A 115,343-nucleotide genomic window follows, 5' to 3' on the forward strand; every position below is an offset into this window, starting at 1 on the left:
TGGCACTTTGTCGAGGTGGAACTCGACATTCCCGGCTTCGGGCTCCGCGCTTCCTTTTTCCCGTTTTCCTCAGGCTCGCATGGAGTGCGTCAGCATCCGCAGGGCGTAATCAACCAGCGTTTCCAGATCGGGGCGGTTGGGATCGACGTCGGCTGATTTGCTGCATTGCATGATTACGCCGTGCATCGCGCCGCGCAGAAAGTAGGCTGTCATCAACGGATCTGCGACGCGCTCGCGGCTCAGGGTGCCGTCAGCTACGCCCTTGATTAATGCGTTGACCATCATGCTCATCGCTTCTGCACCGCATTCCTGCAGGGCTTTACTTTGTTCGTCTTCGTCGGCCAAATGCTCGAAGGTGCTGGCCTGCGTGAGTACGTCAAAGTAGTTGGGTTCCTCGACACTGAAGCGGTAGTAGGCGCGGCCAATATTGCCAATCTGCTCGGCGCCCTGGTCGGTTTGCTCTATGGCGGCAGCGAACCGGTCGCGTAGCGTTGTGCCGGCACGCAGCATCAATCCACGCATGATTGCCGTCTTGTCCTTGAAGTACACGTACAACAGGGCACGGCTGAGCTGCGCCGTTCGGGCAATCTCATCCATCGAGCTTTTTTCAAAACCCCTGGCGAAGAATATGTGTTCGGCAGCATCCAGAATGCTGTCGCGGCGGTCCTGCTTTTCTCGCTCTCGGCGCTGGTCGAGACTCATGTTTGTCCATTTCTATTGGTTGGTAAACGATTGTGTGGGTGCGTTGACAATCTGTCAATAAATGACATTATGTTCTTAATGTCCCCGTAGACCCTGGAGCCAACCGTGCCCAACCATTATGAACTACCTCGCCTCCTTTCGCTGGCACTGGCTGGCTTGCTGATGACCACGCTGGCTGGATGCGGCGATGATGGCAATGCCAGCGGGGCTGAAAGTCGTGATCGACCTGTCGTGGTTCGGGCCGCACCGGTGCAGGTGGCAACGGAGGCTGAGCCCTTGCGTTTTGCTGGCGTGGTCCGTGCCAGACAACGGGCCCAGTTGACCTTTCAGGTGGGCGGAGTGTTGCGCAGTCGTTCAGTGGAAATTGGTCAGGCAGTGGAGCAGGGGCAAGTTCTGGCCACGCTTTACAACCCTGAACTGGAACCCGCGCGCAATGCGTCGAGGGCGCGGCTTGCTGAGCTTCGAGCACAGGCCGCCCAGGCTGAGCGCGAGGCGCAGAGAAGTGATCAGCTGTTTGAGCGGGGGGTCATTTCAGCCCAGCAGCGCGAGCAGCAACAGGCACGGCTGGATGCTTTGCAGGCCGGTGTCGCCAGTGCCCGTGCGTCCTTGAGCCAGACCGAACAGCTACAGGGTGAAAGCCAGTTACGGGCCCCCTTTGCTGGTCGCATTGAGGCATTACTGGTCGAGCCGGGTGAGTTCATCGCACCAGGTCAGCCGGTCATGGGGCTTGCCGCATCCAATGGACTGGAAGTGGAAGTACTGATTCCAGGTCATATGCTCGAGGGTCTCGCCGTTGGCCAGCAACTGCCGGTCTGGCAGAGCCTGGCAGATGGGCAGTTGCTGGGGAGGGTTGTCGAGATAGGCCAGGGATCGTCCCAGGGCAGTGCGCTGTATCCGTTGGTTGTTGCGTTGGAGCATCAGGCTGCGCGGACCGGTGATGCGGTTGAGGTGGGTATTGGTATGCCCTCCGATGACTCGCTGAAGATCCCGCTGGCTGCAGTGATGCGTTTGTCCAATGGTGGCAACGATGGTCTGGCCGTGTTTCGGGTGACTGATGGGCGGGTGGAGCGGGTGCCGGTACAAGCGGGGGCCTTGCGTGGCGAGCAGGTAACGCTGGTCGGTGATTCCCTGCAGGCCGGTGACCTGGTGGTATACGCCGGCCTGACCCGTTTGTCCGATGGCGATTCCGTGGAGTTGCTGCCATGAATCCGGCGACGTGGGTGCGTCCCCGGCTGATCGGCCTGGTGGTGGTTATGCTCTGCCTGCTCGGAGTGGCCTCCTATCTGAATATGGCGCGCCAGGAAGATCCTAGTTTCCCCTACCGGGCCGGCCTGATTACGATCATCTATCCGGGGGCCATGGCCGAGGCTATCGAGCGCCTGGTGCTCGAACCCTTGTCCGACGAGCTGACCCAGGTTGACGAAATCGACTACTTCACGGCAACCGCGCGCACCGGCGTGGCACTGGTGAATATCAGTTTTGACGATTCGATCTACGACACTGATGCCGGGTGGGACCGCGTGAGGCAGGCGATCAGCCGTGCCGAGCTGGAGTTTCCCGAGGGTATAGCGCGCGTGGAGCTGGATGATCGACTGATCGACATTCCTGCGGTGGTACTTTCGGTACGCGGCAGTGCGTCGCTGGTCGAATTGACTGAAGTCGCCGAAGGGCTCAAGCGCAACCTGACCGATCTGGAAGGGCTTGCGCGTATAGAGCTCGAGGGGGATGTGGACGAGCAGATCACCATTGCCCTGCGTGACGCGCAAATGGCGCGCCTGGGCATTTCCGCCGGTTATCTTGCGACTATTCTGGCGGAGCGTAATCAGGTTATTCCCGGTGGTTTTGTGGTCGCTGACGGTAAGCGTCTGGGGTTACTGCCCAATAGCGAGTTTGCCAGCATCGATGCGCTGCGGGGCACGCAGATACCTTTGCCCCAAGGCGGCAACGTACCCCTGGAAAATCTGGCAGAGATCTGGCGCGGCCCGGTTGAACCGGCGCAGCCTAAGGCCTGGTTCAATGGCGAGCAAACGGTTCTGGTGAATCTGACCGCGGTGCGTGGCCAGGAAGATGCGATTCGTTTTGGTCAGCGTGTGCGGGAACGTCTGACCCTTTTACGGCCTGATCTGGCGCCGTTTCAGGTAGATGAGATGTTCTTCCAGCCAGATCAGGTTGAAGAGCGCCTGGATGGGCTGGAGCTGAGTTTGTTGGGCAGTGTGCTGATCATCATGCTGGTGGTTTTCATCGGCATGGGTTGGCGGATGGGTCTGCTGGTCGCGACCATGCTGCCGATGGTGGCGCTGATCAGTCTGGGTATATACAACCTGGGCGGAGGCATCCTGCACCAGATTGCCGTTATCGGGATGGTCATTTCCCTGGGGATTCTGATTGATAACGCCATTGTCATGGTGGAGAACATCCAGGATAGATTGAATCGCGGCGAAACCCGCGAGCAGGCGGTTTATGGCGGTATTCGGGAGCTGGCCGGCCCCCTGGGCGCCTCTACCGCGACCACGCTGGCAGCCTTCACTCCCTTGCTGCTGGCCAAGGGCGGAGCGGCAGATTTTACCCGAGGTATTCCGGTGATGATCATGCTTACGCTGTCGGTCAGTTATCTGCTGGCGATTGGTGTTGCGCCGCTGCTAGCGGGTCGTTTTCTGAAACCCGCGCCCAAACATAGCAGCCAATGGATGGCCACACTGAGCCGTGGGCTGGGTCGAGCCAGCACGGGAGCGCCCTGGTGGGTAATAGGGCTGGGTGCACTGACAGTGGTGGGCAGCCTTACGCTGGCACCGATGGTGAAGATGCAGTTCTTTCCCAATGCCGACCGGCCCCTGGTGGTGGTCGAGCTTTACATGCCCGAGGGTACTGACCAGCAGCAGACCGAAGCGGTCAGCGCCACGCTCGAACGCGCCCTGCGCGAACATCAGGATGTGCAGCAGATACACCGTTTTGTCGGCTCGGCTGGACCCAGCTTCTACTACAATCTGCGGCGTTCGCCCCAGGCTTCCAACCGCGCGCGCCTGGTCGTCGACGCAACCAGCCTGGCCGCGACCAGCGCTATTATCCACTGGGTCCGCGACCATGTGGAGCAGCATTACCCGCAGCTGGAAATTGTTGCCAGTACCCTGGGACAGGGTCCACCGCGGGTCGCCCCGGTCGAGATGCGGCTTTATCACCATGACGACGCTGTGCGTATTGCCGCGACCGAACAGATATTCGCAGTCACCCGGTCCATTCCGGGCGCGGTGGACGTGCGCCATGATATCGATCTGGGGGTGCCCGCATTGCGCATCGAGATCAACGACGCCCTGGCCCAGCGTTACGGCCTGAACCGGGCCCGGATTGCCCGCGCGCTGAATACCACCACCCTGGGTCTGACAGTGGAACAATACCGCCAGGAGCGTGATCCTATTGCCCTGGTGCTACGCTCACCCGAGGGCACCGCGCAGACTTTGGAGCGCCTCAAGTCGGTCACCATCTTCAATGATGCGGGTCAGGGAATTCCGCTTACTGCGCTGGCGCGAATCGAGCCGCAATGGCAGCCGGGCGGGGTTTATCAACGCAATGGAGTGCGAGTCCAGACCGTGACGGCTGGGCTGGAGGATGGCTACAGCTTCAGTCAGATCCTTGAGCAATTAAACAGCCAATTGGTGCAGACTCCCTTGCCTGAGGGTGTGCGTATGGAGCTGGGCGGTGACAAGGAAGGCTCTGGTGACGCCAACAACGCGATCTTTACCAGCGCGCCGATTGGCATTTTGCTGCTGCTGTTTTTCCTGTTGCTGCAGTTCAACTCATTCCGTCGTGTGGGCATCATCCTGCTGACGGTGCCCCTGGCCAGTGTGGGTGTATTCCCAGGTCTGGTGCTGTCCGGCACTCCCTTTGGCTTCCAGTCCTTGCTGGGCATTATTGCGCTGGTGGGGATTGTGGTGAACAACGCCATCGTGCTGCTCGATGTGGTTGACCAGCGTCTGGCCGATGGAGCGGATATCGTTGAAGCTGTGGCTGAAGCAGTCGAGCGGCGTACCCGGCCGATTCTGCTGACCACGGCCACGACCATTGCCGGTCTGCTGCCATTGGCTTTCTCGCAGTCAACCCTGTGGCCGCCGATGGCCTGGGCGATCATCTCCGGCCTGCTGGCTTCTACTGTCCTGACATTGCTGGTGGTGCCCGCCGTCTGCAGGCTGACACTCGGCCGGCGCAATGAACCGGCGAAAGCCGCTGTAAGTGCTTGACTCGCCTGACCAAATGTTTACAATGCGCGCCTGCTCAGTCGGACATGGTCCCTGTGCAGATGCGCAGTGGTAGTTCAGTTGGTTAGAATACCGGCCTGTCACGCCGGGGGTCGCGGGTTCGAGTCCCGTCCACTGCGCCATATCCCTCGAGAAGCCCCCGTGCAGAAATGCCGGGGGCTTTTTCGTTTGTGCAGCACATAGGCGTAGACTGGTACAAATCCCTGTATCGGAGCCTATCTGCCTGTGATCGCCTTGCTCGTGCCTGCTATTGCCCTGTTGGGCTGGAGCCTGGTTGTCGATCCTGTCCAGGGCTGGCTGTTTCTGCCACTTTGGGCGGCCATCAGCTGGCTGATTCTGACTGGCAGTCTGGAATCGGCGCGTTTACGCAGACGCGTATGGCTTGATCAATATCTGCTGGCTGATTCGGGCTGGCACCGGTTACTGCGTGGTGGTGTGCTGATGACCGCCTGGCATCTGCTGATTGCCTCCCTGCTGGCGTTGTTCATGCTGGCCAGGCTACTGCATGCCACTGGCTGGTTATGGCTGATTCTGCTGGCGCAGGTGCCGGTGCTCTGGTTTCTGGGTAGCTGGCTGGACCTACGCTTGCGCGCCCATCTCAAGCCGCATGTACGGGCGGCGATCATCCGACGCCTGTCGGTGCCGCTGGCGATGCTGCCGCTGCTGGTTTGCTATCTACTGGTTTCCCTGTATACGTCCCAGCCCGATATGACCGGCATGGGCTGGGGCGCGGCGGTGGGCCTGCATCTGCCAGAGGCGCAGAGCAGCATGGCCTTGCTCGCCGTTTTCGAGCGTGTCTATCTCCTGCTGGACCTGACCCTGCAGTGGGCGCTGCAGAACACCCTGGGCAACATTGATGACAGCGGTCTGCTGGCACTGCTTGCCTGGAGTCTGTTGTTGCTGGGAGGCGCTGCATTCGCCTGGGCCTGGGTGCGCATGCTGGTCGGCGTGAGCGCGCTGGTCTCGCAGTGGAGTAACAGCTGATGAAAATGACTTTCGCGCGCCGGATTCGACTACTGCTGGTGGTGATACTGGCCGTGCTGGTGCTGTTTGTCTCGATGAACGCAGGGTTGCGCCTGCTCACCGAGCGACTGGCCGATAATCGTCTGTTTTCCGTCCTGGTCAACGATCAGCGGCTGCTCCTTGATGGCGCAACGTTGCGCCAGTTCAACACCGATCTGCTACGTCTGACCGAGCAGCAGCGGGACCAGACAGAACAGCAGATGCAGCAGTGGGCTGATCAATGGCTGGACCAGAGCTTTGCTCTGGCCTTGGCTGCATTGCCCGATTATATGGACTGGTATTACTCCATGCCCGGATCCTATGCCCGTCTGTACCACGCTGTGGATGGGGATCTGGATGTTTTCATGCAGCAGCGGATGACTGATTTTCTGATCGAGGATAGTGGTCTGCAGCAGCGCCTGGCGGGTTTTGATACAGCCATGCTGGCGCGTTGGCAGACGCTGGCGGACACTCAGCAACGGGTGGTGCAGAGACAGCTGACCGGTCTGTACGCACATCGTCAGCAAAGCCCTGAAGCCGTCAGTGCAGAGCCAGTCACGACGCTGAATATCGATCAGGCGCTGGGACTGGGATGGTCTGCCAGTGCCGAGGACCTGCAGCGTTGGCAGGCGGGATCGCGCGCGTCGCTGGTTGTGGGAGCCGGCACGCTGGGTTTGCTGTTACGTCGTTCCCTGATGCCCAGATTGATGAGCCTGGGTGCGGTGCAGGGCAGCAGAAGGGCGTTGGCAGGATTCGTTGCACGGTTGGCGCCCAGGCTGGCGATCGCGATCAGTACTGGTGGTACGGCTGCTGCGGTTACAGCACCCAGCGGGCCTGGTGCACTGGTGGCCGGTAGCGTCGCCTTCCTGACTGCCGCAGGAACACTGGTGGTAACCGATTTTACGCTGTTGAAGGCCGAGGAAGCGTTACTGCGCGAGCGCAAGGAAATGGAAATGCGTGGCGAGCTGCTCGCCACCCGCGAAGCCTTGCGTGTTCAGCTGCATCAGCAACTGCAAGGTACCTTCAACCAGGCCCAGGAGGCCTTTCAGCAAAGCCTGACCCAGGTTTACGACCGGCCCGATATGGACAGACGCTTTCATATCCTGGGGCCATAGCGGCTCGGCGACTTCTTTTTGCGGTAATCCTGTGCGTGGACGACAGCTGGTGCAGGTGTTATTTCCTGCGTTACCTGAACTTTTCCCTATTGACTTCATCTGACTGTAACGCAAGGCAATTATGGTCAATTCAGGCCTGAGTTGCCTGGTGTGTAACCGTTGTCAAAAGAGGAATCAACAATGAACGATTATGTAGAAGAATTGATGGAAAAACGTGCCCAGGAATGGGATCAGGAAGCGGACGACGCCGAAGAGATGTAAGTGCTTCGGCTGGCCTTCCCCAGGTCAGCTATCCGGGTGCTCTGCCATCCTTGCACCGGTTACCCCCTTACCGGCAGTATTTTATTTCTCGACCTTCGACCTTCGACCTTCGACCTTCGACCCTCAGCCTTCAACCTTCACCTGACGCTGCTCTCGCCGAAAGTGTCCAGGGGCTTGTGCTGTCCAGCGTTTGAATGCCCTCTGAAAAGCCGCCGGGGATGAGAATCCAAGCAGGAAAGCAATTTCCCCCAGGGCCAGCTCCGTATCGCGCACGTAGGTCAGGGCAAGATCGCGTCTCGTGTCGTCGATGATATCCTGAAAACGCGTTTGTTCCTGTTGCTGCAGCTTGCGCCGCAGGGTCCAGGACGCCATGCCCAGTTCGCGAGCTACTTCGCTGAGCCCCGGCAGTTGACGATGCAACCGGGGAGAGACGATTTCCTCGACCCGTTCACGTAGCCGGCGGTGGCGGCCCAGCTCGTATAACTGTGCGTCACAAAGTGATTGCAGATGGTTGAAGGTGGCTGGCGCAGCCTGGTCCAGGGCCAGTTCCAGACTCGCGGGCTGCCATATCAGTTGATTGTGTTCCTGGCCAAACAGCACCGGGCATTTGAATAGCTGCTCGTAGCATTCGGCGTAGGCGGGTGCGGGAAACTCGATATGCACAGCTTCCAGTCGCGCTGCGCCGCCGGTCAGTTGCTGACCCAGCCGCGCGCGGGACGCCAGGGCGGAGTCGACCACAAACAGATTGAAGGCGTTGTAGGGGCTGATGGAGTAAAAGCGCAGGGCGGGTGCGTCAAAACTGGAGTGGCCTCGATAATTCTGGCTCGAGAGGCGTTCGTAGCGGACCAGAGTAGCAAAGGCCTGCTGCAGGTTCATTGCGCATTGGGCGGTCAACCCGGCCAGGCCCAGGTGGCTGGCCTGGCTGTGCTCACCCATGAGCAACCCGATGTCTGCGCGGCCACTCAGGCCGATGGCGGCATTCCCCAGGCGCATGAAGCGGGCAATACTGATACGTGCCTGGGGCGTCGCGAGCATCTCGCGGGTGATACGAAAGCGCTGCAGAAGGGGCTCGACGTCATGCCCCAGACTGCGTAATGCGGCCCTGAGGCTATAGACGTAGCCAACAGATAGATCCCCAAGCTTCAAGGCCGGCTCCTTTCTGGATAAATAAAGGCTGTGCGGCCCATGCGCAAATGTAATCCAAAGTCATACAAATGTCATTCAGGGTGATTGAGCGCCGCCGCCTCGGGGCCTATTGTCTTTGCACTGATAAAGACCGGGCATGTATCCGGTCGCTTCCTGATGATGATATGACCGGAGCAACACCATGACCGAGCACGCACTCTACCCGCATCTGCTGGCGCCCCTTGATCTGGGATTCACCACTCTGCGTAACCGTACCCTGATGGGTTCGATGCACACGGGCCTGGAGGAAAGACCCCATGGCTTCGAGCGCATGGCAGCCTATTTTGCCGAGCGCGCCCGTGGCGGTGTTGGTTTGATCGTGACCGGCGGTATCGGACCGAACGAGGAGGGCAGTGTTGCCCACGGCGCGGCCAAGATGACCACCCCCGAAGAGGCCGAACACCACAAGGTGGTGACCAAGGCGGTACATGAAGCAGGCGGCAAGATCTGCATGCAGATCCTCCACGCTGGTCGTTATGCCTATAGCCCCAAACAGGTGTCGGCGAGCGCGGTCAAGGCGCCGATCAACCCCTTTACCCCCAAGGAGCTGGACGAGGAGGGTATCGAGAAGCAGATTCAGGATTTTGTCACCTGCTCGCAACTGGCTCAGAGCGCCGGTTATGACGGCGTCGAGATCATGGGTTCGGAGGGGTATTTCATCAACCAGTTCCTGGTCAAACATGTGAACCAGCGCACCGACCGTTGGGGTGGCAGCTACGAGAACCGCATGCGTCTGCCGGTGGAAATCGTGCGTCGGGTCCGCGAAGGCGTCGGCGCCAATTTCATCATCATCTACCGGCTGTCGATGCTGGATCTGATCGAGGGTGGCAGCACCTGGGATGAGGTGGTGATGCTGGCCAAGGCGATCGAGCAGGCTGGTGCAACCATCATCAACACCGGGATTGGTTGGCATGAGGCGCGTATTCCAACCATTGCCACCAAGGTGCCCCGCGCAGCGTTCACCAAGGTGACCGCCAAGCTCAAGGGTGAAGTGAATATCCCCCTGGTCACCACCAACCGGATCAATACCCCGGAGGTGGCAGAGCAGGTACTGGCCGAGGGCGACGCGGATATGGTGTCCATGGCCCGTCCGTTCCTGGCTGATCCGGAGTTCGTCAACAAGGCTGCGGCGGGTCTGGCGGAAGAGATCAACACCTGTATCGGTTGCAACCAGGCCTGCCTGGACCACACCTTTGGCGGCAAACTGACCAGTTGTCTGGTCAATCCGCGCGCCTGTCACGAGACAGAGCTGAATTATCTGCCGGTCACCCAGGTGAAGAAGATTGCCGTAGTCGGCGCCGGCCCTGGCGGGCTGTCGGCCGCCACTGTGGCTGCCCAGCGGGGTCATGAGGTCACACTCTTTGATTCCGGTGATGAAATAGGTGGCCAGTTCAACATTGCCAAGCGGATTCCGGGCAAGGAAGAGTTCTACGAGACGCTGCGCTACTACGATCGCATGATTGCCAAGCACGGCGTGCGCCTGGTGCTGGGTAAGCGGGCCAGCGTCGAGGATCTGGCTGATTTCGACGAGGTGATTCTGGCTACGGGTGTGGTGCCACGGACTCCGGATATTCCCGGGATCGGTCATCCCAAGGTGTTGGGTTATCTGGACACCATCCTGCAGCGTCGCGACGTCGGCAAGCGTGTGGCGGTGATCGGTGCGGGTGGTATCGGCTTTGATGTATCCGAGTTCATTACCCAGCAGGGCGAGAGTGCTGCGCTGGATACCGAGCTGTTCTGGGACGAGTGGGGTATCGATCCGGCTATCGAGGCGCGGGGCGGTATCGCCGGCGTCGAGGCGCATCCGCACCCACCCGCCCGTGAGGTGTTCCTGCTGCAACGCAAGACCAGCAAGGTGGGTGATGGCCTGGGCAAGACTACGGGCTGGATTCACCGCGCGGGTCTCAAGAGTCGTCAGGTGAAGATGCTCAACGCTGTGCAGTATCTGAAGATTGATGACGAGGGGCTGCATGTCAGCATTGCCGAGGGCGAGCCCCAGGTGCTGGCGGTGGATAATATTGTTATCTGTGCAGGTCAGGATCCGCTGCGTGAATTGCAGGCAGGCCTGGAAGCGGCGGGCAAGCCGGTGCACCTGGTGGGTGGCGCAGACGTGGCTGCCGAGCTGGATGCCAAGCGTGCCATTGATCAGGGCTCTCGCCTGGCTGCGGCACTCTGACTATCGCCGGGCGCGGCTCCTGCCGCGCCTCTGGCTGTCGCCTACTGCCAAATTCGTCACAATCCTCGGTTACATTTCCCCTCAAGATCTTCGACCAAGTGCAATCGCCGCAAAAAAAGCGCAAAGTCCTGTTAACCAGGTGAGTTGAAGGGGCGGCACGGGGGTATCCATGAACATTACGCACAAACCATTGCTGACTGAGGCGGTCCTGTTTTTTGCGGAGCGGGGTATTGCCAAGCAGATGCTTTATGCCGAATTCGAGGCCTTGCTTGATGGCATGGTGGCGACCCCGGAATTTGCCGATGAAACTGTCGAGGCCGTTTTTGTTCAGATAAATAACCGTCTGCACGTTCGTGCGGCGGTTTTCTTCACTCTCGATTTCGATCTTGATGGTCATATCAGCCCGCTCTGGAATATGCCACTGCGTGCACTGGCAGAGAAAGCCGGCCGTGGGCCGGACATGGGTGGCGGCCCTATCCGTCTTGCCTGCCTGGGGTTTTGCAGCGACAACAGATTCAAGCCGAATCTGTGGAAGCCTGCACAACGGGAGGGCAAGGCCGATCTGCTGATGATCAAGGAAGCTGTCACGCGCAATACCCTCGGTATTCTGGGCGATGACCGCGAGGCACTGGCGGTTATCCAGACGGAGCATCTGCAGATGGCCGCGGAGGATGCCTGGTACGGTGGCGGGAACGTGGTCAGCCCACAGGCAAGGGTTGGCAGCCAGTTGCCAGAGCAGGATAAAAAGAGCAGCGCGCAAGCTGCGGCTGCCGCCACTGAGCAGCAGGCAGCACACAAGGAACAGATCAGTGATCTGAAGCGCCAGCTTGATGAGCTGCGTCAGCTCCGTGAAGTGGAATTGGCTGCCGAGCGCCAGCGTCACAAGGACCATCTGGCCATCGTTCAGGGTGAACTACACGACATCAAGAACGAACTGGCGTTGCAACAGAAAATCAATATTACCCTCAAGCGTGATCTGTCCAGACTGCAGAATCGCTCGGCGAGCGACGCCGACTGACACCTCTCATTACCACAGCGCATTTGCCAGCACCCTGCTGGCTGCGGATAATCACTGATTGACCGGCTATGGCATAACAGTGAGGTGGTATGGATCAGTTCCGCAACATCGGTTTGATCGGGCGGCTGGGTAGCGGCAGGGTGGTGGACACCCTGAAGCGCCTGAAACGCTTCCTGATCGACAGTGGCCACACGGTTATTCTCGAGGATGCCGTAGCCGATCTGTTGCCGGGGCACCATCTGCAGGTTTGCTCACGAAAGATGATGGGCGAAATTTGCGACCTGGTTATTGTTGTCGGTGGCGACGGCAGCCTGTTGGGCGCGGCGCGCGCACTGTGCCGCTACAACGTGCCGGTGCTGGGCGTAAACCGCGGCGGCCTGGGATTTCTCACCGATATTTCTCCCGACGAGCTGGAAGCGCAGGTCGGTGAAGTGCTGGCTGGCCGCTACATGGTCGAGAGTCGGTTTCTGCTGGATGCCTTCGTGCGCCGCGATGACGAGCAACTGGGCACCAGTGAAGCCCTCAATGACGTGGTTCTGCATCCGGGCAAGTCGGCACGCATGATCGAGTTCGAGCTGTACGTCGATGGCCAGTTCGTTTACAGCCAGAAGTCTGATGGACTGATAGTGGCCACGCCCACCGGCTCCACCGCCTACGCACTGTCAGCGGGTGGCCCGATCATGCATCCCAAACTTGATGCGGTCGTTCTGGTGCCCATGTTCCCCCACACCCTGTCCAGTCGCCCGATAGTTGTTGATGCCGGTAGCGAATTGAAAATTGTCATCTCCAAGCAAAGCGGTATTTACCCGCAGATCAGCTGTGATGGCCAGGTACATATCGCCTGTGCACCGGGGGATTCGATCACCATTCGCAAAAAGCCGCAAAAGCTGCGGTTGATTCATCCCCTGGATCACAATTTTTATGCCATCTGCCGGAGCAAGCTCGGCTGGAGTAGCAGGTTGACTGATCAATGACACATCCGACTGCGCATACTGGCCGCGGATTCGATGTTATTGGCGACATCCACGGCTGCGCGCATACCCTGGAGACGCTGCTGGAGAATATGGGCTATGCCCCGCATCAGGGCGTCTGGCAACATCCGCACCGTCAGGCGCTGTTTCTGGGTGACATCATCGATCGCGGGCCGCGTATCCGTGAGGCGCTGCGCCTGGTGCACGACATGGTCGAGGCCGGTAGCGCCCAGTGCATCATGGGGAATCATGAGATCAATGCGCTGGCCTGGGAGACACCCGCACCTGCGGGCAGCGGCAGGCAGTTCATTCGGGAACATACCGAGCGCAACCGCAGGCAATTGGCGGCAACCCTGGAGCAGATGGCCCCGTGGCCTGATGAATGGGCGTATTACCTGGAGTGGTTCTACCGGTTGCCGTTGTTTCTTGACCTGGGTGAAATCAGGCTGGTGCATGCCTGCTGGGACGAGAGCCTGATCAGACCCTTTGCCGCGCAATACCCTGATGGACGAATCGACCGGGAGTTTCTGGAGTCGGCAGCTGAGCATGGCGGATTCGCTTCCCAGGTGCTCGAGCGGCTGCTGCGCGGTAGTGAGATGCGTCTGCCCCATGGGGGTAAAATGGTCAGCAAGGATGGGCTGGTCAGGCACAGCTTTCGTACCAAGTTCTGGGAAGAGGAGCCGCAGACCTATGGCGATCTGGTATTTCAGCCAGATGCACTACCCGAGGACGTAGCGACCCGGCCGCTGACCGATAGTCAGAAAGCCGAGCTGCTGATCTATGGCAGTGAGCAACCAATTCTCTTTGTGGGACATTACTGGCAGCAGGGCGATCCGCACCCGCTGAGACCCAATCTGGCATGCCTGGACTACAGCGCGGTGAAGTATGGCAAGCTGGTCGCCTATCGCTGGGATGGTGAGCACCGTCTGCAGCGGGACCATTTCGTGTGGGTAGACGTGCCCAGGCTGGCATGACCAGAACCTGGCGGCAGCCGTAAAAATTGAAGAGGTAAATATGTTCCGCGCCCTGCAGTGTCCGTTGGAGGAAGACCTCTCCAGCTTTACCCGTTATTTGCGCAGCCAGGGAGTGGTCCATCGCGTTACCGAGGAGGGCAATCAGCAGGTTGTCTGGACCCGGGACGAAGCCGGTGCACATTTTGCCCGAGAGTGCTATGCCGAAGGCGTTCCGCAGACGCCTGATATCCGACCTGCAGTGCGAAACCGGGGCCCCTCCGGGAGTGCAGGCTGGATGCAAACGGCCAGGGGAATACCTCTGACGCTTGGCGTGCTGCTGGTTACTGGCGTGGTGGCTCTGCTCACCGGCCTGGGCAGCCAGGTTGACGGTGTGGTGATGTTTACCTTTGTGCCACCAGAGAACAGTGAGTATATGGCCAGTCAGATTGACCTGGGCCAATGGTGGCGGCTGATCACGCCGATATTTCTGCATTTTGGCCTGATGCATCTGGCTTTCAATGCGCTCTGGTACTGGGAGCTGGGTCGTCGGATAGAGCTGCGCTCCGGCTCGCTCTGGCTATTGGGGCTGACGTTGCTGTTCGGTCTGGTGTCCAACAGCGTGCAATGGCTGTTCAGCGGGCAGCCGTTCTTTGGCGGGCTGTCTGGTGTGTTATACGGGCTACTGGGTTATTGCTGGATTTACCAGTTAATGGCGCCGAACGTGCATTTTGCGCTGCCCAAGGGTGTGGTGGTGCTGATGCTGGTGTGGTTGGTGCTGTGCCTCTCGGGCCTGGTGACACTGCTTGGTTTTGGTGCCATAGCCAATGCGGCTCACGTGAGTGGTTTGCTGGTTGGCTGTGCTGCAGGCCTGGTTGCAGGCGGGTCCCAGCGGTTCGGTTTGTCGAGATAATTTTCTGGAGAATGAAATGACTACCTTTGTCGAGATGTTGCGCAATATCACCCCCGAGGTATATGCCAGCCTGAAGCAGGCGGTGGAGATCGGCAAATGGCCGGACGGTCGCCGCCTGACCCAGGAGCAGAAAGAGCTCTGCATGCAGGCAATGATTGGCTGGGAGCTGGAAAATCTGCCTGAAGAAGAGCGCACCGGGTTCATGGGTGAGCAGAGCTGTAAATCCGAGAAAAAAACCGTGCCCAATATTTTGTTCTCGACCAAATCGGATACCTTGCATTGATACAGCCAGTCAGCGGTGAGGGCAGCGTCAGCAAGCTGCAGGCAGATCTTGATGTGCCCGTGCGCTACAGCCTGTCGATTGGCGAGCAGCTATTGCCGCTCAATGACTGGTTGGGGAGTACCCTGCGTATAGAGGCACTGGGGACTATCCATTGCAGCCATTGTGGGCGGCGCACCAAAAAAAGCTACAGTCAGGGTTTCTGTTATCCCTGCATGACCAAGCTGGCTCGCTGTGATACCTGCATCATGAGTCCGGAAAAGTGCCACTATGATCAGGGTACTTGCCGCGAGCCGGCCTGGGGCGAGCAATTCTGCATGACCGACCATATTGTCTATCTGGCCAATTCGTCAGGACTGAAGGTGGGTATTACCCGTGCCACCCAGATCCCGACCCGCTGGATTGACCAGGGTGCGAGCCAGGCACTGCCGATTCTGCGCGTGGCTACTCGTCAGCAGTCAGGTCTGGTCGAGGACCTGCTGCGTCAGCAGGTCGCCGACAAGACAAACTGGCGTGCGCTGCTGCGCGGTGAACCGGAGCCGGTTGACATGCAGGCAGCCCGCGAACGAATCATGGAGGGCGCGCAGGAGGGCCTTCTTGCGTTGCAGGCCCGCTTTGGCCTGCAGGCCATCCAGTCCCTTGACGCCGAGGTGGTGAATATTCGCTACCCGGTGCTCGAATACAGCCCGAAACCCCAGTCAGCCAATCTGGACAAGGAGCCGGTGCTCGAGGGCACCTTGCTGGGAATCAAGGGTCAGTATCTGATTCTGGATACCGGCGTAATCAATATTCGTAAATATACGTCCTACACACTGTCTGTCAGTGTGTACTGAGGAGTGCAGCATGCGTACCGAACAGCCCAAGACCATTTATCTCAAGGACTACCAGGCGCCTGAATACTGGATAGACGAAACGCATCTGACGTTCGAGCTGTTCGAGGACCATGCGCTGGTTCACAGCCGCCTGAATATGCGCCGCAATGAACAGGGCGCAGGTCAGTCGCTGCCCCCGCTGGTGCTGGATGGCCAACTGCTGGAGCTGGTCAGCGTGGCGCTGGATGAGCAGCTGTTGCAGGCCGGCGACTACCAGCTGGATGAAGATACCCTGACATTGCAACCCGCGGCGGCGGCGTTTGTGGTGGCCGTTACCACCCGAATCGAGCCCCAGCACAATACCGCGCTGGAAGGGCTTTACCAGTCCGGCAAGATGTTCTGCACCCAGTGCGAGGCCGAGGGCTTTCGCAAGATCACCTATTACCTGGATCGTCCCGATGTGATGAGCCGGTTTACCACCACGGTGATTGCCTCAAGGGATTATCCGATTCTGCTGTCCAACGGTAATCCGGTTGCCAATGGTGAAGAGAAGGGCGGCCGTCACTGGGTGACCTGGGAGGACCCTTTCCCCAAGCCGGCTTACCTGTTTGCCCTGGTGGCGGGCGATCTGTGTCTGATCCAGGACAGCTTCACCACCATGAGTGGTCGCGAGATTGACTTGCGTATCTACGTGGAGCCGGAGAACAGGGAGCAGTGCGGCCACGCGATGGATAGTCTCAAGCGCTCCATGCGCTGGGATGAGGAAGTCTACGGCCGTGAGTACGATCTGGATATCTTCATGATTGTGGCGGTCAACGACTTCAATATGGGTGCAATGGAAAACAAGGGGCTGAACATTTTCAACTCCAGCTGCGTACTGGCGCATCCCGATACGGCAACCGATCTGGCCTTCCAGCGGGTCGAGGCGGTGGTGGCGCACGAGTATTTCCACAATTGGTCGGGCAATCGGGTTACTTGTCGAGACTGGTTCCAACTGTCGCTCAAGGAAGGCTTTACGGTATTCCGTGATTCGCAGTTTTCCGCCGATATGAATTCACCCACTGTCAGCCGTATCGAGCATGTCGGCTTTCTACGCGCCAACCAGTTTGCCGAAGATGCCGGCCCCATGGCTCACCCGGTTCGACCTGATTCGTTCATCGAGATTTCCAACTTCTATACCCTGACAGTGTACGAAAAGGGTGCTGAGGTCGTACGCATGTTGCATACCCTGCTCGGGGAGCAGGGCTTTCGCCAGGGCTCGGATCTGTATTTTGAGCGCCACGATGGTCAGGCCGTGACCTGTGATGACTTCATCAAGGCCATGGAAGACGCCAATGGCGCAGACCTGGGGCAGTTCAAGCGCTGGTACAGCCAGGCCGGGACGCCTCGGCTGGCCGTGGAGAGTCGTTACGACGCGGCTAAAGGTACCTTCAGTCTGTTATTCCGCCAGAGCTGCCCGCCAACGCCGGGGCAAAGCGAGAAACTGCCGCAGGTGATTCCGGTGCGCATGGCTTTACTCGACCGTGAGGGTAAGGAATTGCCCCTGCAGTTTGAGGGGGAGGCTGCGCCCGTGGGCACTGAGCGTGTGCTGGCCGTGGCAGGCGCCGAGCAGGTATTCACCTTCACCGGGTTGACGGAAGAGCCATTGCCATCCCTGCTGCGCGGGTTCTCTGCGCCAGTGAAGATGAGCTATCCCTACAGCCGTGATGATCGGGTCTTTCTGGCCAAGAATGACCCCGATGGTTTCAATCGCTGGGAAGCAGGGCAGGCACTGGCGCTGGAAATGCTCCAGGGTATGATCGGTATTCATCAGGCGGGTCGTCCGCTGCTGCTCGATCAGCGTTTGCGTGATGTGTTTTACGCACTGCTGACGGACAGGGAGCTGGATCCGGCCATGGTCGCCGAGATGCTCAGGTTGCCGTCTGAGGCTTATATGGTCGAAGTGTCCGAGGTGGCTGATGTGGACGCAATCCACCAGGTGCGCGAATGGGTGCGCGGTGAGCTGGCCAATACCCTGGCCGACGTCATGTGGCCCCTGTACCGCGACCTTGACGATGGCGCAGCCTACAGCCCGGATGCGGGGTCAATGGCGCGCCGCAGCCTGAAGAATACGCTCTTGTCCTACCTGATGCTCACTGGTTCCCAGGACGCGGTTGATGCCTGTGTACGTCAGTATGTGGAGGCCAATAACATGACCGACCGCCAGGCGGCGCTGGTCTGTCTGGTCAATTCCGACTTCGAGAAGCAGAAGCAGGCGGCGCTGGCCGACTTTGCCGAACGCTGGAAGGATTATCCGCTGGTCATGGATCAGTGGTTCAGTGTGCAGGCTGCCTGTGCCTTGCCCGGTGGTCTGGTTCGCGTTGAAAAGCTCCTCGAGCACCCTGCGTTCAGCATGCGTAATCCCAACAAGATCCGTGCTGTGATCGGTGCCTTCGCCAATCAGAACCTGGTCAACTTCCACGCTGCCGATGGCGCCGGCTATCGTTTCCTGGCCGAGCGGATATTGCAGCTCGACCCGCTAAACCCCCAGGTGGCAGCGCGACTGCTAACACCGCTGACGCGCTGGCGCAAGTATGATGCCGCCCGCCAGGAGCTGATGAAGGCAGAATTGGCACGCATCATGGCCGCCAGTAGTCTCTCGCCGGATGTATATGAAGTGGTCAGCAAGTCGCTTGCCTGACATTCCCGGGTAGGCAATCCCCCGTACCAGAGCACCCGGGAGGGTGTTCTGATGCGTTTGGGCCGCTCTATAACGGGCTTTCTGGCCGGTTTTTCCGTGGTTCACAAAAGATAACTTGCAAGGATTAGTGAAGTCAGTGAAAGCGCTGTAATATCATGTCGTCCGTCGTGTGACCGTGACATCAAATAAAAATAAAGGGGTAGATGTATGGGGGCGTCCGTCGTGAACCTTCGCGCGTTTGATCCAGTTTCAATCCAGTCAGAAGCAGATCGCCTGTCGATTCTGTTCACTTCGTTGTATGCCTCCGGAAAATGCAATCCGTCCGGATTTGTCCATGTTTGATCTTGTGATGCTGCCCCTTACAGGCGGGCAGGGAAAACTGCTGCCTGAACTAACAATAAATGCCAGATGGCTTGTCTGCCGGGAGAATCGGGATGTCGAATAACGTTCACGAAGCCGAAACCTTTATGGAACGGCTGGTGTTCAACAACCGCCTTATGGTTGTTGCGATCTTTACCATAATCACCATTATCCTTGGCTATCAGGCCTTGCAGATCCGTCCTGATACCAGCTTCGCCAAGATGATTCCTCTTCAGCATCCCTACATTGTCAACATGGTCGAGCACCAGGACGACCTGTCGAACCTGGGCAACTCCATCCGTATCGCGGTCGCAATCGAAGATGGCGATATCTTCAGCACCGAGTACATGGAAACCCTCAAGCGCATCAACGACGAGGTGTTCTTCCTGCCCGGCGTCGATCGTTCCGGTTTGCGCTCGCTTTGGACGCCCAACGTGCGCTGGACCGAGGTCACCGAATACGGCTTTGACGGTGGCCCGGTTGCGAGCCATCCGGCCTACCTGGATGAGCAATCACTGGATGATCTGCGAGTCAATGTACTCAAGTCCGGTGAAATTGGTCGCTTGGTAGCCAACAACTTCAAGTCCACCATTATCGAGGTGCCGCTCCAGGAGTTCTATCCGAACCCGGATAACCAGTCCGAGCTGCTGCGTATGGATTACGGTCTGTTCTCCCAGCAACTGGAGGAAAAAATCCGCACCCAGTTCGAGGAAGAAAACCCGAATATCAGCATCCACATGGTCGGTTTTGCCAAGAAGGTCGGTGACCTGATCGAGGGTCTTGGCGCGGTGGTGATGTTCTTCGGTATCGCACTGCTGATTACCTTCGTACTGCTGTACTGGTTTACCTGGTGCATCCGCAGCACCATCTCGGTTCTGGCCACCACGCTGATCGCCGTAATCTGGCAGTTGGGTCTGATCTACTCGCTGGGCTTTGGACTGGATCCGTACTCGATGCTGGTGCCGTTCCTGATCTTCGCTATCGGTATTTCCCACGGCGTACAGAAAATCAACGGTATTGCGTTGCAGTCAGGCGAGGCAGATAACGCCCTGATCGCGGCCCGTCGTACTTTCCGTCAGCTGTTTCTGCCCGGCATGATCGCAATTCTTGCCGACGCGGTTGGCTTTATTACTCTGCTGGTTATCGATATCGGCGTAATCCACGAGCTGGCTATCGGTGCCTCCGTGGGTGTAGGTGTGATTGTGTTTACCAACCTGATCATGCTGCCGGTCACCATTTCCTATCTGGGCATCAGCAAGAAGGCCATCGAACGCAGTAAGCGTGACGCGGTTCGTGAACATCCCTTCTGGCGCGCCATGTCCTATACCGCGCACCCGAAAGTGGCGCCGTTTCTGGTCATCATCGCCCTGGTGGGTGGTACTGGCGCCTTCTTCTACCAGAAAGCCAACCTTCAGGTAGGTGACCTGGACCCGGGTGCACCAGAACTGCGTCCTGATTCGCGCTACAACCTGGATAACGATTTCATCATCTCCAACTACTCGACAAGTTCCGACGTACTGGTAGTGATGGTCGAAACCCCGCCGGAAATGTGCTCTGCCTACGAGACTATGGAAGCGATCGATCAGCTCGAATGGCACATGGCAAACTTGCCAGGCGTGCAGTCGGCAGTGTCCCTGGTGACTGTGGCCAAGCAGGTACTGATGGGTAACAACGAGGGCAACCTCAAGTGGCAGACGCTGTCGCGCAATCAGGACAACCTGAACAACGCAATCAGCCGCGCACCCGAAGGCATGTTCAACAATACCTGTTCGTTGGCGCCGGTCATGGTGTTCCTTAACGACCACAAGGCTGAAACTCTGAAGACGGCCACCCGGGGAGTTGAAGAGTTTGCTGCCGAGTACAACACCGAGAACATGAAGTTCCTGCTGGCTGCCGGTAATGCGGGCATCGAGGCGGCTACCAACGACGAGATTGCCAGCTCTGAATTGCTGATCCTGTTGCTGGTTTACGTGTGGGTAGGGGTGATGTGCTATTTCACTTTCCGCTCGTTGGCAGCCACGATCTGTGTGGTATTGCCGCTGGTACTGACCTCAGTGCTGGGTAACGCGCTGATGGCCTACCTGGGTATAGGCATGAAGGTGGCAACCCTGCCGGTAATTGCCCTGGGTGTGGGCGTAGGTGTGGATTACGGGATCTATGTTTACAGCCGTCTGGAGACCTTCCTGCGTGCCGGGATGCCGTTGCAGGAGGCTTACTACGAGACCCTGCGCTCAACCGGTAAGGCGGTTCTGTTCACCGGTCTGTGTCTGGCGATCGGCGTGGCCACCTGGGTATTCTCGGCCATCAAGTTCCAGGCTGACATGGGTCTGATGCTGACCTTCATGTTCCTGGTTAACATGATCGGTGCGTTGTTGCTGCTGCCAGCACTGGCCCGTTTCCTGATCAATCCGGCCAAGATTGCTGCTTCAACTCCGCCCAAGATTCAGCACTAAGATGTTGTGGCTCTCGGTCATTGGCCGGGAGCCACATAGGTTGATCAACTCTGATGGTGTGCGCCAGTGGTCACCGATCAGGGTCATGATTGACACGCGATAACCCGAGGCCGGTTGGCAGGTGCTGTCCCAGGCCGTTACTATCAATAGACCGCTCAAGGGCGGTTGCCCTGCCTGTCTAGAACGACAGGTACCTATAAGAACAAGGGGAATGGTGTATGCGTGAGCCCATCCAACGGCACAGTCTGGAAGCAGGCGAGGCCTGCAATGTGTCCGGCAAGAGCCGCAAGCTCTCTTTATCCACTCAGGCTTTTTCTGCTCTGGGTCTTTCCGTGGCATTGGCCTTCGCGCCCGTCGCGATCGCCCAGGCCCAGGACAGTATCGCCGGTGAAGCCAAGCCCGCCGTCATGTCCGACATGGCCAGCGAAGTACTGCTGCTCGATGTTGAGCAGGTAGGTGATCGCCTGGTCGCCGTCGGCAGCCGTGGTCATATCGTCTATTCCGATGACAACGGCGAGAACTGGACCCAGGCCGAATCGCCCACGCGTCAGATGCTGACTGCGGTCGATTTTGTCGATGGTCAGAAAGGTTGGGCTGTAGGCCATGACTCGCTGATTCTGCACACCAGCAACGCCGGTGAAAGCTGGGAGATCCAGTACCGTGATCCGACCCTGGATGAAGCCCGTGACGAACAGGCAGGCGGCCTGCTTGAACGCCCGCTGATGGACGTCTGGTTCCGCGATGCCAACACGGGTTTTGCTGCGGGCGCTTACGGCCTGTTTCTGCGCACCGATGATGGCGGCGAGAACTGGGAAGAACTGCCCGATCTGATCGATAACGAGTTCGGTTTCCACTACAACGCCATGACTGCGGTAAAAGATACCGGCCTGTTCCTGGTAGGGGAAATGGGCACCATGTATCGCTCCACTGATTTTGGCGACACCTGGGAAACCATCCAGGATCTGCCCTATGACGGATCGCTGTTTGGTACCGCCGGCACCGGTCGCGCCAATGAGGTGCTGATCTGGGGCTTGCGCGGCAACATGTATCGCTCAAGTGACTTTGGCGACACCTGGCAGCAGATCCGCCTGGAAACGCCCGACGGCGACGAGCTACAGGCAACCCTGTCCAGCGGCCAACTATCTGACGATGGCAAGTTGGTTGTAGTAGGCGTGGGTGGTGTTGTTGTTATCAGTGAAGACAACGGACGCACCTTCGACGTCGATGTGCGCGCTGATCGCGTGGCACTGGCATCTGCGGCGATTCTGCCTAACGGTGATTTGTTGTTGCTGGGCCAGCGTGGTGCGGTGAAAACAGGCCCTGGTGGTATGAGCGGTGTCGATAAAGATGCCCCCGCAGCGCAGATAGGTACTCCCTGATCGGCTCCAACCGATCCAATCAATAAGAGCCAGGAGAAAACTGGATGTCCAGCAATCACCAGGAAACCGCTCCCTTCGTGGAGCGGTTGATCTTCAAAAACCGGCTGGTAGTACTATTGATCTTTGCCATCGTCACTGTGCTGCTGGGGTATCAGGCAGCGCAGGTCAGGCCGGAGACCAGCTTCGAGAAGATGATCCCTCTCGAACACCCCTACATCGTCAATATGATCGAGCACCAGAACGATCTGGCGAACCTCGGTAACTCCATCCGTATTGCCGTTGCCATCGAAGATGGCGATATCTTTACCACCGAGTACATGGAAACCCTCAAGCGTATCAACGATGAGGTGTTCTTCCTGCCCGGCGTGGACCGGTCCAATCTGCGTTCGCTTTGGACGCCCAACGTGCGCTGGACCGAGGTGACCGAATACGGTTTCGACGGCGGCCCGGTAGCCAATCGGCCAGCTTATCTGACTGAACAGGATCTCGACGAGTTGCGCGAGAACGTGCTCAAGTCGGGCGAAATCGGGCGTCTGGTGGCGAACAACTTCAAATCGACCATCATCGAGGTGCCGCTCCAGGAGTTTTATCCGAACCCGGATAACCAGAGTGAGCTGGTACGACTGGATTACGGTCAGTTTTCACGCCAGCTGGAAGAAAAGGTTCGCTCGGAGTTTCAGGCAGAAAACCCCAATATCAGTATCCACATTGTTGGTTTTGCCAAGAAAGTGGGTGATCTGATCGAGGGCATCATCAAGGTGGTGATGTTCTTCGCCGCTGCGTTGCTGATCACCTTTGTTCTGCTGCTGATCTTTACCCGCTGCCTGAAGAGCTCGATTACCACGCTGGTATGTTCGGTCATTGCGGTGATCTGGCAGCTCGGCCTGCTCCGGTCGCTGGGCTTCGGACTGGATCCCTATTCGATTCTGGTTCCGTTTCTGGTCTTTGCCATTGGTATTTCCCACGGCGTGCAGATCATCAATGGCATGGCTATCGAGTACAGCAACGCAGATGACGCCCCAACGGCTGCACGGCGTGCGTTCCGCGCACTCTATGTGCCGGGTATCGTGGCGCTGATTTCCGATGCGGTAGGCTTTGTTACGCTGCTGTTGATCGAGATCGAGGTTATTCGCGAGCTGGGTATTGCCGCCTCGGTGGGTGTTGGCGTGATCATTCTGACCAACCTGATCCTGTTGCCTGTATTGATGTCGTATATCGGTATCAGCAAGCGGGCAGTGGAGCGTAACCGCGATATGGCATCGCGCCCGCAGAAGCTCTGGTTGGCGGTCGCCAAGTTCTCGCACCCCAAGGTCGCACCGATATCTATCGGCCTGGCCGTTCTGGCGTTTGCTTTCGGTATCTATCACGGTCAGAACGTGAAGATCGGTGACCTGGATCCGGGTGCCCCCGAGCTGCGTCCGGATTCACGTTATAACCTGGATAACGCCTTCATCATCGATAATTATTCGACCAGTTCGGATGTGCTGGTGGTGATGGTGAGCACGCCAGATGAAATGTGCTCAGCCTACGAAACCATGGAGGCGATCAACCAGCTGGAATGGCGTATGTCCAATCTGGATGGTGTGCAGTCTGCAGTATCCATGGTCACCGTAGCCAAGCAGGTGATCATGGGTAATAACGAGGGCAACCTCAAGTGGCAGACGCTTTCGCGTAACCAGGACAACCTGAACAACGCGATCAGTCGCGCGCCCAGTGGGCTGTTCAACTCGTCCTGTTCCCTGGCACCGGTCATGTTGTATCTCGAGGATCACAAGGCTGAGACGCTGTCCCGCGCGACCTCTGCCGTCGAGGAGTTTGCGGCCGAGTACAATACCGACACGCTGGAGTTCAAGCTGGCGGCAGGTAATGCCGGGATCGAGGCTGCGACCAACGTCGTTATCGAGAAGTCCCAGCTGAAGATGCTGCTGACAGTCTATGCAGTGGTGATCTTCATGTGCCTGATTACCTTCAGGTCCATTCGTGCGGTGCTCTGCATCATCATTCCGTTGGCTCTGACATCAGTGCTGGCCAATGCGTTGATGGCGTTTCTGGGTATTGGCGTGAAGGTGGCTACCTTGCCGGTAATCGCGCTCGGTGTGGGTATTGGTGTGGATTACGGTATCTATATCTACAGCCGTTTGGAGACCTACCTGCGCCAGGGCCTGCCGCTGGAGGAGGCCTATTACGAGACGCTGAAGACCACGGGTAAGGCGGTGACCTTCACCGGTATTACCCTGGCGATTGGTGTCGCGACATGGATCTTCTCGGCCATCAAGTTCCAGGCCGACATGGGTATCCTGCTGACCTTCATGTTCCTCTGGAACATGTTCGGTGCCCTATGGCTTCTGCCAGCACTGGCCCGATTCCTGATCAGACCCGAGAAGCTGCGGGACCGCTAGCCGCAACAAAAAACGCCCCGAAAGGGGCGTTTTTTTTGCGGCAAGCCGCAAGCCGCAAGCCGCAAGCTACAAGCGGCAAGCTGCAAGCCTCAAACCTCAAACCCAAACTCTTTTGCTTTCAGCTTTCAGCTTTCAGCCCCCAACCTATTGCTCACTCTGCTTGCCGCTTGCCGCTTGCCGCTTGTAGCTTGTAGCTTGAAGCTGGCGGCTTGCCGCTTACACCTTCGGATAAAGACTCTCGAGTGCGGGTTCGAGTGCTTCGCTTTGGCGTTTGCGGCTTTGCACTACCATGCGTACGGCGCGCCACAGGGGTTTGCCTCGCCAGTGATGTTCTGCCTGGCCGAACAGGCAGGCGTTGAGTTCGTCCAGTGCTTCTGCGAGTTCGGGGTGCAGGTGCGTGAGGCCTATCAGCCCTTCGCTGTCCTGTTGCCTTGCCCAGGACTCCAATGCCTTGCGGGCCTCAGCCGGTTGGTTGGTCCGGCAGGCGCTTTGCAGGTCGGTCAGTGGATTGCCCTGGATTTCTTCATCGAATATTTCTTCATCCTGGAATGGGTTGTTCAGCCTCTGCAATGCATTGCGGGTCCGCCAGAGCAGTCCGAGCGATAGCAGCAGTGCCAGTCCCAACAGGGCTGTGGCCAGTTGCCAGGGCCACAGGCGTGGTGAGGCCAGGAGCTCTTCGCTGGCTTCGATGGCCACAGGTTCGGAAGCTGCGATGAAGCTCTGGCTACTCATCACGTTGAGAGCGATGGGGTCGAGTTGTGTTTCTTGCAGCGAGTCCGATTCAGTGTCCCACCAGTAAAGACGCAGAGCGGGAATCTGGAATGCCCCGGCCTGTTGCACGAGCAGGGCTGCGCTGTCCAGCCGCAGGCCGCGTATGCCGTCGTCCACTACCGCGTTCTCGAGCTCTGGTTGATCGGTGTATTCGCGCAAACCGGTAATGGTCGTGCCGGCAAGGCTGCTGAGTTCGGGAAGTTGGCTGGCATTGAGACCTTCGGCAGTCACTGTCAGGGTGCGCGTAAGGGACTCGCCGGCGAGCAGATCCAGCCCTGGGTCTGGTTGCCAGCTCTGGGCCAGGCTTATGTTGGTTGCCGGCAACCAGGGCGCGCCCGGCGGGTAGTCTGCGGGGATGGGCCGCACCTGCAGATTGATCCCCGGAGAGCGCACCTGAACCAGCCGGCCCCGTGACAGGGCACTGTCGGCAGAGCGTGAGGGCATGGTGGTCGCGGTAAACAGCTGGGAGGGTACCTCCAGCTCGCCGCTGCGTTGCGGGAAGATCGCGTAGCGAACTTCGATCACCCCGTGGCGAATACCATTGATGAGTCTTTCGTAGTTGCGCGGCGGCCCGAGGCTTTCAACCCGGGCATCGGGAAAGTCCAGGCCGGTCAGGGTGGAGTCATCGTACAGCGAGACCGAGTGATAGACCCGTAGAGTGAGCAGAACCTGGGCCTGCACGTAGGGTGTTTCGGTATCCACCTCGGCATCTATGAAGACCGGTGCCATCTGCGCCGTATTGTCCCGCGCGGCTTCACTGGCGGTCAGTACCTGAAGGCTGATGGGTTCGCTGCTGAGGTTGTCGATGCTCAGTGGCGGAATGATTACATAACCGGTGCGCCGCGGGAGCAGGGTGATCACCCAGCGGGTAACCGGCTGGGTTTTGCCATCGAGCTGACTGACCAGGCTGAGCTGCCGGCTGTTCTGTATTTCAAAGTGCTCTTCCAACGGGGCCAGTTCGGGCCGGTTGAACCGATTGGCCGCTTCGGTTTCCAGGGTCAGTTCAAGGGTTTCACCTTCAATCAACCGGGTTCTGTCGACGCTGGCCTCAAGGGCGGCGCCGGCCGGGGCTGAGAAAATCAGGATGCAGAGCCATAGCAGTAGTCTGATCATCGTGAGCGTTCTTCCAGTTGCTGAAGTCGTTGATAGAGAAACTTGCGGCGCAGCAAATCGGTGGGATTATCCGGCACTTCGCGCAGCCATTGCTGTAATGCCGCCTGTTGTTCGGGCTCAAGAACGTCCTCTGGAGCGCTCGGTAGCGGTGCTAGTTGACGTGACGACATGGCTTGCTGCTCACTCTCACGTTGTGTGGCGTCAATTGCTGACGACGTCTGGCCGCCGTCGATGGCGCCTACCTGCGTATCCGGGCTCTCACCTATCAGGGTTTCTGACTCCCCTGCGGACTCGCCGGCAGCGGCTATCGGGTCGACGGATGACGAGGAGAGCGAAGACGTAGGTCCTGAAGAAGGCTCGGGCAGTTGGTTCGGATTTTCCTGACGCGTACTGGTGTCGGGGCTGGGCGCTGTGCTGCCATCCTGTGGCTCCTGGTCGGTCGTGGTTTCGCCCGTTTGCGTTTCATTGCCCTCGGCCCCAGCGTTCGCCTCCCGCTGCTCGGCTTCCCGCGCCTGTTCCTCGATCAGTGCCTCTATGCGGCTGCGGTTGTGCCGGGCAGCCGCGTGGTCGGGGGCGCGGGTCAGTGTCTGTTCATAGGCTTCCAGCGCATCTTTCAGCTTGCCACTCATGGCCAGCGCGGTACCGTGGTCGAAGTGGTGCTGAGGATTATCCGGGTCCTGCTGTATCAGCTGTGCATAGGCCTCGGCTGCGCCATTGTAATCACCCGCCTGGTAGCGTGCCCAGGCTGCCCAGTGGCGATCCTCAAAACGGTCTGCGGCTGCGGCGGACTGGTCACTTGCGAGCAAGTCGGCGGCTTGTTGATCCGGGCGTTGCCAGAGATCTTGCCAGGTGGGGCTGGCCTCGGCAGTCGTCGGCAACAGCAGGGCGCAAACAATCAGCCCGAGCCAGCCCCGTCGCGCGCCCAGAGCTGCCAAGGGCAGCAACAACAATAGCAGCCAGTGCCCCTGGTCGCTGCGCCCGGGCGATCTGTCCGGATCGTTGAGGCTGGTCAATGCCAAAGGCTGCAGCAGGCTGACCAGATCGGTATCGTCCCGGGTTATGTCGTGGTAGCTGGCTCCGGTGCCCCGGGCAATGCTGGCAAGAACCTGATTATCCAGGCGTGGCAGCAGGATGCGGCCTTGCTCATCACGCATGAACCCGCCCTCTGGCAAAGCCACGGGTGCTCCTTCGGCAGTACCTGTTCCCAGAATCGACAGTTGGCGACCCAGCCTGCGGGCAGCTTCGCCCAGGGCTTTGAGTTGGGGGCCTTCCACGCTCCCGGTGATGAGCAATATCTGCGTGCTGTCGGGGGGCAGTGGGGTAATCATCTGTTCGGCCAGCTCCAGGGCACTGCCCAGATTAGAGCCGCTGACCGGCATGATGTCCGGGCTCAGTCCGTTGAGCAGGTTGATCAGGGTCGACTGATCTGAGCTCAGCGGCGTAACCCGGTGCGCGCTGCCGGCGTAGGCTATCAGGGCCACCTGGCTGTCACTGCGCATCTGTAAAAGATCACGTATCTTCAGTCGAGCTCTTTCCAGGCGGGAAGGGGAGAGGTCATTGGCTAGCATGTTATGAGACAGGTCCAGCACCACCACCAGTGCTGACTGGTTGAGGCGCACCACGGGTGATTCGCCTTCCCACACTGGCCCGCTCAGGGCGACGATGGCCAGGGCCCAGGCCGAGGCCAGCAGAACAAAGCGTCCCGAGTGATCCTTGCCAGGCTCGCGTTGCAGCAGCGCTTCACGCATGGCTGCGGGCAAAAGACCATGCCAGGGCGAATAATGGTTGATGCGGCGGTAAAGCAGCCAGCAGAGCCCGAAGCAGGGGATTAACAGCAACAGCCACAGCGGGCGGGCCAGTGTGAGACCGGCAAACAACTCAGTTTGCATGGCGCCTCCGGTAGACTGCGTTGCCTGCAAGAACCAGTGTCAGCAGCATCGCCAGCCCCAATGGCCAGGGGTACAGCGGACGTGCATGGCGTCGTGGACCGCTGTCACGCAATGCGGGCTCAAGCATCTCGATACGGCGATAGATGGCGTCGATATCCTCAGCATTGCGGGCCCGAAAATATTCCCCCCCGGTGGCCAGCGCCACATCGACCAGAGTCCCTTCGTCAAGATCGACCGAAGGGTCACGGGCCCCGGCCTGCGTGGGCTGGGACCTGTCCGCACCCACGCCGATGGTAAAGATACGGATGCCTTCACTTGCCGCAAAGCGCGCGGCACGCAGTGGATTGACCTGGCCAGCGGTATTTGCGCCATCGGTGATCAGCACCAGTACACGACTTTCGGCCGGCTCGGCGGCAAGCCTCTTGATGGCCAGGCCAATGGCATCACCGATGGCGGTCTCGCGGCCGGCGAGGCCCACGAAGGCCTCATCCATCCATTGATTCAAACTGCTCAGGTCGTGGGTCAGCGGAGCCTGAACATAGGCGCTGGAGCCAAACAATATAAGGCCCAGGCGATCACCCTGACGCTCTTCGATGAAGTTGGAGACCAGCCGCTGAACCACGGTCATGCGTGGAACCGGTTCGCCATCAAGCTGCATATCCTGATATTCCATGCTGCCGGAAAGATCCACAGCAAGCATCATGTCACGCCCGCTGATGCTTATAGGTAATGGCTCGCCCAGCCACTGGGGGCGACTGGCCGCGATCAGCAGCAGCAACCATACGACAATAAACGGCCAGCGTCGGTGAGCAGAATGGGTGGGGGCGGTATTGCTGCGAAGTTGCTCCAGCCTGGGGAGAAACCCGACCTGAAGTGCCGTACTGGGCACCGCGGCGGGCGGCAGCAACCAGCGCAGAAGCCAGGGCAGGGGCAGCAGGAGGAAGGCCGCCGGCCAATGCAGCTCAAACATGGTTGTGCCTCATCCAGCGGCGTAGCTCGCGGACCAGGGCACGTCGCTGCTCACGGGTTAGGTTCGGTGCCTGGCGGTAGAGGTCCGCTGCCAGGGGGGCCAGGTAGCTGCGCTGGGGCCGCGGATAACTGCTGCACAGATAATCAAGCCATTGCTTGCCGAACAGACGAGTTGGCGTTACCTCACCGCGGCGAATCAAAAGGCGTTTCAACAGGCTGTTGATTTCACTGAGCCACTGTTGATCGGGCAGGTCTGCGGGTATGTCCTTGAGCGCCTGGTTGGTCTTGCGGCGATGGGCGACAAGCCGCTTCCAGCGGAGTATCAGCCAGGGCAACGCAAAGGCGGTTACCAGTGCCAGAACAAGCAGTATCCACCAGCCGGGCGCTGGCGGCCACCAGGGCACGGGTGGAGGAGCAACCGGATGGATGAGCGACTGATAGAGTGCCTCGGTCACCTTCTAACCCGCCTTTTCTGAGCACTGAACATGGTGCCGATCTGCGTCTGGGCATTGCTGCCGGTGTGCAGGCTGAACAAGGAGCACCCCAGGCGGCGGGCCAGATTCTCCCAGGCCAACTGCTGGGCCACAAATTGCGCTGCATAGGCCCCGCGGACCGATGCATCCCGGGAGTTGATGCTCACACGGTCGCCGTTCTGGACGAAATCCAGCTGGTCGGCGGAGGGCAGCTCGGCGTCAAGGGAGTCGTAGAGGGGCAGCAGAACCAGATCGTTGTGCAGGGCCAGGGGGGCGAGCAGCGACTGATTGACTCTGTCCACCGCGCTGTGGTCGCAAATGATGTAAAGAATGCTTCCCGGGCGAACGACTTCGCGGGTGTGGCGCAGGGCCTGGTTGAGTAGCTCCCGGGGGGTCTCGCCGGTTGAATCTGCAGGGGGCGCCAGACTGTGATTGGCGTCGATCAGAAGCTTGAACAGGCGCAGCAGCGATTGCCTGTTGCGTTGTGGTCTGACCTCGTGACAGGTTTTGCCGAACACCACGCCGCCAACCCGATCATTGTGTGCCAGGGCAGTCCAGGCGATCAGGCTGCAGGCCTGGGCGGCAAGCACTGATTTAAAGCACAGCTGGCTACCCAGGAACAGCCGGTCACTCTGTTCGCAAACAATGAAAACCGGTCGCTCGCGCTCTTCGTTGAAGACCTTGGTATGGACCTTGCCAGTGCGTGCAGTCACGCGCCAGTCAATGCTGCGGATGTCATCTCCGGGTTGATAGGCGCGAACCTGGTCAAAATCGACGCCCCGGCCACGCAGGCGCGAATATTGCCGGCCCAGTTGCCGGCTGGCTTGCAGTGGACCCCGGAAAAGGGGCATGCGCTGGCACTGGTGACGGCTTTCGAGCAGGGTGTCGAGGCTGATGAACAGGCGCTCGTCCTGCGGCCCGTCCCGACGCGTGTGGGGGGTGTTCACGTTCATACCACGGCGACGGATTCGACCAGCAGATTGATCGCCCGGTCTGCATCGATTCCGGCGGCTTCGGCCTCGAAGCTCAGAATCAGGCGATGACGCAATACATCGTGCACTATGGCCTGAACGTCTTCAGGGCTGACGAAGTCGCGCCCGGCCAGCCAGGCATGGGCCCGCGCACAACGGTCAAGGGCAATAGTCCCGCGCGGGCTTGCACCCAGTTCAATCCATTCAGCCAATTGAGCGCTATATAGCTCTGGACGCCGGGTGGCCATGATCAGTTGGATCAGATACTCCTCTACGGCGTCGGCCATGAACAGGCCCAGCACCTCCTGACGGGCGGCAAGAATGCTTGCCTGGCTGATCCGTTGCTCTATCCGGCTACTGACGCCCTGGGCTTCACCGCGGGCAAGATGCAGGATCTGGCGCTCCAGTGCCGCGTCTGGAAAACCGATACGTACGTGCATCAGGAAGCGGTCCAGCTGGGCTTCCGGGAGTGGATAGGTACCTTCCTGTTCAATCGGATTCTGGGTGGCCATGACCATGAACAGCTCGGGCAGAGGATAGGTTTCCCTGCCGATACTGACCTGGCGCTCGGCCATGGCCTCGAGCAACGCAGACTGCACCTTGGCTGGTGCACGGTTGATCTCGTCAGCGAGAACCAGGTGGTGGAAGATGGGGCCCTGCTGAAAGCTGAAACTGGCCGTTTCAGGGCGATATATCTCCGTGCCGGTGATATCGGCCGGGAGCAGATCGGGGGTGAACTGGATACGGTGAAAGTCCGCCTCGATCGCTTCAGATAGCGCCTTGATGGCTTTGGTCTTGGCCAGGCCGGGGGCGCCCTCCACGAGTACGTGGCCGCCGGCCAGCAGACAAATTAGCATGCGATCAACCAGCTGTTCCTGGCCAAAAATCTGCTGCCCCATCCAGGAACGCAGGCTCATCAGTGATTGGTGGTGCGTCATGAGCGTATTTTCCTTGCTGACTATCGTGTCCATATCCGGTCCATCCTTGTCCATTGCGCTCTGTCCATCTAATTGTCACGCCGGCGACACACTATGGTCTAGACTGATGTTATTCGATACCGCGGGCCCAACAGAATACCGCTTCTGACGCCCGTTACCCACTGCAAGACTCTGCGAGCTTGTGCCTCGCAGATTTATCTGGAGGCAGCATGGCGTTCATCATGGCCAGCAGTAGAAAAGAATTCCTTACTATTTTGCAGGATCGTATCGAGAATCTCGTCCAGCCGGACGAAAAAGAATCCATTATTCGCTTCAGCGAGCAGTTTTTCGGGATCGTGCCGCTCGATGAGCTGCTCGCCCGACATGACACTGACCTGCTGGGTTGTACCCTGTCATTCTGGCGCTTTCTGCAACACTACACAGGTTCAATCGAGAAGCTCAGGGTATTCAATCCTGACACTCAGCAGCATGGCTGGCAATCCACCCATTCGGTGGTGGAAATTCTCCACGTCGATTCGCCTTTCCTGGTCGACTCCGTGCGTATGGAACTGAATCGTCAGGGTTATGCCATCCATACCCTGCAAAACAGCGTAATGGCCGTCAAGCGTAACGCCAAGGGCGAACTCGAAACGGTGATGCCGCCTCATAGCAAGGAGGCGGATGTACAGCACGAGTCGGTGATGTACATAGAAATTGACCGTTGCGGCAGTGCCGCCGAACTCAAGCGCCTGTCTAAATCCCTTGAGGAGGTGCTCAGCCATGTCAGGGCTGCTGTTGCAGACTTTGGCACCATGCGCAATCAGGCCGAGGCGGTCATCAAGTTACTCAAAGGCAAGCAATTCGGGTACTTTCCGGTCGAAGAGCGCAAGGAATGCGAAGCGTTCCTGGGTTGGTTGCTTGAGGATCATTTCACTTTCCTGGGCTACGAGCGTTTCAATATCAAGGAAGGGCTCAAGGAGCAGCGACTGGGCATCCAGCCCGAACACAGTCTGGGTGTGCTGGCGCTCAATGCCCGGGACGAGTCCCTGGCCGGCCTGCCTGACAAGGTGATCGATTACCTGCGCGCGCCTGTTTTGCTGTCCTTTGCCAAGGCGTCTGTTTCAAGCAAGGTCCATCGGCCAGCCTATCCCGATTACGTGTCGATTCGCGAAGTGGACAAACAGGGTGAAGTGATTACCGAACATCGATTCATGGGGCTTTACACCTCCCGGGTCTATGCCGGTACTGTCGAGCGCATACCTCACCTGCGCCAAAAAGTGGCGGCGGTGCGCGAAGCTTCGGGTTTCACTGCCCACAGTCACCTGGGCAAGGAGCTGGATCAGGCTCTGCAGGTACTGCCCCGTGATGATCTTTTCCAGATGTCCGAAGCGGAGTTGCGAGATACCGCCCTGAGCATTGTGCAGATTCAGGAGCGTAACCAGATTCGCGTGTTTCTGCGCAGCGGTAACTACGGTCGTTTCTACTACTGCCTGGTATATGTACCGCGCGAAATATATTCCACCGAGATCCGCCTGAAAATCGAAGCGGTGTTGATGGAGCGCTTGCAGGCCAGCGAATGTGAATTCTGGACCTACTTTTCCGAGTCGGTACTGGCCCGTACCCAGTTCATTCTCAGCGTTGATCCCAGGCAGGACCTGACCATCGATCCGGCAAAGATCGAGCAGGACATTATCCGGGTCTGCCGCGACTGGCATGATGATTTCAGCGATCGTCTGAACGAAAGTCTTGGCGAGGCCACGGCCACGGCTGTGCTGGAAGATTTTGCCGGCGGCTTTCCGGCCGGCTACGCGGAGCGTTTTACGGCGGCCAGTGGTGTGGTGGATATGCAGCACATCCTGTCACTGACCGCCGAGCGGCCCTTGGCAATGAGTTTCTATCAGCCGTTGTCGCAGAAGCCGGGCGTCTTGCACTGCAAGATTTATCACCTTGGCGAGCCCTTGCCCCTGTCGGATGTCATGCCGATCCTGGAAAATCTGGGACTGCGGGTCATGGGCGAGTTCCCATTCCTGTTCAAACGCCGAGATGGGCAGGAGTTCTGGATTCACGATTTCGAATTTACCTTTGCGCTTGACCGTGAACTGGATATTCAAGAGGTAAACGAGCTTTTCCGTGATGCTTTCGAACAGACCTGGCGCGGCCTGGCCGAGAACGATGGCTTCAATCGACTGGTCTTGCTGGCACGCATGCCATGGCGTGACGTGGCCTTGTTACGCGCTTATGCGCGCTATCTCAAACAGATACGGCTGGGCTTCGAGCTGCCCTATATAGCCAGCACCCTGGTGGGGCATGCGGACATTGCCCGTGAGTTGGTCCGTTTGTTCAAGACCCGATTCTATCTTGCCCGCAAGTTGTCCCCCGACGACCTGGAAGATATGCAGCAGCGACTCGAACAGGCCATTCTCGGCGCGCTTGACCAGGTGGCGGTACTCAATGAGGATCGTATCCTGCGGCGCTATCTGGAGCTGATTAAAGCGACCCTGCGCACCAATTTCTATCAGACCGACAGCCAGGGTAATGCCAAGGAGTATTTCAGTCTCAAGCTTGATCCGCGGGCGATTGCCGAGCTGCCGTTGCCCAAGCCGATGTACGAAGTGTTTGTCTATTCGCCACGCTTTGAGGGTGTGCATTTGCGTGGCGGCAAGGTCGCCCGGGGTGGCCTGCGCTGGTCCGATCGTGAAGAGGATTACCGCACCGAAGTGCTGGGCCTGGTGAAAGCGCAGCAGGTCAAGAACGCGGTCATAGTACCGGTGGGCGCCAAGGGTGGATTTGTCCCCAGGCGGCTGCCCCTGGGAGGCACTCGCGATGAAGTGCAGCAGGAGGCAATAGCCTGCTACAAGCTGTTCATACGCGGTTTGCTGGATCTGACCGATAACCTGGTGGAAGGTACGCTAGTACCGCCAGATCAGGTAGTTCGTCACGATGAAGACGATCCCTACCTGGTGGTTGCCGCCGACAAGGGAACAGCAACCTTCTCCGATATTGCCAATGGTATTGCCGCTGATTACGGGTTCTGGCTGGGTGATGCCTTTGCCTCGGGTGGCTCGGCCGGGTACGACCACAAGAAGATGGGCATCACTGCCAAGGGTGCCTGGGTTTCCGTGCAGAGACATTTCCGGGAACTGGGTATCAATATCCAGACCGAGCCGGTCACAGTGCTGGGTATTGGCGACATGGCCGGCGATGTATTCGGCAATGGCATGCTGTTATCACGCAGCCTCAAGGTGGTCGCAGCCTTCAACCATATGCACATCTTTATTGATCCGGACCCGGATCCCGAGGTCAGTTTCGAAGAGCGTCAGCGGCTGTTCGACCTGCCTCGTTCAAGCTGGACCGATTACAACAGCAAGCTGATCTCCACCGGTGGGGGCATTTTCGAGCGTAGCCTCAAACAGATCACGCTGACCCCACAGATGCGCGAACTCTTCGACATCAAGGCCGAGAAGCTGACTCCCAACGAACTTATTCACAATCTGCTCAAGGCGCCGGTGGACCTGATCTGGAATGGAGGTATCGGTACCTATGTGAAGAGCTCGGCTGAAACTCACATTGATGTGGGCGACAAGGCCAACGATATATTGCGTGTTGACGGGCGAGATCTGCGCTGCCGGGTGATAGGCGAGGGCGGCAACCTGGGCATGACTCAGTTGGGCCGGGTCGAATACTGCCTGCACGGCGGATCGCTGAATACCGACTTTATCGATAACGCTGGGGGCGTCGACTGCTCCGACCATGAGGTGAATATCAAGATCCTGCTCAACGAAGTGGTTGAGGCGGGAGATATGACCGGCAAACAGCGGGACAAGCTGCTTGCCAGCATGACTGAAGATGTTGGGTCGCTGGTGCTGGCCAACAACTACAAGCAGACACAGGCGATCAGTCTGGCTCAGCGCCAGGCAGTGAAGACAATGACCGAGTATCGGCGCTACATCACCCAGATGGAGAGCAGCGGCAAGCTCAGCCGATCCCTGGAATTCATTCCGGAGGACGATCAACTGGCCGAGCGCACCGCCCGTGGTCTGGGACTGACCCGGCCCGAGTTGTCGATCCTGATTTCCTATTCCAAGGCCGACCTCAAGGAAAGTCTGGTGGATTCCGATGTGCCTGAGGACAGTTATCTGGCACGCGAGCTGGGAACTGCATTTCCTGCCGTGCTGGGGAAGAAATACCCCGCTGCATTGAACAACCACCGACTGCGCCGAGAAATCATCTCCACCCAACTGGCCAATGACCTGGTCAACCATATGGGTATCACCTTCCTGCGCCGCCTGCAGCAGTCGACCGGCTCGCCACCCAGCGAGCTGGCCCGTGGCTACGTGGTCGCGCGGGATGTGTTCAAGCTGAAGGCGCACTTTGCATCCATCGAGGCTCTGGATTATCAGGTGCCCGCCGAAGTACAGCTGGAACTGATGGACGACCTGATGCGCCTGGGCCGCAGGGCCACACGCTGGTTTGTTCGCAACCGGCGCCGGGATCTGGATCCTGAGCGCGAGATTGCCCACTTTGCCCCCAGGGTCGAAGCCCTCGCCGAGCAGTTCGACAGCTTGCTGGAAGGGCCTGTGCGAGGTCAGTGGGAAGCACGCTTTGAAGCCTACTCCAAGGCGGGCGTGCCGGAGCCAATTGCGCGGCTGGTGGCGGGAACCACCAATTTCTTCACGCTGCTGGGGATCATCGAAGCGGCCGATACTACCGGCCAGCCCGAGCAACGCGTTGCCCAGGTATTCTTTGCGCTGGGTAGCGAGCTCCGCTTGCCCTGGTTCAGCCAGCAGATCAATGGTCTGTCAGTGGATAACCACTGGCAGGCGCTGGCCCGAGAGAGTTATCGTGACGACCTTGACGCCCAGGCGCGTTCGATGACTGTTTCAGTACTGCACGACTGCGATGAGAGCCTGAGCCCGGACGTGCTGGTCAAGGAGTGGGTGGCGCGCAACCCCTTGATGGTCAAGCGCTGGCGGGTGATGCTCGCGGATCTCAAGAATGCCGGTGGAGGGGATTATCCAATGATAGCGGTGGCCATGCGGGAATTGCTGGATCTGGTACAGGCCTCGCGGCGCAGCGTAAACTGAGCACTCAGCGAGGTGATTTTAGAGGGTACCTGATTGACCGCAGAGCAGCAGCTGGTTGTGGATTTAGCGCTCCCCGCCGAGCGCTATCTGGCCTGGTATCGTGGCCATGCCGGTCGCGTACTGATGTACAGCCGGGATGGCCGCAGGGTGAGCTTGCCTGCTCACCATCTACGTCCATTTCTTACCCATGAAGGCGTGTATGGCAGCTTTGTCATGCGCTTCACCGGGGATGGCAAGCTGATCTCGCTGCAACGTATGGTCTGATAAACACAGGGCCAGACAAACCAATGGTTCAATAGATAGTCCGGCACCCCGCAACGCGGTGCCGAACAGGTATACTGTGTGGTTGAAAAGTCATCCATAAGGCTCCGATCCATGTATTCCATGCTGCGCTCATTGCTTTTCCGTTTGCCTGCTGAAACGTCACATGACCTGACGCTGGACTTGCTTGGCGCAGCCGGCCGGCTGCGCCTGGCGGATAAACTGGCCAGACCGCGAATATCTCAGCCGGTGCAGGTCATGGGCCTGACCTTTGATAATCCGGTAGGGCTGGCTGCGGGTCTGGACAAGAACGCATTGGCTGTGGACGGTCTGGCAGCCCTGGGTTTCGGCTTTCTTGAAGTGGGCACGGTGACCCCTCGACCGCAGCCGGGTAACCCGAAGCCAAGGATGTTTCGCCTGCCGGAACAGGACGCGATAATCAACCGCATGGGCTTCAACAATCTGGGCGTTGATGCCCTGTTGCAGCGACTCGATTCGGTACGCTATCAGGGCGTGCTTGGTGTGAACATCGGCAAGAATGCCGTTACCCCTGTGGAGCGGGCCGTAGACGACTATCTGCACTGCCTGCGCAAGGTCTACAGCCGAGCGAGTTATGTCACGGTCAATCTGTCATCGCCCAATACCCCAGGCTTGCGTACTTTGCAGTATGGCGACACCCTCAAGCGACTGCTTGAAAGTATCAAGGCGTGCCAGACCGAACTCGCCGGGGAACATGGGCAGTACGTGCCTATCGCCATCAAGATTGCGCCTGACGTGCTGCCGGAAGACCTGGCGCTGATTGCGCAAGTGCTGGTCGAGGAGGGTATGGACGGTGTTATAGCCACCAATACTACCCTTGAGCGCACCGCGGTGGTGGGTCTGGAGCATGCCGAGGAAACCGGCGGCCTGTCCGGAGGCCCTCTCACCGATGTATCGACCGAGGTCATCCGACTTCTTGCCGGGGAGTTGAAGGGACGCATGCCGATTATTGGCGTTGGCGGCATCATGACCGGGGCTGATGCGGCAGAAAAAATGCAAGCGGGCGCCAGTTTGGTGCAGCTCTACAGCGGCTTTATTTACCGTGGTCCGGAACTGGTTGGCGAATGTATTGATGCGATTGCTGCCTTACAGCGTTAGCAGGTTTACCGGAGAGGGTTACTTTCCCGGGATCCGGCCTTCGCATTGCGAAGGCCGGTGGGGCCCCGAAAGGCCCGGCGCTTTAGGGAAGCGCCATGGGAAAACAGATACTCTGGGAATTTAACCTACCGCGTGCATTTCGTTGAGGCGATGCACGCCGGAAATGCCGGTGAAGCCGGCCCAGTGATCGGCTCGGCCTTCACGCCACCCATTGATCCAGTTCTGACGGGTGGTGGGACTGATGAACGGACAGGAGTCCTGGGACTTGCCGTGAACACCGTTCTGATAACCGCGTAGAAATGCTCGTTCCATCGGATCACGCTTGAGTCTTCTCATACAGTAGAGCCCTCATCTTGTAGAACAAACCGGCCTGCAATTCGCAGCGACGGCGGTGACATGGCAGGGAAGTCCCGGCCATGACGGGGGAAGCAGATCATCCGATCCGGCTTCCCGAGAGGTTTGCCCGTTCTCGAGTCCTGTCCTGTTGTACCCTATCGGTAAGGGACGCCCAAAGACCGATTTGTCATAGACGGGTAATCCTTTAGCGGCCTGCGCACTAACACCGCTAATGTAAAAATCACAAAGTAGTGGAAATCAAACAGATGCACGAAAGCCTTGAATTTTTTGTTACATGCCCGAAAGGCCTTGAAGGGCTGCTGCTCGACGAGTTGATTGTTCTGGGTGCCGAAAATGCCCGGGAAACGGTCGCTGGTGTAAGTATCAGCGGGGATCTGGAGCTGGGCTATCGCATCTGTTTGTGGTCAAGACTGGCCAACCGCGTGCTGCTGGTGCTCAACCGGTTCAGTGTGAGTGATGCCCAGGCTTTGTATGACGGCGTTGCTGCGGTGGACTGGGCGGCGCATATGCCCGTTGAAGCCACCCTGAGCGTGGATTTTGTCGGCATATTGCCCGGCGTTGATAACACCCATTTTGGCGCGCTGAAGGTCAAGGACGCGATCGTCGATCGGCTGCGTCAGCCTGACGGGACCCGGCCAGGCGTGGATCGGCAGAACCCTGATCTGCGCATCAACGTGCACTGCCGTAGTGGTGAAGCCCAACTGGCTATCGATTTGTCCGGTCACAGCCTGCATCAACGCGGCTACCGTCTGCAGCAGGGTGCTGCACCGCTCAAGGAGAACCTGGCAGCGGCAATATTGATACGCGCGGGCTGGCCGCAGCTCGCGGCATCGGGCGGTGCTTTGGCGGACCCCATGTGTGGTTCGGGCACCTTCCTGGTAGAGGCGGCGATGATGGCTGCCGACATGGCGCCCAACCTGCAGCGAGAACAATTCGGCTTTAGTCGCTGGTTGCAGCACCAACCGTCAATCTGGGAGAGGCTGATTGCCCAGGCGCGTCAGCGGGCAGAGGCAGGCCTGGCAGGCGAGCCGTTGTGGATTCGCGGTTACGAAGCGGACCCGCGTTTGCTGCAGCCGGTCCGCAACAATATCCAGCGCGCAGGCCTGACCAGCTGGGTCAAGGTTTACCAGGGTGAGCTGGCCACGTTCGAGCCCCATCCTGATCGGGGGCAGACGGGTTTGATTGTCTGTAACCCTCCTTACGGTGAGCGTCTGGGAGAAGAGGCCAGTCTGGTCTATCTGTACCAGAAGCTCGGTGAGGTGTTGCGTGAGCGCTGTACGGGCTGGCAGGCCGCCATCTTCACCGGCAACCCGGATCTGGGCAAGCGCATGGGTATTCGCAGCCACAAGCAATATTCGCTGTTCAACGGGGCACTGCCGTGCAAATTGCTGATGATGGACCTGCAGCCCGAGCGCTACGTTACGGGCGCCAGCGCAGCGAAGCGGCCGGATACGGGCATTGAACAGACCGCCCCCGCGCAGTCTCCGCAGTCCACCAACCCCGCGGTGGTCGATCAGCCAAGCGCGGCACGTCTGAGCGAGTCGGCACAGATGTTCGCCAACCGCCTGAAAAAGAATCTGAAGAATCTGGGTAAGTGGGCGCGCCAGCAGGACATTACCTGCTATCGGGTCTACGATGCCGACATGCCTGAGTTTGCCGTAGCCATTGATCTATATGATGACTGGGCCCACGTGCAGGAATATCAGGCGCCCGAGACTATCAGCGAAGAGAAAGCGCGCAGCCGCCTGCAGGATGTACTGGTCGCCCTGCCGGACGTGCTGGGTATCCCCGCCAGCCACGTGGTGCTCAAGCAGCGCCTGCGTCAGAGTGGCAGCAAGCAGTATCAGCGCATGGATCGCAAGGGCGAGTTTCTTACGGTGCGCGAGGGGCAGGTCAAGCTGCTGGTCAATCTGACCGATTATCTGGACACAGGCGTTTTCCTCGACCATCGGCCCTTGCGCCTGAAGATCGCAGCCGAAGCGCGGGGCAAACGGTTTCTGAATCTGTTCTGCTATACCGCCAGTGCCACTGTGCATGCAGCTGTGGGTGGTGCCCGCAGCACGACCAGTGTGGATCTGTCAAAAACCTATCTGGATTGGGCGCGGCGGAATCTGTCACTGAACGGGTTATCAGATCTGCACCAGCTGGTGCATGCCGATGTGATGCAGTGGCTGGAAGATGACCGGGGTGAATACGACCTGATTTTCATCGATCCGCCGACTTTCTCGAACTCCAAGCGGCTGGAAGATGTGTTTGATGTGCAGCGTGATCATGTGCGTCTGATCGAAATGGCCATGCTTCGGTTGGCACCGGGCGGCACCGTGTATTTCTCCAACAACTTCAGGCGGTTCCGGCTGGATCGCGAGCTTGAGGAGAAATATCAGGTCAGTGATATATCCGCGCAAACGCTGGACAAGGACTTCCAGCGCAATACGCGGATTCACCGTACGTGGTGCATAGCGCGACGCGCCTGACGCCGCCTACTGGTTGGTGGCGATATTGGTCGGTGCGCGGCGGTACACATCGGTCAGAACCCGGTCCAGCGCCTCGCGGCTGGCGCCGGCAGCGGGGTGGTTGACGATGGCGGCCACCGCCCAGCTCTGGCCATTGGCGTCACGGGTGATGCCGGCAATGGCGCGGACGCTGCGCAGGGAGCCGGTCTTTATGTGGGCCTGGCCAGCTACAGAGGTGTTACGCAGGCGTCGACGCATGGTGCCATCCATTGCTGCCAGCGGCAGCGAGGCGATGAACTCGGCAGAGTAGGGGCTCTTCCAGGCTTGTTGCAGCAACATCGCCATATCCCTCGCCGTCATCCGCTCTATTCTTGACAGACCAGAGCCATTCTCCATGACCAGTGCTGTGGGCTGAATACCCTTGCCGCCCAACCATTGGTTGATGCTGCGTACCGCCGAGCGCTGGTCGTCCAGGTCCCCTGGTTTGCGCGTTTCACGGCCAATGGTCAGGAACAGCTGCCGGGCCATGGTGTTGTTGCTGAATTTGTTGATGTCGCGGATCACGGTCACCAGGTCGGGTGAGTCGCTGTAGGCCAGTTGGCGTGCATTGCTCGAAGCCTGGCCGACAAGCGTAGTACCGCGTATGGCGCCACCCATATCGCGCCACAGGCTGCGGAGCATGCTGCCGGTATAGGTCGGAGCGTTCAGCGCGGACATGTAACGTTGTACCGAACAGCCTTCGTGCAGCGCACCGGCCAGAGTAATTGTCGCATTGCTGCCATTATCCACGATCCCGTAGGTCACGTTGGGCCAGGGGCATGAATTGACTGGCGCCAGCAACCGCAACTGATTGTTGATGGTTACTTCAGGCAGGGCGGGCTCCATATGGATGCGTACGCCATTGCTCTCACCATAACTACTCAATACCAGCAATTTCAGGTTGGTCAGCAGGGGATCGGGTTCAACCAGGAAAGGCTTGCTCGGGTCGTTGCCATCATCCGGAAAAGGCACCGCATCGGCTGGTAGCCGGATATCGGCAGGCTGCAGTATGAGATTGCCGGCGACCTCGCGAACACCCGCTGCGCGCAGATCCCGCAGCAGGGTCCACATACGTTCGATAGTCATTTTCGGATCGCCGCTGGAGCGGAAGATCAGGTCGCCCTCGAGCACGCCGTTGTTGATGGGGCCGGTTCCAAGCAGCTCACTGCGCCAGCTGTAAGTGGGGCCGAGTAACTCGAGTGCAGCATAGGTAGTGACCAGCTTCATGGTCGAGGCCGGATTGACGATCTTGTCGGCGTTGACGAATTGCGCCATGCCCTGACCTTCCAGGGGAATGGCTGCCACTGACATGGCTTCGACAGGCAGTTTCGCAGCCTGCAGTGATTGTTTGACGGTCGCCGGTAATATACCGGAATCAGCTGCCCAGACTGTCGTGCTCAAGGCTAGCATGGCCGTAGTGGAAACAAGCTGGCGAAGAATAATTCGCATGATCTGCTGGGTACTCCGGGGTGTGCAGGCAATCTCTGTATTTGAGCGCTGCGTCTGGCTTTGTTATGTCTACAGCCATCATGGCGTAATAGCGCGTCGGCGCCAAGGGCCTGGCCTGAATATCAGCATACAGCCGATGGAATACATCAAGTAGCGGGGGCAGAGCGATTCGCTGGGGTGGGTAAGCCGAAGAACTGTCTGGCAGTAGCGGTGGTATGGACCGAGAGTTGTTCAACTGACTCGCTGCGGCAAGCCGCCAGGGTGTGGGCGACTTCGGTAATGAAAGCCGGTTCGTTTCGACCTTTTTTCGGCTTGGGTCGCAGGGTGCGCGGTACCAGCCAGGGCGCATCTGTCTCAATCATCAACCTGCCTGCAGGGATGTCACTCACCAGGGAATGCAGGTGACTGCCGCGCCTTTCGTCGCAGATCCAGCCGGTTATTCCGATGTGCAAATCCAGATCAAGGTAGGGGTAGAGCGCTTCCCGGTCTGCGGTAAAGCAGTGCACCACGGCAGCGGGCAGCCTGTCGCGATAATCCCTGAGGAGGTCGATGAGCACCTTGCTGGCGTCGCGTTCGTGCAGAAACACCGGCAGCTGCAGCTCCGCGGCGATCTCCAGCTGGGCTTCCAGGGCCTGGATTTGCATGGGGCGGGGAGAAAAATCCCGGTTGTAGTCGAGCCCACATTCGCCAATCGCCCGCACGCAATCTGCCGTGGCAAGCACACGCACTTCGTCAGCCAATTGGGTATTCCATTGGCTGGCCTGATGCGGGTGCACGCCGGCGGTGCAGAACAAGCGTTGGGGATCTTTATTGCAGAGGGTCTGTACCTGGTGACTGACTGCCAGTGAGGTGGCGGTCAGAACCATCTGGCTGACACCGGCCTGCCAGGCCCGCTCGAGCACCGCCTCACGATCAGTGTCGAAGGCGGAGTCGGTCAGGTTGACGCCGATGTCAATCCAGTCCAGCACAACGATTATTTCGTCGGGCGGGGTTTTGCACTGCGTGGCTTGGCAGCGAAATCCTTGCGTGGACGCGGGCGCGTCGGCGGCTCGGACTCACCAGGCGGCAGGGGCCAGGCACGGATTTGCAGGGCAATACCGTTGATCTCGACTGAAGCCAGTTTCGCCAGGGTGGCTTCACTGAGTTCCGGCAGGTACACGCCGCTATGCTCGTTGAACAGCTTGATATGTCCAATCTGCTGGCGTTGCAGTCCGCCGTGACGGCACAAGGCATCAACCAGAGGTTTGGGCATCAGGCCGTTGGAGCGACCACCCTTGACCTTGTAACGAACCAGGCCGCTATCACGTTCGGCATAGCCATCGTGTTGGCTGGCAGGTGCCGCAGTGGGCAGATCCTTGACCGGCTCGACCAGTGTCTTGGCGCTCGGCATGATGGCCAGCAGGGTCGCTGCCAGTTCTTCCGGTTCCAGGTTGGTCAGTGTCAGCAGATCGGCTACCAGTTTCTCGTGCAGTGCACCGGTCTGCTCGCGGGCGGTGTTGATGCGCGCGGCGAGTTTGGTCAGGCGACCGCTGCGAACGGCGTCCGCACTGGGCAGTGCCTGGCTCTGGATTTTCTGGCCGGTGGCCTTTTCCAGCAGGTGCAGCAAGCGGCGCTCACGTGGCGTAGCAAACAGGATAGCGGTGCCCGAGCGACCGGCACGGCCGGTGCGGCCGATACGGTGTACATAGGATTCGCTATCGTGTGGTACGTCGTAGTTGAGTACGTGGGAGATACGCTCCACGTCCAGACCACGAGCGGCCACGTCGGTGGCTACCACGATGTCCAGCAGGCCGCGCTTGAGTCGGTCGACAACCTGCTCACGCAGTTGCTGGCTCAAGTCACCATTCAGTGCGGCGGCGGCAAAGCCCCTGGCTTCCAGGCGCTCGGCAATTTCCATGCTGGCCGTCTTGGTGCGCACGAAAACGATCATCGCTTCGACCGGCTCGACTTCGAGCAGGCGCGTCATCGCATCGAGCTTATGGTGGTTGGACACTTCCCAGACGATCTGGGTGATAGTGTCCAGGCTGCTGCTCACACCACTGTGCAGACGAATTTCCTTGGGGTCACGCATGTGCTTACGGGCAACAGTACGCACACCAGCTGGCATGGTTGCAGAAAAGAGTGCCTTCTGGGTCTTCTCCGGCACCTTCTCGAACACGGCGTCGAGGTCGTCGGCAAAGCCCATCTTGAGCATTTCGTCCGCTTCGTCGAGCACCAGAAAGCGCATGTTCTCGAACTTGATGCTGCCGCGACGCATGTGGTCGGTCAGCCGGCCCGGTGTAGCCACGACAACGTGGGCACCGCGCTCAAGCGCCTTGAACTGGGGCGCAAAGGCGGAGCCGCCGTACAGTGCAAGCACGGAAAAGCCGCGCATGTTCTGCGCATAGCGCTGGAATGCTTCAGCAACCTGCAGGGCCAACTCACGCGTAGGCGTCAGGATCAGGGCCTGGGTGGCGCGCACGCTGACGTCGATGCCGGCGAGAACCGGTAGCGCGAAAGCGGCGGTCTTGCCAGTACCGGTCTGGGCCAGACCGAGCAGGTCTTCGCCTGCCAGCAGGGTAGGAATTGCCTCGGCCTGAATGGCGGAGGGTGTTTCGTATCCGAGGCTGGTAATCGCCTCGAGAAGGGGTGCAGGCAGGCCTAAGTCGGCGAACTGAGGTGCCGCCGGAGCGGTATCGGACATACTTGAAGTGAACCTTGGGGAATAAATAGATCGAATAGTATACGCGCTTCTCCGGATAATTGCCGCAAGGTTTTTCGGCAACTGGTCAGAAGGTGCTGGTGCTGCCAAGCTTGGTACATCAATTGTTGAGGGAGTCAGGAATATGGGCAGGCTGGTAAAGGGCGTGTGGCACGACGAGTGGTATGACACGGACAGTACGGGCGGCAAGTTTGTTCGCGAGGATGCAGGGTTTCGTGAGGGCATCGAGCCAGGAGGGCGCTTTGCTCCGGAGACCGGGCGTTACCATCTGTATGTTGCCCTGGCCTGCCCCTGGGCACACCGGACCCTGATCATGCGCAAGCTCAAGGGTTTGGAGGAACATATCCCGGTCAGCGTGGTGCACCCGCACATGTTGGAGAATGGCTGGACCTACGATCCGCCAGAACCCCTTTACGGTTTCAAATTCCATCATCAGCTGTATACCAAGGCGAAAGCGGATTATTCCGGCAGGGTAACTGTGCCTGTGCTGTGGGATACACGGGAGGAAACCATCGTGAATAACGAATCGGCGGATATCATCCGGATTTTCAACAGTGCTTTTGACGATCTGACCGGCAATACCGACGATTACTACCCGGAGAACCTGCGTGGGGAAATTGACAGCGTCAACGGGCGGGTTTACGACCAGATCAACAACGGTGTCTACAAAACCGGTTTTGCCACCAGTCAGAGCGTTTACGCAGATGAATGCGTGACACTCTTTGGCGCGCTGGACTGGGTCGAAACTGTGCTGGGCAATCATCGCTACATGGCCGGTGACCGGATCACCGAAGCCGACTGGAGGCTGTTTACCACGCTGGTGCGTTTCGATCCGGTGTATCACGGGCACTTCAAGTGCAATATCCGGCGGATAGAGGATTATCCGAATATTACCGGCTACCTGCGCGAGCTGTATCAGCAGCCGGGGATCGCTGAAACGGTGGATCTGGAGGAGATCAAACAGCACTACTATTACAGCCACGATACTATCAATCCAACGCGTATCGTTCCCCTGGGTGAGGGTCTGGATCTGACGTTGGCCCACGGGCGGCACTGAATCCTGCGAGTGTAGTCGGGCCAGGGCTCAGGATTTGTTCTTGAGCAGATCTGCCAGACCGGCAAAGGCCTTGTGGCTTGACTGGGGGCCTTGCTGGCTGGCGGTCGAGCCTTCGCTGAAATACTGCTGATCGGTGTAGCGGGCATGCTCGTTGTCGTGGCAGTAAAGACACAAGAGTTCCCAGTTCGAGCCATCCTGAGGATTATTGTCGTGATTGTGGTCACGGTGGTGCACCGTCAGTTCGCTAACCCGTTTGCCACTGAATTCGCGGGCACAGCGACCGCATACCCAGGGGTACATCTTCAAGGCCTTTTCACGGTAGCCGCTCTCGCGACTCTGTTTGGCGTCGGCCAGAATCTTGTCCAGACGGGCAGTGGCCGGGGATGTTTTGCTGGTGTTCATGGCGGGTATCTCACTGGTGTCAGGCCCTCAGTCTAACGCAGTTCATACTGAACTGTATTCAGTCCTCAAGCCCGTGCGGGCAGGCCAGATCCGCCGGGTTTATTGCACTGCAGCATACCACCTGGTTTCTGCCATTTTCCTTGGCGGCATAGAGCGCACGGTCGGCCCGTGCCAGGGTCTCGCCGGTGTCTTCCTGGGGGAATGCCTCGGCCACGCCCACCGAAACAGTGACGCTGAAGTCGGCGGGTAGGCCCTTGAAGCGCAATCCCTCAATCGTCTTGCAGAGCCTCTCGGACTTGATTCGCGCGCCATGCAGTGCGGTTTGCGGAAGCACCAGCAGAAACTCCTCGCCGCCATAACGACCGAAGCTGTCTATGGCCCGCAGCTCGCCGACTACGGTTTTGGCCAGTTCACGGAGGATTTCGTCCCCGGCCTGGTGGCCATAGGTGTCGTTGACTTCCTTGAAGTGGTCCACATCCATGATGCCCAGGCTGAAGGCGCCGGGAGTGCGGCGGAATCGATTGGATTCCTCCGAAAGCGCCTGGACGATTCGCCGGCGGTTGTAGACGCCGGTCAACTCGTCAATGTTGACCAGCTCCTGGATGCGCTCCATGGCGTCCTGCAGCTCCTGGTTGCGCTGCCTGACCTTGTCGCGCAGGCTGCTGATGAAACCACCAATCAGTGCCACCTCTGCCAGTACCATGATGAAGACGAACAGCTGTACCAGCTCCAGACTGGCTTCCAACACCTGCGGGCGCCACTGCCAGAGGGCCAGATGCAACAGGCAATACTGGATAAGGAAGATGATACTGACCTGGATGAAATTGCGGACTTTCAACGCGAGAATCCCGTACAGCAGCGGGACTACCGTGATCAGTAGAAATATTGCACGGGCCTGGCCGGCCTCCAGAAAGAACATCAGCCAAAGAGCCGGCCATTGGCTGAGCGTGATTTGCAGCATGGTCATGCTTGGGTCGCGCAGCTTCAGGTTGAGGTTCAGATGAATGCAGGCCCAGATCAGGCCGTTGACTACCAGGCTGAACAATAGGAAGTGGACGGCGATCGGGAGCGGGACCAGGCCCTGAAAGGCAAACAGCAGAACAACTAGAAAGGTTGCCAGGTAAGTAATGAAGGACATGCCCAGGCGGCGTTTGCGCAACGCCTGCGCAACAAGGTTGTTGGTGCCTGCTGCTTTTTCATGGGCGTGGTTACGGCCCCTGTCGAGCGGTGCAGTGTCCATTGATGTTTCCCATTCTTATTGTTTGTTGCCAGGGCGATTGCGGATGTGTCTCGCCAGCAAGTCAGTTGATGCTAGCCCTTTTTAGTGCAAATGATAACCACGAGCTTTGTACCCTGTGAGGCGGTTCCGTTTCGGTGCTGGATTCTGGCTGCGCCGACCCTTGCTAGCGGGGCCAGAAGATGAGCATCAGCGCCAGGATGAAAGCCAGAATGGCTGAAGTGAATTGCCAGAATTGCTGCGGGTTGCGCTCCATGAGGGGAGCACGGGTCCGATCGAGAAAGCGCTGCGTCGGGTTGCGCAGGTCGTAGATGAACTCCGACAGCTCCTGATAGCGTTTGTGAGGCTGAGGGTGCAGCGCCTTTTTCAGGACATCATCGATCCATGCCGGGATGTCCCGGCCCTCGTCCAGGACCGATCTGTAGGTCAGGCGGCTTTGGGCTACCCGCGTGCGGGCCCTTGCGACCTCGACCCCATAGGGTAGGCGCCCGCTGAGCAGCTGGTAGGTGATCACGGCGAGGGAAAACAGGTCGGAGCACGGCGAACCATGATCACCGACAAAATACTCGGGCGCGGTGTATTGCAGCGTGCCCAGAACGCTCTGATCGACGGCGGGCGGGGTCATCTCCATGATGCCGGCGACCTGTGTTGCGCCCAGATCAATGATCTTCACGGTGCCGTTACCATCGATCATCACATTCGCCGGCCGCAGGTCCTGATGGAGCATTTCCAGGCGGTGGAAGGCGCGCAGTCCCTGGGCGACCTGCTCGACGATGGTCCGCACGGTTTCCAGCTCGGGGCGCGGATTATCGATCATCCACTGGGCCAGGGTCTGGCCTGCAACATACTCGTTGATGGTGTAAAGACAGCTTCGCCTGTGGCTGGACGTCGCTGCCTTGACCACATGGGCGTTGTCGATACGCCTGGCTATCCATTCCTCCATCAGGAAGCGCTCAAGGTATGCCGGGTCGTGGCGCATATCCATCGATGGTGTCTTGAGCGCCACGTAACCGCCTGTTTCGTTGTCCTGCGCCAGGTACACATGGCTGCGATTACTCTCGTGCAACGGCCGTATCACGGTGAATTGATCTATAACCATGCGCGCCTCCAGGTGAGGCGCAAAGGGTAGCCCGGTCAGTTGCCCGAGCAGCTCGGTGGCGTCCTGCTGTGCCGGCAGGCTGTCGACACGCACTATCTGTACGGTCAGGTTGTCATCGCTACCCTGATCATAGGCCCTGATCAGGATCTGTTTTGCTGCGGCGTCCAGGTCGTGTGTATTGCTGGCTATCAGGTTGACCATGCTGGCTGGCGACAGATGCTCATGGATCCCGTCGGTGGTGAGTACAAAGACGTCGCCCTGTTCCAGCGCAAGGGTCCGGTAGTCGATTTCCACATGGGCTTCGATCCCCAGTGCGCGGCTCAGGTGGCTCTGATCGCGGGTTATCCAGAGGCGATGATCACTGGTCAGCTGTTCGATGCTAGTGCCGCGCAGGTGGTGAATGCGGGCGTCACCGATATGAAAGAGGTGGGCGGTAGTTGACTTGAGAATCAGCGCGCTCAGCGTACAGATGTAGCCCTTCTCGCGGTCGTAACGGTACTGGCTCTGGCGAGTCTGGGCATGCAGCCAGGAGTTGGTGGCCATCAGAACCCGCTGGGCGGATTTCTTGACTGACCAGGCTTCGGACGTACAGTAATAATCCTCGAGAAAACCGGTCACTGCGGTCTGGCTGGCAATCTGGCTGACCTGACTGCTGCTGATGCCGTCGGCCAGCACAATGGCAATACCCTTGGTGACCAACTGCAGTTCATCGGGTATACGCATACCATGGAAGTCCTGATTGACTTCCTTGCGGCCCTTCGCCGAGCAGTGTCCTGTGGATACGGTCAGTTGGTTGGGCATGGTGTCCTGACTTGAGTGCTGGGCCCCGGCCAGTTCCGGGCCGGGGTGGGCTGGTTTGATTCAGGCGGGAACGCGTTTGACGCCGGTGCGTATATGGGTGGCATAGAGCGTCAGGCCGGTCAGCGACAAGCCGCCGATCAGATTACCGATTACCACGGGTAACTCGTTCCAGATCAGATAATCCATGATCGAGAAGTTACCGCCGAGCATCAGGCCGGAGGGGAACAGGAACATGTTGACCACCGAATGCTCGAAGCCCATACCGAAGAACAACATGATCGGCATCCACATGGCGATGACCTTGCCACTGACGGTGGTCGAGATCATGGCGCCGACCACGCCCAGCGAGACCATCCAGTTACAGAGCACGCCGCGAATGAAGATGGTCGCCATGCCGCCTGCGCCGTATTCCTTGTAGCCAACAGTGCGTCCTTCGCCGATATCTCCGATGATCTGACCAACCGCATCCGGCGCCTTGGTAAAGCCGTAGGTGAAAACAATCGCCATCAGAAACGCAACAGTCAGCGCACCGGCAAAGTTACCGGTAAAGACCAGGCCCCAGTTTTTCAGGATTCCGCCGACGGTCACCCCGGGGCGCTTGTCGAACAGGGCCAGGGGTGTGAGAACAAAGACCCCGGTCAGCAGGTCGAAGCCCATCAGGTACAGAATGCAGAAGCCCACTGGAAACAGAATCGCGCCGATTATCGGATAGCCTGTCTGCACCGTGACTGTGACAGCAAATACCGCGGCAATGGCAAGAATGGCACCGGCCATGAACGCGCGGATAAGCGCATCACGCGGCGCCATGAATACTTTCGACTCACCGGCGTCGATCATCTTGGTGACGAATTCGGAGGGAATGAGATAGGACATGAAGTTTCTCTTTGCAGGGAAGGAAGGAGCCGCGCCGATTAGGACGCGGTTTGTATTTCGACGGCATCACCCTTCAGGCGGGCGGGCCATACACGTAGCTGCTGTTCGGGGTATTCCAGGCAGGCACCGTCCGCCAGGCGATAATGCTGTTTGTACAGGGGCGAGGCGATCACCAGCCCGCCCTTGAGATGGCCGATGATGCCGCGGCCAATGACGTTCGCGCCGGATTTGGGGTCGCGGTTTTCCACGGCAAATACCTGTTCGCCCTCATCGGTTTGCGGCAGGTGGAAAAGCGCGACCTGAGCGCCATCGAGCCAGACGACGACCCCCGAGTTGGCAACAAGATCCTTGCGGCTGCAGACCGCTTGCCAGTCTCCCGTCAGGCGGTGAGCTACGGTATTGGAATGGGTCATCAGAGGATCTCCTCGGTAACGGGAATCAAGTGAAGCTCGGAGGCCCGGGCCGGTCGGATCTGGCCGCGTTCCTTGACGAAATGAATATCCGGATCGCCGCGCTCATCGTTGACGAAAGTGCGAAAACGCTTGAGCTTTTCCGGATCCTTGAGGGCGTTGGCCCATTCGCATTCATAGCGGTCGACGACCAGCTGCATTTGCGCTTCAAGCTCGGCTGCTAGTCCCAGGCTGTCATCAATGATCACCTCCTTGAGGTAATCAAGGCCGCCTTCCAGGCTTTCACGCCACACGGATGTGCGCTGCAGACGGTCGGCGGTGCGCACGTAGAACATCAGATAGCGGTCGATGTAGCGGATCAGGGTGGCGTCATCCAGGTCCGTGGCAAAGAGTTCGGCGTGCCGCGGCCGCATGCCACCATTGCCTGATACATAGAGGTTCCAGCCGTTTTCGGTGGCGATCACACCGATGTCCTTGCTCTGCGCCTCGGCGCATTCGCGGGTACAACCCGATACACCGAACTTGATCTTGTGCGGCGAGCGCAGGCCCTTGTAGCGATCCTCGAGTCTGATTGCCATGCCGACACTGTCCTGTACCCCGTAGCGGCACCAGGTGCTGCCCACGCAGGATTTGACCGTGCGCAGGGACTTGCCATACGCATGCCCGGTCTCGAAACCGGCATCGATCAGCTCCGCCCAGATATCCGGCAGCTCATGCAGTTGTGCACCAAACAGGTCGATACGCTGACCGCCGGTGATCTTGGTGTAGAGATCGTATTTCTTGGCGACCGCGCCTATGGCAATCAGTTTGTCGGGAGTGATTTCACCGCCGGCGATACGTGGTACCACGGAGTAGGTGCCGTTCTTCTGCATGTTGGCCATGAAGGTGTCGTTGGTGTCCTGCAGTGGCACCAGCAGCGGATCGGTGATTGGCGCATTCCAGCAGGAGGCGAGGATCGAGCCCACCGCCGGTTTGCAGATATCGCAACCGGTGTGTCCACGACCGTGGCTGGAAAGTAATGCTTCGAAGCTGGTGATGCCCTCGACCCGGACAATGGCGTACAACTCCTGACGGGTATGCGCGAAGTGTTCGCACAGGCTCTTGTCTACTTCGACGCCGCGGGCGCTGAGTTCATGCTCGAACACCTGCTTGAGCAAGGCGGTGCAGCCACCACACCCGGTGGCTGCCCTGGTGGTGTTTTTCAGCTCGCCAAGATCGGTACAACCGGCATCAACCGAGCAGCAGATGGCCCCCTTGCTGACGTTGTGACAGGAGCAGATGGTGGCCGTGTCGGGCAACGCATCGGCACCCAGGGTGGGCGCTCCGTTTGACGTGGGCAGGATCAGGCCCGACGGATCCGCAGGCAGATCGATCCTATTCTGACAATATTGTAAGAGCGTGTCGTAGTAGCTGTTATCGCCCACCAGCACGGCGCCAAGCACCTTCTTGCCATCGGCGGAAACTACCAGGCGACTGTAGCTGGAGTTGGTTTCGTCGATAAAGCGGTAGCTCTTGGCGCCTTCGGTGGCGGCGTGGGCGTCGCCGATCGAACCGACATCCACCCCCAGCAACTTGAGCTTGGTGGACATGTCTGCACCGGCAAAGGATTCATGGGGCTGGCCGGTCAGTTGCAACGCCAGGTTGCGCGCCATGCTGTAACCCGGGGCGACCAGGCCGAAGCACATACCATTCCAGGCAGCGCACTCGCCGATAGCGAAGATCGCCGGGTCGCTGGTGCGGTAGTCGTCGTCGATGGCGATGCCACCGCGAGGGCCGAGCTCAAGATCTGCACTACGCCCCAGGGCGTCCTGTGGGCGAATGCCGGCCGAGAAAACGATCAGATCGGTCTCCAGAAACTCACCGCCTTTGAAGTTCATGCGGTAGCGGTATTCCTCGCCAGCGATTATCTCCTCGGTGGCGCAGCCCAGGTGTACACCCACACCCAGGGACTCGATTCGGGCACGCAATGCGGCACCGCCCTCGTCATCCAGCTGGACCGGCATCAGGCGCGGCGCAAACTCCACCACGTGGGCTTCCAGGCCCAGGGATTTGAGCGCGTTGGCGGCTTCCAGACCCAGCAGACCGCCGCCGACCACAACGCCTCGGCGCGCACCGCTGGCCGCCGCCTGAATACCGTCCAGGTCTTCCAGGGTGCGGTAGACCAGGCGCGAATCGCCCTCGGCTCCGGTGATGGGCGGCACGAAAGGATAGGAGCCTGTTGCCAGGATCAGCTGGTCGTAAGCCTGTCGGCCGTTGCGGGTAATGACTTCCTTGCGCGAACGGTCGATATCCAGCACCTGTACGCCGAGATGCAGCTGGACTCCATGGGTGGCATACAGTTCGGCATCGCAGAGGGCCAGGGATTCGGCATCGCGCCCGCCGAAATATTCTGACAGATGTACGCGGTCATAGGCACGCTGATGCTCCTCACCGTATACATGCAGCTCGTATTGGGTGAGGGCGCCGCGCTCTATCAGCTGTTCAACACAATGGTGTCCGACCATGCCGTTGCCGATAATCACGAGTGTCTCTTTGTTGCCTGACCTGGTGTTGGAGCTCATAGCCTTTCCTCCGTTCCAGCCGCTGCCGATGGCAGTGACCCAAAACAAAAAAAGGCGCCTGAAGCTGGTGTCAGCTTCAGGCGCCTTTGCCTGATATTCATGGGTTGTTTACAGTGGGTGAGTGCCTGGCCACGCTGCCTGGTTCACCGGCCCGGGAAAAGTCGTCATTGACCGCCGGGGTTGTCCGGACACCTTGATGGCCGGAGATATTTTGTAACCAGCAACTTGCGTGCCAGGAGATTGCTTCGGGACCGGCTCCGGCCGGAGTCCTGTTAGCGAGCTGCTGCCCAGGCCGCATGTGCCGGGACTGTGCGAGCTCCTCCTGGCTGAGGTAATGCCAAAGCTTCAACGCAGACTGTTGGATTCGGCAGGTCGAGTTGGCCTGGTGGCTGGTCCATACGGGTGCGCAGAGCACAATAAATCCCTTTTTTGGTGCGGCTGCTGGCCGGTGCCCACCCTCATGACAGAGACACGATAGTGACGACACGACTGATAACGCTTGAAGGCTATGCACGCCTGAAGGAAGAGCTGGATTACCTGTGGCGGGAAAAGCGACCCGATACCACGCGCAAGGTGACCTGGGCCGCATCGCTTGGCGACCGCAGTGAAAATGCCGATTATCAGTACAACAAGAAGCTGCTGCGCGAGATCGACCGGCGGGTGCGCTATCTGCGCAAGCGCATCGAGGATCTTAAGGTGGTAGAGCACCGGCAGGAGCAGGAGGGCAGGGTGTTCTTTGGTGCCTGGGTCGAGGTGGAGAGCGACGAGGGTGTCCAGCGCCGCTTCCGGATCGTAGGTTACGATGAGATTTTTGGCCGCAGGGACTATATCTCGATCGACTCACCCATGGCGCGTGCCTTACTGGGCAAGTCGGTCGGGGATGAGGCCGTGGTGGTCACCCCCGAGGGTGAGATGGGCTGGGTGATCAATGCGATCGATTACAGCGCCTAGCTGCCGCGGTTGATCAGTCGCATCGGACTTTCCCGCACCACTGCACGGGTACCCAAGGCGCCTGCGACACCGATCAGAACGGCGCCGGTAACAGGCACCAGTACCCATAGCAGATAGTGTGGCGACCAGTCCAGATTCAACGCGAAGCGATACAGCAGCCAGGTAATCAGCTCCGCCGCGACAATCGCCATGATGCCGGCCAGGGAACCCAGTAGCGCGAATTCCAGGCGGTTGGCCTGCCGCAACAGCGCCTTGCGTGCCCCCAGTGTGCGCAGCAAAGCCCCTTCATAAAGGCGATTGTCCAGGGTCGACTGCAAGGCGGCGAACAGCACGGTAAAGCCCGCCAGCAACACGAATACCATGACGTATTCCACAGCCAGTGTGACCTGCGCGAGGATGTCGCGAATCTGCTTGAGCAACGCTTCGACTTCGAGCAGGGTCATGGCTGGAAAGGCCCGTGCCAGATCGCGCAGCTCGGCCCGCTTCTCCGTGGGCAGGCTGAAACTGGTGAGCAGGGTCGCAGGCATGTTCTCCAGGCTGCCGGGCGAGAAGATGATGTAGAAGTTGGGCGTGAAATTATCCCAATTCACTTCCCGGATATTCAGCACGCGGGCGTCCAGCACCTGCCCTGCAATCACGAAACTCAATACATCACCCACTTCCACGCCCAGGCTGTCGGCCAGACCGGATTCGATGGATATCAGGGATTCATCATCTGGCAGGGTATCGGGCCACCATTCTCCGGCAAGCAGTGTGTTGTCGGTGGCCATAGTGGCGGACCAGGTGAGACTCAGATCGCGGCTGACAGCTCGCTCGCCCTGGCTCTCCTTGGTGACCAGTTCGCGCACCGGCCGACTGTTGATCTCGGTAAGACGCCCCGGGGTTACCGGGTACAGCGGAGCGCTCACCGCACCGATACGCTCCAGCGCCGCGGTGAACTCGGCCTGCTCTGCCGGCATGATATTCAGTGCAAAGTGGTTGGGGGTGTCCTCGGGTAGCTGCTGTTGCCAGGTATCCAGCAACTCGGTGCGCAGAATCAGTACGACCACCATGGACATCAGGATGAGACCGAAGGCGAGTATCTGGCCGGCGGCGGCGATCGGCTGCTTGAGAAGCTGGCCACTGCCCAGGCGCCAGGCGAGCCCGGCATTGCGCAGCCGGTTGCCCGAAAGGCGCAACAATGCCCAGGCTACCAGACCCAGCAGCAGGGCGGCGATGGCGCCACCGAAGACCACGGCGAGGGTGATGCGCAGATTGCCGGTGAATTGCCACATCAGCAGACTGAGCCCGCCCAGTGCCAGACCGTAAATCAGCCAGCCACTGCTGGGCAGTGGCGCCAGGTCGCGACGTAGCACCCGCAGTGGTGCCACCTTGCCCAGCCGTATCAACGGGGGCAGAGCAAAGCCGGCCAGTGCAATCAGACCGGTAGCGCCGCCAACCAGCAGGGGTTTCAGGCCCACGCCCGGCAGATCCGGCGGTAATAGGTCTCGCAACAACAGCACCAGTCCCCATTGCATGACCCAGCCCAGAGCCAGACCTATTACCGTGGCAACCAGGCCCAGGCAGGCCAGCTGGATGAGAAAAATCGACATCACCCGGCGTCTGCTGGCGCCAAGACAGCGCAGCAGCGCACTGGTGTCGAAATGCCGAGTAGCAAAGCGGCTGGCAGACAGGGCTACAGCGACACCCGCCAGTACTACGGCAGCAATACTTGCCAGCCCCAGAAACTGGGCGGCCCGGTCCAGGGCGCTGCCGATCTGCTGGTTGTCATCTGCCACAGTAGTCAGCTGCTGGTTGTCCTCCAGCTGTGGTCTCAACCAGTTCGCGTAGCCTTGCAGCGCGCCCTCGGCACCGCTCAACAGCAGGCGATAGCGTACCCGGCTACCCGGCTGCACCACCGCGGTTTCCTCAAGATCAGCCAGATTCATCAGTACACGGGGCGTCAGACTATAAAAATCGCCGGCCCTGTCAGGCTCGTATGTCAGCATGGCGCTGACGGACATGCTGGCCATACCCACATCCAGGGTATCCCCGGTCTCGAGGGCGAGCTGGGCGGCCAGCCGGGGCTCGATCCAGACTTCGCCGGGAGGCGGAATCGCATTGACGACGCGCTCGGTACCGAACATCTGATCGGCCACCCGCACCTGACCCTTGAGTGGATAGCCCGGGCCTACGGCCTTGACGCTGGAGAGTTGAATCTCCACATCACCACTCATCATGCTGTTGAATTCGACCACATCCACATGGGACAAGCCGTCTTCCATAGCACGCTGCAGAAACGCTTCGGGTAGTGGAGCGCGGGAGGAAATGACCATGTCGGCGCCAAGAAACTCGGCTGCTCTGCTGACCATGCCCCGTTGTAGCCGGTCGGTGAAGAAGCTGATCGCAGTGCTGACCAGAACCGCGATAATCAAGGCCATAACCAGTACACGCAGTTCGCCGGCGCGCCATTCGCGGGCCAACAGACGGGTGGCCAGGGACCAGGTGCCGTTGTTCATTGCGTGGGCTCCAGCAAACGACCCGCTTCCAGTTGCAAGGCGCTCTGACAGCGCTCGGCCAGGCGCTGGTCATGGGTGACCATGACCAGCGTGGTGTGCTGCTCGCGGTTCAGGTCGAACAGCAGGTCGGTTATGTGTTGCCCGGTAACAGCATCCAGGTTGCCGGTGGGCTCGTCGGCGAACAGAATATCCGGCTCGCTGGCAAAGGCCCTGGCAATGGCCACCCGTTGCTGTTCACCACCGGAGAGCTGGCGCGGATAGTGCGTCAGGCGCGCGCCCAGCCCAACCCTTTGGAGCAGGTCTGCAGCGCGTTGACGGGCATCATGGCGACCGTGGAGTTCCAGGGGCAACATGACGTTTTCCAGGGCAGTCAGGCTGTCGAGCAACTGGAATGACTGAAACACAAAGCCGACGTGCTCAGCGCGTAGTTCTGCCCGCTGGTCTTCATCCAGATCACTCAGGTTTCTGCCAGCCAGATGCACCTCGCCGCTGCTGGGCAGATCCAGTCCGGCAAGCAGGCTCAATAAGGTGGACTTGCCAGAACCTGAAGCGCCCACGATGGCGACGCTGCTGGCCTTGGCAATAGCCAGACTGACATCGTCCAGGATGGTCAATGTCGCTTCCTGGCTGCGAACGACTTTGCTAAGGTGGCGGGCAACGATCACGCTGTCTGACATGGAATCTGCCTTTTGATTAGGTTCATTAGAAAATATCTGGCAATCGGGCTCTTGAGCGCTCTGGCCTGGCCAGCGAGCGCCCAGGGGATATTGGTTGTCGGCGATAGTATCAGCGCCGCTTTCGGTCTGGAAATCAGCGATGGCTGGGTATCTCTGCTGGAGCAGCGTATGGAGGCCAGTGGCGAGTCTCTTCCGGTGATCAATGCGTCAGTGAGCGGCGACACCACGGCTGGGGGGCTGGCCCGCCTGCCACGCTTGCTGGAGCGCCATGAGCCTGACCTGGTAGTGATAGAATTGGGCGGTAATGACGGGCTTCGCGGAATGCGCCCGGCCAATATGCAACAGAATCTTTCACTGATGGTCGAGCAGGCTCGGGCGGCCGGCGCGGACGTTCTTCTTCTGGGAATGCAGTTGCCGCCGAATTACGGATTGCGCTTTACCGAGGCATTTGCGCAGGTCTTCGTTGCGGTGAGCGAGGAACATGACGTGCCACTGGTTCCGTTTCTTCTTGCGGGAATTGCTGGCGAACCTGACAGGACCCTGATGCAGGCCGACGGGATACACCCCACGGCCAAGGCGCAGGAACGGATACTGGATAATGCCTGGCCGCCCATAGAGGCCTGGCTTGATGCGCGTTGATCAGGCTGTCGCCAAATGGCGGCAGCGGAGCCATTTGGTACTGCAGGAGACAGGGTGTGACAGCAAGCTGGATGGCCAGAAGATGGTGTGTCGTGGAGCGCGAAGAGCAGCATGATCTGTTCATAACAGATCCCTGGCATACCCATCTGGTGGATATCAATCTTCGCCTGGATGTACCGGTAGAGCGTACTCTGTGTGGTGATCTGTTACCTGCGCGGCCGGTTTTTTCCGAGTTGCTGCGTTCAATCCTGCCGCAACTGTGCCCCGAGTGTCTGTCCCATGCACGCTCGCAGCGTATTGCTGGACGGGGCACCGGGCGATCTGCCAGGACCGGGCGCGCAGGTGCTGTCGCGCTGGTCGAAGCTGCTGACGAAGTTCGTCAAATAGGTCTGGATGTTGTCCAGGGAGACTGACATGCGTAGCGTTGTGTATTCCCGTGCAAGACAGTTGGGTTGCGGCGTACTGGCTTCATTCGCCTTTGCTGCCTTGCCCCTGGCAGCCTTTGAATACCCTTTGCAGGGGGACGATCAGGAGCTGGTTGGCGAGGTGTACAGCGTTACCGCCAGCTATGAGGACACCTTCGCGAAACTGGGCGGCGAGCACGGTTTTGGCTATCTGGAGATGATCGCGGCAAATCCTTCTATTGATCCCTGGGTGCCTGGTGAGGGCGCCGAAATACGCATGCCCGGCTTGCACGTGGTACCCAGCGTCCCGCGCACCGGTATCGTGATCAACCTGCCTGAGTACCGGTTGTACTACTTCCCCCCCGAGGGCGGGAAGGTCCTGACCTACCCGGTGGGTATCGGCAGGGAAGGCTGGTCTTCGCCCATCGGCGAGACGCGAGTCCTGCGCAAGGAGGCGAATCCGTCCTGGTATCCTCCACAGTCGATTCGAGAGGAACACGCCGCTGAGGGTGACATCCTGCCAGCGGTTGTGCCGCCAGGCCCGGATAATCCAATGGGACCGTTCAAGATGAATCTGGCCATGAGCGGATACGTGATCCATGGCACCAATAAAAAATTCGGCATTGGTATGCGGGTCAGCCACGGTTGTTTTCGCATGCGCAATGAAGATATCACCCAGCTTTTCCCGCAGATTCCGCTGAATACGCCGGTGCGTATAGTCAATCAGCCATTCAAGCTGGGGCTCGACGGCAGGGGTGATCTGTACCTGGAGGTGCACACGCCACTGGACGAACACGGGCTGCCTTCAACGCTGGATCGCCAAGCAGCGATTCAGGCATTGCTCGCGCAACGAACTGATGTATCCGGCGGAGTGCGTCTGGACTGGCAGGCGATCAGGGATGCGGTGTTCGCCGAGGAGGGTATTCCGGTCCGGATCGGTACGGCCATGGGCTACCAGCCCGAGGTCGAACAGGTTCAGAATTACTGGTAATTCCATGCATGCAGTCAGCGTTGCCTGTTCGACCGGCTGCTGCTGGCTAGGAAGGAGGTTGTATCATTCCGACGCCTGTGCGCCGGAATGATACAGGCGGCCGGTACCGACTTACTTCCGGCTGGCGCGTTCTAGCATACGGCGGGCGCGTTCGTTGGCTTCTTCGGCCTTGCGATCGGCGCGTTGTGCGGCGGCCATTGCTTCTTCGGCCATACGATAGGCCTCGTCTGCACGAGCCTGGGCGCGGGCAACCGATGTTTCAGCCGCTGACAGGCGGGATTCCATCTGTTGATGCTGGTGCTCGTTGGTGCTGCAACCCACGGCCAGCAATGCGGCTAACGAAATAGCTGAAACCTTCAGTACGTTCTGCATAAGTATCCCCTTGTTGATCGAAACGGGTATGAAAAAATTCTGCCAACTGGCGAATTTAAGTTTAGCAGTAACTACGAAAAACGTAACTGCAGCTCCATAAACCATCGGGTAGGCGTGTTATTCAGCGCATGGAAGGGGGGGTGCGCAGAGTTGTAATGTCCAGTGGCTAAGGTATCGTGTCGCGAGCCAATCAATAATTACAAAGGAACGCTTCCTATGCTGGGAAATCTGGGACTGCTGGCCGGCCTTGCGCTACTGATCTACATGGCCATGCGCGGAATCAATATCTTTATCGCGTCGCTGGTTTGCGCACTAGTGGTGGCAGTGACCAACGGTTTGCTGATACCCCGCACCTTGCTCGAATATTATCCTTCCGGTTCATTGGGTGCCTTCAGTTTTGCCGGGCGCTTCTTCCTGCTGTTTCTTTGCGGCGCAATCTTCGGTAAGGCCATGGCGACCAGCCAGGCGGCCAAGAGTATCTCCCTGGCCATTACCCGCAGTCTTGGCGTCAAGCATACATTGCTGGTAGGCATGATCGTCTGTGCACTTCTGACCTACGGTGGTGTTGTGGTGTTCGTCGTGGTATTCACCATGTACCCACTGGGTATTACATTGATGCGTGAAGCCAACCTGCCGAAACGTCTCTGGGCCGCTGCAACGTCCGTTGGCGCAGGCACTTTTACCATGACCGCATTGCCAGGCACTCCCTCCATTCACAACGTCATCTCCGCCAGTTCTCTGGGCACTGACCTCTTCGCTGGTGGCTGGATTGGCCTGTTTGCCGCGCTCATCATGGGCGGTCTGGGTATGTGGTACGTGGAGCGTGGCTGGCGCCTGGCCCGCGCCAATGGCGAGGGGTTTGTGGAAAATGCCCAGGATCGCCGGATGGAGCAGCTGGCCGGGGATCTGGACAACGTTCCTTCATGGAAGCTATCGCTGGTGCCGATGGTTGTCGTACTCGGCACCATCATGCTGCCGCGTCTGATTATTTCCCTGGGCGACTGGTCGCAAAGTGACAGTGCGCTGGCATCATTGCTGGTCTTCAGTCAGGCGCAGCCGATCATCTGGCCGAGCATGGCCCTGATTCTCGGATCGCTGACCTGCGTAGTGCTCTTTCCCTCCATGCGCCGCAAGATCGTCGAGGTATTTGGCCAGGGCGCAGAGGACTCGATCATGCCGCTGATCAACACGGCTGCGGTTATCGGCTTTGGTGGCGTGGTTACCCAGACAGCCGGCTTCAGCCAGTTCGCCCAGTGGATTCTCAACGCTGACCTGCCGCCGCTGTTGTCCGTATTTGCTTCGGCGAGCGTGGTCTCGGCCATTGTGGGTTCCTCCTCGGGCGGTCTGCAGATTTTCATGCAAACGCTGGCGCCGCAGTATCTGGAAATGGGCATCGAGCCGGAGATTCTTCACCGTATAGCAGCTATTGCATCGGGCGGTCTGGACTCGCTGCCCCATTGTGGCGCCGTTATTGCGACCTTCATGATTATGGGGTTGACCCACCGTGAGGCGTACAAGGATATGTTCATGGTCACAGTGGCGATACCAGTGATAGCCTGTCTGGCATCAATTGCACTGCTGATGGCACTCGGGGTGGGAGTGACTCCACCCGCGTAAGACACATTGCCCCCGGTGTGAATTTTTTTTCGCCGCCGGGGGTCAATAGGGTTTGCAGTAATTGCTACTGCCGGGGAGAACATTTATGGACCAGGAAATAACGATTCAGCACGATCTGGCCGACAAGCAGTTCTATGTAACCATCGATGGTAGCCGAGCCTACCTGGCCTACATGGATCTCGGCAGGAAAACGCTGGATATCTATCGTACCTTCGTGCCCAACGCCCTGCGCGGTAAAGGTCTGGCCGCCAAGCTCACCGAGCGTGCCCTGCAATTCGCCAGCGAGGAGGGTTACCAGGTGATTCCCTCATGCTCCTATGTGGAGCGCTATATGCAGCGCCAGGAAAAGTTGCGCTCCCGCTAGCAGTCTCGCTCGCGCCGGTGTCTTGAGTGGCGCGCTGGTGTTTTGATTGGGGAGTACCTCCACAGAGGCAGTAAGCCTTACCCCAATGCCCCGATTCAAAACCGGCGGCAGTTGCTACTGTGTAGTGATAGTTGATACAGGACGCAACCAGCATGAACATAGAAACCTATTCCGATCTAATTAGTGCTGCGGCAAAGCAGGCAGAGCCGCAACGGCTACTTTTCGTATTCGCCGCGGCCGAATTGCCTGAAGGTGCCACTGCAGAGCAGATTGAACAGTTCCAGCGCGGCGAAGGTGGGGTGCTGACGCCTGTGCTGTGTGTCGACAAGCTTCCCGACGAGGCAGAGGATTTCGAGGCGATAGTGGCAGAGTCCGACCGGACCGGCATGCACTGGGATGTGGCCTTTGTTTCGGCCATGAGCGGTCGCGGCGGTATGCCCTCCAACAGCGACGAGGCAGAGCAGCCCTTGAAGATGATGATGGAACAGATACAGGCCGGCATGATCTCCCAGTTTCTGGCCCTGAGCCGTAGTGGCGACATCATTCAGTTGTATTGAGGGCAGAGTATGAGCATTCCCATCAGGATAGGGATTCTGACCGTCAGTGACCGCGCCAGTGCCGGCATTTATGACGACATTTCCGGCAAAGCCATTATTGAGACTCTGAACGAGTATCTGATAAGTACCTGGGATCCCGTCTATCGCCTGGTTCCTGATGAACCGCGGCAAATCGAGCGAGCCCTGGAGCAACTGGTAGATGCTGAAGAGTGCTGCCTGGTCATTACTACCGGTGGCACAGGTCCTGCCGCGCGTGATGTTACGCCAGAAGCCACCGAAGTTGTCTGCGACCGCATGATGCCCGGGTTTGGCGAGCTGATGCGCGCCGAGTCTCTCAAGTATGTGCCCACGGCAATTTTATCCAGACAGACAGCAGGATTGCGCGGCAGCAGCCTGATAATCAACCTGCCGGGCAAGCCACGGGCCATTCGCCAGTGTCTGGATGCCGTTTTCCCGGCGGTACCTTACTGCATAGACTTGATGGAAGGGCCCTACCTTGAATGCAATGAATCAGTAATCAAGGTCTTTCGTCCGGCGTAGTTGCCAGCTATCAGCATGGCTGCAAGCTCCTGAGCGAGCAGCCATGGGGTCTGGCACTGGCAGATTAGCGGGCGCTGCGCTGACGGGTCGGCAAAATATCCTTCAGTTTTGCATGCATGCTACGCACGCTCGCCACTGTGGTATCCCAATCGATGCAGGCGTCGGTAACAGAAACACCATACGCCAGATCTTTCAGATCCTTGGGTATGGACTGGTTACCCCAGCCAATGTGACTCTCTACCATCAGACCAATAATGGAGGTATTGCCTTCAATGATCTGATTGGCCACGTTATCCATTACCAGTGGTTGCAGACCGGGGTCCTTGTTGGAGTTGGCGTGACTGCAGTCAACCATGATGTTGGGTACGATTCCCGCCTTCTCCAGTTCTTTTTCGCAGAGCGAGACGCTCACCGAATCGTAGTTTGGCTTGCCGTTGCCGCCGCGCAGAACTACGTGCCCGTACTGGTTGCCCTTGGTAGTCACGATGGACACCTGGCCATCCTGATTGATGCCTAGGAAACGGTGCGGGCTGGAAACCGATTGCAGCGCATTGATGGCTACCGTAAGGCTGCCATCGGTGCCGTTCTTGAAGCCCACTGCCGATGAAAGACCCGAGGACATTTCGCGGTGCGTCTGGGACTCGGTGGTGCGCGCACCGATAGCCGACCAGGAAATCAGATCCTGCAGGTACTGTGGGGATATCGGATCCAGGGCTTCGGTTGCGGTGGGCAGGCCCATGGACGTGAGATCGCTCAACAGCTGACGACCGATATGCAAACCGTCTTCTATCTTGAACGAGTCGTCGAGGTAGGGATCGTTGATCAGGCCTTTCCAGCCGACAGTGGTACGCGGCTTTTCAAAATACACACGCATTACCAGGTACAGGGTGTCGCCGACTTCCTCTGCCAGTTGCTTGAGGCGAGCGGCATAGTCCTTGGCGGCTTCCAGATCGTGGATCGAGCAGGGGCCGATCACGATGAAAATGCGATGATCCTTGCCGTCAAGGATGTCGCGGATTACCTGGCGGCTGTGGGTTACGGTCGCCTCGGAGGCGGCTGCCATGGGAATCTTTGCCTTGAGCTGGGCAGGGGTGATCAGCACCTCATTGGAGGCAACGTTCAGGTCATCAATTGGTAGGTCGGCCATATTTCTTCCAGCAGTCGTGTAGGCTGCCGATCGGGCCGCCTTTATAAGTTGCTCGACAGCTTAATCAACCAGAGCTTATCAGGCTACCCCATGGCGCTATTTTAGGCCGATTGAGCAAAGCTATCGGCGGGGTCCGCTTGACCTGTCCGGGATCTGGCAGTGGTTGTGTGTCTTTGTCGCTCAGCTGACTGTCTTCCGGGTCGTGAGGCCTTTAATATGACTGACTGAAAATCACAAATCCAACAAGAGAGGTCGTCATGCAAAACGCACAACCACGCATCGGGGTTATCGGGACAGGAGCTATTGGTGGCTTCTATGGTTTGATGCTGGCCAGGGCGGGTCATGATGTCCATTTTCTCCTGCGCAGTGAGTATCAGGCTGTAAAGGAGCGCGGGATTACCGTGGACAGCATGGTCCATGGCAGCATGACCCTGAACCCTGTCCAGGCCTACCAGGACGTGGCTGACATGCCGCCCTGCGACTGGTTGCTGGTGGGTACAAAGGCAACCGGAAATGCGGATCTGGCTCCTATCATTGCGGCCGCTGCGGCTGATGGCGCCAAGGTCATTCTGTTTCAGAACGGTCTGAACAATGAAGAGCACCTGCGGCCATTGCTGCCCGAGCATATCCATCTGATAGGCGGGCTTTGTTATGTATGCCTGTTCCGCGAGGGCCCGGGTCTCGTCAAGCATCAGGCCAACGGTCTGATCGATCTGGGCTATCACTCGGGCTTGGCGAACAAGGAGGAGGCCGCTGCCATCATCACGCAGGCGGCGCAGATGTTCAGGGATTCGGGTATTGAAGCACGCGAGATGGCCAATATTGACCTCGCGCGCTGGCTGAAACTGGTCTGGAACGCTTCATTCAATGGTGTTTCGGTGCTGCTGGATGCGGGGACCGACGCGCTGTTGAAGAACCCCGCCAGTCGTCAGCTGATAGGCGATCTGATGGAAGAGGTGGTAGGCGCGGCCGAAGCCTGTGGACACGCAGTGCCAGAAGATTATGCAGCCAAGTTGCTCAAGGCGACCAGGCATATGCCCGATTACTATCCGAGTATGTATCACGACTGGTTGCACAAGCGTCCGATGGAGCTGGACAGTCTCTACGGTGAAGCCTTGCGCCTCGGTGCAGAGGCGGGTTTCAGCATGCCCAGAACCGGGGCCTTGTTGAACATGCTGCAGTTCGTGCAGGATAACTACACACAAACCGAATAGGGGCAGGACATGCCGGTCAAACTGGGCGAAAAGCTGGTGATAGCCATTTCCTCACGGGCTCTGTTTGACCTCGATGATAGCCACCAGGTGTATGAACAGGAGGGGCTTGAAGCCTACCGGCAATACCAGATCGAACGCGAAGACATTCCTCTGGAACAGGGGGAAGCCTTCGTACTGGTACAAAAGCTTCTGCATATCAATAACCTGCTTGAGGGTGAGAGCCGTGTGGAAGTGGTTCTGCTGTCTCGCAATAGCGCTGACACCGGGCTGCGAGTGTTCAACTCGATCCAGCATTACGGGCTGAGCATCACCCGAGCCGCCTTTGCCGGAGGGCGTAGTCCCTTTGCCTATATCCCGGCTTTCGGCAGTCAGCTGTTCCTGTCCACCCACGCCGAGGATGTGCGCAGCACTCTGGAAGCGGGGTTTGCGGCGGCTACCATTCTGCCCTCCAAGCACCGTCGTGAGGAGCGCGACGAGCTGCGCATCGCCTTTGACGGGGATGCGGTGTTGTTTTCGGATGAGTCGGAGCAGATCTTTCAGCGGGACGGTTTGGAGGCCTTCCAGGCAAGCGAACAGGCGGCCGCACGGCAGGCACTGGGAGGTGGGCCGTTCAAGGGGTTTCTTGCGGCGCTCAGCCGTATTCAGAGCGAGTTTACCAACAGCGACTGCCCGATTCGCACGGCGCTGTTCACTGCCCGCAGTGCGCCGGCTCACGAGCGCGTGATACGGACTCTACGTGAATGGGATGTGCGGTTGGACGAGTCATTGTTTCTGGGTGGCCTGGACAAATCCGAGTTCCTGCGGGCATTCGGAGCAGACCTGTTTTTCGACGACCAGGAGGGCCATTGCCTGAGTGCCGTGGGCGTGGTGCCAACGGGGCATGTGCCCCACGGCGTCAGTAATAGAACGCCGAAGGCGAGTGCCTAGTTCCTGCTGTCATTTTTTTGCAAACCATGCCGCCTTTTTCATATCGAATGGTCTAAGCTCAGGGAATAACACGCTACTATTGTTATATAGAGCAGGCGTTATCCAGAGCAGGTGGATCCGATAGGGGAAGGCAACAATGAAGCTGCAGCAACTTCGCTACATATGGGAAGTAGCCCATCACGACCTCAACGTATCCGCCACAGCGCAAAGTCTCTATACCTCACAGCCGGGCATCAGCAAGCAGATCAGGCTTCTGGAGGACGAGCTGGGAGTAGAGGTGTTCTCCCGTAGCGGTAAACACCTGACGCGCATCACCCCGGCCGGCGAACGCATAATCCAGACAGCGGGCGAAATTCTGCGCAAGGTCGACAGCATCAAACAGATTGCCCAGGAGTTCAGCAACGAGCGACGTGGTAATCTGACCATTGCCACTACCCATACCCAGGCGCGCTATGCGTTGCCCCCCATCATCAGCCGTTTCATCAAGAGCTATCCGGACGTCTCCCTGCACATGCATCAGGGCACGCCGATCCAGATTTGCGAGATGACGGTAAACGGCACAGCTGACTTTGCCATCGCCACCGAGGCGCTGGAATTGTTCTCGGACATGGTGATGATGCCGTGCTACCGCTGGAACCGCTGCGTCATAGTGCCCAAGGGTCACCCGCTCACCAAGGTTGGCCCGCTGACGCTAGAAGCGCTGGCCGAGTTTCCCCTGGTGACCTATGTGTTCGGCTTTACCGGGCGCTCCAAACTGGACGAGGCGTTCAGCAACCGTGGCTTGAGTCCGAAGGTGGTCTTCACCGCAGCTGACGCGGACGTACTCAAGACCTATGTGCGTCTCGGACTGGGCGTGGGAATCGTCGCGAAAATGGCGGTGGACCCGCAGGTGGATGATGACCTGGTCATGCTCGACGCCAGCCATTTATTTGAAGCCAGCGTAACCAAGATCGGCTTCCGCCGCGGTACTTTCCTGCGCGGCTTCATGTACGCCTTCGTCGAGGCTTTTGCCCCGCATCTCACCCGTGAATGCGTGGATCAGGCGCTGCTATGTCACAGCAAGCAGGAGCTGGACGATCTGTTTGCGGATGTGGAGCTGCCCGAGCACTAGAGCTACAAGCTACAAGCTACAAGCTACAAGCGAAAAGCGAAAAGCGAAAAGCGAAAAGCGAAAAGCAGCTCGGGGGTTTTGCGATCTCGCGGTTAACTTGAAGGCCTGCTAGCGGCCATCCAGTATCAAGAATCCTCGGGCAGCTTGCCGCTTGAAGCTTGCCGCTATGTTTTAGCTATCAGATTCCCCCCATGCAACCCACATTCCTTCTGGGTGGCTTCTTCCCACCACCAGCGGCCTTCGCGTTCGTGCTGGTTGGGTAGTACCGGGCGGGTGCAGGGTTCGCAGCCAATGCTGACAAAGCCCCGTTCATGCAGGCTGTTGTAGGGAATTTCCAACATGCGAATGTAGTTCCACACGTCTTCGCTGGTGTAATTGGCCAAGGGGTTGAACTTGATAAGAGAGCGTTCAGGCGTGCTGAATGCGCTATCGACCTCGATCACCGGCACATTGGTGCGCGTGGGGCTCTGGTCCTTGCGCTGGCCGGTGATCCAGGCATCGACGCCAGACAGCTTACGGCGCAGTGGTGCAATCTTGCGAATACCGCAGCACTCGCCATGGCCGTTTTCGTAAAAATCGAACAGACCTTTTTCCGCCACATAGGCTTCCAGTGCCTGGTGATCCGGGGAAAGCACCTCGATACGGATGTCGTAGTGTTTACGTACCTGTTCCAGAAAACGGTAAGTCTCCGGGTGCAGGCGCCCGGTATCCAGCGTGAACACGCGAATATCCGGATTGATCTTCCAGGCCATATCCAGCACTACAATGTCATCTGCGCCGCTGAAGGACAGCCAGAGATCATCGAAATGCTCTAGCGCCAACTGGAGTATCTGCTGGGGTGACTTGCCTGCATATTCTGCAGCAAATTGTTCAACATTGAAGTGTTCTTGGGACATCGTGCTCTCCGGGGCAGGGCGCCAGTCTTTGCCGGCGGCCGTTGTGGCGGGAAGTCTAACAAAGCAGTCTTAGTCCATCCTCTTTTATTTAGTTATAGTTTTATGCCTTATAGCTATGAAAACAGGGGCTTCTGCTTGCTCACCATTGCGTGCCGGTGGGACAAAAGGTAGATTGTGGCGCCAACTTGACTGCTCATTTTCTTCTTGCCGACACGGAGTAACCTGTGGAAATTGCCTGCCTAGACCTTGAAGGTGTACTGGTTCCGGAAATCTGGATTGCCTTTGCTGAAAAAACCGGTATTGCCGAGCTGCGTGCAACCACCCGGGATATCCCCGATTACGATGTGTTGATGAAGCAACGCCTGCGTATTCTGGATGAGCATGGCCTCAAACTGGGCGACATTCAGGAAGTGATCGGAACTCTGAAGCCACTGGACGGTGCGCCGGAGTTTGTGGACTGGCTGCGTGAGCGTTTCCAGGTGGTGATTCTGTCTGACACCTTCTACGAATTTTCTCAGCCCTTGATGCGCCAGCTGGGTTTCCCAACATTGCTGTGTCACCGCCTTATTACCGACGAGAATGACCGTGTTGTGGACTACCAGTTGCGCCAGAAGGACCCCAAGCGTCAGTCCGTGCTCGCGTTCAAGAGCCTCTATTATCGGGTAATTGCTGCGGGTGATTCCTATAACGACACCACCATGCTCTCTGAAGCCCACGCTGGCATCCTCTTCCACGCGCCAGATAACGTCATCGCCGAGTTCCCGCAGTTCCCTGCGGTGCATACCTTCGAAGAACTTAAGAAAGAGTTCATCAAGGCGTCGAATCGGCCTCTGAGTCTCTGAACGGCTGGTTTGCTCTGGTTTAACCCGAAAGTCAAAATGGATTCCCGCCTTCGCGGGAATGACTGGGAGGAGGCGGGAATGACAGGGAGGAGGCGGGAATGACAGGGAGGAGGCGGGAATGACGGGGAGGAGGCTGGAGGGACGAAGTAAGGGTCAGGAGCTACAGTGGAAGCGACTGAGCGACTGAGCGACTGAGTATTTCAGGCAACCAGCTCGATGCGGTCCGCCGGCCGCCGTCATCCTCGCGAACGCGGGGATCCATTGTCTGGTTCGGATGCGCTGAGAAATCGCGTTCCAGGCTCGATGTTATTTGAGAGTCCGAATGGATTCCCGCCTTCGCGGGAATGACCGGATGTGAGCTGCGGGAGTTACGGGTGGTTAGGGCGCGCAGATCTGGTTTTTGACTTTGGACAGCAGACCCCCGCATCACTCCGTTGCCGGTTGAGCGCACAGCCTGGCGGGGTGGAGAAAGTGTCTGAAACAGGGACGTTTCTGACAAGCCTCCATGGATGGATTTACGGCGTCTTTCGTAATTCCGCCAGGCTGGGAGCTCGCAGACTCTGAATTTTTGGCATGCATGCCCAAATGTCCAAGCCAATTTTCGCTAAGCGGGGCTGAGATAGCCGCTCTATTCCAACGCCTCCATCAACACCCTGACCTTGGTCAGGGTTTCCTGGTATTCGGCTTCGCCCTCAGAATCGTCGACAATTCCTCCGCCGCCCCAGCAATAGAGGGTGTCGTCCTGGTGTACAAGGCTGCGGATGGCGATGTTCAGGTCCATCTGGCCTTCGCATCCGATATAGCCGATGCTGCCGCAGTAAAGGCTGCGTCTGACCGGCTCCAGCTCCTCTATAATCTGCATGGCACGGATCTTGGGCGCTCCAGTGATCGAGCCGCCGGGGAAGGATGCGGCAACCAGATCAAAGGCATCGTGCTTCGCTTCCAGTTGGCCGGTGACGCTGCTGACCAGATGATGGACGTTCGGATAGGTTTCCAGTTTGAACAATTCCGGTACCCGCACGCTGCCCAGCGCGCAGGAGCGGCTCAGGTCATTGCGTAGCAAATCGACAATCATCAGATTCTCGGCACGGTCCTTCAGGCATGCCTGCAGTTCCCGAGCGAGTTCCGCATCCTCTTCTGCGTTGGCGCCTCTGGCTCGCGTGCCCTTGATTGGCCGGGTTTCCACTGCGCCGTTGCGGGCGCTCAGAAAGCGCTCTGGTGACAGGCACAGAAGGTTGTGGTCAGCACTTTCAATGTAAGCGGCGAAGGGCACCGGGCACGCAGCACGCAGTTGTCGATAGGCCTGCAGGGCGTCGCCACTGCAACGGGCACTAAAGCGCTGAGCCAGGTTGATCTGGTAGCAGTCGCCGGAATGGATGTAATCCTTGATGCGTCTGAATGAGCGTTGGTAGGCATCGCTACTTTGCTCAGGCTGGAAAGGGGCCCGGAGTTTAAACGGGCCGGGTTCCTCTGGTTCGCTGTCGAGCAGATACTGAACTCGCTTACGCTCGGCATAAGTGATGTCGGGGTGACAGACCAGCCAGCAACGTCGGGTCGAGTGGTCACTTATCACACTCCAGGCATAGATCCCCATTTCCAGCAATGGCAGGCTGATATCGGCGGTTGACCCGGTGGGCAATACTTCAAGCAGCCGACCGAAGTCGTAGCTTATAAACCCCAGCGCGCCGGCTCCGAAGGGCAGGGAAATATCGTCCGGCCAGGCTGCTGGCGGAAGCTCTGAGAGTGCCCCGCGCAAACGGGAAAGAACTGACTTTCCTGACTCCCCGGGCGAGGGGGAGATGATCCGCCGGGGGCCGGCGGCGAGAATACTGAACCGTGCGAAGCGCTCTATCCCGGCCGCCGAATCCAGTAGCACGGGTTGACCCAACACCCGAACCGCATTCAACCGGGGTATTGGGTCGCCCTGGTACGGCAATTCCGTCAGCAGATAGCAACCCTGTTCCTGAGCTGTCATGCCGGAGCGCCAGTCCCCTTGTCGGAAAGATCCGCAATAGAGGCGGGTGGGCCAAAATGCCGCTGCGCATAGGCCACTCGATCGGCAACCGTTTCAGTGCGGCCAGTTTTCTTCAGCGCAGCCAGATGCCTCTCGACCATGTGGCAGCGGTGGGTAAGCCCTGCATCGTTGGCGATCTGGATATTCAGGCCGGGTCGCGCATTGAGCTCGAGGATCAGCGGGCCTTTCTCTTCATCCAGGACCAGGTCAACACCAATGTAGCCCAGCCCGGACAGCTCGTAACAGGAGGCGGCCAGATTCATGAATCCGTCCCAGTCAGGTAGCTGCACACCATTCACTGGATTGGTGGTATCCGGATGCTTGCTGATCTTGTTGTTAAGCCAGGTGCCCTTTAGAGTCAGGCCGGTAGCCAGATCCACGCCGACGCCGATGGCCCCCTGGTGCAGGTTGGCCTTGCCGCCCGACTGCCGAGTAGGCAGGCGCAGCATGCCCATCACCGGATAGCCCATCAACAGGATAATGCGAATGTCCGGCACGCCTTCGTAGCTGATGCCTTTGAACAGCGGATCTGGCGTGACGCGGTACTCGATCAGTACGCGATCGCGGTGCCCCCCCAGGGAATACAAGCCAGACAGGATGCTGGAAATGTGGTGCCCGATATCGTCGCGGCTGATGATCTTGCCGGAAACGGTCTTGTACATGCCCTCGAAGCGGTCGGCGATAACGATGATGCCATCACCGCCAGCCCCCTGGGCCGGCTTGATGACAAAATCCCGCCGGTCCTTGACGATCTCGTCAAACCGGTCAATATCCTTCTCGGTTTCGATAACGCCATACATCTCAGGCACGTTGATGCCCACAGCGATGGCCCGCTCCTTGGTCAGAATCTTGTCGTCCACTACCGGATACAAATGGCGCTTGTTGTACTTGAGCACGTAGTCAGCATTGCGCCGGTTGATGCCCATCACGCCATTGGCCTGCAACGTTTTCCAGGTTTTCCAGAAGAACATGGTTTTTCCTCAGCCCTGTTTGGTCAGCGCTTTGAAGCGCATCAGTTCGGTCAGGCGGTAACCGCGGTAACGGCCCATGGCGAGCATGAACGCGACCAGAATCAACAGCGTGGCCGGGAAGGTGAAGAAGAAATACGCCAGTTCCGGAATGGTCATCAACAGGTGCGCCAGGGTGGCCGCCACGAGGGTGCCAAGCGCGACCTTGAAGGAATGGCCGCCGCCACGTTCTTCCCAGTTGATAGAGAGACGCTCGATCGTCATGGTCAGAATGACCATGGGGAACAGCGATACCGACAGAGCCCTTTCAATGCCCAGCTTGTGGCTGAACAGGCTGATGATGGCGATGATGATCACAACAAAGGTCAACACAATCGACAGCCGGGGCAGCATCTGCAACTTCAGGTGCTCAAGATAGGAGCGCAGCGACAGACCCAGCGCAGTAATCAGGGTAAAGAGCACGATGCCCCAGCCGACCTGGGTTTCACGGAATGCGAGTGAGATCAGCACTGGGGTGAAGGTACCCAGGGTCTGGATGCCGATGATATTGCGCAGCAACAGAATGACCAGCACGCCGATTGGAATCATGATCATCACGCGGTACACCTGCTGGGCATGCAAGGGCAGGCCATACAGCGAATATTCCAGAAGTTGTGATGCACCGCTGTCGCTGGTCATTTCCGCCAGACGCAGTGCGTTCATTTCGCTGTTGGTCACGGTCAGGGTCAACTGACCCCGACGGCCCCCATCAATGTCGAATAGCGGTTCGGTACCCGTCCACCAGACCAGACGATTTTCCGGGATACCCTGCTGGGCGGTTTCAGGATGGAAGTAGAGCCAGCTTTCACCGTTGTGGCTTCGCAGCCAGAGCTCAGGTTGCTGGTTCGGCAGGTTTTCGAGTCGAATGGTATGCACCAGCTCCAGCGGGATGCGTGCCTGGGCCAACAGGACATCGATCACGCGGGCCTTGGCTATCGGCGAGGTGTCACCGCCCAGCAGCAGCTTGACGTTGTCGTCAGTAATGTCGTTGACGCGGCTGATCGCTTCACTGATGAAGGTCTCGATGTCAGCGGAATGCTGTCTGATCGGGCTGATCAGCGCGTTGACGGCCACCTGCTCGGCTCCTTCGAGCACAATCGGATCACGCAGTGGCGGCATCGCGGCAGCTGGAGGCTCGCTACTGTAGCGCTGGGTCAGGACCAGGCGATAGTAAAGCGCCTGGGTGCCGGTAGCTCGACGTGCCGACCAGGTAACCCGCCGGTTGTTGTTCTGCTGGTTGATGCTGACGCCATAGTTGTTGGAAATAAAGCTCTCGTTGAGGCTGACGTAATCCTGAGCCAGGGGAGGGATAAACATCTGCGCCTTGACCGGAACACCCTTGGTTGCCTCGAATTCGAGTTTTGCATCCAGACTCCAAATGGCGTCTGTTTCATCTTCGGTGAGCGGGATTTCCATAACGTAGATCTGATAGCCGGTAATGGCGATACCCAGGCAGACCAGTATGGCGATCAGAATTTTTAAGTGCGTATTGATCGATTGCATAGTGTTCTCGGCAGCAAGATTGGAGCGCGGCGCGCTTATTCCTGGCAGGACGCAACCGACGAGTGGCATCTTAGCATGCCCTCCGGCCGGCTCGTAATGGGCATTGTAACCTGTGGCAGATGTGGCGGATGGGCGCTCTGTCAGGTATCGACCAAGGTCGATGCTGAGGATTGTTGACAATCGGTTAATTTGAAGCGCAAAATTCGGCAAATTGCAGTGTCGAATACATTGTATTGTCTACAAGGTTGGTGTGATGACGGATGTTGAAACGGACTCGCCGGCGCTGACGCTATCCGATGGTGCTTTTCAGCGCATTCAGACAGCGATTGTGAAGGGTGAGATACCGCCCGGAACACGAATCAGCGAGCAATATCTATCCACGACCTTTGGTATCGGTCGGGGCCCGCTGCGCGAGGCAATTCGTCGTCTCGAGGGTCGACGCCTGGTTGTCCGGATCCCCCATGCCGGTGTTCGCGTGGTGTCCCTGAGTTATGAAGAACTCATCGAGCTATACCATGTGCGCGAAGCGCTGGAAGGCATGGCCTGCAGGTTGGCTGCAGAGCATATGACCGACGACGAGATCGCCACGCTGCGTGACGTGCTTGCCACCCATGAAAAGCACAGCGGTTTGCAGGCCAACAAGTCCTACTACCAACAGGAAGGGGACCTGGATCTGCATTACGTGATTATACGTGGCAGCAAGAATAAGGCCCTCAGTGACATGCTTCTTGGCGATCTGTATCACCTGGTACGCATGTATCGCTACCGCTATTCATCCACGCCCAAACGCCCGCAGCAGGCGTTCGCCGAACATCACCGAATTATTGAAGCCATCGCTGATCGTGATGGTGAACTCGCGGAAATGCTGATGCGCCGTCATATCAGCGCCTCACGCCGCAATATCGAGCGCCGCATGCACGAGCAGGGCAGCGCCGTCACTTCCCCAGGAGAATCTGTCTGATGTCCAAATCCCCAGGTCAACGTTTCCGTGATGCGGTTGCCGAAGAACATCCCTTGCAGGTAGTTGGTGCGATCAACGCCAACCATGCCCTGCTGGCCAAACGTGCCGGTTTCAAGGCCATTTACCTGTCCGGCGGTGGTGTCGCTGCCGGTTCCCTGGGCTTGCCCGATCTGGGCATTACCGGCCTGGATGATGTGCTGACCGACGTGCGTCGTATTACCGATGTCTGCGACCTGCCCCTGCTCGTGGATGTGGATACCGGTTTTGGCTCCAGCGCCTTCAACGTAGCGCGCACGGTCAAGTCGATGATCAAGTTTGGTGCTGCCGCCATTCATATCGAAGATCAGGTGGGGGCCAAGCGCTGCGGTCATCGTCCGAACAAGGAAATCGTCACCCAGCAGGAAATGGTTGATCGCATCAAGGCTGCCGTGGATGCGCGTACCGATGACAGCTTCGTAATCATGGCGCGTACTGATGCGCTTGCCGTCGAAGGCCTGGAGTCGGCACTGGACCGCGCAGCAGCCTGCGTTGAAGCGGGTGCGGATATGGTGTTCCCCGAAGCCATTACCGAGCTCGATATGTACAAGCTGTTCGCCTCCAAGGTAAATGCACCGATCCTGGCCAATATCACCGAGTTTGGCGCCACGCCGTTGTTTACTACCGACGAGCTGGCCGGTGCCGACGTCTCCCTGGTCCTGTATCCGCTGTCTGCCTTCCGCGCGATGAACAAGGCCGCGGAAAATGTCTACAACGCTATCCGTAACGACGGTACCCAGCAGAATGTCATCGATACCATGCAAACTCGTATGGAGCTGTACGAGCGCATCAACTACCACGATTTCGAGCAGAAGCTCGACGCACTCTTCGCACAGAAAAAATCCTGAACTGTTCTGCACAGCAGACCGGGCAAAAGACAAGAAGGAGAATGAATATGGCTGAAGCAAAGAAACTGAGTGGCGCGGGCCTGCGTGGCCAGGTAGCGGGCAAGACTGCATTGTCTACAGTAGGGCAGACCGGTTCGGGCCTGACCTATCGCGGTTATGACGTAAAGGACCTGGCGGCCAACTGTCAGTTCGAGGAAGTGGCGCACCTGATTCTCAAGGGTGAACTGCCGACCCAATCCGAACTCGACGCCTACAAGAGCAAGCTGAAGAGCTTGCGCGGCTTGCCCCAGGCGCTGAAGGAAGTGCTTGAGCGCATCCCGAAAGACGCCCATCCGATGGATGTGATGCGCACTGGCTGCTCGATGCTCGGCAATCTGGAAACGGAAGCTGACTTCAGCCAACAGCAGGACGCAACCGACCGCCTTCTTGCAGTGTTCCCTTCGATCATCTGCTACTGGTACCGCTTTACCCACGATGGTGTACGTATCGACGAGAATACCGACGACGATTCGGTTGGCGCACACTTCCTGCACATGCTGCGCGGCGAGAAGCCCAACGCACTGCATGAACAGACCATGAACGTGTCGCTGATCCTGTACGCAGAGCACGAATTCAACGCCTCTACCTTTACTGCCCGCGTTTGTGCCTCGACCCTGTCCGACATGCACAGCTGTGTCACCGGCGCCATCGGCTCCCTGCGTGGTCCGCTGCATGGCGGCGCCAACGAGGCGGCGATGGACATGATCGAGAACTTCACCAGCGCGGAACATGCCGAGAAAGAGATGATGGGCATGCTCGAGCGCAAGGAGAAGATCATGGGCTTTGGCCACGCGATCTACGCCACCAGCGACCCGCGCAACGAGATCATCAAGCAATGGTCCGAAAAGTTGTCGAAGGATGTGGGCGATACCGTGCTTTATCCTGTGTCGGTACGCTGTGAAGAAGTCATGTGGCGCGAGAAGAAGCTGTTCTGCAACGCCGATTTCTTCCACGCTTCTGCCTACCATTTCATGGGCATACCGACCAAGCTGTTCACACCAATCTTCGTGATGAGCCGCCTGACCGGCTGGGCCGCCCACGTGATGGAGCAGCGCGCGGATAACCGCATTATTCGTCCGAGTGCCGAGTATGTGGGTGTTGAGCCGCGTACGGTCGAGCCGATCGAGAAGCGCTGAAGAAGAATGCAATGAGGAAACGCTGACTGAGCACTGATGCCGGCTAGCGGGGTTGAGGATCGACTGGGCTGGACCGTCGATGCCCAGGGACGGGCATCGTCGAGCGTACAAGGATGTATTTACAGCGTGTCCAGCCCGGTCGATCCTCAACCCCGCCAACGCTCAACTCTCAAAGTCAGGGTTTCCGGTGTTCTGGAGTAACGGCAAAACAGCTGGCTCCAGCTACTGATTACCTGACGAGTCCTGATGCCATGAATACCCAATACCGCAAGTCTCTACCCGGCACCGACCTTGATTACTTCGATACCCGCGAAGCGGTCGATGCCATCCAGTCCGGCGCCTATGCCAAGCTTCCCTATACCTCGCGCATCCACGCTGAAAACCTGGTGCGCCGCTGTGAGCCGGATATGCTCACCGAATCGCTCAAACAATTTATCGAGCGCCGCAGTGATCTGGATTTTCCCTGGTTTCCGGCCCGTGTGGTGTGTCACGACATTCTGGGCCAGACCGCACTGGTCGACCTGGCCGGACTGCGTGATGCGATCGCCGAAAAGGGTGGTGACCCGGCCAAGGTCAATCCAGTGGTGCCGACCCAGTTGATTGTCGACCATTCCCTGGCCGTCGAGCACGCGGGCTTTGAGGAAGATGCCTTCGAGAAGAATCGCGCCATCGAAGACCGCCGCAATGATGATCGTTTCCACTTTATCAACTGGACCAAGACCGCCTTCAAGAACGTCGATGTGATCCCGCCGGGTAACGGCATCATGCACCAGATCAACCTGGAGAAAATGTCTCCGGTGATCCAGATCGCGGACGGTGTGGCTTTCCCCGATACCTGTGTAGGTACCGACAGTCACACGCCGATGGTCGATGCACTGGGCGTGATCTCGGTGGGTGTTGGCGGTCTTGAAGCTGAAAGCGTCATGCTCGGTCGGGCCTCCTGGATGCGCCTGCCCGACATCATCGGTGTAGAACTGACTGGAAAGCTCAAGCCCGGCATCACCAGTACCGACCTGGTATTGGCTCTGACCGCCTTCCTGCGCAAGGAGCGGGTGGTGGGTGCTTATCTTGAGTTCTATGGCGAAGGCGCAAGCCGGCTGACCATTGGCGATCGCGCGACTATCTCGAACATGACGCCCGAGTACGGCGCCACCGCTGCGATGTTCTATATTGACGAACAGACCATCGACTATCTCAAGCTGACCGGCCGTGAAGATGACCAGGTCAAGCTGGTCGAGCAGTACGCGAAGGAAACCGGCTTGTGGGCAGACAGCCTGAAGGATGCCGAATATGAGCGCGTGCTCAAGTTTGACCTGTCTAGCGTCGCCCGCACCATGGCGGGCCCGTCCAATCCCCACGCATTGCTTCCCACTTCCGAGCTGGCCTCGCGGGGTATCAGCGGTACGATCGAGAACGAAGAGGGCAAGATGCCCGATGGCGCAGTGATTATCGCGGCCATCACCAGCTGTACCAACACCAGCAATCCGCGCAACATGATTGCCGCTGGCCTGATCGCGCGTAACGCCAACAAGCTGGGCCTGCTGCGCAAGCCCTGGGTGAAAACCTCCCTGGCTCCTGGGTCGAAGACGGTCAAGATGTACCTGGAAGAAGCCAATTTGCTTGGCGAGCTGGAGCAACTGGGCTTTGGTGTGGTGGCTTTTGCCTGTACTACCTGTAACGGCATGAGCGGCGCGCTGGATCCGGTTATCCAGAAAGAAGTGATCGAGCGCGATCTGTACGCTACCGCCGTGCTCTCGGGTAACCGCAATTTCGATGGCCGTATCCATCCCTTTGCCAAGCAGGCGTTCCTGGCTTCTCCGCCATTGGTGGTCGCCTATGCGATTGCCGGCACCATTCGTTTCGACATTGAAAAGGATGTGTTGGGGACCGATCAGAACGGTAACCAGGTCACCCTGAAAGACATCTGGCCGAGCGATGAAGAGATTGATGCCATCGTCAAACAGAGCGTCAAGCCTCAGCAGTACCGCGATGTCTACATCCCCATGTTCGATATCACTCGCGAGGCGCAGAACGTCAACCCGTTGTATGACTGGCGTCCCATGAGCACCTACATTCGCCGCCCTCCCTACTGGGAAGGTGCTTTGGCCGGTGAACGCTCGTTGACCGGTATGCGTCCGCTGGCGGTGCTGGGCGACAACATCACCACTGATCACCTTTCTCCATCGAACGCGATCATGCTCGACAGCGCCGCGGGTGCCTATCTGCACAAGATGGGTGTGCCGGAGGTCGACTTCAATTCCTACGCGACCCACCGCGGCGATCACCTGACTGCCCAGCGGGCTACCTTCGCCAACCCCAAACTGTTGAATGAAATGGTGGTGGAAGACGGCAAGGTCAAACAGGGCTCATTAGCGCGTATCGAGCCGGAAGGCAAGGTGACCCGCATGTGGGAGGCGATTGAAACCTACATGGAGCGCAAGCAGCCGCTGATCATTATTGCCGGTGCTGACTACGGTCAGGGTTCGTCTCGCGACTGGGCGGCCAAGGGTGTGCGTCTGGCGGGCGTGGAGGCGATTGCAGCCGAGGGCTTCGAGCGCATCCACCGTACCAACCTGCTGGGTATGGGCGTGCTGCCGCTGGAGTTCGAGGCGGGCACGACACGCAAGACCCTGGCGATCGATGGCACCGAGACCTTTGACGTGACCGGCGAGATCAAGCCGCGTAGCGCCATGACGCTGGTGATCAATCGCAAGAATGGTGAGCGGGTAGAGGTGCCTGTCACCTGCCGCCTGGATACCCAGGAAGAGGTGTCGATTTTTGATGCTGGTGGTGTACTGCAGCGCTTCGCCCAGGATTTCCTGGAGGCGGAAGGGGCAGTTTGACCACTAATACCTGCTGAGAAGCGTTGATTGCTGCACATGGCACGACGCGGAGTTGCCATCACGGTGGCCCGGACCGTCGATGCCCAGGGACGGGCATCGTCGAGCGTACAGGGGTGAGACAAGCGTTTGCGAAGCACTGCTTCGCGCGCCGTCGAACGACAGTCGATCTGTGATCGACTGGCCGGCCCCGAAGGGTTTTTACAGCGTGTCCGGGCTGCCGTGATGGCAACGGAGCCACCACAGATCCATTTCAATCAATGCTTCTCATACACTTGAGTTGTCGAGGGTTAACAGTATGGCTCACAAGCCCCAGATCAAAATCCCCGCCACCTATATGCGTGGCGGTACCAGTAAAGGTGTTTTCTTCCGTTTGCAGAATTTGCCGGAAGCGGCCCAGGTGCCTGGCAAGGCCCGGGACAACCTGCTGTTAAGGGTGATCGGCAGCCCCGATCCCTATGGCAAACAGACCGATGGCATGGGCGGGGCGACGTCCAGCACCAGCAAGACGGTGATCCTCGCGCCACCGACCCAGCCGAATCATGACGTTGATTACCTGTTCGGACAGGTGTCTATCGACAAGGCATTCGTCGACTGGAGCGGCAATTGCGGCAACCTGTCCGCTGCTGTGGGTGCGTTCGCGATCAGCTCCGGCATGGTGGATGCCTCACGGGTGCCGCAAAACGGCACTGCCGTTGTGCGCATCTGGCAGGCGAATATTGGCAAGACCATTATTGCCCACATACCCATAACCGATGGTGAAGTGCAGGAGACGGGTGACTTCGAGCTGGACGGAGTGACCTTTCCTGCGGCCGAAGTGCAGATCGAGTTCATGGATCCTGCCGCTGACGAGGATGGCGGCGGTGGATCGATGTTCCCCACCGGTAACCTGGTGGACGACCTCGAGGTGCCGGGTGTTGGCACGCTGAAGGCGACCATGATCGATGCCGGTATCCCGACTATCTTCATCAATGCCTCTGACGTTGGTTACAAGGGTACGGAATTGCAGGAGGCGCTCAATGGCAACATTGATGAGCTGCTGAAGTTCGAAACCATACGAGCCTATGGCGCGGTCAAAATGGGTTTGATCAAGCATATCGACGAAGCCGCCGAGCGCCAGCACACCCCCAAGGTTGCCTTTGTAGCAACGCCTGCGGAGTATATCGCTTCCAGTGGCAAGCAGGTCGCGGCCGGTGAGGTGGATCTGCTGGTACGCGCCTTATCCATGGGCAAGATGCACCATGCAATGATGGGCACTGCAGCGGTGGCGATTGGCACCGCTGCGGCAATTCCCGGCACATTGGTCAACCTGGCTGCAGGAGGCGGCGATCGCACCTCGGTTGTTTTCGGTCATCCCTCGGGTACCCTGCGTGTCGGTGCCGAGGCGACGCAGATCAATGGCGAGTGGGTGGTCAAGAAGGCGATCATGAGCCGTAGTGCAAGGGTGTTGATGGAAGGGTGGGTGAGGGTGCCCCCGTGCTTCTGACGAAGCAGCCGCAAGCGGCAAGCGGCAAGCTAAACCCTGCTCGAGGTTTTGATCTTGATCTTGATCTTGGTTTGGTTTTTTGGTTTTTTGGTTTTGCTTGAAGCTTGAAGCTTGAAGCTTGAAGCTTGCGGCTTGAGGCTTGCAGCTCCCGGAGGGGCTTTATGAATCTCGATCTATCAGGAAAACGCGCCCTGGTCTGTGGCGCCAGTCAGGGCTTGGGTGAGGCCTGTGCGCGGCAGTTGGCTGAGCAGGGGGCAGAAGTCGTAGTGCTGGCCCGGACGGCTGAGAAGCTTGATCGGGTCTGCCAGAGTCTGGCGGTGGGGCATGGGCAGACGCACAGCTATATTGCCGTTGATGCGGCCGACGCTGTTGCCTTGTCAGTGGCAGTGCGTGCCGAACTGGAAAAAGGGCCGCTGCATATCTGGGTTAACAACACGGGTGGGCCGGCACCCGGGCCTGCGAATACGGCCAAGCCTGATGCATACGCTGCGGCGTTCTCACAACATCTGGTAAGCGCGCAGACTCTGTTGCAACTGCTGCTGCCGTCTATGCGCAGCGAAGGATACGGGCGCATTCTCAATGTGCTTTCAACGTCGGTAAAAAACCCTATCCCCAATCTGGGGGTGTCCAACAGTATTCGCGCGGCGATGGCGAACTGGGCCAAGACCCTGGCTGGAGAGCTCGGTGGCGACGGGATTACGGTTAACAATGTATTGCCCGGACTGACCCAGACCGCACGGCTGGACAGTCTGATCGGTCATGTGGCGCAGGCGAGTGGGCGTACCGTTGAGCAAGTATCCGAGGGGATGCGTTCGGGGATTCCGGTGAAACGCTTTGGTGAACCTGAAGAGTTTGCCAATGCGGTCGGTTTTCTGGCCTCACCGGCGGCTGCGTTTATCAATGGCATCAACATGCCTGTTGACGGGGGCAGTACTGCCAGCTTGTGAGCCTGAAGAGCATCAGGCTGACCGGCGCACGGGAGTGTGCCGGTCAGATTTGCTGGCTCAGGGGTGCAGATGCTCTGCCGCGTGCAAGGTATTTTCCAGCAGGCATGCGCGGGTCATTGGGCCAACGCCGCCAGGCACGGGCGTAATCCAGCTGGCACGCTCTGCGGCGGTTTCAAATTCCACGTCACCGGTCAGGCGGCCATCGTCTGTACGGTTGATGCCCACGTCGATCACAATCGCGCCCGGCTTTACCCATTCGCCTTTAACGATCCCTGGCTTGCCCACAGCCACGATCAGCAGATCGGCACGCCCGACATGGTCGGCAAGATCTTTGGTAAACCGATGGGTGACGGTCGTTGTGCAACCTGCCAGCAGTAGTTCCAGTGCCATGGGTCGGCCCACTATGTTGGAGGCGCCAACGACGACTGCATTGAGGCCATACAAATCCACCCCAGTGCTCTGCAGAAGCCGAATCACGCCAAAGGGCGTGCAGGGACGCAGCATTGGCATGCGTTGGGCCAGGCGTCCGATATTGAATGGATGAAAACCGTCTACGTCCTTGTCCGGACGAATTCGCTCCAACAGTTGTGAAGCGTCGAGGTGGACGGGCAAGGGTAGTTGCACCAGAATTCCATCGACCTCGGGATCCTGGTTCAGACTATCCACCAGCGCCAACAGATCCGTCTGTGAGGTTTCGGCCGGCAAGTCGTGGGAGCGGGATACGAAGCCCACCTCTTCACAGTCCTTTCGCTTGTGGCTGACATAGACCTGGGAGGCTGGATCCTGGCCCACCAGAATGACTGCAAGGCCGGGTGCGCGCAGCCCCCGTTCACGGCGTTCGGTAACCTTGGCGGCGATGTCCTGACGAATATTGGCGGCAATTTGCTTGCCGTCGATGAGTTTGGCGTTCATTGAGTTCCCGGCACGAACAATAGAAGGTAGCAATTGTCGCACGGTAGGGCGACGGGCAAAAGGCTGATACAGGGTATCGCTGGTTAAACTGCTGTAGCTTCTTTAACTTACTCAAATAATTAAAAAAACTGGAACACAAGCGTTGACGTGGGAAAGGTGGCTGAGTATTATTCGCCCCGCTTCACAAACACCGCATGACCGGTTTGGAAGGCGATCTGGCTCCACCGCTTTTACAGTCCAGAGCTGTCATGGCGGGCATTTCAGGATACCCTCGGGTGTCTGGCAGTGCGCAAGGCGCCCGTAGCTCAGTTGGATAGAGCATCCGCCTTCTAAGCGGATGGTCGCAGGTTCGAGTCCTGCCGGGTGCACCATCGCAATGCGGCCTGTATGGTGAAGCGAGTAGCAGGTAGTAATGGTGGGCGTAGCTCAGTTGGTAGAGCACAGGATTGTGACTCCTGGTGTCGTGGGTTCGAAACCCATCGTCCACCCCATTTTTAAGCGCCAGGCTTCAGCCTGGCGTTGTTGTTTGAAACCCCTGTTCAGCGGGCGTGGTGGAATTGGTAGACACACCAGATTTAGGTTCTGGCGCCGCAAGGTGTGGGAGTTCGAGTCTCCCCGCCCGCACCATCTTTGATTTATTCTCATCCTTTTCGGCTCGGCGGCGCATTCGTGCGGTTGGCGCTGTGGCTGCTATTCTACAATAGTTCGATGCGTGAAGCTGTCGTCCGTCGCATTTGTGAGCACTCCGTCCGATTGCGTACGAAGTGGTTAGCTATTGGTGAAGGCTAATGGCAAAATGCTATTACATTCTGCTGTGCCTATTGGCGGTACCTCTACGTGGTTCATTTGACAAAGCTGTTCAAGCGAAAGAAAGGTTTCACCCTGGCTGAACTGTTGCTGGCAGTTGCGGTCGTAGGGATATTGGTTGCCATTGCCTTTCCTAGTTACAGCAAGTACGTCGAGCGTATGAAGATAACCACCGCAGTGAATGACATCATCGATATTGGGGTAAGGATCGAGCGCTTTCGTACGGCCAATAATGGTGGTCTGCCTGATAGTCTTGCGCAGTTGCAGGGCGTGCCCGCGATGGATCCTTGGGACAATCCTTATCAATACTTGAGTTTTGAAGGTTTGCAAGGCAAGGGCAAGATGCGCAAGGACAAGAACCTGGTGCCGGTTAATACTGATTTTGACCTTTACAGTATGGGTGAGGATGGTCGTTCTGTAGCGCCTTTTACCGCCAAACAGTCCAGGGATGATGTAGTGCGAGCGAACGACGGAGGCTTTGTCGGTCTCGCGGCTGATTATTGATGGGCGCCCATGGCCATTGATCTGCGTACGTTCAGTAGCCCTATAGCCCGTAGGCTATTTTTCTTCTTTTTTCTGGCTGTTACCCTTCCTGTTCTTGTTCTCGTCTCGATCACGTTTTTCCAGTTGTCCGACTATATGGCAAATCAGCACCGCAAGGAGCTGCAGAACGACGCCAAATATATAGGTATGAACCTGTTTGAGCGGCTCCAGCGCGTAGGGATCGAATTACCGCGTGTTGCAGCTACCCGTACTCCGCAATCTCTTCGGGTCGACCCGGTACACACTGCGGGAGATGACGTTTTACTGCGTCTTGTCAGGGGTGTTGGTGCCGGTGATCCCGTCTGGTTGCATCCGGGTAATGCAGATCAGGCGCTCCATGAAAAGCTCTATGAACAATTGGCCGCTCCTGATTCTGAGGGGAGAGATCGGCCAATGCGTATACATCAGCTCGGGACTAACCCCACCGTTCTTTTTGCCAGCCTGAAAGTGGCACCAGACAGCTACCTGGCTGCCCGGGTACACCCGGAGTTTTTCTGGGACCCGGAGCAATTACCCCACGACAAGCTTTCATGCGTTCTCGCGGGTAAGGATGTCGTGGTGTTCTGTAGCGTCGACCCGCCTGCCCGATTTGTTGAGGCTTTTGCTTCCGCGCGTGCTGACTCGTCCCTGGGTTCTTTTGAGTGGGAGGAGGGCGGCGCTACGATGCGAGCGGTGTACTGGGAGGTTTTTCTGCACGGTATCGGCATGAACAGAAACTGGACAGTGGTGCTCAGCCAGCCCGAGCAGCAGCTTTTTGCTACCACCAGGCAATTCCAGGCCACGTTGATATTGATCGTTCTGGCATCGATTCTCATGGCGCTCATGTTCAGCATCGGTCATTTACGCAGGGTGCTCAGGCCTCTTCAGTCGCTTCGCATGGCAACCCGGCAGGTGGCCGACGGTGATCTGCGTAAGCAGGTGGTCATAACCAGTGGTGATGAGTTTCAGGAGCTTGCGCAGGCTTTTAACAGCATGACTGAGAGGTTGGCCGGGCAGTTCGACCAGCGTGAGGCGCTGATGGAAATTGACCGGGTTATTCTTTCTACCAAGGATTCACGCAACGTTGTCAATGAAGTGCTTGTGCAGGCACAGGCATTTCCGGAATGCGATTCGCTGCTGGTTGCCATGCAGGATGAGCAGGTTGTCAGGCTCAAGGCAGCCGGTGACGGTTCACATAGTGCGGAAGATCACCAGATTCTCGCTCACAAGCAGTATGCGCAAACCCTCTCGCAGCTTGGCAATGGCGAGGAGCCTTTGGTGCTTGACGATCTGCCGGCATGGCTGCCTGTGCTGCCCGGCACAGAAGCGTGCTCTGCCTGGCTGCTGTTTCCCTTGCGCGTATCAGGCGAGTTGAGCGGTTTTGTGTTGCTGGGCACGCGCAATCCGGCCAATGCCACCAACGCCAATTCCGGATGGGCGGTGCAGGTGGTTAGTCGTTTGTCTATTGCACTGACGCGCGCGCGCTGGCAAACCGATCTCTACCGTCAGGCTCATTTTGACGACCTTACCGGCCTGCCCAATCGTGCTGCGCTGAAGGTAACCTTGAGCCGGGCGCTGGAACGTTCGACCCGAAACGAGACGCGCGTGGCGCTGTTGTTCATCGATCTGGATCGGTTCAAGCTCATTAACGATTCGATAGGACATGCGGCGGGTGACATCTACTTGCAGGCTGTAGCGGAGCGTATACGTAGCTGCGTGCGTAGCGAAGATGCCGTGTCTCGCCTGGGCGGGGATGAATTTACCGTATTGATTACCGACGTTCTCCCAGAGGCTGATATCGCCACTGAAGTCATGACGCTGGTGGGTCGCCTGCTCCAGAATATACCCAAACCGGTGCGTGTCGGTTTGCATGAACTTCGTTGCACCATGAGTATCGGTGTGTCGATTTTTCCGGATGACGGGCAGTCAATTGATGACTTGATGAAGCAGGCAGATACCGCGATGTATCAGGCAAAGCGAAGCGGCGGCAATAGCTTCCGATTCTATGCGCAGGAAATGCAAGCGGCCTCCCAGCAAAGGATGGAGCTGGAAAGTGATATGCGTCAGGCACTGGAGAGCGATCAGTTTCAGCTCTATTTCCAGCCCCAGGTGCGCATGGACTCCAGCCATGTGCAAAGCGCCGAAGTGCTCCTGCGATGGAATCACCCGGAACGCGGTCTGGTTCCGCCAGGTGTGTTTATTCCGATCGCAGAGGAGTCTTTGCTGATAGCTGACATCGACGCCTGGGTGTTAAGAGCAGTCTGCAAGCAGATCAGGCAATGGCTCAATGCCGGAATAGAGCCGGTACGTCTGGCGATCAATATTTCTGCGGCGCAATTCCAGAATCCGCGTTTCGTGTCCCTGGTCAAGCTTTCCCTGTCACAGTTTGAGCTTTCCGCCGATCATATCGAGCTGGAAATTACCGAGGGCGCGCTGATTGATAATCTGGAGCATGCTAGGCAGGTGTTGAACGAGCTGGGCGAGTTTGGTGTGCGTCTGGCCATCGATGATTTCGGCACCGGTTATTGCTCACTGGCATACCTGAAAACCATGCCTATCGACAAGTTGAAAATAGATCAGAGCTTTATTCGGGACATCACCCTTTCGGCACGTGATGCGGCAATCGTGGAGGTGATTCTGCAGTTGTCGAAGCAGTTGGGGCTGCGCTGTATCGCCGAAGGGGTCGAGACTCAGGAGGAGCTCGATTGGCTGGTCGAGAAGGGCTGTGAGGTTTTCCAGGGCTATTTTTTCCATCGTCCCATGCCCCTGGCGGATTTTGCCAAGCTGCTTTCCAGTCAAGTCAGTATCAACAGGGTGTGATCAGGAGGGAGCGGGAAGCCGCCATTGTGACCCCTGTGGTGCCTGATGATGACTTCCTGAGCGTTAGCGATTAGACTTACCGGCTTTTACGAAATCACTAATCAATCAGTTCGTTCACGAGGACTCTCCATGCAAGTTTCGGTTGAAACCACCTCCGGCCTTGAGCGCCGCATGACTGTCGGCATTCCGGCTGACCGCATCGAATCCGAGGTCAACAAGCGTCTGCAACAGACAGCCAGCCGCGCCAAAGTCGATGGGTTTCGTCCTGGCAAGGTGCCGATGAGCGTCATTCGCAAGCGTTTTGGCAGCTCCGCCCGTCAGGAAGTCATGGGTGAAGTCATCCAGTCTTCTTTCTACGAAGCCATCATGCAGGAAAAGCTCAACCCTGCTGGCGCGCCTAGTGTCGAGCCCAAAGAGCTGGACGAAGGCAAGGATTTTGAATACATCGCTACTTTTGAAGTCTACCCGGAGATCACCTTGGGTGATTTCGGCGACATCAAGGTTGAGCGCATTGAATCAGACGTGCGTGACGAAGATCTCGAGAACATGCTCGAGATACTACGCAAGCAGAACACCCAGTTTGAAACCGTCGAGCGCGTTGCGGAAAACGGCGACCAGCTCAAGGTCGACTTTGTCGGCCGCGTTGACGGCGAGCCCTTCCAGGGCGGCACTGCCAATAACACCGAGATCGTGCTGGGCTCAGGCCGCATGATCCCCGGTTTTGAGGATGGTCTGGTAGGTGCCAAGGCCGGTGATACTGTGACCCTCAAGGTGACCTTCCCCGAGGAGTACCAGAATCTCGAGCTGGCCGGTAAGCCTGCCGAGTTCGACGTAGTGGTTCACGCCGTAGCAGCTCCGGCTCTGCCGGAACTCAATGACGAGTTTTTCGCCAAGTTTGGCGTCGAAGAAGGTGGTATCGAGGCCTTCCGCGCCGAAGTACGCAAGAATATGGAGCGTGAGCTGCGCCAGGCAATCAAGACCAAGGTCAAGACCCAGGTCATGGATGGTCTGCTCGCCACCAATAGCATCGACGTGCCTAAAGCACTTGTCAGCAGCGAGATCGACCGTCTGCGTCAGCAGGCAGTGCAGCAGTTTGGTGGTGCCAACATCAAGCCGGAGCAACTGCCCGCCGAGCTCTTCGAAGAGCAGGCCAAGCGTCGTGTTTCTCTGGGTCTGGTGGTTGCCGAAGTGGTCAAGCAGAACGACATCAAGCCGGATAACGATCGCGTTCGCGCCATGGTTGAAGAGCTGGCATCTGCCTACCAGGAACCCGAACAGGTGGTGAACTGGTACTACCAGAACGAGCAACAATTAGCAGAGATTCAGTCGGTTGTGCTCGAAGAGCAAGTGGTGGATACTGTTTTGCAGAAGGCTCAGGTGACCAGTAAGCAGGTTCCCTACGAAGATGCCGTGAAGCCAGCCCAGTCAGCCAAGGACCTTGAAGCTGACGAGGCCGAAGCCGGCGCAGACGAGTAAAATCGTCAACAACTCAAGCAATGCGTGAGCCAGCCTTAGGGCTGGCTTTCGTTTTTTCGCGACAGGTCCAAACTGGAGTACTTTCAATCCATGACGCATAACAGCTTCAATCAGTTCCCACCGGATATTCAGGCAGCGGGCGGTCTGGTGCCCATGGTTGTCGAGCAGTCAGCTCGGGGCGAGCGCTCCTACGACATCTATTCTCGTCTGCTAAAGGAGCGTGTGATCTTCCTTGTAGGGCAGGTAGAGGACTACATGGCCAATCTGGTCGTGGCCCAGTTGCTGTTCCTGGAATCGGAAAATCCGGACAAGGACATCCATCTGTATATCAACTCGCCCGGCGGTTCAGTCACGGCGGGTATGGCAATCTACGACACCATGCAGTTCATCAAGCCCAACGTAAGCACCCTGTGCATCGGCCAGGCGGCCAGCATGGGCTCCTTCCTGTTGGCCGGGGGAGAGCCGGGCAAGCGCTTTGCGTTGCCCAATTCCCGAATGATGATTCACCAGCCACTGGGTGGCTTTCAGGGTCAGGCGTCGGATTTCGAGATCCACGCCAAGGAGATCCTCAATATCCGCGAAAAGCTGAACCGTATCCTGGCCCATCATACCGGCCAGAGCATGGAAGTAATTGAACGCGATACCGACCGTGACCGCTTCATGAGTGCCGAAGAATCCGCTACCTATGGGTTGATCGACAAGGTTATGGATCGTCGCGAAATGACTGAGTAATACGAGTCTGAAAGGCAACCCACATGCTTTCGGGGGAAAGTCTTGTGGTTTGCCTGGCTTGGCTCCCAGAGTGGGTGCCGGTCCGTATTGACAGTGTTGCACTTGCAAAGTGGGGTTAATGCCCCCATCTTTGTGGACAAGAGTGAACGTAAGCAGGGGTTTTAGATGACCGATATGACTGGGAAGGGTGACGACAACGGCAAGCTGCTGTATTGCTCCTTCTGCGGCAAAAGCCAGCATGAAGTGCGCAAGCTGATTGCCGGCCCCTCCGTATTCATCTGTGATGAGTGCGTGGATTTATGCAACGACATAATCCGTGAGGAAGTACAGGAAAGCCAGGCTGAAAGCAGTGGTGCCAAGCTGCCTTCGCCCAAGGAGATCTGTGGCATCCTCGATCAGTACGTGATCGGCCAGGAACGGGCCAAGAAAGTATTGTCTGTAGCGGTGTACAACCACTACAAGCGCCTTAATCAGCGCGAAGGCAAGGACGACGTCGAGCTGGGCAAGAGCAACATCCTGATGATCGGGCCGACCGGCTCGGGCAAGACACTGCTGGCCGAGACGTTGGCGCGGCTGTTGAACGTGCCCTTCACTATTGCCGATGCGACCACTCTGACCGAAGCCGGTTATGTGGGTGAGGACGTCGAGAACATCATTCAGAAGCTGTTGCAGAAGTGCGATTACGATGTAGAGAAGGCCCAGATGGGTATTGTCTATATCGACGAGATCGACAAGATTTCACGTAAATCCGATAACCCGTCCATCACCCGTGATGTTTCCGGTGAAGGCGTTCAACAAGCGTTGCTCAAGCTCATTGAGGGCACCGTCGCTTCCGTACCGCCCCAGGGTGGTCGCAAGCACCCTCAGCAGGAGTTCCTGCAGGTCGACACACGCAACATTCTGTTTATCTGTGGCGGTGCTTTCTCGGGCCTGGAAAAGGTCATACGCGACCGTTCCGAAAAGAGCGGTATCGGTTTCAGTGCCAAGGTGCGCAGCCAGGACGTGGGCAAGAAGGTCGGTCAGACCCTCAAGGGCGTTGAGCCCGAGGATCTGGTCCGCTTTGGTCTGATTCCGGAATTCGTTGGCCGTCTGCCTGTTATTGCGACCCTGGATGAGCTTGACGAAGCTGCCTTGATCCAGATTCTTACTGAACCGAAAAATGCGCTGACCAAACAGTACGCGCGTCTGTTCGAGATGGAAGGTGTGGACCTGGAGTTTCGTACCGATGCTCTCAAGGCGATCGCCAACAAGGCTCTGGAACGTAAAACCGGTGCCCGTGGCCTGCGTTCGATTCTGGAAAATGTGCTGCTCGATACCATGTATGACATTCCCTCGGCAGAGCATGTCAGCAAGGTGGTAATCGATGAAAACGTGATTGGTGGTGATGCCAAGCCGCTGCTGATCTACGATTCAAGCGAGAAGCCACCCAAGGCCATGCCGGACGAATAATGTCCGCTGGCTGACGACGCCCGGTTCCCGAGAGGGGGCCGGGCGTTTTTTTTGCAGACCGGTGGGCAGTGCTCTCTTGTATCGCAGTATGTTCAGCGGCTTGTTTTTTCCGTGCGCTGCCCCCATCTTTAAATTCATGGACATTTTTATTACGGGTGCGGTCGATTATTGCGCCCCCCAGCAAGCGAGTTTCAGCCATGACGACACCTAGCGAATTTCCGCTCCTGCCGCTACGCGATGTAGTGGTTTACCCCCACATGGTCATCCCGCTGTTTGTGGGCCGCGACAAATCCATCGAGGCGCTGGAAGCGGCGATGGCCGGCGACAAGCAGGTTCTGCTGGTAGCCCAGCGTGACCCCAGCGAGGATGATCCGGGCCAGGATGGTATCTACAGCCTGGGCACCGTAGCGACGATCCTGCAACTGCTCAAGCTCCCCGACGGCACCGTCAAGGTGCTGGTCGAGGGCGAGCAGCGTGCACGCATCGAACAGGTAGATGAGCTGGGCACCTATCAGGTCGCCCGCGCAACACCCCTTGATGAAAGCGAGCTGGATGCCCGCGAGGCTGAAGTGCTGATTCGCAGTCTGATGAGTCAGTTCGAGCAGTTTGTGCAGTTGGGCAAAAAGGTGCCGGCTGAAGTGCTGTCATCGCTGTCCAGTATCGAAGAGGCCGGACGGCTGGTTGACACCATGGCCGCCCACCTGACTCTCAAGCTGGATCAGAAGCAGGAGATATTGGAGATCCTGCCTCTGCGAGAGCGCGTAGAGCATGTTCTAGGCGTGCTAGACAGTGAGATCGATCTGCTTCAGGTAGAAAAACGCATCCGCGGTCGCGTCAAGAAGCAGATGGAACGTAGCCAGCGCGAGTACTATCTGAACGAGCAAATGAAGGCCATTCAGAAAGAGATGGGCAGCGGCGAGGATGGCAACAACGAATTCGACGAATTGAAGGCCAAGGTCGACGCTGCCGGCATGAGCAAAGAAGCTCTCGCCAAGGCGACCACCGAGTTGAACAAGTTGAAGATGATGTCGCCCATGTCTGCTGAGGCGACAGTTGTGCGTTCCTACATCGAATGGCTGGCCAATGTGCCCTGGAAAAAGGCCAGCAAGGTACGCAATGACCCCGAACGTGCCGAAGCAGTCCTGGATGCCGACCACTACGGTCTTGAGGAGGTCAAGGAGCGTATTCTCGAGTATCTGGCGGTGCAGAAGCGCGTACGTAAACTGAAGGGCCCTGTGCTCTGCCTGGTAGGCCCTCCGGGTGTGGGCAAGACCTCGTTGGGTGAATCCCTGGCCCGGGCGACCAATCGCAAGTTTGTCCGCATGGCCCTGGGGGGCGTGCGAGATGAAGCCGAGATTCGCGGTCACCGGCGTACCTATATCGGCTCGCTGCCGGGTAAGGTCATTCAGAAAATGTCCAAGGCCGGAGTCAAGAACCCGCTGTTTCTGCTCGACGAAATCGACAAGATGGGCGCCGATATGCGCGGTGATCCCTCATCGGCTTTGCTCGAGGTGCTTGATCCCGAGCAGAATCACAACTTCAACGATCATTACCTCGAAGTTGATTACGATCTGTCCGACGTGATGTTCATCTGTACCGCCAACTCGATGAATATTCCCGCGCCGTTGCTTGACCGTATGGAGGTCATCCGCATTCCCGGTTACACCGAGGATGAAAAGATCAACATCGCCGAGCGTTATCTGGTTGCCAAGCAGATCAAGAACAACGGGTTGAAGAAAGACGAGCTGACATTCACCCGCGAGTCCCTGCGCGACATTATTCGTTATTACACCCGCGAAGCCGGTGTGCGTGGACTGGAACGACAGATCGCCAAACTGTGCCGCAAGGTGGTCAGAACACAGGTTGGCAGCAAGGCCAAGGACAAGGTGGTGGTCGATGGCGATCTGTTGGAAGAATTGCTCGGGGTACGCAAGTTCAAGTACGGACTGGCCGAGGAGGCCGATCAGATTGGTCAGGTGACCGGCCTTGCGTGGACCCAGGTTGGTGGCGAGCTGCTCAGCCTGGAAGCCGCTGTGGTGCCCGGTAAGGGCCGCCAGATCAAGACTGGCTCTCTGGGTGATGTCATGCAGGAATCCATCAGTGCGGCCCTGACAGTGGTTCGTAGCCGTGCGAGTAGCCTGGGTCTGGGTGCAGACTTCCACGAGAAGCACGATATCCATATCCACGTTCCGGAAGGGGCTACGCCGAAGGACGGCCCCAGTGCCGGCGTTGGTATGTGCACGGCGCTGGTGTCAGCCCTGACCCGTATTCCGGTCCGGGCAGACGTAGCCATGACCGGAGAAATCACCCTGCGCGGACAGGTTCTGCAGATTGGTGGTCTCAAGGAAAAGCTGCTTGCGGCGCATCGCGGTGGAATCAAGACAGTCATCATTCCCTACGATAATATTCGGGATCTCAAGGAGATCCCCGACAACATCAAGGAGGATATTGAGATAAAGCCGGTGAAATGGATTGACGAAGTATTGCAGATTGCGCTGCAATACGTGCCGGAGCCCTTGCAAGAAGGGGTTGAAGAGATGGTTGCAAAGGATGACAATCAGACTACCGATACGAAAAAGCGTATCAGTACCCACTGAGGTAGCAGCGGTCCGCTTCCGAACAGTCATCCAACAGGGTAATCTGTTCGCGAGCGGACCGGGGGTACCACAGGCATTCCTTGACACGGTTTTTGACCGCTTGCTATAAAGCGTGCTTCGACCTTCGCAGGTATGCTGACTGGCCACAGCTTTGCTAAGACCACAAGCTTACAAAACGACTAACAACTCATTTGAAATTAATAAGGGGACTTAGAGTGAACAAGTCTGAATTGATTGATGCCATTGCCGCTTCCGCCGATATTCCTAAAGCTGCAGCTGGCCGTGCTCTTGACGCCGTCATCGAGTCCATCACCGACGCCCTGAAGGCTGGTGATTCGGTAGTGCTGGTTGGTTTTGGTACTTTCGCTGTCAAGGATCGCGCTGCTCGCACCGGCCGCAACCCACAGACTGGCAAGCCGATTGAAATCAGCGCCGCCAAGATTCCGGGTTTCAAAGCGGGTAAGGCACTGAAGGACGCTGTGAACTGAGCGCGTCCAGTTACTGATTGTCTGTGTCGGGGCGCAAGCCCTGGTATCTACTTCGAACCATAGCCAGGCGCAGCTACAATCGCTGTTGAGGCAAGCTTCCACTCATGTGGTTCGGTCAGTTTCCAAGAAGGCGCATCATCCTTGATGCGCCTTTTTTGTTTACCAAAGAATAACAGGCCGGCGATCAATGATCGGCGGTACAGGCAGCGCCATAGGGTGGCTGTAGATGACTAGGGTTTCGGGGGCAAGATGCTGCAAAAAATGAGGGACAATGCGCAAAGCTGGGTCGCCAAGGTGATCGTAGGCGTCATTGTGCTGATTTTCGCTTTGACCGGCTGGGAATCCATTAGCCGTTTCGGTAGCAACGATCAGAATGCTGCCGCGGTCAACGGGACAGAAATCACCAAGTTCGAGCTGGAGCAAGCCGTCGCACTGCAGCGTCGCCAGCTGGTGCAGCAACTGCAGCAGCTTAACGACAACTTCGACCCCAATATGATTGACGATGGGTTACTGCGTCAGTCGGTGCTTGATGGTCTGATCGAGCGAGCGGTGCTGGTCGAGGGGGCTCGGGATTTTGATCTGCGCATTTCAGAGCCCATGATCGATCAGTTGATCCTCTCCACCCCGGATTTTCAGGTAGAGGGTGAGTTTGATGCCAACCGGTTCGATATTGTCATCCGCAATATGGGGTTGGGTTCACGTCTGGCGTTTCGCGACCTGGTTCGCCAGGAGTTGTTGCTTGCTCAGTTACGCAATGCATTTGAAGCCACAGCTTTTGCTACCCGGACCGAGCGGCTGCAACTCGCTCGCCTGGAAGAGCAGACCCGCGATTTCGCCGTAATTGAATTGCCCATCCTGCGTGATGAAATCGATGTGGCCGAAGAGGAAATCGAAACCTATTACACCGCCAATGCAGATCAGTTCATGACCGAAGAACAGGTTGTGCTGGAGGTGCTGGAGCTGTCGCGAAACGACTTCTTCGAGCAGGTAGAAGTCGACGAACAGGCTTTGCAGGCCCTGTATGAGCGTGAGATCGGCAACTTGACAGAGCAGCGTCGCGCTTCGCATATCCTCATAGAGGTGACAGACGAGGTCAGCGAAGAACAGGCCCTCGAACAGGCGCAAGCTGCTCGGGAGCGACTGGATGCCGGTGAAAAATTTGCCCAACTGGTCGAGGAAGTATCCGACGATATCGGTACCGCTGCTAGCGGTGGAGACCTGGGCTACACCGTGCGGGGTAGCTTTGATCCGGAGTTTGATGATGCGCTCTTTGCACTGGAAGAGGGCGAGGTGTCTGACCCGGTTCGCACCAGTTTTGGTTACCACCTGATCAAGCTTACAGGTATGGCTGCGCCGGAAATGCCCAGCCTGGATTCCATGCGCGAAGGGCTGGTGGCGGAGTTGAAAGCCGAGCAGGTAGAGCGTCGCTACGTCGAGGCTTCCCGTGAGCTGGCCAATCTGTCTTATGAGTCTCCAGACCTTGCCGAACCGGCGCGTGCCCTGGGACTTGAAGTTGAAACTATCGGCCCGGTCGGCCGCGAAGGTGGTGAAGGTCTGGCAGCCAACCCGCGGGTCATGACTGCTGCTTTTGAGGAGGAGGTCCTGCAGGACGGCCTGAACAGCCAGCTACTGGAACTCGATGCCGATACTTCCGTAGTGATCAGGGTGAAAGAACACATGCGAGCCAAGCAGCGGCCACTCGAAGAGGTATCTGCCGATATAGCCGATACCCTGAGTTTCCAGAAAGCCGTAGAGCAAACCCGTGGACAGGCTGAAGAGCTGGTAACGGCCTTGGAGTCCAATAGCACAGAGCCTCAGCAAGTGGCCGAGCAGCTCGCTGCTTCCTGGGAAAGCCATGAAGCCATCAACAGGTCCAACAACGAGTTGCCGCAGATGCTGTTGCGTAATGTCTTCGCCATGCCGCGTCCGTCTGAGGGTGACTCTGTATATGGTCACGCCCGTCAGGCTGACGGCAGTCAGTGGATTGTTGAGCTGCGCGGCGTAGCTACGCCGGAGTCACTAGAGGCTTCGGCTGAAAGCGACCTTTACAAGCGGTACATTGCTGGGCAGACCGGGCAACAGGATTTCACTGCGCTGCAGGAAAGCCTTCAAGAGCGGGCTGACGTAGAGCGTTTCTGAGAATCAAGGCGGTCAATAGCGGCCGCCTACCCGTAAAAGCCTGGCCAAAAAAAGCCACTCCTGTCATGGGAGTGGCTTTTTTTTGTTGATTTGACTTGCGCAGAATCCTGCGCTAGCAAATAAAGCTAAAGTTTCAGTACAGAGCTGCGTTAACTTAAGAAGCCCCTCCTAAAGAGCATCGCTGCCATGTCCATGCATTTGCGCTTCAGTCATAAAATATTGACGGCTGCCTGCCTTGTGGTGGTGTCCGTCTTTCTGGCCTTTGCAGTCTACAACGATTACATCCAGCGCAAGACATTGCAGGAAAGTCTGCAAACCTACCTTACCGACGCCGGCAGCCTAACCGCCGAAAATATCAGTAACTGGTTGTCCGGCCGGATTTTACTTATGGAAAGTCTCGCGACCAACCTGGCTGCAGATGACGGCAGTCGTCGGGTTGAATTGCTTGAACAGCGCACTCTGAAGCAAACCTTCGACTTCAGTTATCTGGGTGAGACTGACGGCAGCTTTACCATGCGACCTGAGTCGGAAATGCCCGCTGACTACGATCCCAGAACCCGGCCCTGGTACAGTGAAGCTAAAAAGCTGGGTGCTACCACTCTTACCGAACCTTATCTGGATGCAGCCACCGGTGATTTGATTATCACCGTAGCCACGCCTTCGGGTAGCGGCGTAGTGGGAGGAGACCTGAATCTGCAGAAAGTGTCGGGCATTATCAATGCCCTGGACTTCAACGGCATGGGTCACGCTTTCCTGGTGAGTAGCAATGGCACTGTGTTGGTCCACCCGGATACCAATTTGCAAATGCAGCGGCTCAGTGACATCTATACCGGGAGCAGTCCTGTTCTCGATAACCGCTTGGCGGAAGTGGATCTTCAAGGGCATCCACGGTTGGTGACCTTTCTGCCTGTAGTGGGTCTACCGGGTGTCGATTGGTATGTGGGGCTTTCAGTAGACAAGAATGCGGCATTCGCCAGCCTGACCCGGTTTCGCGTCTCTGCACTGATTGCGTCGCTGGTCGCGATTGTGAGTATTGTTCTGCTCCTGGGGTTGTTGATGCGGTATTTGCTGCGACCATTGAAGACGCTGAGCGCGGCATTGGGGGATATTGCCCAGGGTGAAGGTGATCTGACACAGCGACTCCCTGTCACCAGTCAGGACGAATTCGGTACCCTGGCTGCTGCATTCAACCAGTTCATCGAGCGTATTCATGCGTCGATCAAGCAGGTTTCCTCCACCAGTGGCGAGCTCAACAGCGTGGCACTACGAGTGCTTGATGCCTCGAACTCAAATCTGGCCAGTTCCGATGAGCAATCGAGTCGGACCAACAGCGTGGCCGCGGCCATTAATGAATTGGGCGCTGCTGCCCAGGAAATCGCCCGCAATGCCGCTGATGCCTCCAGTCAGGCCAGCAAGGCGCGCGGTGGTGCGGAGCAGGGCAGTGCGGTTGTTGCCGAAACAGTTCAGGCAATGCGCGACCTGTCAGGCAAGATCGACAACGCCAGTGTCAGCATCCAGGCCCTGAATACCAGAACAGCGGATATTGGCAAGATTCTGGATGTCATCCAGAGCATTTCGGAGCAAACCAATCTACTTGCGCTGAATGCGGCCATTGAAGCGGCGCGTGCGGGTGAGGCCGGTCGTGGATTTGCTGTTGTGGCTGATGAAGTGCGTAATCTGGCGCACCGCACGCAGAGCTCAGCCCGAGAGATCCACGAAATGATCGTTGATTTGCGTGGCGATGCGGCGAGCGCGGTGCAGGCCATGGACGAAAGCAAGCGTTTCAGTGAGCACACGGTGACGGTGGCAAGTCAGGCGGGTCAACGGTTGGCCGACATCAGTAGTGGCATTGGTGAGATTGACAATATGAACCAGTCAGTAGCTACTGCTACCGAAGAGCAGACTTCGGTCATAGAAAGCCTGAACGTGGATATTACTGATATCAACACACTGAATCAGGAAGGGGTGGAGAACCTGCAGGCCACTCTGCGCGCCTGTCGCTCTCTGGAGCAACAGGTTGAGCATCTGCAGCAGTTGGTCGGCAGTTTCCGGATCTGAGCAATGTTCCCGTTACTGACGGCATCAGGGCGCAGACCTGAAACAAAAAAGGCCTGAGTTCGGTAACTTGCCGAGCTCAGGCCCTGGAGTCAGGCAAACCGCTATTCTGATGGCTGCTGCAAAAGGGGCCGTCCTCTAGACGACCATCGCAAACGGCTCAGTCTTCCAGATTACCCATGGCGGTGATGTTGAAGCCGCCATCCACGTACATGATTTCACCGGACACGCCGGATGCCAGATCCGAGCACAGGAAAGCGCCGGCGTTACCGACTTCATCTATGGTTACGTTGCGGCGCATCGGGGTCTGCTTTTCGTTGTGCGAAAGCATCTTGCGGAAGCTCTTGATACCGGATGCAGCCAGGGTGCGGATCGGTCCAGCGGAGATCGCATTGACGCGTGTTCCTTCCGGGCCCAGGCTGGTGGCCAGATAACGCACGCCGGCTTCGAGGCTAGCCTTGGCCATGCCCATCACGTTGTAGTTCGGCATGGTGCGCTCAGCGCCCAGATAGGACAGGGTCAGCAGGCTGCCATTGCGGCCCTTCATCAGTTCACGACCGGCCTTGGCCAGGGCAACGAAGCTGTAGGCGCTGATATCGTGGGCAATACGGAAACCCTCGCGTGTAGTCACAGCGGTAAAGTCGCCGTCGAGCTGGTCACCAGGGGCGAAGCCGACCGAATGCACTATGCAATCCAGGCCATCCCATTTTTTTGCCAGTTGGGCAAATGCCTCTTCGATCTGGGCATCATCCGCCACATCGCAGGGGAAGCACAGCTCGGGCCCTGAGCCCCATTCCGCCGCAAACTTCTCGACGCGATCCTTGAGCTTGTCATTCTGGTAGGTGAACGCCAGCTCTGCGCCTTCGCGGTGCATTGCCGAAGCGATACCCGAGGCAATGGACAATTTGCTGGCTACGCCAACGATGAGTACGCGCTTACCGCTTAAAAATCCCATGCTTGTTTCCTGTTTTTCTACTTGGCCTGTGTGTCTTTGGCCGTGTTGACGGATACCGGTCTGGCAAAGGCGGCCTCGAGCAGCTGATGCGTGTATTCATGCTGCGGTGAGGAAAATATCTCCCTGGCCGAACCCTGTTCGACGATTTCACCCTGACGTATCACCATCAGCTCGTGGCTGAGGGCTCTGACCACTGCCAGGTCATGGCTGATGAACAAGTAACTCAGATTGTGCCTGTGCTGCAGGTCGCGGAGCAACTCGACTACCTGGCCCTGTACGGTGCGATCAAGCGCCGAGGTGGGCTCATCCAGCAGAATCAGGGATGGTTTGAGTACCAGAGCCCTGGCTATAGCTACCCGCTGCCGCTGCCCACCGGAAAACTCGTGGGGGTAGCGGTGGCGGCTGGCAGGCTCCAGACCCACTTCCTGCAGGGCCTGAATAACCATTTTCTCACGCTCTTCAGCATTGCCAATGCCGTGGATCTCCAACCCTTCACTGATGATCTGGGCAATCGACATGCGAGGACTGAGGCTGCCGAAAGGATCCTGAAAAACCACCTGAAACTGCCGGCGCATCGGCCTTACCGCATTCTGGCTCAAGCCATCCAGACGTTTGCCGTTGCACTCGATCAGGCCCTGGCTTTCCACCAGCCGCAATAAAGCCAGCCCCAGGGTTGTCTTGCCTGAACCGCTTTCCCCCACAATCCCCAGCGTATGCCCCGTCTTGAGTGTAAATGAGGCATCAGTTACGGCTTTGACATGATCCACTGTGCGCCGTAGCACACCCTTGCGGATCGGGAACCAGACCCGAAGCTGCTCGGCTCGCAGTATCACCGGTGCATCGGGATTCACCGTTACCGGATCTCCCGTGGGGTCAGCTGCAATCAGCCGCTGGGTATATTCATGCTGCGGATCGGCAAATAGCCTGGCACATTCATTTTCTTCGACGACACAACCCTGGTACATGACACATACCCGATGGGCAATTCTGCGTACCAGGTTCAGGTCGTGGCTGATCAGCAGCAACGCCATACCCAGCTTCTGCTGCAATGATTTGAGCAGTTCGAGGATTTTCAGCTGTACGGTCACGTCGAGCGCTGTGGTTGGCTCGTCGGCGATCAGCAGCTCGGGCTCATTGGCCAGGGCCATCGCGATCATGACCCGCTGGCGTTGGCCACCGGAAAGCTCATGGGGATAGGAGCCCAGACGGCTGGCAGGATCGGGTATGCCAACCAGATCCAGCAATTCCAGGGTTCGCTCGCGGGCAGCAGCCTTGTTCAGGCCCTTGTGCAATACCAGTACTTCATTGATCTGTCGCTCTACCGTATGCAACGGGTTGAGCGAGCTCATCGGCTCCTGGAAGATCATCGAAATACGATTGCCACGTACTTGACGTAGTCGCTTTTCGCCAGCCTGCAGCAGGTCCTCGCCCTTGTACAGAATGCGGCCGCTGGGGTGACGTGCCTGGGGGTAGGGCAGCAGGCGCAATATGGAGTGCGCGGTGACCGATTTGCCGGAACCGCTTTCGCCGACCAGCGCCAGGGTTTCGCCCGGGCGTATATCGAAGCTGACATCACGCACGGCCATGACTTCTTCATGTTCGCTGGCAAAAGCCACGCTGAGGTTTTCGATCCGAATCAATGGCTGATCTGACATGTCATTTCCTGGGGTCGAAGGCATCGCGCAGGGCCTCGCCGATGAACACTAGCAAGCTGAGCATCAGAGACAGCACCACGAAGGCGGTAATGCCCAGCCAGGGTGCCTGCAGGTTGGCCTTGCCCTGGGCAATGAGCTCGCCCAGTGATGGAGAGCCAGCGGGCAGGCCGAAGCCGAGAAAGTCCAGCGACGTCAGGGTGATAACGCCGCCGGTGAGAATAAACGGAAAGAACGTCAGGGTTGCGACCATGGCATTGGGCAGAATATGCCGGAACATGATGATCCGGTTGCCTGCTCCCAGGGCCCGGGCAGCGCGCACGTACTCCAGATTGCGGCCGCGCAGGAATTCGGCGCGGACCACATCAACCAGTGCCATCCACGAGAACAGCAGCATGATGCCCAGCAGCCACCAGAAATTCGGCTGCACGAAGCTGGCCAGAATGATCAGCAGATAGAGGACTGGCAGCCCGGACCAGACTTCGATGAAACGCTGGCCGAACAGGTCGGTACGCCCGCCATAGAAACCCTGTACCGCACCAATAATTACCCCGATGATGGAGCTGAGAATGGTCAGCGTCAGCGCAAAGAGTACCGAAATCCGGAAGCCGTAGATCACTCTGGCGGCAACATCACGTGCCTGGTCATCGGTGCCCAGCCAGTTATCACCCGAGGGCGGGGCAGGCGCAGGCACCTGGAGGTCGTAATTGATGGTGTCATAGCTGAAGGGTATGGGTGGCCAGAGCATCCAGCCGTCCCCTTCCTCTTCGATCAGACTGCGAATATAAGGGCTGCGATAATCGGCAGTGATTGGAAATTCGCCGCCGAATTCGGTTTCGGCATAGCGTTTGATGACCGGGAAATACAACGCGTCCTGATAGCTGACTACCAACGGCTCGTCGTTGGCAACAAATTCGGCTCCCAGACTCAGCACAAAGAGCACCATGAAAATGTGCAGGGACCACCAGCCTCGGCGGTTGGCCTTGAACAGACCGAACCGGCGGCGATTGAGCGGGGAGAGCGTAAATCGGAAACTCATGCTCAACCCTCCCGGCTTTCGAAGTCGATGCGCGGATCGACCAGGGTGTAGGTGATATCCCCGATCAGTTTCACGATCAGACCCAGCAGAGTGAAGATATACAGCGTGCCGAACATCACCGGGTAGTCCCGGTTGATTGCGGCTTCAAAGCCTAGCAGGCCCAGGCCGTCCAGGGAAAAGATCACCTCGATCAACAGGGCGCCGGTGAAGAACACGCTGATCAGCGCTGAAGGAAAGCCGGCGATGATCAACAGCATGGCATTGCGGAATACATGCCCGTAAAGCACACGGCCGGCAGACAGCCCCTTGGCCTTGGCGGTCACCACGTACTGCTTGCCGATCTCATCCAGGAAGCAGTTCTTGGTCAGCATCGTCAGGGTCGCGAAGCTGCCAATCACCATGGCTGTGATTGGTAATACCAGGTGCCAGGCGTAATCCTTGATCTGCTCCCAGGTACCCAGCTCTTCGAAATTGTTGGATGTCAGGCCGCGCAAGGGGAACCAGTCGAAATAACTGCCGCCGGCAAATACCACAATCAGCATGATGGCCAGCAAGAAACCCGGAATCGCGTAGCCGACAATGATTAAAGAGCTGGTCCATATATCGAAGGTCGAGCCGTGGCGTACTGCCTTGCGTATACCCAGGGGGATCGAGATCAGGTAGGTAATCAGGGTGGTCCAGAGCCCGAGGGAGATGGATACGGGCATTTTCTCGATGATCAGGTCGATCACGCTGGCATCGCGGAAGAAGCTGTCACCAAAATCGAAGGTCATGTAACCCTTGATCATCAACCAGAAACGCTCATGGGCGGGCTTGTCGAAACCGTACATGCGTTCGATCTCGGCGATGATATCCGGGTCCAGTCCCTGTGCGCCGCGGTAGGTACTGCCGCTGGCTACCTCGCCCTGCATACTGCCGGAGATACGACTGGTGGCGCCCTCAAAACCCTCCAGATTGGCGATCATTTGTTCGACCGGTCCGCCGGGGGCAGCCTGGATGATCAGAAAGTTGATCAGCAGGATGCCGAACAGCGTCGGAATAATCAGCAACAGACGGCGAACAATATAAGCCAGCATGCTCAGTCTTCCTGGACGGTGACGGGGGCGGGCTTGCCTTTCAGGGCGGTTGCTTTATCGGCATCCACCCACCAGGTATAGAGTCCGAGATCGTAGCGGGGTGAGGTCTCGGGGTGAGCGAACTTGTCCCAATGGGCTACGCGATACACTGTGGTGTGGAAATTGGGCACCACATAATGTCCTGCAAGCAATACTCGATCCAGGGCGCGGGTGTGATTGATCAGCGATTCCCGGGAGTCCGCCCGTATGAGCCCTTCTACCAGGGCATCCACTGCGGGATCCTGCAACCCCATCAGATTGCGGCTACCCGGATTATCGGCACTGGATGAATGCCAGTAATCAAGCTGTTCATTGCCGGGAGAGTTGGATTGGCCGAAGCCGGTCACGACCATATCAAAGTCCCGCGAGCGTAGCCGGTTGATGTATTGCGAGACATCTACCCGGCGCAGGGTCAGTTCGATACCCAGGGACGCAAGATTGCGCTTGTAGGGTAGCAGTACTCGCTCGAAGTCGGCCTGGGCAATCAGGAACTCGAACTTCAGGTGCTCGCCAGCTTCATTGACCAGACGATCGTCGACTATTTTCCAGCCGGCCTCCTGCAGCAGGCTGTAGGCTTCACGCATCTGTTCCCGGATGATCCCGCTGCCGTCGGTTTTGGGTGGGCTGTACGCCTGCGCAAATACCGCTGCTGGTACATGCTCTCGCCAGGGTTCGAGCAGGGCTAGCTCCCCTGGCCCCGGCAGGCCGCTGGCCCCAAGTTCGGAGTTGTCGAAAAAGCTGTCAGTGCGGGTGTAGGCGTTATGGAACAGCGCCGAATTGGACCACTCGAAATCGAACAGCAGGCTGATCGCCTCGCGGACCCTGTGATCTTCAAACATGGGTCTGCGGACGTTGAATACAAAACCCTGCATCCCCTGAACGTTCAGATTGGGTATCTCTTCCTTGATGATTGCACCCTCGCGCAGGGCAGGGCTGTCGTAGCCGGTGGCCCAGTTCTTGGCACTGACCTCCTGGTTGAGGTCGAATTGGCCAGCCTTGAAGGCTTCCAGTGCAACACCGGTGTCGCGGTAGTAATCAACAATCACGCGATCAAAATTATAAAAACCCTTTTGCACAGGCAAGTCCGCTGCCCAGTAATCGCTCACCCGTTCATAGGTTATGTTGCGGCCACCGCTCACGTTGCTGATTCGATAGGGGCCACTGCCCAGGGGCGGTTCAAGCGTGGTCTTGGAAAAGTCTCGCTCGGCCCAGTAATGAGCGGGTAGTACTGGCAGCTGACCGAGTACCAGGGGTAACTCCCGGTTCTCGCCATCGTGAAAGTGAAAGGTGACGCTCAGGTCCGAGTCGGCCACCACTTCTTTAACGCCACCGTAATACGCTTTATAAAAGGGTGCGCCCTGTTCGATCAGGGTATTGAAGGTAAAGACGACATCTGCGGCAGTAACGGCCTTGCCATCGTGAAAGCGTGCCTCGGGGCGCAGGTGAAAGCGTACCCAGGTGTTGTCTTCTGCCCGTTCGATACGCTCTGCTATCAGACCGTATTCGGTAAAGGGCTCATCCAGGGCATGAAAAGTCAGGGTGTTGTAGATCAGAGATAACTGATCAGCGCTTGCCCCACGGCTGATGAAGCCATTCAGCGAATCAAAGCTGCCAAAGCCCGATAACCGCAGAGTACCCCCCTTGGGGGCGTCGGGGTTGACGTAGGCGAAGTGGCTGAAGTCTTCGGCATAGGCCGGGGGCTCAGCGTACAGAGTCAGAGCGTGATCGCCAGCAGTTGCTGCAATAGCCGCAGCTGCCTGAACGAGCAGGGTTAATCCACAAAACAGCTTGTTGGTTAAAGACATCAGGTGACCTTGTTGTTCTATTGCAAGTTGTCTTATTGCAAGTCCGGATCCATCCACCAGCTGCGTATGGCGAGCGAATAGGGTGGGGTCTCGGGCGATTTCAGCCAGGCACGATGTGCTATGCGGTGGTAGTCAATATACCAGTTCGGAATTATATAGTGTTCCCAAAGTAGCACACGATCCATAGCCTTGGCCGCGGCTATTTGCTGATCGCGGGTCTTGGCGCCCAGCAGATGCTCAAGCAGCTCGTCGATGGTCGGGTTGTTTATGCCTGCGTAATTGCGGCTGCCCTTGACGTCACGCTGGCTGGAATGGAAATAGCCATGCTGTTCGAGTCCCGGAGACAGCCCCTGGGGCAGGGTGGCGAGAATCATGTCGTAGTCGAATTGGTCCAGTCGTGCCTTGTACTGGGCGCGGTCAACGGTACGGATACGCATATCGATGCCCAGGCGTGCTAGGTTGGAGCGATAAGGCTGGAGGATCCGCTCAAGACTGGGGTTGACCAGAAGCACTTCAAAGACCAGCTGGTTGCCTTCATGGTTTTCCAGGCGCCCGTTACGCAGCGTCCAACCTGCTTCTTCGAGCAGTCTTACTGCCTTGCGCAGCGTCTTGCGGGGCACACCCTGTCCGCTAGTCCCCGGGAGGCGGAAGGGCTCGACGAAAAGCTCCGGGGGCAACTGATCCCGGTGCGGCTCCAGATATAGAAACTCCTGGCCCGCAGGTAGTCCGGTCGCGCTGAACGGGCTGTTGGGGTAGTAGCTCAATGAGCGCTGATAGGCATCATAGAACAGCACCCGGTTGGACCACTCAAAGTCGAACATCATGCCCAGGGCCTGGCGCACATTGCGCTCGTCAAAGGGTGTCCGGCGGCCATTGAAGAACAGTGCCTGGGTGGCGCTGGGTATGGCGTGCTGGATGGCGCGCTTGTGCACAGCGCCGTTGCGCACGGCAGGAAAATCATAGGCATTGGCCCAGTTACTGGCCTTGTGATCGAAATAGATGTCGAACTCGCCAGCCTTGAATGCTTCGAAGGCGACGTTGTTGTCCCGGTAGAACTCGACCTCCATACGGTCGAAGTTATATTTACCGCGATTGATTGGCAGATCCCGCCCCCAGTAGTCCTTGACCCGCTCAAACGCCATGCGCCGCCCGGGCTCGACTGAAGCCACCCGGTAAGGACCACTGTTCAGGCCTGGCTCGAAGGTGGTCTGGCCGAACTCGCGACCTTCCCAGTAATGCTTGGGCAGAACCGGCAGTTCGCCCAGACGCAAGATCAACAGGGGGCTGTCACTGCGACTGAATACGAAGCGAATACGTTTTTTGCCCAGAATATCCACGCGGGAGACGTCCTGAAGCATTGAGCGGTAATTGGGGTGGCCTTTCTCGCTGAGGGTGCGAAAGCTGAAGGCAACATCTTCGGCGGTCACAGGCTGACCATCATGAAAGCGCGCCTGCTCATGCAGATTGAATACAACCCAGCTGCGATTGTCGGCGAACTCAATACTTTCGGCGAGCAGGCCGTAGGCGGAATAGGGCTCGTCGCCGGAGGGGTCATAGAGCCCGGTGCCCACCATCAGCGGCTCGTTCAGCTCGGTGATCCCGTAATGCGGGAAGTTGCCGGTATTGACCGGGCTGGTGCCCTTCAAGGTGTAGGGATTGACCGTGTCAAAAGTGCCTGAGCCCATGACCCTCAGGGTGCCGCCCTTTGGCGCATCCGGATTGACGTAGTCCAGATGCTCAAAGTCCTCTGCGTAGTGAGGAAGACCGTAAAGGGAATAGCCATGCTGGCGATATACCCCTGCGCTGACGTCAACGACGGTGAGGAGCAGGGCCAGCAAGGTTGCTGAACGCAGAATCTGTTTCATGGTTACCCTTGCGCGCACCCACAGGTTGCACGCAGACACGGATGAAGTTGGCTGTCCGGAACCCGGTTCAGTAAAGGTTGAGAGTCAGCTCCTGACCTGGCTGCAGGTGCCTGCCCAGGTCATTGTGTTCACGGATACGGTCTATGGCGATATTGAACTGCCGGGCAATGCTGAACAGGGAATCACCTGGCTTGACCTTGTAGACAATGGGTTTGCGCGTGCTCTGCTCTGCCTGTGAGGATCTTGCCTGCCCGGGAATTTTAAGGGTCTGGCCTACCTGTAGAGCCGGTGTATCAAGGAGGTTCTGCTGCTTCAGGGAGGCCACACTGATACCGTGCTTGCGGGCAATTTCCCAAAGATTGTCGCCAGGCCTGACCCGATAACTGGTGGCCGTGGCGCTGGGTGCCGAACGCGACGCGCTAACTGCCTGGTCTGAGACTACCTGGGCAGACAGGCTGTTGGCGGACAGAGGCAGCATCAGGACCTGACCTACGCGCAACAGATTGCTGTCGAGTTGATTGACTTCGCGCAGCGCAGAGACCTTGACGTTGTGACGGCTGGCGATCTGCGAGAGATTGTCGCCAGCACGGACATTGTAGCGTTGGTATTTCACGTGTTCGTCTTCGGGCAGCTCGGCGAGCGCAGTACTGAACTGCTCCAGCCGGTCAATGGGTACCAGCAGTTGATAGGCTCCCGGCGCAGTGACCCGCTGCTTGAAGGCAGGATTCAACTTGATGAAATCTTCAGTGGGTATGTCTGCCAATTCTGCAGCCTTGTGCAGATCCAGTTGGCGTTCGATGGTAACTGCTGCGAAATAGGGGGAGTCTGCCAGCTCTGGCAGCACGGTGCCGTGCAGCTCGGGTCGTTCGATGATCTGTGACAGGGCCAGCAGCTTGGGCACGTAGTTCATGGTTTCATGGGGCAGATCCAGGCTCCAGTAGTCGGCAGGCAGGCCCTTGGCGCGATTAGCCGCGACCGCACGACCCACACAGCCTTCGCCACAGTTATAAGCGGCTATCGCGAGCAGCCAGTCACCATCGAACATCTCGTTGAGTTTGCTGAGATAGTCCAGCGCTGCCTGGGTGGAGGCGGTGATGTCACGTCGACCGTCGTACCAGGAGTCCTGACGCAGGTCGAACACCTTGCCCGTCGATGGGATGAACTGCCAGATACCCGCTGCCTGGGAGCGTGAAAGCGCCATTGGGTTGTAGCCGCTCTCGACAAAGGGCAGCAGTGCCAGTTCAAGCGGCATGCCACGCTCATCAAGTTGCTCCACGACATAGTGCAGATAGCGTTCGGAGCGTTTGCTGGTCATTTCGAAATAACGCGACTCGCTGGAGTACGCCAGGCGTTGGCGGTCTATGCGGGGATTGTCGATTGCAGTCGGGTCCAGCATGAAGCCCTGGCGAATCCGGCCCCACAGAGTGCGAGCGGTGATGGTTTCGATTTCCGACCGGGGACCCTTGGCGTTCTTCAGCAGTATGATGCCGCGGTTGCGTTCGTAGGTGGTCTGAGTCGGGATGCTCTCGGCCCCGGAGTCACTCCTGTGGGCCTGCTGAGACGGCGAGGTCTGGCAGCCTGCGAGGAACGCCAGCCCTGCAATCAGCAGCAGGGCTCTGGATGAAAAACGCGGGGTCGAAACAAAAAAAGGCATTGGCAGTTCCGGAAAAAATTGACCGAGTGTAGAAACTCAGTCCCGGAGGGTCAAGGAAACAATGGACGCCTACTCAGAATCGATCCTTCCATGCCCGTATGGCTGCAAAGGTGTCGACGCCGGCAGAAACTGCACGGCCCAGTTGCTCTCCTGCTGCGTGGATGACAGCGGGCTGGCTGGAGCGCATGAAGGGATTGGTGCGTTTCTCCAGTGCCACTGTAGTTGGCAGGGTAATTCTACCCGCCAGTCGCAGGTCATTGACTACTTCAAGGCGGACTCGTATGTCATCGTTGGCTGGCTCTACCGTGTGAGCGAAGCGCAGATTTGCCTGGGTATATTCATGGGCGCAGTAGATGCTGGTGTTGTCGGGCAGTGCGCTGAGGCGCCCGAGTGAGTCGTGCATCTGCTCCGGGGTACCCTCGAAGAGCCGGCCGCAGCCCCCGGCGAAGAGCGTATCGCCACTGAGCAGCCATGGCCCGTCGGGATCATCGCAGTAGAAGGCGATATGACCCAGGGTATGGCCCGGTACAGCGTAGACCTGTAGTGTCTTGCCAAGTATCTTGATCTGATCTCCATCCTTGAGCTGGCGATCCAGGCCGGTAATGGTTTCTGCTGCGGGGCCCCAGATACGGCAATCTGTCGCCGCCTTGAGGGTCGCCAGGCCGCCCGTGTGGTCACGGTGATGGTGCGTCACCAGTACATGTCGCAGCTGATATTCCGGGTGCCGGCCCAGCCAGGTGATGACCGGAACCGCGTCGCCTGGATCGACCACTGCCGCTTCCTGACGTACGGGATCAAGGATCAACCAGATATAATTGTCCTGAAAAGCGGGTAATGCCAGAAATTCGAGCATGTCGCTAATGCCTTCAAGAGAGTGAAGCCTTATCTTATAGGACTGCGGGCACATGTATAAAGGAGCGGTTGAAAAACCATCACCTGACCAATCACTGGTGGACCATGCGAACTGACCTCGAAGCTGGATCGATTAGCCAGGCCGACCTCATGCGGTTGCTGCGCGAGGCGCGCCAGTGGCTGGAAACCCCCGGTGGCCAGATGCTTCTGGATCAGCAGCGCCTTGTAGCCCAGGAGTGTCTCGAGCGTTGCTTCGGCCAGCATATGGTGCAGTACGGTCTGGCCCCTGAAATGATGGACGGACAACAGTCGACACTGCGCAACCGCTGGCACTTCGACCTGATCGGCGAACCGCCCTCGATACCGCTGGAAGAGAGTCAGTGGCCTTTTGCGCCGCAATCGCTGGACGTCGTTCTGCTGCACCATGGGCTGGATTTCTGCCTGACGCCAAGCACCCTGTTGCGCGAGGCCGGACAAGCGGTGCGCGCGGGTGGGCATATACTGGTATTCGGCTTTAATCCCTGGAGCAGTTGGGGCTGGAATCATTTTGCTGGTCGAAGCTGGCTGAGCGAAGCCGGATTTGTAAGCCCGGCGCGGCTGTCCGACTGGCTGGAAGTCCTCGGTTTTGCGGTAGAGAAACGCATCGATGGATGCTATCTTCCGCCGCTCAAATCGCAACGCGTGCTGAACCGCCTGCGCCCGATAGAGCATTGGGCCGCTCGGCACAAATTGCCCTGTGGCGGTTTCTACTGCCTGATTGCCCGGCGTCAGATGCTCGGCGCCATGCCGCGCAAACAGACCGCCAGAGCTTTCCCAGCATTGAGCTTGCCGCCGCTGGTTGCGGGCACCAGACGGACGCAAAAACGGAACACGAAATGACCCACACGATTGAAATATTTACCGACGGAGCCTGCAAGGGTAATCCAGGGCCAGGTGGCTGGGGCGTGTTGTTACGCCTTGGCGAGCATGAAAAGGCGCTGCACGGTGGGGAGCTGATGACCACCAATAATCGCATGGAGCTGATGGCTGCCATCATGGGACTGCGCGCCCTGAAGAAAGCTGCCAGCGTTACCCTGACTACCGATTCGGAATATGTGATGAAGGGCATTCGCGAGTGGATGCCCAACTGGAAAAAGCGCGGCTGGAAAACCGCCAGCAAGCAACCGGTTAAAAATGCGGATTTATGGATGCTACTCGACGAGCTGGTAAATCAGCACCAGGTTGAGTGGCGTTGGGTCAAGGGGCACAGCGGTCATCGCGAGAACGAGATCGCCGACGAGCTGGCCAATCTGGGTGTGCAGGAAGTGTTGGGAAACAGGGGCAAGAATCATGCGTGAAGTTGTACTGGATACTGAAACGACTGGTATCGACCCGCGCAGCGGTCACCGGATCATCGAAATCGGCTGTGTCGAGCTGGTCGATCGGCGCCTGACTGGCCGTCATTTCCACGTGTATATCAATCCTGAGCGCGAGGTCGAGGAAGGCGCCTTGGCGGTGCACGGTATTACCGATGCATTTCTCGCCGACAAACCCCTGTTTGCTGACGTGGTCGAGGGCTTCATGCAGTTTGTGAAGGGCGCGCGCCTGATTATTCACAACGCACCCTTCGATATCGGGTTTCTTGATTCCGAATTGCAGCTGATGTCGTCACCCTACGGCAACATGGCCGATCATTGCGGGGTGCTTGACACCCTGATGATGGCGCGGGAAAAGCACCCGGGGCAGCGCAACAGTCTCGACGCCCTGTGCAAACGCTACATGGTCGACAACTCCCAGCGTGATTTGCACGGGGCATTGCTGGATGCGGAGATTCTGGCTGACGTCTATCTGATCATGACAGGTGGGCAGACGGCATTGTCGCTGGCCGGGCAGGGCAGTGATCAGGATCAGAGCAGCAACGGGGTTAGCGCAATTCGGCGTATCGATCCGAGCAAGCGCCCGGCCCTACGCGTGGTCAGCGCCAGTGAAGGTGAGTTGCAGGCCCATGTCGAGCGTCTTGGCGCCATCCAGAAGGCCGCCGGCTTTGCCCTGTGGAACGGACGCCCGGCCGACTGACCGGGCGCCAGGGCTTCAGATCCAGAGATTGACTGCCAGCAGGCCTACGCCGCCCATCACCAGGGTATAAGGCAGGGCCATATACACCATGCGTCCGTAGGATAGCCTCACCAGCGGAGCAACCGCCGAGGTGAGCAGAAACAGGAAGGCTGCCTGGCCGTTGGGGGTGGCAACGCTGGGCAGGTTGGTCCCGGTGTTGATCGCGATGGCCAGGCGCTCGAACTGCTCGCGACTGATAGCGCCACTGTCCAGGCTTTGCTTTATCTCGCTGATGTAGACGGTAGCAACGAATACGTTATCGCTGATCATCGACAGTAGTCCGTTGGCGATAAAGAACATGCTTGGCTGCGACTCGGGAGACATCGTCAGTACAGCGTGGATGATCGGGCTGAACAGATGCTGCTCGTGAATCACCGCCACGATCGCGAAAAAGACAACCAGCAGGGACGTGAAAGGCAGGGCCTCCTGAAACGCCTTGCCAATCTGATGCTCATCGATGATGCCGTTGAACGAGGCAATCAGAATAATCACCATCAGACCGATGAAACCGACTTCGGCTACATGCAGTGCCAGCCCGGCAACCAGTAGCACGGCGGCAATCGCTTGTACCGCCAATGCGACTTTTTGCGGAGTCTTGCGCTTGGCCTTTTCTTCGCGGGCAAATTCTTCCAGAACACGCCTTACCGGTCTGGGCAGGCGTGCCCCGTAGCCAAACCAGCCGGTTTTCTCCAGCAGCAGACAGGTCGTCAGGCCTGCAGCCAGAACGGGCATGCTGACCGGCGCCATGAGCAGGAAGAATTCCACAAAGTCCCAGTCAGCCACGCGGGCGATCAACAGGTTCTGCGGCTCCCCGACCATGGTGCATACGCCGCCCAGAGCCGTACCCACAGCCCCGTGCATCAACAGGCTGCGCAAAAAAGCGCGAAACTCCTCGAGATGTTCGCGGTGCAGAGGCTCGTCGTCCTCGTCGTCTCCGCTCTCGGTCGGGCTCTCAGGATTCGATCCTGCTGAAGCGACCTTGTGATAGACACCATAAAATCCTACCGCCACGCTGATGATCACGGCGGTGACAGTAAGCGCATCAAGGAATGCCGAAAGCACCGCCGCGACAAGACAGAAAGACAGCCCCATCAGCGACTTTGATCGTATTCCAAGAATCAGCCGAGTGAAGGTTACCAGCAACAGCTCTTTCATGAAGTAGATGCCGGCAACCATGAATATGAGCAGCAAAATGACCGGAAAGTTGGTCAGAACCTCTGCATACAGGGCGTCGGTACTGGTCATGCCGATGGCCAGGGCTTCCAGCGCCAGCAGGCCGCCTGGCAGCAACGGATAGCACTTGAGCGCCATGGCCAGCGTAAAGATGAATTCGAGCACCAGGATCCAGCCCGTTATGTAAGGGCCGGCCACCCATAGGAGCAGGGGGTTCAGAATCAGAAAAGCAACAATAGTGCGCTTGTACCATCCGGGGGCTTGCCCCAGAAAGTTGTTTGCCAGCGCAGGCAAGACGGAGGTGGTCATCGGGAAATCCTGTTTAAAGGGAGGGGAAGAATGCTCTGAATGGCGTCTCCTCCAGTCACATGAAGGGTATTCCCGAGACGTTATTCAGAGTGTTCCTCGATCCTGGCGGCCTGTAACCGTGCGCCTGGATGGATTTTCCGCACGCAATCATACAGCAGACGTCGTCATTGAGCAGTTAGTAACCTCTCGCGTCAGAATGATCGGCTATGCCGTTGATCCATATACTTGTTATATTCAGCCTTTTGTAACAGTCTTGAGTTATACGCCGTTGCCCCAGTGTGGCAATACCACTGCCGGAGTACATATATATGCCCGAGTACCAAACGTTACTGGTTGAACAGCATGCCAGCGTTGCGCACGTCCAGATCAATCGCCCGGAAAAGATCAATGCGATGAACGCGTTGTTCTGGGAAGAGATCATTGCAGCGTTTGATTGGATAGATCAGACAGATAGTGTACGGGTGGTGGTAGTTTCGGGCGCCGGCAAGCATTTTTCTGCAGGTATTGATCTGATGATGCTGGCTGGCGCATCGCACAAGATGACCACGGACATTGGCCGCAACGCTGAAATTATCCGCCGCAACGTCCTGCGCCTTCAGGCTTCCTTCAATGCGGTCGATCAGTGCCGAAAGCCGGTCATTGCCGCAATCCATGGCTATTGTATTGGCGGCGCGATCGATCTGATTTCTGCCTGCGACATGCGTTATTCCACTGCCGACGCGCATTTTTCAATCAAGGAAATCGACATGGGCATGGCTGCAGATGTAGGCACCTTGCAGAGATTGCCGCACCTCATAGGGGATGGCATGATGCGGGAGCTGGCCTATACCGGGCGCGCCTTTGACGGTAATGAGGCTGCGGCAATGGGCCTGGTCAACAGTATTCAGCCTGACCATGAAAAACTGATGAGCTCAGTCATGGCCATCGCCAACGAGATTGCCAGCAAATCGCCGCTGGCCATTCGGGGCACCAAGGAAATGATTCGCTATAGTCGTGATCACAGTGTCGAAGACGGCCTCAACTACATTGCCACCTGGAACGCAGCCATGCTTCAGTCAGAAGACATGAAGCTGGCAATGGCAGCCCACATGGCCAAGAAAACAGCTGAATTCGCTGATTGATAAGGCGTCTGGCTGACGGCAGGGAAGTTAGGAGAAAACGCGATGCTAACGGGTGCCACATCACTGGATCTTGTCAGGGAAGAACTTTTTGCCAGCATGGGCGAGGTCGAGGATCTGCTGCAGCAGTTTCTCGAGGATCGACATAACGGCAGTCTGCTGCAGCAGGCGATCGAAGGCCTGCACCAGTTGCGCGGCACTCTGCAGCTCATCGAACTTCGCGGTGCGGCGCTGCTGCTGACAGAGATGATCGCTCTTGCAACCGATATTCCCGAGCACGAGGGCGATGATCGCAACGAGCCTCTTTCTGCCCTGTGTGATGGTCTTTTCCTGCTGGAGCGCTATCTTCAGCAGTGCCGTCATCAGGGTTTCGAACGCCCTGAATTATTGTTGCCGGCCATCAATCAACTCCGCTCACACCGTTCTGGCGTTGCGCCTTATCCGGAAAGTCACTTCTACGCGCTTTCCGCTGCCGAGCTACCCCTTGATCTACGTGGCAGTGACTCGGCAGAGCCCCTGGACAAACGCACCTTCAATCGCCTGCGACAGATGTATCAACTGGGTCTGCTGGGCATTATCCGCGGAGAGGGGGTAGCTGGCTCGGCCCCGCTGATGCTGCGTGCCTTGCAGCGTTGGGAAAACCGCCTTGATCGCGAGGCCGCTACTCTGTGCTGGGCCGCTGCTGCCGCCCTGGAAGCGATTGAACAGACCCCTCTACAGCTGACTGCGTCGCGCAAGAAACTTTTTGCACGGATCGATCGTGTTATCCGGGAACGGAGCGCAGGCTCCTCCGCAGGGCTGGAATCTCATCCGCATCTGCTACGCGAGCTGCTCTACCTGGTCGCCATGGGTGATGCCAGCTGTGAGCGCTGCAACGAGGCCAGGCAAGCTCTGAACCTGCCAGACACCGGCTACACCGAAGTGGAGCTGGAGTCAGCCTTTCTGCGTTTGCGGGGGCCGGGTGTGGATGTGATGCGCTCGGTTGCCGATGCCCTGCGTGAGGAGATCACTGCGATCAAGGATCTGCTGGACCTTCTGGCACGCAATGCAGGCGACGCCGAGCAATCCCTGGACACCCTGGCTGCTGCGTTGCAACGCTTGTGGAAAACCCTAGCCATGCTTGACCTCAAAGAGGTCGCCAGTGGCATAGAGGATGCCGCTCTGCAGTTGCGGAGCTGGCAAGCCAACGATATGCCGTTGCTGGAAAAGGTCGCCGACGCG

The 115,343-nt window shown here is 58.1% G+C and carries 88 protein-coding genes and 4 tRNA genes (1 of these 92 running past the window's edge); 56 read left to right on the plus strand and 36 right to left on the minus strand.

Annotated features, from left to right (window positions below; genetic code table 11):
• Positions 1 to 69: 69 nt before the first annotated feature.
• Positions 70 to 702 carry a TetR/AcrR family transcriptional regulator gene (locus FZF01_RS15595; protein ID WP_150279008.1) on the minus strand — a complete coding sequence of 211 codons (633 nt, stop codon included), beginning with the start codon at positions 700 to 702 and terminating at the stop codon, positions 70 to 72.
• Between the two features lie 105 nt (positions 703 to 807).
• On the opposite strand from FZF01_RS15595, the gene FZF01_RS15600 reads away from it, so the two are divergent.
• From FZF01_RS15600 to FZF01_RS15620, 5 genes are all read left to right on the plus strand, one after another.
• Positions 808 to 1,908, plus strand: coding sequence for an efflux RND transporter periplasmic adaptor subunit (locus tag FZF01_RS15600; protein ID WP_150279009.1), 1,101 nt, complete (start codon positions 808 to 810; stop codon positions 1,906 to 1,908).
• Positions 1,905 to 4,934, plus strand: a complete 3,030-nt coding sequence (locus FZF01_RS15605) for an efflux RND transporter permease subunit (RefSeq protein ID WP_150279010.1) — start codon at positions 1,905 to 1,907, stop codon at positions 4,932 to 4,934. Before FZF01_RS15600 ends, FZF01_RS15605 begins: the two co-directional genes overlap by 4 nt.
• Before the next feature lie 63 nt (positions 4,935 to 4,997).
• Positions 4,998 to 5,074, plus strand: a tRNA-Asp gene (locus FZF01_RS15610).
• Positions 5,075 to 5,177: 103 nt separating this feature from the next.
• Positions 5,178 to 5,936, plus strand: coding sequence for a hypothetical protein (locus tag FZF01_RS15615; protein ID WP_150279011.1), 759 nt, complete (start codon positions 5,178 to 5,180; stop codon positions 5,934 to 5,936).
• Positions 5,936 to 7,069 carry a hypothetical protein gene (locus FZF01_RS15620; RefSeq protein ID WP_150279012.1) on the plus strand — a complete coding sequence of 378 codons (1,134 nt, stop codon included), beginning with the start codon at positions 5,936 to 5,938 and terminating at the stop codon, positions 7,067 to 7,069. Before FZF01_RS15615 ends, FZF01_RS15620 begins: the two co-directional genes overlap by 1 nt.
• Before the next feature lie 384 nt (positions 7,070 to 7,453).
• Here FZF01_RS15620 and FZF01_RS15625 read toward each other — a convergent pair whose 3' ends face one another.
• Positions 7,454 to 8,476, minus strand: a complete 1,023-nt coding sequence (locus FZF01_RS15625; RefSeq protein ID WP_150279013.1) for an AraC family transcriptional regulator — start codon at positions 8,474 to 8,476, stop codon at positions 7,454 to 7,456.
• Between the two features lie 181 nt (positions 8,477 to 8,657).
• Between FZF01_RS15625 and FZF01_RS15630 the strand changes: the two genes are divergently transcribed.
• From FZF01_RS15630 to FZF01_RS15680, 11 genes are all read left to right on the plus strand, one after another.
• Positions 8,658 to 10,691 carry an NADPH-dependent 2,4-dienoyl-CoA reductase gene (locus tag FZF01_RS15630; protein WP_150279014.1) on the plus strand — a complete coding sequence of 678 codons (2,034 nt, stop codon included), beginning with the start codon at positions 8,658 to 8,660 and terminating at the stop codon, positions 10,689 to 10,691.
• Positions 10,692 to 10,860: 169 nt separating this feature from the next.
• Positions 10,861 to 11,709, plus strand: coding sequence for a hypothetical protein (locus FZF01_RS15635; protein WP_150279015.1), 849 nt, complete (start codon positions 10,861 to 10,863; stop codon positions 11,707 to 11,709).
• Between the two features lie 89 nt (positions 11,710 to 11,798).
• Complete coding sequence (locus tag FZF01_RS15640; RefSeq protein ID WP_150279016.1) at positions 11,799 to 12,683, plus strand: NAD(+) kinase; 885 nt, start codon at positions 11,799 to 11,801, stop codon at positions 12,681 to 12,683.
• Positions 12,680 to 13,654, plus strand: a complete 975-nt coding sequence (locus FZF01_RS15645) for a metallophosphoesterase (protein ID WP_150279017.1) — start codon at positions 12,680 to 12,682, stop codon at positions 13,652 to 13,654. The genes FZF01_RS15640 and FZF01_RS15645 overlap by 4 nt, the downstream gene beginning before the upstream one ends.
• 40 nt (positions 13,655 to 13,694) lie before the next feature.
• Positions 13,695 to 14,543, plus strand: a complete 849-nt coding sequence (locus tag FZF01_RS15650; protein ID WP_150279018.1) for a rhomboid family intramembrane serine protease — start codon at positions 13,695 to 13,697, stop codon at positions 14,541 to 14,543.
• A gap of 16 nt (positions 14,544 to 14,559) precedes the next feature.
• A complete protein-coding gene (locus FZF01_RS15655) occupies positions 14,560 to 14,826 on the plus strand; it encodes a YeaC family protein (protein WP_150279019.1) in 267 nt (88 codons plus the stop codon).
• Between the two features lie 53 nt (positions 14,827 to 14,879).
• Positions 14,880 to 15,656, plus strand: a complete 777-nt coding sequence (locus tag FZF01_RS15660; protein WP_373286454.1) for a DUF2797 domain-containing protein — start codon at positions 14,880 to 14,882, stop codon at positions 15,654 to 15,656.
• A 10-nt stretch (positions 15,657 to 15,666) separates the two neighbouring features.
• Entirely contained in the window at positions 15,667 to 18,315 is a 2,649-nt protein-coding gene (gene pepN, locus FZF01_RS15665; RefSeq protein ID WP_150279020.1) for an aminopeptidase N, read from the plus strand.
• A gap of 434 nt (positions 18,316 to 18,749) precedes the next feature.
• Positions 18,750 to 21,128 (plus strand): efflux RND transporter permease subunit, encoded by a 2,379-nt coding sequence (locus tag FZF01_RS15670; RefSeq protein WP_150279021.1) that lies wholly within the window; start codon positions 18,750 to 18,752, stop codon positions 21,126 to 21,128.
• A gap of 218 nt (positions 21,129 to 21,346) precedes the next feature.
• On the plus strand, positions 21,347 to 22,507 hold the full coding sequence (locus tag FZF01_RS15675) for a WD40/YVTN/BNR-like repeat-containing protein (protein ID WP_150279022.1): 1,161 nt from the start codon (positions 21,347 to 21,349) through the stop codon (positions 22,505 to 22,507).
• A gap of 44 nt (positions 22,508 to 22,551) precedes the next feature.
• Positions 22,552 to 24,906, plus strand: a complete 2,355-nt coding sequence (locus FZF01_RS15680) for an efflux RND transporter permease subunit (protein WP_150279023.1) — start codon at positions 22,552 to 22,554, stop codon at positions 24,904 to 24,906.
• Between the two features lie 216 nt (positions 24,907 to 25,122).
• Here FZF01_RS15680 and FZF01_RS15685 read toward each other — a convergent pair whose 3' ends face one another.
• The 6 genes from FZF01_RS15685 to FZF01_RS15710 are packed head-to-tail and all read right to left on the minus strand — an operon-like array spanning position 25,123 to position 32,030.
• Positions 25,123 to 26,790, minus strand: a complete 1,668-nt coding sequence (locus tag FZF01_RS15685) for a BatD family protein (RefSeq protein WP_150279024.1) — start codon at positions 26,788 to 26,790, stop codon at positions 25,123 to 25,125.
• Positions 26,787 to 28,679: a VWA domain-containing protein gene (locus FZF01_RS15690; protein WP_150279025.1), complete on the minus strand. Its 1,893-nt coding sequence runs from the start codon at positions 28,677 to 28,679 to the stop codon at positions 26,787 to 26,789. The genes FZF01_RS15685 and FZF01_RS15690 overlap by 4 nt, the downstream gene beginning before the upstream one ends.
• Positions 28,669 to 29,649, minus strand: coding sequence for a vWA domain-containing protein (locus tag FZF01_RS15695; protein WP_150279026.1), 981 nt, complete (start codon positions 29,647 to 29,649; stop codon positions 28,669 to 28,671). Before FZF01_RS15695 ends, FZF01_RS15690 begins: the two co-directional genes overlap by 11 nt.
• Positions 29,642 to 30,103 carry a DUF4381 domain-containing protein gene (locus FZF01_RS15700; RefSeq protein ID WP_150279027.1) on the minus strand — a complete coding sequence of 154 codons (462 nt, stop codon included), beginning with the start codon at positions 30,101 to 30,103 and terminating at the stop codon, positions 29,642 to 29,644. Before FZF01_RS15700 ends, FZF01_RS15695 begins: the two co-directional genes overlap by 8 nt.
• Positions 30,100 to 31,068, minus strand: coding sequence for a DUF58 domain-containing protein (locus FZF01_RS15705; protein ID WP_188434478.1), 969 nt, complete (start codon positions 31,066 to 31,068; stop codon positions 30,100 to 30,102). The genes FZF01_RS15700 and FZF01_RS15705 overlap by 4 nt, the downstream gene beginning before the upstream one ends.
• A gap of 2 nt (positions 31,069 to 31,070) precedes the next feature.
• Entirely contained in the window at positions 31,071 to 32,030 is a 960-nt protein-coding gene (locus FZF01_RS15710; protein ID WP_150279135.1) for an AAA family ATPase, read from the minus strand.
• A gap of 209 nt (positions 32,031 to 32,239) precedes the next feature.
• Between FZF01_RS15710 and FZF01_RS15715 the strand changes: the two genes are divergently transcribed.
• From FZF01_RS15715 to FZF01_RS15725, 3 genes are all read left to right on the plus strand, one after another.
• Positions 32,240 to 37,093, plus strand: a complete 4,854-nt coding sequence (locus tag FZF01_RS15715) for an NAD-glutamate dehydrogenase (RefSeq protein ID WP_150279029.1) — start codon at positions 32,240 to 32,242, stop codon at positions 37,091 to 37,093.
• A 51-nt stretch (positions 37,094 to 37,144) separates the two neighbouring features.
• Entirely contained in the window at positions 37,145 to 37,357 is a 213-nt protein-coding gene (locus FZF01_RS15720) for a DUF2835 domain-containing protein (protein ID WP_150279136.1), read from the plus strand.
• Between the two features lie 111 nt (positions 37,358 to 37,468).
• Positions 37,469 to 38,491, plus strand: a complete 1,023-nt coding sequence (locus FZF01_RS15725; protein ID WP_150279030.1) for a quinone-dependent dihydroorotate dehydrogenase — start codon at positions 37,469 to 37,471, stop codon at positions 38,489 to 38,491.
• A gap of 120 nt (positions 38,492 to 38,611) precedes the next feature.
• Here FZF01_RS15725 and rmf read toward each other — a convergent pair whose 3' ends face one another.
• Positions 38,612 to 38,827 carry a ribosome modulation factor gene (gene rmf / locus FZF01_RS15730; protein WP_150279031.1) on the minus strand — a complete coding sequence of 72 codons (216 nt, stop codon included), beginning with the start codon at positions 38,825 to 38,827 and terminating at the stop codon, positions 38,612 to 38,614.
• 266 nt (positions 38,828 to 39,093) lie between these two features.
• Here rmf and rlmKL point away from each other — a divergent pair, with 266 nt between their 5' ends.
• Positions 39,094 to 41,322 (plus strand): bifunctional 23S rRNA (guanine(2069)-N(7))-methyltransferase RlmK/23S rRNA (guanine(2445)-N(2))-methyltransferase RlmL, encoded by a 2,229-nt coding sequence (gene rlmKL, locus FZF01_RS15735; RefSeq protein WP_150279032.1) that lies wholly within the window; start codon positions 39,094 to 39,096, stop codon positions 41,320 to 41,322.
• A gap of 6 nt (positions 41,323 to 41,328) precedes the next feature.
• On the opposite strand, the gene dacB is transcribed toward rlmKL, so the two are convergent.
• The 3 genes from dacB to FZF01_RS15750 form a co-directional block, all read right to left on the minus strand.
• Positions 41,329 to 42,789 (minus strand): D-alanyl-D-alanine carboxypeptidase/D-alanyl-D-alanine endopeptidase, encoded by a 1,461-nt coding sequence (dacB, locus tag FZF01_RS15740; protein WP_150279033.1) that lies wholly within the window; start codon positions 42,787 to 42,789, stop codon positions 41,329 to 41,331.
• A 146-nt stretch (positions 42,790 to 42,935) separates the two neighbouring features.
• On the minus strand, positions 42,936 to 43,754 hold the full coding sequence (locus tag FZF01_RS15745; RefSeq protein WP_150279137.1) for a TatD family hydrolase: 819 nt from the start codon (positions 43,752 to 43,754) through the stop codon (positions 42,936 to 42,938).
• An 8-nt stretch (positions 43,755 to 43,762) separates the two neighbouring features.
• Entirely contained in the window at positions 43,763 to 45,472 is a 1,710-nt protein-coding gene (locus FZF01_RS15750; protein ID WP_188434479.1) for a DEAD/DEAH box helicase, read from the minus strand.
• A 142-nt stretch (positions 45,473 to 45,614) separates the two neighbouring features.
• Here FZF01_RS15750 and FZF01_RS15755 point away from each other — a divergent pair, with 142 nt between their 5' ends.
• A complete protein-coding gene (locus FZF01_RS15755; protein ID WP_150279035.1) occupies positions 45,615 to 46,547 on the plus strand; it encodes a glutathione S-transferase family protein in 933 nt (310 codons plus the stop codon).
• Positions 46,548 to 46,574: 27 nt separating this feature from the next.
• Here FZF01_RS15755 and FZF01_RS15760 read toward each other — a convergent pair whose 3' ends face one another.
• The 6 genes from FZF01_RS15760 to nirB form a co-directional block, all read right to left on the minus strand.
• On the minus strand, positions 46,575 to 46,949 hold the full coding sequence (locus FZF01_RS15760) for a YajD family HNH nuclease (protein ID WP_150279036.1): 375 nt from the start codon (positions 46,947 to 46,949) through the stop codon (positions 46,575 to 46,577).
• A gap of 58 nt (positions 46,950 to 47,007) precedes the next feature.
• On the minus strand, positions 47,008 to 48,189 hold the full coding sequence (locus FZF01_RS15765) for a GGDEF domain-containing protein (RefSeq protein WP_150279037.1): 1,182 nt from the start codon (positions 48,187 to 48,189) through the stop codon (positions 47,008 to 47,010).
• Between the two features lie 163 nt (positions 48,190 to 48,352).
• Positions 48,353 to 50,086 (minus strand): bifunctional protein-serine/threonine kinase/phosphatase, encoded by a 1,734-nt coding sequence (locus FZF01_RS15770; protein ID WP_150279038.1) that lies wholly within the window; start codon positions 50,084 to 50,086, stop codon positions 48,353 to 48,355.
• Between the two features lie 60 nt (positions 50,087 to 50,146).
• On the minus strand, positions 50,147 to 50,959 hold the full coding sequence (locus tag FZF01_RS15775) for a formate/nitrite transporter family protein (RefSeq protein WP_150279039.1): 813 nt from the start codon (positions 50,957 to 50,959) through the stop codon (positions 50,147 to 50,149).
• A 38-nt stretch (positions 50,960 to 50,997) separates the two neighbouring features.
• Positions 50,998 to 51,372 carry a nitrite reductase small subunit NirD gene (gene nirD, locus FZF01_RS15780; protein WP_150279040.1) on the minus strand — a complete coding sequence of 125 codons (375 nt, stop codon included), beginning with the start codon at positions 51,370 to 51,372 and terminating at the stop codon, positions 50,998 to 51,000.
• Positions 51,372 to 53,930 (minus strand): nitrite reductase large subunit NirB, encoded by a 2,559-nt coding sequence (nirB, locus tag FZF01_RS15785; protein WP_150279041.1) that lies wholly within the window; start codon positions 53,928 to 53,930, stop codon positions 51,372 to 51,374. Before nirB ends, nirD begins: the two co-directional genes overlap by 1 nt.
• A 477-nt stretch (positions 53,931 to 54,407) precedes the next feature.
• Here nirB and greB point away from each other — a divergent pair, with 477 nt between their 5' ends.
• Positions 54,408 to 54,881, plus strand: coding sequence for a transcription elongation factor GreB (greB, locus tag FZF01_RS15790; RefSeq protein WP_150279042.1), 474 nt, complete (start codon positions 54,408 to 54,410; stop codon positions 54,879 to 54,881).
• Here greB and FZF01_RS15795 read toward each other — a convergent pair.
• Together FZF01_RS15795 and FZF01_RS15800 are read right to left on the minus strand one after the other, a co-directional pair.
• Positions 54,878 to 57,379 carry an ABC transporter permease gene (locus FZF01_RS15795; RefSeq protein ID WP_150279043.1) on the minus strand — a complete coding sequence of 834 codons (2,502 nt, stop codon included), beginning with the start codon at positions 57,377 to 57,379 and terminating at the stop codon, positions 54,878 to 54,880. The two genes, greB and FZF01_RS15795, sit on opposite strands and share 4 nt — an antisense overlap.
• Positions 57,376 to 58,056 (minus strand): ABC transporter ATP-binding protein, encoded by a 681-nt coding sequence (locus FZF01_RS15800; RefSeq protein ID WP_150279044.1) that lies wholly within the window; start codon positions 58,054 to 58,056, stop codon positions 57,376 to 57,378. Before FZF01_RS15800 ends, FZF01_RS15795 begins: the two co-directional genes overlap by 4 nt.
• Positions 58,057 to 58,080: 24 nt before the next feature.
• Between FZF01_RS15800 and FZF01_RS15805 the strand changes: the two genes are divergently transcribed.
• Genes FZF01_RS15805 through FZF01_RS15815 form a run of 3 tightly spaced genes read left to right on the plus strand, consistent with a single transcriptional unit; the run spans position 58,081 to position 60,090 of the window.
• Entirely contained in the window at positions 58,081 to 58,695 is a 615-nt protein-coding gene (locus tag FZF01_RS15805; RefSeq protein ID WP_150279138.1) for an arylesterase, read from the plus strand.
• Between the two features lie 56 nt (positions 58,696 to 58,751).
• On the plus strand, positions 58,752 to 59,108 hold the full coding sequence (locus tag FZF01_RS15810; RefSeq protein ID WP_150279045.1) for a hypothetical protein: 357 nt from the start codon (positions 58,752 to 58,754) through the stop codon (positions 59,106 to 59,108).
• Position 59,109: 1 nt separating this feature from the next.
• Positions 59,110 to 60,090: a L,D-transpeptidase family protein gene (locus tag FZF01_RS15815; protein WP_150279046.1), complete on the plus strand. Its 981-nt coding sequence runs from the start codon at positions 59,110 to 59,112 to the stop codon at positions 60,088 to 60,090.
• 111 nt (positions 60,091 to 60,201) lie between these two features.
• On the opposite strand, the gene FZF01_RS15820 is transcribed toward FZF01_RS15815, so the two are convergent.
• On the minus strand, positions 60,202 to 60,462 hold the full coding sequence (locus FZF01_RS15820) for an Lpp/OprI family alanine-zipper lipoprotein (RefSeq protein WP_150279047.1): 261 nt from the start codon (positions 60,460 to 60,462) through the stop codon (positions 60,202 to 60,204).
• 216 nt (positions 60,463 to 60,678) lie between these two features.
• Here FZF01_RS15820 and FZF01_RS15825 point away from each other — a divergent pair, with 216 nt between their 5' ends.
• The 4 genes from FZF01_RS15825 (at position 60,679) to mog (ending at position 63,540) form a co-directional block, all read left to right on the plus strand.
• Positions 60,679 to 62,079: a GntP family permease gene (locus tag FZF01_RS15825; protein WP_150279048.1), complete on the plus strand. Its 1,401-nt coding sequence runs from the start codon at positions 60,679 to 60,681 to the stop codon at positions 62,077 to 62,079.
• A gap of 85 nt (positions 62,080 to 62,164) precedes the next feature.
• Positions 62,165 to 62,443 carry a GNAT family N-acetyltransferase gene (locus tag FZF01_RS15830; RefSeq protein ID WP_150279049.1) on the plus strand — a complete coding sequence of 93 codons (279 nt, stop codon included), beginning with the start codon at positions 62,165 to 62,167 and terminating at the stop codon, positions 62,441 to 62,443.
• 152 nt (positions 62,444 to 62,595) lie between these two features.
• A complete protein-coding gene (locus FZF01_RS15835) occupies positions 62,596 to 63,000 on the plus strand; it encodes a ribonucleotide reductase subunit alpha (protein WP_150279050.1) in 405 nt (134 codons plus the stop codon).
• Positions 63,001 to 63,009: 9 nt separating this feature from the next.
• Positions 63,010 to 63,540: a molybdopterin adenylyltransferase gene (gene mog, locus FZF01_RS15840; RefSeq protein WP_150279051.1), complete on the plus strand. Its 531-nt coding sequence runs from the start codon at positions 63,010 to 63,012 to the stop codon at positions 63,538 to 63,540.
• Between the two features lie 64 nt (positions 63,541 to 63,604).
• Here the strand turns inward: mog and FZF01_RS15845 are convergent, their stop codons facing one another.
• Entirely contained in the window at positions 63,605 to 64,687 is a 1,083-nt protein-coding gene (locus FZF01_RS15845; protein WP_150279052.1) for a 3-deoxy-7-phosphoheptulonate synthase, read from the minus strand.
• A 257-nt stretch (positions 64,688 to 64,944) separates the two neighbouring features.
• Between FZF01_RS15845 and FZF01_RS15850 the strand changes: the two genes are divergently transcribed.
• The 3 genes from FZF01_RS15850 to cysB all read left to right on the plus strand — a co-directional run bounded on the left by FZF01_RS15850 (position 64,945) and on the right by cysB (position 67,939).
• Positions 64,945 to 65,901, plus strand: coding sequence for a putative 2-dehydropantoate 2-reductase (locus FZF01_RS15850; RefSeq protein WP_150279053.1), 957 nt, complete (start codon positions 64,945 to 64,947; stop codon positions 65,899 to 65,901).
• A gap of 9 nt (positions 65,902 to 65,910) precedes the next feature.
• Complete coding sequence (locus tag FZF01_RS15855; RefSeq protein WP_150279054.1) at positions 65,911 to 66,828, plus strand: 5'-nucleotidase; 918 nt, start codon at positions 65,911 to 65,913, stop codon at positions 66,826 to 66,828.
• Positions 66,829 to 66,964: 136 nt separating this feature from the next.
• Complete coding sequence (gene cysB / locus FZF01_RS15860) at positions 66,965 to 67,939, plus strand: HTH-type transcriptional regulator CysB (RefSeq protein WP_150279055.1); 975 nt, start codon at positions 66,965 to 66,967, stop codon at positions 67,937 to 67,939.
• 164 nt (positions 67,940 to 68,103) lie between these two features.
• Here the strand turns inward: cysB and FZF01_RS15865 are convergent, their stop codons facing one another.
• Positions 68,104 to 68,835 (minus strand): phosphoadenylyl-sulfate reductase, encoded by a 732-nt coding sequence (locus tag FZF01_RS15865; RefSeq protein ID WP_150279056.1) that lies wholly within the window; start codon positions 68,833 to 68,835, stop codon positions 68,104 to 68,106.
• Positions 68,836 to 69,059: 224 nt separating this feature from the next.
• Between FZF01_RS15865 and thrH the strand changes: the two genes are divergently transcribed.
• Complete coding sequence (gene thrH, locus FZF01_RS15870; RefSeq protein ID WP_150279057.1) at positions 69,060 to 69,677, plus strand: bifunctional phosphoserine phosphatase/homoserine phosphotransferase ThrH; 618 nt, start codon at positions 69,060 to 69,062, stop codon at positions 69,675 to 69,677.
• A 628-nt stretch (positions 69,678 to 70,305) separates the two neighbouring features.
• On the opposite strand, the gene pabB is transcribed toward thrH, so the two are convergent.
• The 3 genes from pabB to rloB are packed head-to-tail and all read right to left on the minus strand — an operon-like array spanning position 70,306 to position 74,201.
• A complete protein-coding gene (pabB, locus tag FZF01_RS15875; protein WP_150279058.1) occupies positions 70,306 to 71,652 on the minus strand; it encodes an aminodeoxychorismate synthase component I in 1,347 nt (448 codons plus the stop codon).
• Complete coding sequence (locus tag FZF01_RS15880; RefSeq protein ID WP_150279059.1) at positions 71,649 to 72,662, minus strand: alpha-L-glutamate ligase-like protein; 1,014 nt, start codon at positions 72,660 to 72,662, stop codon at positions 71,649 to 71,651. Before FZF01_RS15880 ends, pabB begins: the two co-directional genes overlap by 4 nt.
• Positions 72,663 to 72,671: 9 nt before the next feature.
• Positions 72,672 to 74,201 carry an osmotic stress tolerance membrane protein RloB gene (rloB, locus tag FZF01_RS15885; RefSeq protein WP_150279060.1) on the minus strand — a complete coding sequence of 510 codons (1,530 nt, stop codon included), beginning with the start codon at positions 74,199 to 74,201 and terminating at the stop codon, positions 72,672 to 72,674.
• Positions 74,202 to 74,454: 253 nt separating this feature from the next.
• Here rloB and FZF01_RS15890 point away from each other — a divergent pair, with 253 nt between their 5' ends.
• From FZF01_RS15890 to FZF01_RS15915, 6 genes are all read left to right on the plus strand, one after another.
• Positions 74,455 to 75,162, plus strand: a complete 708-nt coding sequence (locus FZF01_RS15890; RefSeq protein ID WP_150279061.1) for a GntR family transcriptional regulator — start codon at positions 74,455 to 74,457, stop codon at positions 75,160 to 75,162.
• A complete protein-coding gene (gene prpB, locus FZF01_RS15895; protein WP_150279062.1) occupies positions 75,162 to 76,046 on the plus strand; it encodes a methylisocitrate lyase in 885 nt (294 codons plus the stop codon). Before FZF01_RS15890 ends, prpB begins: the two co-directional genes overlap by 1 nt.
• A 47-nt stretch (positions 76,047 to 76,093) precedes the next feature.
• Positions 76,094 to 77,221: a bifunctional 2-methylcitrate synthase/citrate synthase gene (prpC, locus tag FZF01_RS15900; RefSeq protein ID WP_150279063.1), complete on the plus strand. Its 1,128-nt coding sequence runs from the start codon at positions 76,094 to 76,096 to the stop codon at positions 77,219 to 77,221.
• Between the two features lie 251 nt (positions 77,222 to 77,472).
• On the plus strand, positions 77,473 to 80,064 hold the full coding sequence (gene acnD, locus FZF01_RS15905; protein ID WP_150279064.1) for a Fe/S-dependent 2-methylisocitrate dehydratase AcnD: 2,592 nt from the start codon (positions 77,473 to 77,475) through the stop codon (positions 80,062 to 80,064).
• Positions 80,065 to 80,359: 295 nt separating this feature from the next.
• Positions 80,360 to 81,547 carry a 2-methylaconitate cis-trans isomerase PrpF gene (prpF, locus tag FZF01_RS15910; protein WP_150279065.1) on the plus strand — a complete coding sequence of 396 codons (1,188 nt, stop codon included), beginning with the start codon at positions 80,360 to 80,362 and terminating at the stop codon, positions 81,545 to 81,547.
• A gap of 161 nt (positions 81,548 to 81,708) precedes the next feature.
• Positions 81,709 to 82,494 (plus strand): SDR family oxidoreductase, encoded by a 786-nt coding sequence (locus tag FZF01_RS15915; protein WP_150279066.1) that lies wholly within the window; start codon positions 81,709 to 81,711, stop codon positions 82,492 to 82,494.
• A 57-nt stretch (positions 82,495 to 82,551) separates the two neighbouring features.
• On the opposite strand, the gene folD is transcribed toward FZF01_RS15915, so the two are convergent.
• Positions 82,552 to 83,406, minus strand: coding sequence for a bifunctional methylenetetrahydrofolate dehydrogenase/methenyltetrahydrofolate cyclohydrolase FolD (folD, locus tag FZF01_RS15920; protein ID WP_150279067.1), 855 nt, complete (start codon positions 83,404 to 83,406; stop codon positions 82,552 to 82,554).
• A gap of 294 nt (positions 83,407 to 83,700) precedes the next feature.
• Between folD and FZF01_RS15925 the strand changes: the two genes are divergently transcribed.
• The 12 genes from FZF01_RS15925 (at position 83,701) to FZF01_RS15980 (ending at position 98,494) form a co-directional block, all read left to right on the plus strand.
• Positions 83,701 to 83,777, plus strand: a tRNA-Arg gene (locus FZF01_RS15925).
• 44 nt (positions 83,778 to 83,821) lie between these two features.
• Positions 83,822 to 83,897 (plus strand) — tRNA-His (locus FZF01_RS15930).
• Positions 83,898 to 83,948: 51 nt separating this feature from the next.
• Positions 83,949 to 84,033 (plus strand) — tRNA-Leu (locus FZF01_RS15935).
• A gap of 210 nt (positions 84,034 to 84,243) precedes the next feature.
• Positions 84,244 to 84,717 (plus strand): prepilin-type N-terminal cleavage/methylation domain-containing protein, encoded by a 474-nt coding sequence (locus tag FZF01_RS15940; protein WP_150279068.1) that lies wholly within the window; start codon positions 84,244 to 84,246, stop codon positions 84,715 to 84,717.
• A gap of 9 nt (positions 84,718 to 84,726) precedes the next feature.
• A complete protein-coding gene (locus tag FZF01_RS15945) occupies positions 84,727 to 87,555 on the plus strand; it encodes a putative bifunctional diguanylate cyclase/phosphodiesterase (protein ID WP_150279069.1) in 2,829 nt (942 codons plus the stop codon).
• A gap of 129 nt (positions 87,556 to 87,684) precedes the next feature.
• Positions 87,685 to 89,031, plus strand: a complete 1,347-nt coding sequence (gene tig, locus FZF01_RS15950) for a trigger factor (RefSeq protein WP_150279070.1) — start codon at positions 87,685 to 87,687, stop codon at positions 89,029 to 89,031.
• 90 nt (positions 89,032 to 89,121) lie between these two features.
• Complete coding sequence (gene clpP / locus FZF01_RS15955; RefSeq protein WP_150279071.1) at positions 89,122 to 89,763, plus strand: ATP-dependent Clp endopeptidase proteolytic subunit ClpP; 642 nt, start codon at positions 89,122 to 89,124, stop codon at positions 89,761 to 89,763.
• Between the two features lie 165 nt (positions 89,764 to 89,928).
• Positions 89,929 to 91,212, plus strand: coding sequence for an ATP-dependent Clp protease ATP-binding subunit ClpX (clpX, locus tag FZF01_RS15960; RefSeq protein ID WP_150279072.1), 1,284 nt, complete (start codon positions 89,929 to 89,931; stop codon positions 91,210 to 91,212).
• 197 nt (positions 91,213 to 91,409) lie between these two features.
• The gene (gene lon / locus FZF01_RS15965; RefSeq protein ID WP_150279073.1) at positions 91,410 to 93,809 is read left to right on the plus strand and encodes an endopeptidase La; all 2,400 of its coding nucleotides are present in this window, start codon (positions 91,410 to 91,412) and stop codon (positions 93,807 to 93,809) included.
• A gap of 191 nt (positions 93,810 to 94,000) precedes the next feature.
• Positions 94,001 to 94,297, plus strand: coding sequence for an HU family DNA-binding protein (locus FZF01_RS15970; RefSeq protein WP_263363789.1), 297 nt, complete (start codon positions 94,001 to 94,003; stop codon positions 94,295 to 94,297).
• A gap of 249 nt (positions 94,298 to 94,546) precedes the next feature.
• The gene (locus FZF01_RS15975; RefSeq protein WP_150279075.1) at positions 94,547 to 96,436 is read left to right on the plus strand and encodes a SurA N-terminal domain-containing protein; all 1,890 of its coding nucleotides are present in this window, start codon (positions 94,547 to 94,549) and stop codon (positions 96,434 to 96,436) included.
• Between the two features lie 186 nt (positions 96,437 to 96,622).
• A complete protein-coding gene (locus FZF01_RS15980; protein ID WP_150279076.1) occupies positions 96,623 to 98,494 on the plus strand; it encodes a methyl-accepting chemotaxis protein in 1,872 nt (623 codons plus the stop codon).
• 157 nt (positions 98,495 to 98,651) lie between these two features.
• On the opposite strand, the gene fabI is transcribed toward FZF01_RS15980, so the two are convergent.
• From fabI to gloB, 8 genes are all read right to left on the minus strand, one after another.
• Complete coding sequence (fabI, locus tag FZF01_RS15985; protein WP_150279077.1) at positions 98,652 to 99,446, minus strand: enoyl-ACP reductase FabI; 795 nt, start codon at positions 99,444 to 99,446, stop codon at positions 98,652 to 98,654.
• Between the two features lie 17 nt (positions 99,447 to 99,463).
• Positions 99,464 to 101,101, minus strand: a complete 1,638-nt coding sequence (locus FZF01_RS15990; RefSeq protein ID WP_150279078.1) for an ABC transporter ATP-binding protein — start codon at positions 101,099 to 101,101, stop codon at positions 99,464 to 99,466.
• A 1-nt stretch (position 101,102) separates the two neighbouring features.
• Positions 101,103 to 102,137, minus strand: coding sequence for an ABC transporter permease (locus FZF01_RS15995; protein WP_150279079.1), 1,035 nt, complete (start codon positions 102,135 to 102,137; stop codon positions 101,103 to 101,105).
• A 2-nt stretch (positions 102,138 to 102,139) separates the two neighbouring features.
• A complete protein-coding gene (locus FZF01_RS16000; protein ID WP_150279080.1) occupies positions 102,140 to 103,213 on the minus strand; it encodes a microcin C ABC transporter permease YejB in 1,074 nt (357 codons plus the stop codon).
• Positions 103,214 to 103,215: 2 nt separating this feature from the next.
• Positions 103,216 to 105,057, minus strand: a complete 1,842-nt coding sequence (locus FZF01_RS16005) for an extracellular solute-binding protein (RefSeq protein WP_150279081.1) — start codon at positions 105,055 to 105,057, stop codon at positions 103,216 to 103,218.
• A 32-nt stretch (positions 105,058 to 105,089) separates the two neighbouring features.
• Positions 105,090 to 106,922, minus strand: coding sequence for an extracellular solute-binding protein (locus tag FZF01_RS16010; RefSeq protein ID WP_150279082.1), 1,833 nt, complete (start codon positions 106,920 to 106,922; stop codon positions 105,090 to 105,092).
• Positions 106,923 to 106,989: 67 nt separating this feature from the next.
• Positions 106,990 to 108,576 carry a lytic transglycosylase gene (locus FZF01_RS16015; RefSeq protein ID WP_150279083.1) on the minus strand — a complete coding sequence of 529 codons (1,587 nt, stop codon included), beginning with the start codon at positions 108,574 to 108,576 and terminating at the stop codon, positions 106,990 to 106,992.
• A gap of 73 nt (positions 108,577 to 108,649) precedes the next feature.
• Entirely contained in the window at positions 108,650 to 109,429 is a 780-nt protein-coding gene (gene gloB, locus FZF01_RS16020; protein ID WP_150279084.1) for a hydroxyacylglutathione hydrolase, read from the minus strand.
• Between the two features lie 104 nt (positions 109,430 to 109,533).
• On the opposite strand from gloB, the gene FZF01_RS16025 reads away from it, so the two are divergent.
• Genes FZF01_RS16025 through dnaQ form a run of 3 tightly spaced genes read left to right on the plus strand, consistent with a single transcriptional unit; the run spans position 109,534 to position 111,483 of the window.
• Positions 109,534 to 110,307: a class I SAM-dependent methyltransferase gene (locus FZF01_RS16025; protein WP_150279085.1), complete on the plus strand. Its 774-nt coding sequence runs from the start codon at positions 109,534 to 109,536 to the stop codon at positions 110,305 to 110,307.
• On the plus strand, positions 110,304 to 110,765 hold the full coding sequence (gene rnhA / locus FZF01_RS16030) for a ribonuclease HI (RefSeq protein ID WP_150279086.1): 462 nt from the start codon (positions 110,304 to 110,306) through the stop codon (positions 110,763 to 110,765). Before FZF01_RS16025 ends, rnhA begins: the two co-directional genes overlap by 4 nt.
• Positions 110,758 to 111,483 carry a DNA polymerase III subunit epsilon gene (dnaQ, locus tag FZF01_RS16035; RefSeq protein WP_150279087.1) on the plus strand — a complete coding sequence of 242 codons (726 nt, stop codon included), beginning with the start codon at positions 110,758 to 110,760 and terminating at the stop codon, positions 111,481 to 111,483. Before rnhA ends, dnaQ begins: the two co-directional genes overlap by 8 nt.
• Positions 111,484 to 111,498: 15 nt before the next feature.
• Here dnaQ and nhaB read toward each other — a convergent pair whose 3' ends face one another.
• On the minus strand, positions 111,499 to 113,004 hold the full coding sequence (nhaB, locus tag FZF01_RS16040) for a sodium/proton antiporter NhaB (RefSeq protein WP_150279088.1): 1,506 nt from the start codon (positions 113,002 to 113,004) through the stop codon (positions 111,499 to 111,501).
• Between the two features lie 308 nt (positions 113,005 to 113,312).
• Between nhaB and FZF01_RS16045 the strand changes: the two genes are divergently transcribed.
• Both FZF01_RS16045 and FZF01_RS16050 read left to right on the plus strand, forming a co-directional pair.
• Positions 113,313 to 114,125 carry a crotonase/enoyl-CoA hydratase family protein gene (locus tag FZF01_RS16045; RefSeq protein ID WP_150279089.1) on the plus strand — a complete coding sequence of 271 codons (813 nt, stop codon included), beginning with the start codon at positions 113,313 to 113,315 and terminating at the stop codon, positions 114,123 to 114,125.
• Between the two features lie 42 nt (positions 114,126 to 114,167).
• On the plus strand, positions 114,168 to 115,343 hold the 5' portion of the coding sequence (locus tag FZF01_RS16050; RefSeq protein WP_150279090.1) for a ferrous iron transporter B. The gene runs 495 nt beyond the window's last position; 1,176 of the gene's 1,671 nt are visible here — the first part of the coding sequence; the start codon lies at positions 114,168 to 114,170; its stop codon lies off the right edge, out of view.

The sequence above is a fragment of the Halopseudomonas salina genome (genome assembly GCF_008641105.1).

Bases quoted from the DNA above. Each gene is read 5' to 3' on its own strand.
- FZF01_RS15775 (WP_150279039.1), bottom strand. From the start codon at position 50,959: ATGTCCTATCTCATTCCCTCCGAATTCGTCACCAAGATGATCGACGCC.
- FZF01_RS15815 (WP_150279046.1), top strand. From the start codon at position 59,110: ATGCGTAGCGTTGTGTATTCCCGTGCAAGACAGTTGGGTTGCGGCGTA.
- FZF01_RS15945 (WP_150279069.1), top strand. From the start codon at position 84,727: ATGGCCATTGATCTGCGTACGTTCAGTAGCCCTATAGCCCGTAGGCTA.
- FZF01_RS15800 (WP_150279044.1), bottom strand. From the start codon at position 58,056: ATGTCAGACAGCGTGATCGTTGCCCGCCACCTTAGCAAAGTCGTTCGC.
- folD (WP_150279067.1), bottom strand. From the start codon at position 83,406: ATGAACGCCAAACTCATCGACGGCAAGCAAATTGCCGCCAATATTCGT.
- FZF01_RS15830 (WP_150279049.1), top strand. From the start codon at position 62,165: ATGGACCAGGAAATAACGATTCAGCACGATCTGGCCGACAAGCAGTTC.
- clpP (WP_150279071.1), top strand. From the start codon at position 89,122: ATGACGCATAACAGCTTCAATCAGTTCCCACCGGATATTCAGGCAGCG.
- FZF01_RS15880 (WP_150279059.1), bottom strand. From the start codon at position 72,662: ATGTTCTTCTGGAAAACCTGGAAAACGTTGCAGGCCAATGGCGTGATG.
- pepN (WP_150279020.1), top strand. From the start codon at position 15,667: ATGCGTACCGAACAGCCCAAGACCATTTATCTCAAGGACTACCAGGCG.
- FZF01_RS16015 (WP_150279083.1), bottom strand. From the start codon at position 108,576: ATGCCTTTTTTTGTTTCGACCCCGCGTTTTTCATCCAGAGCCCTGCTG.
- FZF01_RS15890 (WP_150279061.1), top strand. From the start codon at position 74,455: ATGACGGATGTTGAAACGGACTCGCCGGCGCTGACGCTATCCGATGGT.
- rloB (WP_150279060.1), bottom strand. From the start codon at position 74,201: ATGCAATCGATCAATACGCACTTAAAAATTCTGATCGCCATACTGGTC.
- FZF01_RS15655 (WP_150279019.1), top strand. From the start codon at position 14,560: ATGACTACCTTTGTCGAGATGTTGCGCAATATCACCCCCGAGGTATAT.
- FZF01_RS15765 (WP_150279037.1), bottom strand. From the start codon at position 48,189: ATGGACACTGCACCGCTCGACAGGGGCCGTAACCACGCCCATGAAAAA.
- nhaB (WP_150279088.1), bottom strand. From the start codon at position 113,004: ATGACCACCTCCGTCTTGCCTGCGCTGGCAAACAACTTTCTGGGGCAA.
- FZF01_RS15915 (WP_150279066.1), top strand. From the start codon at position 81,709: ATGAATCTCGATCTATCAGGAAAACGCGCCCTGGTCTGTGGCGCCAGT.
- FZF01_RS15685 (WP_150279024.1), bottom strand. From the start codon at position 26,790: ATGATCAGACTACTGCTATGGCTCTGCATCCTGATTTTCTCAGCCCCG.
- tig (WP_150279070.1), top strand. From the start codon at position 87,685: ATGCAAGTTTCGGTTGAAACCACCTCCGGCCTTGAGCGCCGCATGACT.
- FZF01_RS15865 (WP_150279056.1), bottom strand. From the start codon at position 68,835: ATGTCCCAAGAACACTTCAATGTTGAACAATTTGCTGCAGAATATGCA.
- mog (WP_150279051.1), top strand. From the start codon at position 63,010: ATGAGCATTCCCATCAGGATAGGGATTCTGACCGTCAGTGACCGCGCC.
- FZF01_RS15975 (WP_150279075.1), top strand. From the start codon at position 94,547: ATGCTGCAAAAAATGAGGGACAATGCGCAAAGCTGGGTCGCCAAGGTG.
- FZF01_RS16025 (WP_150279085.1), top strand. From the start codon at position 109,534: ATGCGAACTGACCTCGAAGCTGGATCGATTAGCCAGGCCGACCTCATG.
- FZF01_RS16045 (WP_150279089.1), top strand. From the start codon at position 113,313: ATGCCCGAGTACCAAACGTTACTGGTTGAACAGCATGCCAGCGTTGCG.
- FZF01_RS15995 (WP_150279079.1), bottom strand. From the start codon at position 102,137: ATGAGTTTCCGATTTACGCTCTCCCCGCTCAATCGCCGCCGGTTCGGT.
- FZF01_RS15690 (WP_150279025.1), bottom strand. From the start codon at position 28,679: ATGCAAACTGAGTTGTTTGCCGGTCTCACACTGGCCCGCCCGCTGTGG.
- fabI (WP_150279077.1), bottom strand. From the start codon at position 99,446: ATGGGATTTTTAAGCGGTAAGCGCGTACTCATCGTTGGCGTAGCCAGC.
- FZF01_RS16000 (WP_150279080.1), bottom strand. From the start codon at position 103,213: ATGCTGGCTTATATTGTTCGCCGTCTGTTGCTGATTATTCCGACGCTG.
- FZF01_RS15845 (WP_150279052.1), bottom strand. From the start codon at position 64,687: ATGGCCGACCTACCAATTGATGACCTGAACGTTGCCTCCAATGAGGTG.
- FZF01_RS15640 (WP_150279016.1), top strand. From the start codon at position 11,799: ATGGATCAGTTCCGCAACATCGGTTTGATCGGGCGGCTGGGTAGCGGC.
- FZF01_RS15760 (WP_150279036.1), bottom strand. From the start codon at position 46,949: ATGAACACCAGCAAAACATCCCCGGCCACTGCCCGTCTGGACAAGATT.
- rlmKL (WP_150279032.1), top strand. From the start codon at position 39,094: ATGCACGAAAGCCTTGAATTTTTTGTTACATGCCCGAAAGGCCTTGAA.
- FZF01_RS15725 (WP_150279030.1), top strand. From the start codon at position 37,469: ATGTATTCCATGCTGCGCTCATTGCTTTTCCGTTTGCCTGCTGAAACG.
- FZF01_RS15635 (WP_150279015.1), top strand. From the start codon at position 10,861: ATGAACATTACGCACAAACCATTGCTGACTGAGGCGGTCCTGTTTTTT.
- acnD (WP_150279064.1), top strand. From the start codon at position 77,473: ATGAATACCCAATACCGCAAGTCTCTACCCGGCACCGACCTTGATTAC.
- FZF01_RS15825 (WP_150279048.1), top strand. From the start codon at position 60,679: ATGCTGGGAAATCTGGGACTGCTGGCCGGCCTTGCGCTACTGATCTAC.
- FZF01_RS15620 (WP_150279012.1), top strand. From the start codon at position 5,936: ATGAAAATGACTTTCGCGCGCCGGATTCGACTACTGCTGGTGGTGATA.
- FZF01_RS15715 (WP_150279029.1), top strand. From the start codon at position 32,240: ATGGCGTTCATCATGGCCAGCAGTAGAAAAGAATTCCTTACTATTTTG.
- nirB (WP_150279041.1), bottom strand. From the start codon at position 53,930: ATGAGCTCCAACACCAGGTCAGGCAACAAAGAGACACTCGTGATTATC.
- lon (WP_150279073.1), top strand. From the start codon at position 91,410: ATGACGACACCTAGCGAATTTCCGCTCCTGCCGCTACGCGATGTAGTG.
- dnaQ (WP_150279087.1), top strand. From the start codon at position 110,758: ATGCGTGAAGTTGTACTGGATACTGAAACGACTGGTATCGACCCGCGC.
- FZF01_RS15980 (WP_150279076.1), top strand. From the start codon at position 96,623: ATGTCCATGCATTTGCGCTTCAGTCATAAAATATTGACGGCTGCCTGC.
- FZF01_RS16010 (WP_150279082.1), bottom strand. From the start codon at position 106,922: ATGAAACAGATTCTGCGTTCAGCAACCTTGCTGGCCCTGCTCCTCACC.
- FZF01_RS15750 (WP_188434479.1), bottom strand. From the start codon at position 45,472: ATGTCCGATACCGCTCCGGCGGCACCTCAGTTCGCCGACTTAGGCCTG.
- FZF01_RS15680 (WP_150279023.1), top strand. From the start codon at position 22,552: ATGTCCAGCAATCACCAGGAAACCGCTCCCTTCGTGGAGCGGTTGATC.
- FZF01_RS15795 (WP_150279043.1), bottom strand. From the start codon at position 57,379: ATGAACAACGGCACCTGGTCCCTGGCCACCCGTCTGTTGGCCCGCGAA.
- FZF01_RS15755 (WP_150279035.1), top strand. From the start codon at position 45,615: ATGGGCAGGCTGGTAAAGGGCGTGTGGCACGACGAGTGGTATGACACG.
- nirD (WP_150279040.1), bottom strand. From the start codon at position 51,372: ATGACCCATTCCAATACCGTAGCTCACCGCCTGACGGGAGACTGGCAA.
- clpX (WP_150279072.1), top strand. From the start codon at position 89,929: ATGACCGATATGACTGGGAAGGGTGACGACAACGGCAAGCTGCTGTAT.
- FZF01_RS15670 (WP_150279021.1), top strand. From the start codon at position 18,750: ATGTCGAATAACGTTCACGAAGCCGAAACCTTTATGGAACGGCTGGTG.
- prpC (WP_150279063.1), top strand. From the start codon at position 76,094: ATGGCTGAAGCAAAGAAACTGAGTGGCGCGGGCCTGCGTGGCCAGGTA.
- cysB (WP_150279055.1), top strand. From the start codon at position 66,965: ATGAAGCTGCAGCAACTTCGCTACATATGGGAAGTAGCCCATCACGAC.
- FZF01_RS15710 (WP_150279135.1), bottom strand. From the start codon at position 32,030: ATGACGCACCACCAATCACTGATGAGCCTGCGTTCCTGGATGGGGCAG.
- FZF01_RS15645 (WP_150279017.1), top strand. From the start codon at position 12,680: ATGACACATCCGACTGCGCATACTGGCCGCGGATTCGATGTTATTGGC.
- FZF01_RS15835 (WP_150279050.1), top strand. From the start codon at position 62,596: ATGAACATAGAAACCTATTCCGATCTAATTAGTGCTGCGGCAAAGCAG.
- rmf (WP_150279031.1), bottom strand. From the start codon at position 38,827: ATGAGAAGACTCAAGCGTGATCCGATGGAACGAGCATTTCTACGCGGT.
- FZF01_RS15770 (WP_150279038.1), bottom strand. From the start codon at position 50,086: ATGCCCAACCAACTGACCGTATCCACAGGACACTGCTCGGCGAAGGGC.
- FZF01_RS15990 (WP_150279078.1), bottom strand. From the start codon at position 101,101: ATGTCAGATCAGCCATTGATTCGGATCGAAAACCTCAGCGTGGCTTTT.
- FZF01_RS15855 (WP_150279054.1), top strand. From the start codon at position 65,911: ATGCCGGTCAAACTGGGCGAAAAGCTGGTGATAGCCATTTCCTCACGG.
- FZF01_RS15820 (WP_150279047.1), bottom strand. From the start codon at position 60,462: ATGCAGAACGTACTGAAGGTTTCAGCTATTTCGTTAGCCGCATTGCTG.
- dacB (WP_150279033.1), bottom strand. From the start codon at position 42,789: ATGCGAATTATTCTTCGCCAGCTTGTTTCCACTACGGCCATGCTAGCC.
- FZF01_RS15630 (WP_150279014.1), top strand. From the start codon at position 8,658: ATGACCGAGCACGCACTCTACCCGCATCTGCTGGCGCCCCTTGATCTG.
- prpB (WP_150279062.1), top strand. From the start codon at position 75,162: ATGTCCAAATCCCCAGGTCAACGTTTCCGTGATGCGGTTGCCGAAGAA.
- FZF01_RS15695 (WP_150279026.1), bottom strand. From the start codon at position 29,649: ATGTTTGAGCTGCATTGGCCGGCGGCCTTCCTCCTGCTGCCCCTGCCC.
- gloB (WP_150279084.1), bottom strand. From the start codon at position 109,429: ATGCTCGAATTTCTGGCATTACCCGCTTTTCAGGACAATTATATCTGG.
- FZF01_RS15605 (WP_150279010.1), top strand. From the start codon at position 1,905: ATGAATCCGGCGACGTGGGTGCGTCCCCGGCTGATCGGCCTGGTGGTG.
- FZF01_RS15675 (WP_150279022.1), top strand. From the start codon at position 21,347: ATGCGTGAGCCCATCCAACGGCACAGTCTGGAAGCAGGCGAGGCCTGC.
- FZF01_RS15595 (WP_150279008.1), bottom strand. From the start codon at position 702: ATGAGTCTCGACCAGCGCCGAGAGCGAGAAAAGCAGGACCGCCGCGAC.
- FZF01_RS15650 (WP_150279018.1), top strand. From the start codon at position 13,695: ATGTTCCGCGCCCTGCAGTGTCCGTTGGAGGAAGACCTCTCCAGCTTT.
- prpF (WP_150279065.1), top strand. From the start codon at position 80,360: ATGGCTCACAAGCCCCAGATCAAAATCCCCGCCACCTATATGCGTGGC.
- FZF01_RS15850 (WP_150279053.1), top strand. From the start codon at position 64,945: ATGCAAAACGCACAACCACGCATCGGGGTTATCGGGACAGGAGCTATT.
- FZF01_RS16005 (WP_150279081.1), bottom strand. From the start codon at position 105,057: ATGTCTTTAACCAACAAGCTGTTTTGTGGATTAACCCTGCTCGTTCAG.
- rnhA (WP_150279086.1), top strand. From the start codon at position 110,304: ATGACCCACACGATTGAAATATTTACCGACGGAGCCTGCAAGGGTAAT.
- pabB (WP_150279058.1), bottom strand. From the start codon at position 71,652: ATGACAGCTCAGGAACAGGGTTGCTATCTGCTGACGGAATTGCCGTAC.